Origin of the sequence: Pseudomonas rhizosphaerae (assembly GCF_000761155.1) — a bacterium.
Lineage (GTDB): Bacteria > Pseudomonadota > Gammaproteobacteria > Pseudomonadales > Pseudomonadaceae > Aquipseudomonas > Aquipseudomonas rhizosphaerae.
Map to the genome: position 1 here is coordinate 3214754 of NZ_CP009533.1, position 113398 is coordinate 3328151.

At 63.4% G+C, this 113398-nt stretch carries 108 protein-coding genes and 2 pseudogenes (2 of these 110 cut by a window edge); 58 read left to right on the forward strand and 52 right to left on the reverse strand.

Annotated features, from left to right (window positions below; genetic code table 11):
• The 4 genes in view from LT40_RS14220 to LT40_RS14235 are tightly spaced (each overlapping or abutting the next) and all read right to left on the reverse strand, a layout consistent with a single transcriptional unit that may run on beyond the window.
• A protein-coding gene (locus tag LT40_RS14220) for a pilus assembly protein PilP (RefSeq protein WP_043191346.1) crosses the window boundary here: on the reverse strand, positions 1–78 show its 5' end (the start). It extends 450 nt beyond the left edge of the window; the window shows 78 of its 528 coding nt (coding positions 1–78); it begins with the start codon at positions 76–78; the stop codon falls past the left edge of the window.
• Positions 75–734, reverse strand: a complete 660-nt coding sequence (gene pilO, locus LT40_RS14225; RefSeq protein WP_043191349.1) for a type 4a pilus biogenesis protein PilO — start codon at positions 732–734, stop codon at positions 75–77. The genes LT40_RS14220 and pilO overlap by 4 nt, the downstream gene beginning before the upstream one ends.
• Entirely contained in the window at positions 731–1300 is a 570-nt protein-coding gene (locus LT40_RS14230; RefSeq protein ID WP_043191352.1) for a PilN domain-containing protein, read from the reverse strand. The genes pilO and LT40_RS14230 overlap by 4 nt, the downstream gene beginning before the upstream one ends.
• Positions 1301–2365, reverse strand: coding sequence for a pilus assembly protein PilM (locus LT40_RS14235; protein WP_043191355.1), 1065 nt, complete (start codon positions 2363–2365; stop codon positions 1301–1303).
• Between the two features lie 180 nt (positions 2366–2545).
• Between LT40_RS14235 and LT40_RS14240 the strand changes: the two genes are divergently transcribed.
• Together LT40_RS14240 and LT40_RS14245 are read left to right on the forward strand one after the other, a co-directional pair.
• Positions 2546–4993 carry a penicillin-binding protein 1A gene (locus LT40_RS14240; RefSeq protein WP_043191357.1) on the forward strand — a complete coding sequence of 816 codons (2448 nt, stop codon included), beginning with the start codon at positions 2546–2548 and terminating at the stop codon, positions 4991–4993.
• A gap of 259 nt (positions 4994–5252) precedes the next feature.
• Positions 5253–6167, forward strand: coding sequence for an Abi family protein (locus tag LT40_RS14245; RefSeq protein ID WP_043191366.1), 915 nt, complete (start codon positions 5253–5255; stop codon positions 6165–6167).
• A gap of 98 nt (positions 6168–6265) precedes the next feature.
• Here the strand turns inward: LT40_RS14245 and LT40_RS14250 are convergent, their stop codons facing one another.
• From LT40_RS14250 to rpmE, 3 genes are all read right to left on the reverse strand, one after another.
• Positions 6266–7534: a malic enzyme-like NAD(P)-binding protein gene (locus tag LT40_RS14250; protein ID WP_043191370.1), complete on the reverse strand. Its 1269-nt coding sequence runs from the start codon at positions 7532–7534 to the stop codon at positions 6266–6268.
• A gap of 179 nt (positions 7535–7713) precedes the next feature.
• Complete coding sequence (locus LT40_RS14255) at positions 7714–8520, reverse strand: thermonuclease family protein (RefSeq protein ID WP_043193696.1); 807 nt, start codon at positions 8518–8520, stop codon at positions 7714–7716.
• Positions 8520–8738, reverse strand: a complete 219-nt coding sequence (rpmE, locus tag LT40_RS14260) for a 50S ribosomal protein L31 (RefSeq protein WP_043193699.1) — start codon at positions 8736–8738, stop codon at positions 8520–8522. Before rpmE ends, LT40_RS14255 begins: the two co-directional genes overlap by 1 nt.
• Positions 8739–9069: 331 nt before the next feature.
• On the opposite strand from rpmE, the gene LT40_RS14265 reads away from it, so the two are divergent.
• From LT40_RS14265 to LT40_RS14290, 6 genes are all read left to right on the forward strand, one after another.
• Positions 9070–11289 (forward strand): primosomal protein N', encoded by a 2220-nt coding sequence (locus tag LT40_RS14265; RefSeq protein WP_043191373.1) that lies wholly within the window; start codon positions 9070–9072, stop codon positions 11287–11289.
• Positions 11290–11471: 182 nt separating this feature from the next.
• On the forward strand, positions 11472–13208 hold the full coding sequence (argS, locus tag LT40_RS14270; RefSeq protein ID WP_043191377.1) for an arginine--tRNA ligase: 1737 nt from the start codon (positions 11472–11474) through the stop codon (positions 13206–13208).
• Between the two features lies 1 nt (position 13209).
• Positions 13210–13899 carry an SPOR domain-containing protein gene (locus tag LT40_RS14275; protein ID WP_043191379.1) on the forward strand — a complete coding sequence of 230 codons (690 nt, stop codon included), beginning with the start codon at positions 13210–13212 and terminating at the stop codon, positions 13897–13899.
• 233 nt (positions 13900–14132) lie between these two features.
• Positions 14133–14663: an ATP-dependent protease subunit HslV gene (gene hslV, locus LT40_RS14280; protein ID WP_043191380.1), complete on the forward strand. Its 531-nt coding sequence runs from the start codon at positions 14133–14135 to the stop codon at positions 14661–14663.
• Between the two features lie 74 nt (positions 14664–14737).
• Positions 14738–16075, forward strand: coding sequence for an ATP-dependent protease ATPase subunit HslU (gene hslU / locus LT40_RS14285; protein WP_043191381.1), 1338 nt, complete (start codon positions 14738–14740; stop codon positions 16073–16075).
• Between the two features lie 161 nt (positions 16076–16236).
• A complete protein-coding gene (locus LT40_RS14290) occupies positions 16237–16614 on the forward strand; it encodes a gamma-butyrobetaine hydroxylase family protein (protein WP_043191382.1) in 378 nt (125 codons plus the stop codon).
• Here LT40_RS14290 and LT40_RS14295 read toward each other — a convergent pair.
• Positions 16611–16889: a polyhydroxyalkanoic acid system family protein gene (locus tag LT40_RS14295; protein ID WP_043191383.1), complete on the reverse strand. Its 279-nt coding sequence runs from the start codon at positions 16887–16889 to the stop codon at positions 16611–16613. The two genes, LT40_RS14290 and LT40_RS14295, sit on opposite strands and share 4 nt — an antisense overlap.
• Before the next feature lie 127 nt (positions 16890–17016).
• Here LT40_RS14295 and ubiE point away from each other — a divergent pair, with 127 nt between their 5' ends.
• The 11 genes and pseudogenes from ubiE to LT40_RS22070 all read left to right on the forward strand — a co-directional run bounded on the left by ubiE (position 17017) and on the right by LT40_RS22070 (position 25097).
• Positions 17017–17787 carry a bifunctional demethylmenaquinone methyltransferase/2-methoxy-6-polyprenyl-1,4-benzoquinol methylase UbiE gene (ubiE, locus tag LT40_RS14300; protein ID WP_043191385.1) on the forward strand — a complete coding sequence of 257 codons (771 nt, stop codon included), beginning with the start codon at positions 17017–17019 and terminating at the stop codon, positions 17785–17787.
• The gene (locus tag LT40_RS14305) at positions 17787–18410 is read left to right on the forward strand and encodes a ubiquinone biosynthesis accessory factor UbiJ (RefSeq protein ID WP_043191387.1); all 624 of its coding nucleotides are present in this window, start codon (positions 17787–17789) and stop codon (positions 18408–18410) included. Before ubiE ends, LT40_RS14305 begins: the two co-directional genes overlap by 1 nt.
• Complete coding sequence (gene ubiB, locus LT40_RS14310) at positions 18407–20014, forward strand: ubiquinone biosynthesis regulatory protein kinase UbiB (protein WP_043191391.1); 1608 nt, start codon at positions 18407–18409, stop codon at positions 20012–20014. Before LT40_RS14305 ends, ubiB begins: the two co-directional genes overlap by 4 nt.
• A 52-nt stretch (positions 20015–20066) precedes the next feature.
• Positions 20067–20468 carry a phosphoribosyl-AMP cyclohydrolase gene (gene hisI / locus LT40_RS14315; protein ID WP_043191394.1) on the forward strand — a complete coding sequence of 134 codons (402 nt, stop codon included), beginning with the start codon at positions 20067–20069 and terminating at the stop codon, positions 20466–20468.
• The gene (locus LT40_RS14320; RefSeq protein WP_043193703.1) at positions 20461–20796 is read left to right on the forward strand and encodes a phosphoribosyl-ATP diphosphatase; all 336 of its coding nucleotides are present in this window, start codon (positions 20461–20463) and stop codon (positions 20794–20796) included. The genes hisI and LT40_RS14320 overlap by 8 nt, the downstream gene beginning before the upstream one ends.
• A 25-nt stretch (positions 20797–20821) precedes the next feature.
• Positions 20822–21082 (forward strand): twin-arginine translocase TatA/TatE family subunit, encoded by a 261-nt coding sequence (locus LT40_RS14325; RefSeq protein ID WP_043191397.1) that lies wholly within the window; start codon positions 20822–20824, stop codon positions 21080–21082.
• Between the two features lie 3 nt (positions 21083–21085).
• Complete coding sequence (gene tatB / locus LT40_RS14330; RefSeq protein ID WP_043191400.1) at positions 21086–21562, forward strand: Sec-independent protein translocase protein TatB; 477 nt, start codon at positions 21086–21088, stop codon at positions 21560–21562.
• Positions 21559–22347 carry a twin-arginine translocase subunit TatC gene (gene tatC / locus LT40_RS14335; protein ID WP_043191402.1) on the forward strand — a complete coding sequence of 263 codons (789 nt, stop codon included), beginning with the start codon at positions 21559–21561 and terminating at the stop codon, positions 22345–22347. The genes tatB and tatC overlap by 4 nt, the downstream gene beginning before the upstream one ends.
• A complete protein-coding gene (locus tag LT40_RS14340; protein WP_043191405.1) occupies positions 22344–23051 on the forward strand; it encodes a 16S rRNA (uracil(1498)-N(3))-methyltransferase in 708 nt (235 codons plus the stop codon). Before tatC ends, LT40_RS14340 begins: the two co-directional genes overlap by 4 nt.
• Positions 23052–23180: 129 nt before the next feature.
• A pseudogene (locus LT40_RS22065) lies at positions 23181–24242 on the forward strand (methyl-accepting chemotaxis protein); the annotation flags it as partial.
• Between the two features lie 141 nt (positions 24243–24383).
• Positions 24384–25097 carry a methyl-accepting chemotaxis protein gene (locus tag LT40_RS22070; RefSeq protein WP_410904602.1) on the forward strand — a complete coding sequence of 238 codons (714 nt, stop codon included), beginning with the start codon at positions 24384–24386 and terminating at the stop codon, positions 25095–25097.
• A gap of 134 nt (positions 25098–25231) precedes the next feature.
• Here the strand turns inward: LT40_RS22070 and LT40_RS14350 are convergent, their stop codons facing one another.
• The 15 genes from LT40_RS14350 to LT40_RS14420 all read right to left on the reverse strand — a co-directional run bounded on the left by LT40_RS14350 (position 25232) and on the right by LT40_RS14420 (position 43759).
• Positions 25232–25966, reverse strand: coding sequence for an amino acid ABC transporter ATP-binding protein (locus LT40_RS14350; RefSeq protein WP_043193705.1), 735 nt, complete (start codon positions 25964–25966; stop codon positions 25232–25234).
• Positions 25959–26921 (reverse strand): amino acid ABC transporter permease, encoded by a 963-nt coding sequence (locus LT40_RS14355; RefSeq protein ID WP_043191411.1) that lies wholly within the window; start codon positions 26919–26921, stop codon positions 25959–25961. Before LT40_RS14355 ends, LT40_RS14350 begins: the two co-directional genes overlap by 8 nt.
• Before the next feature lie 75 nt (positions 26922–26996).
• Positions 26997–27794 (reverse strand): transporter substrate-binding domain-containing protein, encoded by a 798-nt coding sequence (locus tag LT40_RS14360; protein ID WP_043191414.1) that lies wholly within the window; start codon positions 27792–27794, stop codon positions 26997–26999.
• A gap of 235 nt (positions 27795–28029) precedes the next feature.
• A complete protein-coding gene (gene mdoH / locus LT40_RS14365) occupies positions 28030–30606 on the reverse strand; it encodes a glucans biosynthesis glucosyltransferase MdoH (RefSeq protein WP_043191417.1) in 2577 nt (858 codons plus the stop codon).
• Positions 30599–32287 (reverse strand): glucan biosynthesis protein G, encoded by a 1689-nt coding sequence (locus tag LT40_RS14370; protein WP_162473360.1) that lies wholly within the window; start codon positions 32285–32287, stop codon positions 30599–30601. The genes mdoH and LT40_RS14370 overlap by 8 nt, the downstream gene beginning before the upstream one ends.
• 320 nt (positions 32288–32607) lie before the next feature.
• Positions 32608–33045 (reverse strand): D-aminoacyl-tRNA deacylase, encoded by a 438-nt coding sequence (dtd, locus tag LT40_RS14375; RefSeq protein ID WP_043191419.1) that lies wholly within the window; start codon positions 33043–33045, stop codon positions 32608–32610.
• Positions 33042–34013 carry a prolyl aminopeptidase gene (gene pip, locus LT40_RS14380; protein WP_043191421.1) on the reverse strand — a complete coding sequence of 324 codons (972 nt, stop codon included), beginning with the start codon at positions 34011–34013 and terminating at the stop codon, positions 33042–33044. Before pip ends, dtd begins: the two co-directional genes overlap by 4 nt.
• 90 nt (positions 34014–34103) lie before the next feature.
• On the reverse strand, positions 34104–35249 hold the full coding sequence (srmL, locus tag LT40_RS14385; protein ID WP_043191423.1) for a PheS-related mystery ligase SrmL: 1146 nt from the start codon (positions 35247–35249) through the stop codon (positions 34104–34106).
• Positions 35250–35396: 147 nt separating this feature from the next.
• On the reverse strand, positions 35397–36218 hold the full coding sequence (locus LT40_RS14390) for a quaternary amine ABC transporter ATP-binding protein (protein WP_043193709.1): 822 nt from the start codon (positions 36216–36218) through the stop codon (positions 35397–35399).
• The gene (locus tag LT40_RS14395) at positions 36215–37066 is read right to left on the reverse strand and encodes an ABC transporter permease (RefSeq protein ID WP_043191425.1); all 852 of its coding nucleotides are present in this window, start codon (positions 37064–37066) and stop codon (positions 36215–36217) included. The genes LT40_RS14390 and LT40_RS14395 overlap by 4 nt, the downstream gene beginning before the upstream one ends.
• A 45-nt stretch (positions 37067–37111) precedes the next feature.
• Positions 37112–38080 (reverse strand): ABC transporter substrate-binding protein, encoded by a 969-nt coding sequence (locus tag LT40_RS14400; protein ID WP_043193711.1) that lies wholly within the window; start codon positions 38078–38080, stop codon positions 37112–37114.
• A gap of 113 nt (positions 38081–38193) precedes the next feature.
• Entirely contained in the window at positions 38194–38904 is a 711-nt protein-coding gene (gene hutC, locus LT40_RS14405) for a histidine utilization repressor (protein WP_052393436.1), read from the reverse strand.
• Between the two features lie 168 nt (positions 38905–39072).
• The gene (locus LT40_RS14410; protein WP_420329692.1) at positions 39073–39597 is read right to left on the reverse strand and encodes a lipocalin family protein; all 525 of its coding nucleotides are present in this window, start codon (positions 39595–39597) and stop codon (positions 39073–39075) included.
• 286 nt (positions 39598–39883) lie between these two features.
• Positions 39884–40894, reverse strand: coding sequence for a class 1 fructose-bisphosphatase (locus tag LT40_RS14415; RefSeq protein WP_043191430.1), 1011 nt, complete (start codon positions 40892–40894; stop codon positions 39884–39886).
• Positions 40895–41308: 414 nt separating this feature from the next.
• Complete coding sequence (locus LT40_RS14420; protein ID WP_043191432.1) at positions 41309–43759, reverse strand: glycogen/starch/alpha-glucan phosphorylase; 2451 nt, start codon at positions 43757–43759, stop codon at positions 41309–41311.
• A 187-nt stretch (positions 43760–43946) separates the two neighbouring features.
• Here LT40_RS14420 and LT40_RS14425 point away from each other — a divergent pair, with 187 nt between their 5' ends.
• A complete protein-coding gene (locus LT40_RS14425) occupies positions 43947–44357 on the forward strand; it encodes a YkgJ family cysteine cluster protein (RefSeq protein WP_043191436.1) in 411 nt (136 codons plus the stop codon).
• 108 nt (positions 44358–44465) lie between these two features.
• Here LT40_RS14425 and LT40_RS22160 read toward each other — a convergent pair whose 3' ends face one another.
• From LT40_RS22160 to thiI, 3 genes are all read right to left on the reverse strand, one after another.
• Positions 44466–46463 (reverse strand): methyl-accepting chemotaxis protein, encoded by a 1998-nt coding sequence (locus LT40_RS22160; RefSeq protein WP_052393437.1) that lies wholly within the window; start codon positions 46461–46463, stop codon positions 44466–44468.
• A gap of 311 nt (positions 46464–46774) precedes the next feature.
• Positions 46775–48595 (reverse strand): translational GTPase TypA, encoded by a 1821-nt coding sequence (typA, locus tag LT40_RS14435; protein ID WP_043191439.1) that lies wholly within the window; start codon positions 48593–48595, stop codon positions 46775–46777.
• 128 nt (positions 48596–48723) lie between these two features.
• A complete protein-coding gene (gene thiI, locus LT40_RS14440; protein WP_043191442.1) occupies positions 48724–50178 on the reverse strand; it encodes a tRNA uracil 4-sulfurtransferase ThiI in 1455 nt (484 codons plus the stop codon).
• 421 nt (positions 50179–50599) lie between these two features.
• On the opposite strand from thiI, the gene glnA reads away from it, so the two are divergent.
• The 5 genes from glnA (at position 50600) to ntrC (ending at position 56052) form a co-directional block, all read left to right on the forward strand.
• Complete coding sequence (gene glnA / locus LT40_RS14445) at positions 50600–52006, forward strand: glutamate--ammonia ligase (RefSeq protein ID WP_043191445.1); 1407 nt, start codon at positions 50600–50602, stop codon at positions 52004–52006.
• A gap of 132 nt (positions 52007–52138) precedes the next feature.
• Positions 52139–52657: a DUF4124 domain-containing protein gene (locus LT40_RS14450; protein WP_043191448.1), complete on the forward strand. Its 519-nt coding sequence runs from the start codon at positions 52139–52141 to the stop codon at positions 52655–52657.
• On the forward strand, positions 52654–53253 hold the full coding sequence (locus LT40_RS14455; RefSeq protein WP_043191451.1) for a DUF4124 domain-containing protein: 600 nt from the start codon (positions 52654–52656) through the stop codon (positions 53251–53253). Before LT40_RS14450 ends, LT40_RS14455 begins: the two co-directional genes overlap by 4 nt.
• 280 nt (positions 53254–53533) lie before the next feature.
• The gene (gene glnL, locus LT40_RS14460) at positions 53534–54619 is read left to right on the forward strand and encodes a nitrogen regulation protein NR(II) (protein ID WP_043191452.1); all 1086 of its coding nucleotides are present in this window, start codon (positions 53534–53536) and stop codon (positions 54617–54619) included.
• Complete coding sequence (ntrC, locus tag LT40_RS14465; protein WP_043191454.1) at positions 54616–56052, forward strand: nitrogen regulation protein NR(I); 1437 nt, start codon at positions 54616–54618, stop codon at positions 56050–56052. The genes glnL and ntrC overlap by 4 nt, the downstream gene beginning before the upstream one ends.
• Before the next feature lie 718 nt (positions 56053–56770).
• On the opposite strand, the gene LT40_RS14470 is transcribed toward ntrC, so the two are convergent.
• Entirely contained in the window at positions 56771–57211 is a 441-nt protein-coding gene (locus LT40_RS14470) for a hypothetical protein (protein WP_043191456.1), read from the reverse strand.
• On the opposite strand from LT40_RS14470, the gene trmL reads away from it, so the two are divergent.
• Complete coding sequence (gene trmL / locus LT40_RS14475; RefSeq protein ID WP_043191458.1) at positions 57210–57665, forward strand: tRNA (uridine(34)/cytosine(34)/5-carboxymethylaminomethyluridine(34)-2'-O)-methyltransferase TrmL; 456 nt, start codon at positions 57210–57212, stop codon at positions 57663–57665. The two genes, LT40_RS14470 and trmL, sit on opposite strands and share 2 nt — an antisense overlap.
• Before the next feature lie 179 nt (positions 57666–57844).
• Here the strand turns inward: trmL and secB are convergent, their stop codons facing one another.
• From secB to LT40_RS14490, 3 genes are read right to left on the reverse strand one after another with little or no spacing between them, the layout of a single operon-like run.
• The gene (gene secB / locus LT40_RS14480) at positions 57845–58327 is read right to left on the reverse strand and encodes a protein-export chaperone SecB (protein ID WP_043191461.1); all 483 of its coding nucleotides are present in this window, start codon (positions 58325–58327) and stop codon (positions 57845–57847) included.
• A 45-nt stretch (positions 58328–58372) separates the two neighbouring features.
• Complete coding sequence (gene grxC, locus LT40_RS14485; protein ID WP_043191464.1) at positions 58373–58627, reverse strand: glutaredoxin 3; 255 nt, start codon at positions 58625–58627, stop codon at positions 58373–58375.
• 1 nt (position 58628) lies between these two features.
• On the reverse strand, positions 58629–59042 hold the full coding sequence (locus LT40_RS14490) for a rhodanese-like domain-containing protein (protein ID WP_043191466.1): 414 nt from the start codon (positions 59040–59042) through the stop codon (positions 58629–58631).
• Positions 59043–59259: 217 nt separating this feature from the next.
• Here LT40_RS14490 and gpmI point away from each other — a divergent pair, with 217 nt between their 5' ends.
• The 4 genes from gpmI to LT40_RS14510 all read left to right on the forward strand — a co-directional run bounded on the left by gpmI (position 59260) and on the right by LT40_RS14510 (position 64239).
• A complete protein-coding gene (gpmI, locus tag LT40_RS14495; protein WP_043191469.1) occupies positions 59260–60795 on the forward strand; it encodes a 2,3-bisphosphoglycerate-independent phosphoglycerate mutase in 1536 nt (511 codons plus the stop codon).
• Between the two features lie 3 nt (positions 60796–60798).
• On the forward strand, positions 60799–62094 hold the full coding sequence (locus tag LT40_RS14500; protein WP_043191470.1) for a murein hydrolase activator EnvC family protein: 1296 nt from the start codon (positions 60799–60801) through the stop codon (positions 62092–62094).
• A gap of 62 nt (positions 62095–62156) precedes the next feature.
• Positions 62157–63482: a S41 family peptidase gene (locus tag LT40_RS14505; protein ID WP_043191471.1), complete on the forward strand. Its 1326-nt coding sequence runs from the start codon at positions 62157–62159 to the stop codon at positions 63480–63482.
• 25 nt (positions 63483–63507) lie between these two features.
• Positions 63508–64239, forward strand: a complete 732-nt coding sequence (locus tag LT40_RS14510) for a divergent polysaccharide deacetylase family protein (protein WP_052393533.1) — start codon at positions 63508–63510, stop codon at positions 64237–64239.
• A gap of 17 nt (positions 64240–64256) precedes the next feature.
• Here LT40_RS14510 and LT40_RS14515 read toward each other — a convergent pair whose 3' ends face one another.
• The 7 genes and pseudogenes from LT40_RS14515 to LT40_RS14545 form a co-directional block, all read right to left on the reverse strand.
• Complete coding sequence (locus LT40_RS14515) at positions 64257–65015, reverse strand: substrate-binding periplasmic protein (protein WP_043191475.1); 759 nt, start codon at positions 65013–65015, stop codon at positions 64257–64259.
• 87 nt (positions 65016–65102) lie between these two features.
• The gene (locus LT40_RS14520; RefSeq protein WP_043191478.1) at positions 65103–65558 is read right to left on the reverse strand and encodes a chemotaxis protein CheW; all 456 of its coding nucleotides are present in this window, start codon (positions 65556–65558) and stop codon (positions 65103–65105) included.
• Positions 65551–69564, reverse strand: a pseudogene (locus LT40_RS14525) (response regulator); the annotation flags it as partial. The pseudogene LT40_RS14525 and the gene LT40_RS14520, both read right to left, overlap by 8 nt.
• A gap of 23 nt (positions 69565–69587) precedes the next feature.
• A complete protein-coding gene (locus tag LT40_RS14530) occupies positions 69588–71645 on the reverse strand; it encodes a methyl-accepting chemotaxis protein (RefSeq protein ID WP_043191481.1) in 2058 nt (685 codons plus the stop codon).
• A gap of 58 nt (positions 71646–71703) precedes the next feature.
• Positions 71704–72243: a chemotaxis protein CheW gene (locus LT40_RS14535; protein WP_043191483.1), complete on the reverse strand. Its 540-nt coding sequence runs from the start codon at positions 72241–72243 to the stop codon at positions 71704–71706.
• Between the two features lie 9 nt (positions 72244–72252).
• On the reverse strand, positions 72253–72618 hold the full coding sequence (pilH, locus tag LT40_RS14540; RefSeq protein WP_043191486.1) for a twitching motility response regulator PilH: 366 nt from the start codon (positions 72616–72618) through the stop codon (positions 72253–72255).
• A gap of 54 nt (positions 72619–72672) precedes the next feature.
• Complete coding sequence (locus LT40_RS14545) at positions 72673–73062, reverse strand: response regulator (protein ID WP_043191489.1); 390 nt, start codon at positions 73060–73062, stop codon at positions 72673–72675.
• A 172-nt stretch (positions 73063–73234) separates the two neighbouring features.
• Between LT40_RS14545 and gshB the strand changes: the two genes are divergently transcribed.
• The 7 genes from gshB (at position 73235) to LT40_RS14580 (ending at position 79322) form a co-directional block, all read left to right on the forward strand.
• Complete coding sequence (gene gshB, locus LT40_RS14550) at positions 73235–74188, forward strand: glutathione synthase (protein WP_043191492.1); 954 nt, start codon at positions 73235–73237, stop codon at positions 74186–74188.
• 89 nt (positions 74189–74277) lie between these two features.
• Positions 74278–75183, forward strand: coding sequence for an energy transducer TonB (locus LT40_RS14555; protein WP_043191495.1), 906 nt, complete (start codon positions 74278–74280; stop codon positions 75181–75183).
• 61 nt (positions 75184–75244) lie between these two features.
• Entirely contained in the window at positions 75245–75814 is a 570-nt protein-coding gene (locus tag LT40_RS14560; RefSeq protein ID WP_043191498.1) for a YqgE/AlgH family protein, read from the forward strand.
• A complete protein-coding gene (gene ruvX, locus LT40_RS14565; protein ID WP_043191500.1) occupies positions 75814–76254 on the forward strand; it encodes a Holliday junction resolvase RuvX in 441 nt (146 codons plus the stop codon). Before LT40_RS14560 ends, ruvX begins: the two co-directional genes overlap by 1 nt.
• A 265-nt stretch (positions 76255–76519) precedes the next feature.
• Complete coding sequence (pyrR, locus tag LT40_RS14570; protein ID WP_043191503.1) at positions 76520–77038, forward strand: bifunctional pyr operon transcriptional regulator/uracil phosphoribosyltransferase PyrR; 519 nt, start codon at positions 76520–76522, stop codon at positions 77036–77038.
• Positions 77039–77049: 11 nt separating this feature from the next.
• Positions 77050–78054: an aspartate carbamoyltransferase catalytic subunit gene (locus LT40_RS14575; protein WP_043191505.1), complete on the forward strand. Its 1005-nt coding sequence runs from the start codon at positions 77050–77052 to the stop codon at positions 78052–78054.
• Positions 78051–79322, forward strand: a complete 1272-nt coding sequence (locus LT40_RS14580) for a dihydroorotase (RefSeq protein ID WP_043191507.1) — start codon at positions 78051–78053, stop codon at positions 79320–79322. Before LT40_RS14575 ends, LT40_RS14580 begins: the two co-directional genes overlap by 4 nt.
• 126 nt (positions 79323–79448) lie before the next feature.
• On the opposite strand, the gene LT40_RS14585 is transcribed toward LT40_RS14580, so the two are convergent.
• Positions 79449–79856, reverse strand: coding sequence for an NINE protein (locus LT40_RS14585; protein WP_043191509.1), 408 nt, complete (start codon positions 79854–79856; stop codon positions 79449–79451).
• A gap of 249 nt (positions 79857–80105) precedes the next feature.
• Here LT40_RS14585 and LT40_RS14590 point away from each other — a divergent pair, with 249 nt between their 5' ends.
• Positions 80106–80741 carry a C40 family peptidase gene (locus LT40_RS14590; RefSeq protein WP_043191512.1) on the forward strand — a complete coding sequence of 212 codons (636 nt, stop codon included), beginning with the start codon at positions 80106–80108 and terminating at the stop codon, positions 80739–80741.
• A gap of 122 nt (positions 80742–80863) precedes the next feature.
• Here the strand turns inward: LT40_RS14590 and LT40_RS14595 are convergent, their stop codons facing one another.
• The gene (locus tag LT40_RS14595; RefSeq protein WP_043191513.1) at positions 80864–81898 is read right to left on the reverse strand and encodes a type IV pilus twitching motility protein PilT; all 1035 of its coding nucleotides are present in this window, start codon (positions 81896–81898) and stop codon (positions 80864–80866) included.
• Between the two features lie 66 nt (positions 81899–81964).
• On the opposite strand from LT40_RS14595, the gene LT40_RS14600 reads away from it, so the two are divergent.
• The 8 genes from LT40_RS14600 to LT40_RS14635 all read left to right on the forward strand — a co-directional run bounded on the left by LT40_RS14600 (position 81965) and on the right by LT40_RS14635 (position 88310).
• Positions 81965–82705 (forward strand): YggS family pyridoxal phosphate-dependent enzyme, encoded by a 741-nt coding sequence (locus tag LT40_RS14600; RefSeq protein ID WP_052393439.1) that lies wholly within the window; start codon positions 81965–81967, stop codon positions 82703–82705.
• Positions 82702–83523: a pyrroline-5-carboxylate reductase gene (gene proC / locus LT40_RS14605; protein WP_043191514.1), complete on the forward strand. Its 822-nt coding sequence runs from the start codon at positions 82702–82704 to the stop codon at positions 83521–83523. The genes LT40_RS14600 and proC overlap by 4 nt, the downstream gene beginning before the upstream one ends.
• Positions 83524–83548: 25 nt before the next feature.
• A complete protein-coding gene (locus LT40_RS14610; RefSeq protein ID WP_043191517.1) occupies positions 83549–84139 on the forward strand; it encodes a YggT family protein in 591 nt (196 codons plus the stop codon).
• A 151-nt stretch (positions 84140–84290) separates the two neighbouring features.
• The gene (gene metX / locus LT40_RS14615) at positions 84291–85430 is read left to right on the forward strand and encodes a homoserine O-succinyltransferase MetX (RefSeq protein WP_043191518.1); all 1140 of its coding nucleotides are present in this window, start codon (positions 84291–84293) and stop codon (positions 85428–85430) included.
• A gap of 7 nt (positions 85431–85437) precedes the next feature.
• Complete coding sequence (gene metW, locus LT40_RS14620) at positions 85438–86058, forward strand: methionine biosynthesis protein MetW (protein WP_043191520.1); 621 nt, start codon at positions 85438–85440, stop codon at positions 86056–86058.
• Between the two features lie 136 nt (positions 86059–86194).
• Complete coding sequence (rdgB, locus tag LT40_RS14625) at positions 86195–86791, forward strand: RdgB/HAM1 family non-canonical purine NTP pyrophosphatase (protein ID WP_043191521.1); 597 nt, start codon at positions 86195–86197, stop codon at positions 86789–86791.
• Positions 86788–87975 carry a radical SAM family heme chaperone HemW gene (gene hemW, locus LT40_RS14630; protein ID WP_043191524.1) on the forward strand — a complete coding sequence of 396 codons (1188 nt, stop codon included), beginning with the start codon at positions 86788–86790 and terminating at the stop codon, positions 87973–87975. The genes rdgB and hemW overlap by 4 nt, the downstream gene beginning before the upstream one ends.
• Before the next feature lie 11 nt (positions 87976–87986).
• Positions 87987–88310, forward strand: a complete 324-nt coding sequence (locus LT40_RS14635; protein ID WP_043191527.1) for a DUF3392 domain-containing protein — start codon at positions 87987–87989, stop codon at positions 88308–88310.
• 103 nt (positions 88311–88413) lie between these two features.
• Here LT40_RS14635 and trmB read toward each other — a convergent pair whose 3' ends face one another.
• The 4 genes from trmB to LT40_RS14655 form a co-directional block, all read right to left on the reverse strand.
• Complete coding sequence (trmB, locus tag LT40_RS14640; RefSeq protein ID WP_043191529.1) at positions 88414–89136, reverse strand: tRNA (guanosine(46)-N7)-methyltransferase TrmB; 723 nt, start codon at positions 89134–89136, stop codon at positions 88414–88416.
• Positions 89137–89145: 9 nt separating this feature from the next.
• Positions 89146–89940: a thiazole synthase gene (locus LT40_RS14645; protein ID WP_043191531.1), complete on the reverse strand. Its 795-nt coding sequence runs from the start codon at positions 89938–89940 to the stop codon at positions 89146–89148.
• Between the two features lie 54 nt (positions 89941–89994).
• On the reverse strand, positions 89995–90210 hold the full coding sequence (thiS, locus tag LT40_RS14650) for a sulfur carrier protein ThiS (protein WP_324184387.1): 216 nt from the start codon (positions 90208–90210) through the stop codon (positions 89995–89997).
• A 70-nt stretch (positions 90211–90280) separates the two neighbouring features.
• Positions 90281–90652, reverse strand: coding sequence for a DUF423 domain-containing protein (locus LT40_RS14655; RefSeq protein WP_043191532.1), 372 nt, complete (start codon positions 90650–90652; stop codon positions 90281–90283).
• Positions 90653–90698: 46 nt separating this feature from the next.
• On the opposite strand from LT40_RS14655, the gene mtgA reads away from it, so the two are divergent.
• Positions 90699–91454: a monofunctional biosynthetic peptidoglycan transglycosylase gene (gene mtgA / locus LT40_RS14660; RefSeq protein ID WP_043191533.1), complete on the forward strand. Its 756-nt coding sequence runs from the start codon at positions 90699–90701 to the stop codon at positions 91452–91454.
• 79 nt (positions 91455–91533) lie between these two features.
• On the opposite strand, the gene rpoH is transcribed toward mtgA, so the two are convergent.
• The 4 genes from rpoH to ftsY form a co-directional block, all read right to left on the reverse strand.
• Positions 91534–92388 (reverse strand): RNA polymerase sigma factor RpoH, encoded by an 855-nt coding sequence (rpoH, locus tag LT40_RS14665; RefSeq protein WP_043191535.1) that lies wholly within the window; start codon positions 92386–92388, stop codon positions 91534–91536.
• 154 nt (positions 92389–92542) lie between these two features.
• Complete coding sequence (gene ftsX, locus LT40_RS14670; RefSeq protein WP_043191539.1) at positions 92543–93574, reverse strand: permease-like cell division protein FtsX; 1032 nt, start codon at positions 93572–93574, stop codon at positions 92543–92545.
• Positions 93571–94242: a cell division ATP-binding protein FtsE gene (gene ftsE / locus LT40_RS14675; protein WP_043191541.1), complete on the reverse strand. Its 672-nt coding sequence runs from the start codon at positions 94240–94242 to the stop codon at positions 93571–93573. The genes ftsX and ftsE overlap by 4 nt, the downstream gene beginning before the upstream one ends.
• On the reverse strand, positions 94239–95702 hold the full coding sequence (gene ftsY / locus LT40_RS14680) for a signal recognition particle-docking protein FtsY (RefSeq protein WP_043191544.1): 1464 nt from the start codon (positions 95700–95702) through the stop codon (positions 94239–94241). Before ftsY ends, ftsE begins: the two co-directional genes overlap by 4 nt.
• 232 nt (positions 95703–95934) lie before the next feature.
• Here ftsY and LT40_RS14685 point away from each other — a divergent pair, with 232 nt between their 5' ends.
• The 4 genes from LT40_RS14685 to LT40_RS14700 are packed head-to-tail and all read left to right on the forward strand — an operon-like array spanning position 95935 to position 100401.
• On the forward strand, positions 95935–97290 hold the full coding sequence (locus tag LT40_RS14685; RefSeq protein WP_043191547.1) for a M16 family metallopeptidase: 1356 nt from the start codon (positions 95935–95937) through the stop codon (positions 97288–97290).
• Positions 97283–98758: a M16 family metallopeptidase gene (locus tag LT40_RS14690; protein WP_043191549.1), complete on the forward strand. Its 1476-nt coding sequence runs from the start codon at positions 97283–97285 to the stop codon at positions 98756–98758. The genes LT40_RS14685 and LT40_RS14690 overlap by 8 nt, the downstream gene beginning before the upstream one ends.
• The gene (rsmD, locus tag LT40_RS14695) at positions 98758–99345 is read left to right on the forward strand and encodes a 16S rRNA (guanine(966)-N(2))-methyltransferase RsmD (protein ID WP_043191552.1); all 588 of its coding nucleotides are present in this window, start codon (positions 98758–98760) and stop codon (positions 99343–99345) included. The genes LT40_RS14690 and rsmD overlap by 1 nt, the downstream gene beginning before the upstream one ends.
• A gap of 24 nt (positions 99346–99369) precedes the next feature.
• Positions 99370–100401 carry a hydrolase gene (locus tag LT40_RS14700; protein WP_052393440.1) on the forward strand — a complete coding sequence of 344 codons (1032 nt, stop codon included), beginning with the start codon at positions 99370–99372 and terminating at the stop codon, positions 100399–100401.
• Here the strand turns inward: LT40_RS14700 and LT40_RS14705 are convergent.
• On the reverse strand, positions 100364–101218 hold the full coding sequence (locus tag LT40_RS14705; RefSeq protein ID WP_043191555.1) for a sulfurtransferase: 855 nt from the start codon (positions 101216–101218) through the stop codon (positions 100364–100366). The genes LT40_RS14700 and LT40_RS14705 overlap by 38 nt on opposite strands.
• A gap of 282 nt (positions 101219–101500) precedes the next feature.
• Between LT40_RS14705 and coaD the strand changes: the two genes are divergently transcribed.
• Together coaD and LT40_RS14715 are read left to right on the forward strand one after the other, a co-directional pair.
• Entirely contained in the window at positions 101501–101983 is a 483-nt protein-coding gene (gene coaD, locus LT40_RS14710) for a pantetheine-phosphate adenylyltransferase (RefSeq protein ID WP_043191558.1), read from the forward strand.
• A 101-nt stretch (positions 101984–102084) separates the two neighbouring features.
• Complete coding sequence (locus LT40_RS14715; RefSeq protein ID WP_043191560.1) at positions 102085–102336, forward strand: YfhL family 4Fe-4S dicluster ferredoxin; 252 nt, start codon at positions 102085–102087, stop codon at positions 102334–102336.
• A gap of 25 nt (positions 102337–102361) precedes the next feature.
• Here LT40_RS14715 and LT40_RS14720 read toward each other — a convergent pair whose 3' ends face one another.
• The gene (locus LT40_RS14720) at positions 102362–102706 is read right to left on the reverse strand and encodes a hypothetical protein (protein WP_043191562.1); all 345 of its coding nucleotides are present in this window, start codon (positions 102704–102706) and stop codon (positions 102362–102364) included.
• A gap of 137 nt (positions 102707–102843) precedes the next feature.
• Positions 102844–103656, reverse strand: a complete 813-nt coding sequence (mutM, locus tag LT40_RS14725) for a bifunctional DNA-formamidopyrimidine glycosylase/DNA-(apurinic or apyrimidinic site) lyase (RefSeq protein ID WP_043191564.1) — start codon at positions 103654–103656, stop codon at positions 102844–102846.
• 187 nt (positions 103657–103843) lie between these two features.
• Between mutM and LT40_RS14730 the strand changes: the two genes are divergently transcribed.
• The 3 genes from LT40_RS14730 (at position 103844) to LT40_RS14740 (ending at position 108887) form a co-directional block, all read left to right on the forward strand.
• Positions 103844–105040 (forward strand): class I SAM-dependent rRNA methyltransferase, encoded by a 1197-nt coding sequence (locus LT40_RS14730; protein ID WP_043191566.1) that lies wholly within the window; start codon positions 103844–103846, stop codon positions 105038–105040.
• Positions 105041–105449: 409 nt separating this feature from the next.
• A complete protein-coding gene (ilvD, locus tag LT40_RS14735) occupies positions 105450–107291 on the forward strand; it encodes a dihydroxy-acid dehydratase (RefSeq protein WP_043191569.1) in 1842 nt (613 codons plus the stop codon).
• A 204-nt stretch (positions 107292–107495) separates the two neighbouring features.
• A complete protein-coding gene (locus LT40_RS14740; RefSeq protein ID WP_043191571.1) occupies positions 107496–108887 on the forward strand; it encodes an L-cystine transporter in 1392 nt (463 codons plus the stop codon).
• Positions 108888–108945: 58 nt separating this feature from the next.
• On the opposite strand, the gene LT40_RS14745 is transcribed toward LT40_RS14740, so the two are convergent.
• Complete coding sequence (locus LT40_RS14745) at positions 108946–109458, reverse strand: dihydrofolate reductase (RefSeq protein ID WP_043191574.1); 513 nt, start codon at positions 109456–109458, stop codon at positions 108946–108948.
• A gap of 65 nt (positions 109459–109523) precedes the next feature.
• Here LT40_RS14745 and LT40_RS14750 point away from each other — a divergent pair, with 65 nt between their 5' ends.
• On the forward strand, positions 109524–110903 hold the full coding sequence (locus tag LT40_RS14750) for a DUF2868 domain-containing protein (protein WP_043191577.1): 1380 nt from the start codon (positions 109524–109526) through the stop codon (positions 110901–110903).
• Positions 110896–112254: a DUF3482 domain-containing protein gene (locus LT40_RS14755; RefSeq protein WP_043191579.1), complete on the forward strand. Its 1359-nt coding sequence runs from the start codon at positions 110896–110898 to the stop codon at positions 112252–112254. Before LT40_RS14750 ends, LT40_RS14755 begins: the two co-directional genes overlap by 8 nt.
• An 8-nt stretch (positions 112255–112262) precedes the next feature.
• On the opposite strand, the gene LT40_RS14760 is transcribed toward LT40_RS14755, so the two are convergent.
• A protein-coding gene (locus tag LT40_RS14760) for a heavy metal translocating P-type ATPase (protein WP_052393441.1) crosses the window boundary here: on the reverse strand, positions 112263–113398 show its end. 1159 nt of this gene lie beyond the right edge of the window; only the last 1136 of its 2295 coding nucleotides appear in the window; the start codon falls outside the window, past its right edge — the gene reads right to left on this strand; it ends in the stop codon at positions 112263–112265.

Genomic DNA, 113398 nt, shown 5'->3' on the forward strand with positions numbered 1-113398 from the left:
GGCGAAATCGCCGCTGCCACCGCAACCGGCCAGTACCAGCGTGCACATCACCAGCCCCGCCACGAAAACTGCCCTCATTTCGCCTGCCCCTGTGCCGGTACCGCATTCGTCCCAGGCAAGCCTTGATCATTGTAGCGGTAGGTCTTGGCCAGGATGCTCATGCGCAACTGGCTGTTGCTGGCTTTCGGATCCACGGGCTTCACTTCGAAGTCGTGCAAGGTAACGATCCGCGGCAGGCTGGCCACGCCGCTGACGAAGGTGGCCAGGTCATGGTAGGTGCCGGTCACGCTGATCTGTATCGGCAGCTCGATATAAAACTGCTGGGTCACTTCAGGCAACAGTTTTATTTCCTCGAACTCAAGCCCCGAGCCCAGGCCGGTGCGGGTGATGTCTTCGAGCAGCCCCGGGACCTCGGTGTCACTGGGCAACTGGCGCAACATGGCCCCGAAGGAGGTTTCCATCTCCTGCATCTGCTCGGTGTAGGTCTCCAGGTTCGCGGCCTGGAAGGCCTTGGTGGAGAACTGCTCCTTGAGCGTGGCTTCCTGATCGGCCTGTTGCTGCAACTGCGCTTCGAGGTCGGAAATGTGGAAGTTGTAGCCCAGGCCCAGAATCAGTGCCATCAGCAGCACGCCGGCAATCACCTTGACCGCAGTGGGCCAGGAGCCGATGTTGTTGAGGTCCAGTTCGCTTAGCTCGACCTTGCGCAGGCTGTCCATCCAGCTTGAAGGGTTCATTTGTCATCCCCTTCGGCCTGTACCGGCGCCGTCTGGCGCACGGTCAGCTGGAAACTGTTGACGCCATTGATGTCGGCGCTGGTGTTGGCCTTGACCTCGTTGAGGGTCGGCGCTTCGAGCCAGGGCGACGCGTCGAGGTTGCGCAGCAGGTCGGAGACACGGTTGTTGGTTTCCGCAGCGCCGGCAATGGCAATGCTCTTGTCGGCCATTTTCACGTCGGTGAAGTACACGCCGTCAGGCAACGTACGCGCCATTTGGTCGAAGATGCGCCCGATGATCGGCCGATTGCCCTGCAGGTCCTGGATGGTCTTCATGCGCTCGAGCAGCTGCTTGCGCCGCGCCTTGAGCTCGCTGATCGACTTGATGCGCTGATCGAGCAGCACGATCTCGGACTGCAGGTGGGCATTGCGCGCCGTCTGGGTGTCGATGGCATTGCCGATGAATCGGTCCGCCAGAAAAATGACTGCGATGGCGCCTACCAATACGCCGGCCATGGCAATCAGAAAGTGACGCTTGCGCTCTTCACGCAGCTGCTCGCGCCACGGCAGCAGGTTGATCCTTGCCATCTAGTCGAAGCTCCTCAGCGCCAGGCCACAGGCGATCATCAGGGCCGGTGCGTCACTGGCCAGGGCGCCGGCATTGACCCGGCTGCTCAGGGCCATGTCGGCGAACGGATTGGCCACCAGGGTCGGAGTGCCCAGGCGTTGCTGGATCAGCCGATCCAGGCCGGAAATGGAAGCGGTGCCACCGGCGAGCATGATGTAGTCGACATCGTTGAACTGGCCGGCAGCGAAGAAGAACTGCAGCGAGCGCGACACCTGCTGCACCACGGCATCCTTGAACGGCTGCAGCACTTCGGCCACATAGTCGTCGGGCAACCCGCCCTGCTTCTTGGCCAGGCCCGCTTCTTCGTTGGACAGGCCGTAGCGGCGCTGGATTTCCTCGGTCAGCTGACGCCCGCCGAACAACTGCTCGCGGGTATAGATGATGCGGCCGTTGTGCAGCACGCTGAGGGTGGTCATGGTCGCACCGATGTCCACCACGGCCACGGTCAGTGCCTGGTTGCCGCCGGCAAGCTGCGCGGTGAGCAGGCCGAAGGCACGCTCCAGCGCATAGGCCTCGACGTCGACCACCTTGGCGCTCAACCCGGCGAGAGCCAACGCAGCCTCGCGGACCTCGACGTTTTCCTTGCGACAGGCGGCCAGCAGCACCTCGACCCGCTCCGGGTTGCGCGCCGAATAGCCCTGCACCTCGAAGTCGATGGCGACTTCTTCCAGCGGATAGGGAATGTACTGGTCGGCTTCGACCTTGAGCTGGGTTTCGAGCTCGTCGTCGGACAGCCCGGCGTCCATCTCGATGGTCTTGGTGATGACCGCCGAACCGGCCACCGCCACCGCCACGACGCGGGTGCCGGTTTTTGCCTTGGCCAGCACGCGCGTCAGGGCATGGCCTACGCCCTCGAGCTCGGCGATGTTCTTCTCGACCACGGCATTGGCCGGCAGCGGCTCCACGGCATACGACTCGACCCGAAAACGGTTGCCCGTGCGGCTCAGCTCGAGCAGTTTGACCGACGTGGAGCTGATATCGATGCCCAATAGCGAATGTGCTTTCTTGCTGAAGAGTCCACGCACAACCGATTCCCTATTACTATCCGCGACTTACGGACCCTTTGTCGTACGAGGCATTTAATAGCAGTCTTGACAGAAGCGCAAATGACGCCCCGGGTCGAAAAATGCTTATAATGCCCAGCGTTTTTTCCACGTACTGCGTGCTGCGCTTAACCCATTCTTTTATCTGGAAATCCAAAAGCCTTGATACGCCTGCTGAAGTTTTTCTGGTGGTCTTTCCTCGCCGTGGTCTGCGGGCTGTTGCTCGTGCTCAGCGGGGCATTTCTGTATCTTAGCCCCAGCCTGCCGTCTGTCGACGCCCTGCGCAGCGTAGAGCTGCAGATTCCCCTGCGGGTCTTCAGCAGCGACGGAAAACTGATTGCCGAGTTCGGCGAGATGCGCCGCTCGCCGATCAAATTCGCCGAGATTCCGCCACATTTCATCCAAGCCCTGTTGTCCGCCGAGGACGACAATTTCGAGAACCATTACGGCGTCGACCCCAGTAGCCTCATGCGCGCCGCCTCGCAGCTGGTGCGCAGCGGTCATATCCAGACCGGCGGCAGTACCATCACCATGCAGGTCGCCAAGAACTATTTCTTGACGTCCGAACGCAGTTTTTCCCGCAAAATCACTGAAATCCTTCTTGCCTTGCAAATCGAGCGCCAACTTACCAAGGACGAGATTCTCGAGCTGTATGTGAACAAGATCTACCTGGGCAACCGGGCCTACGGCATCGAGGCCGCAGCACAGGTGTACTACGGCAAGTCGATCCGTGACGTGAGCCTGGCGCAGATGGCGATGATCGCCGGCCTGCCCAAGGCGCCGTCGCGCTTCAACCCATTGGCCAATCCGGTACGTAGTAAAGAGCGTCGCGACTGGATCCTGGGGCGCATGTTCCGCCTGGGCAAAATCGACGAAGCCAGCTACAACGCTGCCATCGGCGAGCCGCTCAACGCCAGCTATCACGTGCCCACGCCGGAAGTCAGCGCGCCGTGGATCGCCGAAATGGCCCGCGCCGAAATGGTCGGCCGCTACGGCAGCGAGGCCTATACCCAGGGCTTCAACGTCACCACCACGGTGCCCAGCAACCTGCAGGAAGACGCCAACCACGCCATCAGTGCCGGTCTGATCGCCTACGATCAGCGCCACGGTTATCGTGGACCCGAAGCACGCCTGCCTGGCAAGACGCCACGCGAGTGGGCGCAGGAGCTGACCCGCCAGCGTCCGCTCAATGGCCTGGAGCCTGCCATCGTGACCAAGGTCGACAAGACCGGCATCACCGTGCTGACCCGTGACGACAAGCAGGCATCGATTGCCTGGGACAGCATGAAATGGGCTCGCCCGTTCATGAACACCAACAGTGTCGGGCGAATGCCCGCGCAGCCGTCAGACGTCGCGCAGGTGGGTGATCTGATCCGTGTGCAGCGTCAAGCCGATGACACCTTGAAGTTCAGCCAGGTGCCGACCGTGCAGAGCGCTCTGGTGTCGCTGGACCCGCGCACCGGCGCCATTCGCGCCTTGGTCGGTGGCTTCTCGTTCGAGCAGAGCAACTACAACCGCGCCATGCAGGCCAAGCGTCAGCCAGGTTCGAGCTTCAAGCCGTTCATCTACAGCGCTGCACTGGACAAGGGCTATACGCCTGCCACGCTGGTCAACGATGCGCCGATCGTGTTCGTCGACGAGTCGGTGGACAAGGTCTGGCGACCAAAAAACGACACCAACACCTTCCTGGGCCCCATTCGCCTGCGCGAAGCGTTGTACAAGTCGCGCAACCTGGTATCGATCCGGGTCCTGCAGAGCCTGGGCGTGGACAGCACCATCGATTACATCAGCAAGTTCGGCTTCAACAAGCAGGACCTGCCGCGCAACCTGTCGCTGGCGCTGGGCACCGCAACGCTGACGCCGATGGAAATCGCCACTGGCTGGAGTGTGTTCGCCAACGGCGGCTACAAGGTCTCGCCGTACCTGATCGAGCGGATCGACAGCCGCAATGGTGAAACCCTGTTCCGCGCCAATCCGCCGACCGTACCGGCCGACGAAGTCGCTGCCGCGTCGCCGCAGACCGCGCCGGGCACGCCTGCGCCGGAAGCGGCACCGATCGGCGTCGACGCCACCCTGACGCCAGGCGCGCCACCGGCGCCGGCGATTGCCGAGCGAGTCATCGACGGGCGCACCGCGTTCATCCTTACCAGCATGCTCGAGGATGTGATCAAGAAAGGCACCGGGCGCCGCGCGATGGCCCTGGGCCGAACCGATCTGGCCGGCAAGACAGGGACCACCAACGACTCCAAGGATGCCTGGTTCTCGGGCTACAACGCCGACTACATCACCACCGTGTGGTCCGGCTTCGACCAGCCTGAAACCCTGGGCCGGCACGAGTTCGGCGGTACCGTTTCGCTGCCGATCTGGATGACCTACATGGCCGCCGCGCTAAAGGACAAGCCCGCTCACGTACAGCCCGAGCCAGAAGGCATCCTCAGCCTGCGCGTAGACCCGCTCAGCGGCCGCGCGGCTGCCCCGGGCACGCCGGGCGCCTACTTCGAACTGTTCAAGAGCGAAGACACACCGCCCTCCAACAGCGAATTCGGCGGCGGCAGCGCACCGGGCAGCCCGCTCCCAGCCGACGAATCGGCGCCGATCGATCTGTTCTGATCAAACCGGCCCTATGGTCGCAACGGCCAATCCCTAATCTGGTTTACACCGGCTTCAGGGTTGGCCTGCCTGGTCCAGGCGTTGTCGACATAGCCTGATGCAAATGCATCCACGTTACTGGCTGCATCGGATTGACGCATACCAGCCGCATGAGTAGCATCGAAGCCAACCACAACCTCCACGCCTCGGGCGGGCCTTGGCCTGAACTGCGCACCAGGGGGTTTCTTTTTGTCTGCAAGAAAGTGAGCAGGATGCTCCGATGGCCCCACAGATAGCCTATACCAAGCACGCTAAAGCGCCCCTCGATCTACTCGCACATCTTGAGGCCAAAGGCTTGGCCGTCCCTCAACCAGAAAGGGCTCTGCACGCCCTAAAACTGATTGGCTACTATCGATTACTCATCTATATGCGGCCACTTCAGAGCAACCGAGACAGGTTGTTTTTCTCAGGCGTCGAGTTCGATGACATTCTGGCGCTTTATGATTTTGACAGACAGCTCAGGCTTATCTGTCTGGACGCGGTTGAGCGCATAGAAGTGGCAATGAGAGCTGCAATCATCAATACGCTAGCGCTTGATCCGGTGGCGGGCCCTCATTTCTACCTGGATTCGGCACACTTCATCAACACGCAGGCGCATGCGTCGTTCATGCGTGCGGCGACCGGCCCCACCACGTGCAAACATCAAGCTGTCGAGCACTACCTCGATACCTATGACTCGCGTCCCTACCCACCCATTTGGGTCGTCCTGGAAGCAACGACATTCGGGCCATTGTCTTATCTGTACGCAAGCCTGCTTCTACCCTACCGAAAAGCCATCGCCAAAGCCTTCGGCTTCGACGAGAAGATATTGGTCACCTGGTTCAGAAGTATCAACTTGCTACGAAATGTCTGCGCTCATCACTCCCGCCTCTGGAACAAGAACAATTTGGTCAACGCACCAGGCGTCGCGAAATCGCTAAGGGCGGAGTTTCCAGACCATACCGATCGAGGCCGGGTCGCAGCGCGGGCCGTGCCCTTGGTAGCACTTCTGGCAGTGATCGATCCAGAGTCGGACTGGAAGCAACGATTCAAGAGTGTCCTGCTCAGCGCTCCCGCCGCCATGGCAAAAGCCGGATTGGACATGTCGGTGATGGGGTTCCGACCTGGCTGGGATACAGGAAGATTTTGGAACTGACGTAAAGCGTGGACCTCCTGTCGCCATGTGCCGATAGACGATCGAAAAAAAACCCGACTCTCACGAGTCGGGGCTTTTTTCATGCGGCGCTCAAGGGATCAACCGTTGAAAACGTCATCCACGCTCTGGAGCGGGTAGTGCTTGGGGTACGGCAGGGTAGCGACGCCGGTCTCGATCGCGGCCTTGGCCACGGCGTCGGAGATCAGGGTGATCAGGCGTGGGTCCATTGGCTTGGGAATGATGTACTCGCGGCCGAATTCCAGGGAGATGCCGCCGTAGGCATCGCAGACTTCCTGAGGGACCGGCAGCTTGGCCAGCTCGCGCAGGGCGTTGGCAGCGGCGATCTTCATCTCTTCGTTGATGCGCTTGGCGCGAACGTCCAGGGCACCACGGAAGATGAATGGGAAGCCCAGGACGTTGTTGACCTGGTTCGGGTAGTCGGAACGGCCGGTGGCCATGATCACGTCGTCACGGGTGGCGTGCGCCAGTTCCGGGGAGATTTCCGGATCGGGGTTGGAGCAGGCGAACACGATCGGATTGGCCGCCATCGACTTCAGGCCTTCGGCGCTCAGCAGGTTCGGACCCGACAGACCGACGAACACGTCGGCGCCCTGCAAGGCATCGGCCAGGGTGCGCTTGTCGGTGGTGTGGGCGAAGACCGCCTTGTACTGGTTCAGGTCGTCACGGCCGGCGTGGATCACGCCGGTGCGGTCGATCATGAAGATGTTTTCGATGCGCGCGCCCATGCTCACCAGCAACTTCATGCAGGAGATGGCCGCAGCGCCAGCGCCGAGGCAGACGATCTTGGCGTCTTCCAAGGTCTTGCCAGCGATTTCCAGGGCGTTGATCATGCCGGCCGCGGTGACGATGGCGGTACCGTGCTGGTCATCGTGGAACACGGGAATGTCGCACTGCTCGATCAGGGCGCGTTCGATCTCGAAGCACTCGGGCGCCTTGATGTCTTCCAGGTTGATGCCACCGAAGGTGATCGAGATGCGCTTGACGGTGTCGATGAAGGCCTGCGGGCTTTCAGAGTCCACTTCGATGTCGAAGACGTCGATGCCGGCGAAACGCTTGAACAGAACGCCCTTGCCTTCCATGACCGGCTTGGAAGCCAGTGGGCCGAGGTTGCCCAGGCCCAGGATGGCGGTGCCGTCGGAGATGACCGCTACCAGGTTGCCCTTGCCGGTGTACTTGTAGGCCAGCTCGGGATCGCGACCGATTTCGCGAACGGGCTCGGCCACGCCAGGGCTGTAGGCCAGCGACAGATCACGAGCGGTGGCAGTGGGCTTGGTGAGTTCGACGCTCAGTTTGCCTGGGCGTGGATGGGCATGGTACTCGAGAGCGGCAGTTTTCAAATCTGACATGGGGGCGTTCCGCTTTTACTGTTGGTCTGACGAGACCCGCGAGGATACGCAAGATGCCTACACCCGACAAGACTACCCAGTCACATGCGTCAAGGCCCCTGGCATACGACTTTCGGCGGGTATGCACAGGCCCGTGAAAGGCCTGCGGGCCGGCATGTGTACAGAGATCGCCAACAGGCTCAGGGCCGCATCTGCACCATGGCCGGGTCGCTGACCGGCAGCATCCAGCGCAACTGCCCTGCGCTTTGCTTGCCGCGACGGCTGCGGTCCAGCACCCAGCCGCGCGCTTCGACTTGCCGACCTTCGAGGCTATCGAGCCAGCCTTCCGGGAACTGCTCGAATACCTTGGGCGCTACGTGCAGGACCACCGAGTCGTCCAGCTCGATCCAAGCCCCGGCGCGATTGCGCTCGACCTTGCTGACGCGACCACCCAGCAGGGCAAAGCCGGCCCGTTCCACCTGCGCGGCAGCGATGGCCGGCGACTGGCGCCACAGCCCCAGGCCAGCCTTTCGAGCGGCGCGTTCAGCCAGTTGCTGGCAGGCGACCTGCTCGACGTTGGGCGCCACCGCGACCTGCAAGGCCAAGCCGTCGGTCAGCAACTGCGCTTCGAAGTTCACCCCGCCGCGGCCATAGACATGGGCCAGGGTGCGCTGGTAGCGATCCTTGCTCTCGCGGCCCAGTTGCAGGCCAACCAGGCCATCACTGTCGTCGACCAGCGCCTGCAAGCGGCGGCGTGCAGCCACCGCGTAGGGCTCGTCGTCCCGCCCCTGACGACCGATCTCCGGCGCGTTGATGCCGATCATTCGAACACTGCGACCATCCTGCAGGCGCAGGGTATCGCCATCGATGACCTGCCGCACCTGGGCGGTGTCCAGCCCGCCGGGCGCCGGACAGTAGACCTGGGCCTGTGCAATCCCTAGCCAAAAGACACCCACAAAAAAGGCGCCCACACGGGGCGCCTTCTTCAACAGCGAGAGCAAACCAATCAAGCTTTCTTGGCGCCGAAGCCGCCGAAACGCTGCTTGAAACGGTCAACACGACCGCCAACGTCCAGGGTCTTCTGCTTGCCAGTGTAGAACGGGTGGCATTCGGAGCAGACGTCGAGGCTCAGTGGCTTGGCCAGAGTCGAACGGGTCTTGATGACGTTACCGCAGCTGCAGGTAGCGTCGATGGCTTCGTATACTGGATGGATATCGGCTTTCATGATGACTTCCTCAGGCTGCGTGCCGCCACCCGACACCATTGTCGAGTACCGCACGTAATTAGGCCGCGTATATTAACAGAATCGGCCGAACACGCAAGTTGTCGCTTGCACCGACCGTCGTCTGCTAGTCTGCGCACCTCGAATGCCGTGCGAGCGACCATCGAGCCTTGTGGGAGCGGTCATCGGCCGCGAAGGCCTGGCTCGGCACCATCGAAACTGCGGGGTGCGTCTTTCGCGGCCGATGACCGCTCCCACGGCAATACGGTAGGAGGCAGTGTAGCCGGTGGCCGCCTCCACGATTGCAGTCGCTTCAACTCAAGAGAACTCCCGCGTGCCCGACGTCATCCTGCGCCTCGCCCTGCCCTCGCCGCTGCGACGCCTGTTCGACTACAAGGCGCCGGCCCACACGGCACAGACCGTGTTCACCCCAGGCATGCGCCTGCGGGTGCCGTTCGGGCGGCGGGAGATGATCGGTATACTGGTCGAGGTGGTCAGCCACAGCGAGGTGCCGGCCGACAAGCTCAAGCCGGCCATTGCCCTGCTCGATCCGGTCAGCCCGCTGCCGCCTGCGCTGTTCAAGCTGTGCCTGTGGACCTCGCAGTACTATCAGCACGGCCTGGGCGACACCCTGAGCTGGGCACTGCCGGTGCTGCTGCGCCAGGGGGAGCCGGCCGAGGCCCGCCAGGAACGCTTCTGGCACGCCGCTGCCGATGCGCGCCTGGACGACCCGCGCATCGCCCGCGCACCCAAGCAGCGCGACGCCCTCAAGACCCTGGCCCAGCATCCCCATGGCGTGGCGCATCAGCTGTTGAGCAAGCTGCAGTTGAACAAGGACAGCCTCGACCTGCTGCTGGCCAAGCAACTGGTCAGCGTCGAAGTGCGCCGCCACGGCCCCGGCCCACGCGCGGAACACTGGCTGGCGCAACCGGAACTACCACTCAACGAAGAGCAACGCGCCGCCTTCGAGGCGATCCGCGCCAGCCTGGGTGGCTTCCAGCCGTTTCTCCTTGCGGGGGTGACCGGCAGCGGCAAGACCGAGGTGTACCTGCAACTGATTCACGAATGCCTGGAGGCCGGCAAGCAGGCCCTGGTATTGATCCCGGAAATCAACCTGGGGCCGCAGACCCTGGCGCGCTTCGAGCAGCGCTTCAATGCGCGTATTGCGCTGGTGCACTCGGCGGTCAACGATCGTGATCGCCTGGACGCCTGGCTGGCCGCCCGCGATGGCGAGGCCGACATTATCATCGGTACCCGCTCGGCGCTGTTCACGCCCATGAAGAACCCCGGGCTGATCATCATCGACGAAGAACACGACGGCTCCTATAAACAGCAGGAAGGCCTGCGCTACCACGCACGCGACCTGGCCCTGGTGCGCGCCAGCCAGGAAGACATTCCCATCGTCCTGGGCTCGGCCACGCCGTCCCTGGAAAGCCTGCACAACGCCCACACCGGGCGCTACGGCCTGTTGCGCATCGATCACCGCGCCGGTGGCGCCCAGCAACCCAAGTTCCTGCGCCTGGACGTGAAGAGCCGCCCCCTGGACAGCGGCATCAGCGGCCCGATGCAGCAGGCCATAGGCCAGACCCTGGCCAACGGCCAACAGGTGCTGGTGTTTCTCAACCGCCGCGGCTTCGCACCCACACTGCTGTGCCACGACTGCGGCTGGTTGTCCGAATGCCCGCGCTGCGATGCGCGCACGACCGTTCACCAGCGCTCGGGCGAATTGCGCTGCCATCACTGCGGGCATGTCGAGCGCGTGCCGCGCCAGTGCCCCAAGTGCGGCACGGTGGACCTGCGGCCGGTGGGCGCGGGCACCGAGCGCGCCGAGGAACGCCTGGCGATTCTGTTTCCCGACTACCCGGTACTGCGCGTCGACCGCGACAGCACCTCGCGCAAGGACGCCATGACCCAGCTGTTCGCGACCATCCAGAAGGGCCATCCGTGCATCCTGATCGGCACCCAGATGCTGGCCAAGGGGCACCACTTTCCACGAGTCACCCTGGTGTCGATCCTCGATGCCGACGGTGGGCTGTTCTCCGGCGACTTCCGTGCCAGCGAGCGCATGGCGCAATTGATCGTTCAGGTGGCCGGCCGCGCCGGGCGCGCGGAAGAACCGGGCAAGGTGATCATCCAGACGCACCTGGCCGACCATCCGCTGCTGGTGCAACTGACCGAGCAGGGATATTTCGCCTTCGCCGAGCAGGCCCTGGCCGAACGTCGCGCCGCCGGCCTGCCGCCGTTCGCGCACCTGGCGCTGTTGCGCGCCGAGGCCCACAAGCCGGGCCAGGCCGAAGCCTTTCTGGATGAAGCCTGCGCCGCCGCCGAAGCCTTGGTGGCGCAGCTTGCACTGGGCGGCCTCGAACTGCTGGGGCCGGTGCCTGCGCCCATGGAGCGCCGCGCCGGACGCTACCGGGCGCAACTGCTGGTGCAGGCGACGTTGCGCGCACCGCTGCACCGCCTGCTCAATGCCTGGATGCTGCAACTGGAACAACTGCCCAGCGGGCGACAGGTACGCTGGTCGCTGGATGTGGACCCAGTGGATTTGTATTGAGATGGGCGCACCTGGGGCGCCAATCGGCGGCGTTTGCTGACGCGGCTTGCGCCGCCGCTACAGGGGTGGTGGCTTGCAGGGGGGGATTTGCGGGTTGGCAACCCCTGCCAACAACCGGATAATGCCCAGTTTTTCCACCCGCGCATCCAGCACCGCCGTATCCGCGGTCGACCGAGAACCCCATGAAAGACACCATTCGCCAGCTGATTCAACAAGCCCTGACCCACCTCGTCGCCGAAGGTGTGCTGCCAGAAGGTCTGACGCCGGCAATTCAGGTGGAAAACTCGCGCGACAAGAAGAACGGCGATTTTGCCAGCAACATCGCCATGATGCTGGCCAAGCCTGCCGGCATGAAGCCACGCGACCTGGCGGAAAAGCTGATTGCCGCGCTACCGGCCGATGAGGGCGTGAGCAAGGTGGAGATCGCCGGTCCCGGCTTCCTCAACTTCTTCCAGAACAGTGCCGCCCTGGCCGCGCGCCTGGATGCTGCCCTGGCCGACGCCCACATCGGCGTGCGCAAGGCCGGCCCTGCACAGCGTGTGGTGGTCGATCTGTCGGCACCCAACCTGGCCAAGGAAATGCACGTGGGCCACCTGCGCTCGACGATCATCGGCGATGGCGTCGCCAATGTGCTGGAGTTCCTCGGCGACACGGTGATCCGCCAGAACCATGTCGGTGACTGGGGTACGCAGTTCGGCATGCTGCTGGCCTACCTGCAGGAAAAGCCTGCTACCAGCGACGAACTCTCCGACCTGGAAAATTTCTATCGCGCAGCCAAGCAGCGCTTCGATGAATCCGAGGAGTTCGCCGAGCGCGCACGCGCCCTGGTGGTCAAGCTACAGGCGGGCGACGCCGAATGCCTGGCGCTGTGGAAGCGTTTCAACGAAATCTCTCTGTCGCACTGCCAGAGCACCTACGAGCGCTTGAACGTCAAGCTGACACCGGCCGACGTCATGGGCGAAAGCGCCTACAACGACGACCTGGCCAACGTGGTCGCCGACCTGCGCGCCAAGGGCCTGCTGGTGGAAAGCAACGGCGCGCAGTGCGTGTTCCTCGAAGAATTCAAGACTGCCGAAGGCACGCCGCTGCCGGTGATCGTACAGAAGGCCGGTGGCGGTTACCTGTATGCCACCACCGACCTGGCCGCCCTGCGCTATCGCAGCAATGTGCTCAAGGCCGACCGCGCGCTGTACTTCGTCGACCAGCGCCAGGCCCTGCACTTCCAGCAGGTGTTCGAGGTGGCGCGCCGCGCCGGTTTCATCAGCAACGGCATGCAGCCCGAGCACATGGGTTTCGGCACCATGAACGGCGCCGATGGCCGCCCGTTCAAGACCCGTGACGGTGGCACCGTGAAGCTGGTCGACCTGCTCGACGAAGCCGAGCAGCGCGCCTACACCCTGGTCAAGGAAAAGAATCCCGAGACCGCCGAGGCCGACCTGCGGGTGATCGCCAAGGCCGTGGGGATCGGTGCGGTGAAATATGCCGACCTGTCCAAGCATCGCACCAGCGACTACAGCTTCAACTTCGACCTGATGCTCAACTTCGAAGGCAATACCGCGCCGTACCTGCTCTACGCCTACACCCGCGTGGCCGGGGTGTTCCGCAAGCTGGGCAAGGACTTTGCAGACGTCGAAGGGCAGATCGTGCTGGAAGCCGAGCACGAGAAGGAGCTGGCCGCCAAACTGGCGCAGTTCGCCGAAGTGCTGAACACCGTGAGCGAGAAAGGCACGCCCCATGTGCTGTGCACTTACCTGTACGATGTGGCCGGGCTGTTTTCCAGCTTCTACGAGAACTGCCCGATTCTGGCGGCCGAAACCCCCGCTCAGCAACAAAGCCGCCTGCGCCTGGCGGCGCTGACCGGCCGCACCCTCAAGCAAGGATTGGCTCTGTTGGGCCTGGAAACACTGGAGCGTATGTAAGTTGGCTGCCAAGAAAAAACCCGCACCCAAACGCGGCGCCAGCCGCAATTCCGCGCCTGCGAAGAAGCCCATACCGGGCTGGCTGTGGCTGGCGATCGGCCTCAGCGTCGGTGCCTTCGTGGTGTTCCTGATGAAGCTTGAGCCGGGCAACGGCGACGTCAAGCGCGTCAGGGCCGAGCAATTGAAGGCAGAGAAGATCGCCGAGGCGAACAAGACGCCGCCCAGCCCCCAGGCACCGGTCAAGCCCAAGTACGATTTCTATACCCTGTTGCCGGAATCCGAGGTCATCGTTCCGCCTGAAGCGGTGCCCGAGAAGACCCCGCCAATTCCGGCCCAGGCTCCCGTGACCCCGGCCGAAGCGGCCAAGATCGATACCGCACGCGCCCAGGCGGCGCTCAGTGGCGCGACTCCGCCGCCGGCACCGCCGGTGATCAAGCCAGCGGCGACCACCCAGTTCTACCTGCAAGCCGGTTCGTTCCGCAAGCAGGCGGACGCCGACCGTGTGCGGGCGCAGATCATCCTGCTAGGGCAGTCGGTGAACGTCGAGTCCGGGACGGTCAAGGAAGACACCTGGTACCGGGTGCTGGTGGGTCCGTTCAGCAACCGCGAGCAATTGACCGTGGCGCAGAAGCAGTTGGCGGGCAGTGGATTTAGTAACCTGCTGTTGCAGCAGAGGCAGATTCGGCAGTAAGCCGCAGGGCGGCTTTCGCGGCCGATGACCGCTCCCACAGAGACTGCGCGCACCTGTGAGAGCGGACCCTGTGGGAGCGGTCATCGGCCGCGAAGGGCCTCAAGCAAATTTCCTGACAGCCCACACCCTGTCCCTGCTTCGCCCCACAACCCGCAAAGGTTGAAATCTCCTCACCCACCCCCATATTCGTTTCCATCAGGGCATTTTCGCCCCGCTGCGTGGAGACTCTCCCCTTGACCACCATCGTTTCAGTCCGCCGTCATGGCAAAGTCGTCATGGGCGGCGACGGCCAGGTTTCCCTCGGCAATACCGTGATGAAAGGCAATGCCAAGAAAGTCCGGCGCCTGTACCACGGCCAGGTGATCGCCGGTTTCGCCGGTGCCACTGCCGACGCCTTCACCCTCTTCGAACGCTTCGAAGGCCAACTCGAGAAACACCAGGGCCATCTGGTCCGTGCCGCCGTGGAGCTGGCCAAGGAGTGGCGTACCGACCGCTCGCTCAGCCGCCTGGAGGCGATGCTGGCGGTGGCCAACAAGGATGCGTCCTTGATCATCACCGGCAACGGTGACGTGGTCGAACCCGAAGATGGGCTGATCGCCATGGGCTCCGGCGGCGCCTTCGCGCAAGCCGCTGCCAGCGCACTGCTGAAGAAGACCGAGCTGGGCGCCCGTGAAATCGTCGAGACCGCCCTGGGCATCGCTGGCGACATCTGCGTGTTCACCAACCACAACATGACCATCGAGGAGCAGGATCTCGCCGAGTGATCAGTCGCCGCGCCCACCAGGGATGATCTTCACAGAAGACAACGCGCACTGAACCTTCGAGTCCGGAACACACCATGTCCATGACCCCCCGCGAAATCGTCCACGAACTCAATCGCCATATCATCGGCCAGGACGATGCCAAGCGCGCCGTTGCCATTGCCCTGCGCAACCGCTGGCGGCGCATGCAGCTGCCTGAAGAGCTGCGCGTCGAAGTGACGCCCAAGAACATCCTGATGATCGGCCCGACCGGCGTCGGCAAGACCGAAATCGCCCGCCGCCTGGCCAAGCTCGCCAATGCGCCGTTCATCAAGGTCGAAGCGACCAAGTTCACCGAAGTCGGTTACGTGGGCCGCGATGTCGAATCGATCATCCGCGACCTGGCCGATGCCGCCATCAAGCTGCTGCGCGAGCAGGAAATGGTCAAGGTCCGCCATCGTGCCGAAGACGCAGCCGAAGAGCGTATTCTCGACGCGCTGCTGCCTGCCGCCCGTGCAGGTTTCAACGAAGAGCCGGTGAGCAACGATTCGAACACCCGCCAGCTGTTCCGCAAGCGCCTGCGCGAAGGTCAGCTGGACGACAAGGAAATCGAGATCGAAGTGGCCGAGCAGATGGGCGGTGTGGACATCTCCGCGCCTCCCGGCATGGAAGAAATGACCAACCAGCTGCAGAGCCTGTTCGCCAACATGGGCAAGGGCAAGAAGAAAAGCCGCAAGCTCAAGGTCAAGGACGCGCTGAAAATGGTCCGCGACGAAGAGGCCGGTCGCCTGGTCAACGAAGAAGAGCTCAAGGCCAAGGCGCTGGAAGCGGTCGAGCAGCACGGTATCGTCTTCATCGACGAAATCGACAAGGTGGCCAAGCGCGGCAACGTGGGCGGCGCCGACGTGTCCCGTGAAGGCGTGCAGCGCGACCTGCTGCCGTTGATCGAAGGCTGCACGGTCAACACCAAGCTGGGCATGGTCAAGACCGACCACATCCTGTTCATCGCTTCGGGCGCCTTCCACCTGAGCAAGCCGAGCGACCTGGTGCCCGAGTTGCAGGGTCGCCTGCCGATTCGCGTCGAACTCAAGGCATTGAGCCCGCAGGATTTCGAGCGCATCCTGAGCGAGCCTCATGCGTCGCTGACCGAACAGTATCGCGAGCTGCTGAAGACCGAAGGCTTGAACATCGAGTTCGTGCCCGAAGGCATCAAGCGCTTGGCCGAGATCGCCTGGCAGGTCAACGAAAAGACCGAGAACATCGGTGCCCGTCGCCTGCACACGCTGCTGGAGCGGTTGCTGGAGGAAGTCTCGTTCAGCGCCGGTGACATGGCTGCCGCGCACAGCGAAGCGCCTATCCAGATCGATGCCGAGTATGTGAACAGCCATCTGGGCGAGTTGGCGCAGAACGAAGACCTGTCGCGCTACATTCTGTAATACGGCCTGTCTTGCGCGGTGCGGCCTTCGCGGCCGCTGATCGCTCCCAGCTATTGATTGCTGCCACAGTTGGGTGCGGTCAACTGTGGGAGCGGCCAGTGGCCGCGAAACCGTCACCGCGGTCTGCCTGACACTCTGCAAACGCGCCTGCGAGAACGACCATGACCAGAATCCCAAGCGCCATCAACCTGCACAAGGCCTCCAAGACCTTGAGCCTGACGTATGGCCCCGGCGAGGTCTTCCATCTTCCCGCCGAATTCCTGCGCGTGCACTCGCCGTCCGCCGAGGTCCAGGGCCACGGCAAGCCAATCCTGCAAGTGGGCAAGCTAAGTGTCGGCCTGACCAAAGTGGAGCCGGTTGGCCAGTACGCCCTGAAGCTGACTTTCGACGACGGCCATGACAGTGGCCTGTTCACCTGGGACTACCTGTACCAGTTGGCGTTGCGCCAGGAGCAGCTCTGGGCCGACTACCTGGAACAGTTGCGCGCCGCTGGAAAATCCCGCGACCCTGCCGAATCCGTGGTGAGGTTGATGCTCTAGGCCGCCAGCGCCTTGTCCAACGCCTTTTCGATCTCGCTCTGGATCGTACCGCTCATCATCGCCAGCATCATGCCCAGCTTCAGGTCGATTCGAATCGCTTCGTCGTCGATCTGCACGGTTCCCTGCGCGCCGCTGCGCTTGACCGCCACCGTATCGCCCTGCCAGGTGGCCTGCACGTCATAGCGGTCGATCAGCTTCTGCACCACCACTTCAGCCTTCTGCCGAGCCGCATCGCGGCCCAGATTGTGTTTGCGTTCGACGTTGATCTGGGTCATCGGGGACTCCGGGTAATGGGTTCAATGGTGCACAGTTTAACGCGGATGCCCTGGCAATCCATCGCGCCAAGACAAAGCGCCCTTGTGCGGCTTAGAATGGTGCGTAATTTTTCCTGGTGACAGCGATATGAATGATCAGCGCAAAGGCGGCGATGCCGAACCCACCACTCACTTCGGCTACAAGCACGTACCGGAAAGCCAGAAGGCCGAAAAGGTCGCCGAGGTGTTCCACTCGGTAGCGGCCAAGTACGACTTGATGAACGACGTACTGTCCGGCGGCATGCACCGGTTGTGGAAGCGCTTCACCATCGAGCTGTCCGGCGTGCGCGTGGGTAACCGGGTGTTGGACATCGCTGGCGGCACGGGCGATCTGGCACGCAAGTTCTCCGATCTGGTCGGGCCGACTGGTCAGGTCGTACTGGCCGACATCAATGCCTCCATGCTCAAGGTCGGTCGCGACCGCCTGCTCGACCGTGGCGTTGCGGGTAATATCGAGTTCGTCCAGGCCGACGCCGAAAAGCTGCCGTTCCCCGACAATCACTTCGATTGCGTGACCATCGCCTTCGGCCTGCGCAACGTCACGCACAAGGAAGCGGCCATCGCTTCCATGCTGCGGGTGCTCAAGCCGGGCGGTCGCCTGCTGGTGCTGGAGTTCTCCAAGCCCACCAACAAGCTGATGTCCAAGGTCTACGACGCCTATTCGTTCGCGTTCATGCCGCTGGCTGGCAAGCTGATCACCAACGATTCGGAAAGTTACCGTTACCTCGCCGAGTCGATCCGCATGCACCCCGATCAGGAAACCCTCAAGGCCATGATGGTGCAGGCCGGTTTCGACCGCGTCACCTACCACAACATGACCAGCGGCATCGTCGCGCTGCACCGCGGGATCAAGCCCTGATGTTGCTCGGTGGCCTGATCGCCAGTGTCGAACACGGCCTTAACCGTGTGCTGCGCCTGGACGCCACGGCGCTGCCGCGTCTGGCACACTTGCATGGCAAGGTGATCGCCATCCAGAGCCGCCAGCCCTCCTTTACCCTGTACGTTCTGCCCAGTGCCAATGGCCTGATGCTGGCCCAGCAATGGGCCACCCCGCCCGACTGCACGTTGCGCGCACCGGCTACAAGCCTGGTGCAGCTGGCGCTGAGCAGGAACAAGACCGCCGTGCTGCACAGCCCGCAGGTCGACCTGGACGGCGACAGCGGTGCCTTGCTGGAGCTGGTCAAGGTGCTGCAGGACCTTGAACTGGACTGGGAATACGAAGTCTCACGCTGGCTTGGCCCGGTGCCGACCTCGTTGCTGGCCGGACACCTGCGCAGCCGCACCGGCTGGACCCGCGAAGGCCTGGCCACGGCGACCCAGAATCTAGGCGAGTACCTGGCAGAGGAAGCGCGTACCCTGGTGGGCGAGCAGGAAGCCCAGGCCCGTTTCAATGAGCTGGATGCTTTGAAAGTCGATGTCGAACGCCTCGAGGCGCGTATTGAGCGCCTTGCCCGATCCCACAACTCCAGCGATAACGCATGAAGCTGCTTGCCGTCCGCCGTTTGTTGCGCATCCAGCGCGTCGTGATTCGCTACCGCCTCGATGACCTGATGTTCGCCCTGCCACTGCCCTGGTGGCTGAAGATCACCCGTTTCGCCATGCCGTGGCGCTGGCTGCCGCGCAGCCGTCAGGAACTCAATCGCGGTGCGCGCCTGCGCCTGGCGCTGCAGGACCTGGGGCCGATCTTCATCAAGTTCGGGCAGATTCTTTCGACCCGTCGCGACCTGCTGCCCGAAGACATCGCCGATGAGCTGATGCTGCTGCAGGACCGGGTGCCGCCGTTCGATCCCAAGCAGGCCATGGCGCTCATCGAACAGCAACTGGGCGCGAAGATCAGCGACGTCTTCAGCCGCTTCGACGTCGAACCGCTGGCTTCGGCTTCGGTGGCCCAGGTCCACGCGGCACGGCTCAAGACCGGCGAAGAGGTGGTGGTCAAGGTCATCCGGCCCGGGCTGAAGTCAGTCATTGGCCAGGATCTGGCCTGGCTCTTTCTGCTGGCCCGCCAGGCAGAGCGGCTATCGGCCGACGCCCGCCTGCTGCACCCGGTGGACGTGGTCGCCGACTACGAGCGGACCATCTACGACGAACTCGACCTGCTACGCGAGGCGGCCAACTCCAGCCAACTGCGGCGCAACTTCGAAGACTCGGATCTGCTCTACGTGCCGCAGGTGTACTGGGACTGGTGCCGACCCAAAGTGCTGGTCATGGAGCGCATCTACGGCGTGCAGGTCACCGACATGGCCGCCCTGGCCGACCAGCGCACCGACATGAAGCTGCTGGCCGAGCGCGGTGTCGAGATTTTCTTCACCCAGGTGTTTCGCGACAGCTTCTTCCACGCCGACATGCACCCGGGCAACATCTTCGTCAGCACCGTGGCGCCTTGGAGCCCGCGCTACATCGCCATCGACTGCGGCATCGTCGGCAGCCTGACTCCCGAAGACCAGGATTACCTGGCGCGCAACCTGTTCGCCTTTTTCAAGCGCGACTACCGCCGCGTGGCGCAGTTGCACATCGATTCGGGCTGGGTGCCGGCGGAAACCAAGCTCAACGAATTCGAAGCGGCGATCCGTACCGTGTGCGAGCCGATCTTCGAGAAGCCGCTCAAGGACATTTCCTTCGGCCAGGTGCTGATGCGCCTGTTCCAGACTGCGCGGCGCTTCAACATGGAAGTGCAGCCGCAACTGGTGCTGCTGCAAAAGACCTTGCTCAATATCGAAGGCCTGGGCCGCCAGCTGTATCCGGACCTGGACCTGTGGAGCACCGCCCAGCCGTTCCTCGAACGCTGGATGCGCGAGCGGGTCAGCCCGAAATCTTTGTTTCAGAATGTTCAATCGCAGGTCGAGCAGTTGCCTCATCTGGCCAATATGACCCGTGATCTACTCGAACGGATGTCTCAGCCCCATCGCAAGGATCCACCACCGCCTTGGGAGCAACGCCGTGATCGCTGGGGCCTGCGGCTGGTCGGCGGTGTCTTGCTGGTGGGCGGAACGGTCACGGCCGTCTCCGGCATTGCCCTGGACAGCGTCCAGGCATGGCCGGCCTGGTTGATGCTGGGATCGGGCTTCTACCTGGTCGTGCGCCGATAGCCAGTCGCGCCATCGGCTGGCACACTAGCCCTCTCTGTTGTCGGAGTCGCACATGAAAGACTGGCTGGACGAGATCAAATGGGACCGCGACGGCCTGGTGCCGGCGATTGCCCAGGATCACAAGACCGGGCGCATCCTCATGATGGCCTGGATGAATCGCGAAGCGCTGGCGCTGACTGCGGCCGAAAACCGCGCCATCTACTGGTCACGCTCCCGTGGCAAGCTGTGGCGCAAGGGCGAAGAATCGGGCCACGTGCAGAAGCTGCACGAACTGCGCCTGGACTGCGACGCCGACGTGGTCGTGCTTAGCGTCGAACAGATCGGTGACATCGCCTGCCATACCGGTCGCCAAAGCTGCTTCTATCGGGTCTTCGAGAACGGTCGATGGACTGTCGTCGACCCGGTATTGAAGGACCCCGACGCCATCTATCACACAGGCCATGGCCATGAATGACACCCTGGACCGCGTCGCCGCGGTACTCGAAGAACGCAAGGGCGCCAGCGCCGACAGCTCCTATGTCGCCAGCCTGTACGCCAAGGGCCTGAACAAGATTCTGGAAAAGCTCGGCGAGGAATCGATCGAGACCATCATTGCCGCCAAGGACGCCGTACACACCGGCGACTGCAGCGATGTCATCTACGAAACCGCCGATCTGTGGTTCCATAGCCTGGTCATGCTTGCACAACTCGGCCAACACCCACAGGCTGTACTCGATGAACTGGACCGCCGCTTCGGCCTGTCCGGTCATGATGAGAAAGCCGCTCGCCTGCCGTCAGCCTGAAATGTCTTTTTGGAGGAGTTGAATCATGGGTCTGTTTGATTGGAAACACTGGGTCGTCATCCTGATCGTCGTGGTATTGGTCTTCGGCACCAAGAAACTCAAGAACCTGGGCACTGACGTCGGCGAGTCGATCAAGGGCTTTCGCAAGGCCATGAACGACGATGACAAACCGGCGGCCGAACAGCCCACCCAACCGGTGCACCCGCAGGCCAGCTCGCCGCTGACACCGCCGCACACCCTCGACGGCCAGCATCAGAAAGTCGAAGAACCCATCAGGAAAGACTGATCAATGTTCGGTATCAGCTTCAGCGAACTCATGCTCGTGGGCCTCATCGCCCTGTTGGTGCTGGGCCCTGAACGGCTGCCCGGTGCCGCGCGAACCGCAGGGCTGTGGATTGGCCGCCTGAAACGCAGCTTCAATGCGATCAAGACCGAAGTCGAACGCGAGATAGGCGCCGACGAGATTCGGCGCCAATTGCACAACGAGCACGTGCTGTCGCTGGAGGAACAGGCGCGCAAGATACTCGACCCGCAGCGGGCTGCGCGTCCCAGCGAGCCGCCTGCGCCGCTGGCCGACCCGATCCCGCCCGGCGCTCAGGCGCAGCCCGTGCTCGATCGCGATGCCGTCAGCGCCGCCGTCACGCCGACCAGCGTGGCCACCGCCACACAACCGGCCGGCACGGTCGAGCGTGATACCAACAGCGCCGAGGCTGTCGCCGTACCCCTTTCTTCCACCGAACCTACACAGCCACCGCGGGCCCCATGAGCGAAATTCCGGATAACGACCAGCCCATGCCGCTGGTCTCGCACCTGACCGAACTGCGTACGCGTCTGCTGCGCTGCGTTGCCGTGATCTTTCTGGTCTTCGCCGGGCTGTTTTCCTTTGCCCAACAGATCTACACCCTGGTGTCGGCGCCGCTGCGCGAGTACCTTCCCGAAGGCGCGACGATGATCGCCACCGACGTGGCCTCGCCTTTCCTGACGCCGTTCAAGCTGACCATGATGGTCTCGCTGTTCCTGGCCGTGCCGATCATCCTGCACCAGGTCTGGGGGTTCATCGCGCCGGGCCTGTACAAGCATGAGAAGCGCATCGCCATACCGCTGCTGGTGTCGAGCATCTTCCTGTTCTATGCCGGGATGGCGTTCGCCTATTTCCTGGTCTTTCCGCTGGTCTTCAAGTTCTTCGCCAGTGCCACGCCCGTGGGCGTGACCATGGCCACCGACATCGCCAGCTACCTGGATTTCGTCATGACGCTGTTCTTCGCCTTCGGCGTGGCGTTCGAGATTCCCGTGGCAGTGGTGCTGCTGGTATGGATCGGCGTCGTCGACGTCAAGTACCTGCGCAAGATTCGCCCCTACGTGATCATCGGCTGCTTCGTGGTCGGCATGATTCTGACCCCACCGGATATCTTCTCGCAGACGCTGCTGGCCGTGCCGATGTGGTTGCTGTTCGAAATCGGCATTCTGTTCGGGGCACTGATCCGCAAGCGCAGTGACGAGCCGGCCGAGGACGACGATCGCAACGACCAGCCGCCCGCGACCCAGGCATGAACCTGCTGCTGCTCGAAACGGCCGATTTCATCGCGCCGGACAAGGTGGTGCTACGTGATCGGCGCTTCACCCACATGCAGGCCGTGCACCGCGTCGAACTGGGCGACAGCCTGCGGGTGGGCAAGCTCGATGGCCTGATGGGCCGTGCCGAGGTGGTGCGTCTGGAAGGCCATGAGGCCGAGCTGGACGTAGTGCTCGACCAGGCACCGCCGGCCAAGCTGCCGCTGACTCTGATCCTGGCGCTGCCAAGGCCGAAGATGCTGCGTCGGGTGTTCCAGACCATTGCCACCATGGGTGTGGCCAAGGTGGTGCTGGTGAACAGCTACCGGGTCGAGAAGAGTTTCTGGCAGACCCCGTTCCTGGAGCCTGCGGCCATTCGCGAGCAGCTCGTGTTGGGTCTGGAACAGGCCCGCGACACGCAGCTTCCCGAGGTGGTGATCGAAAAGCGCTTCAAGCCTTTCGTCGAGGATCGGCTACCGGCGCTGTGTGCCGACACCCTGGGCCTGGTCGGGCATCCGGGCGACTACCCGCCCTGCCCGCGCCAACTCGACGAGCCGGTCACGCTGGCCATCGGACCGGAAGGTGGCTGGATTCCCTACGAGATCGACCTGCTTAAACAGGCTGGCTTGCAGCCCGTCCAGTTGGGCGAGCGGATCCTGCGGGTGGAGACCGCTGTCGCTGTGCTGCTGGCGCGATTGTTCTGACGCCTCCGTGGCTCGAGGTGACACCGAGAGCCCTATTTCATTGAGTTGCCACTATCGAGTTTCGCTTCTGCGCGCCGATAGCCCTGAATTGCCGACAATCACGCTGTCGGTCTGAAAGGGAGTTTCACCATGTCCAATACCTTTGCCCGTCACTTGGGCAATCTGAGCGTCAATCTGAAACTGGGGATCGGTTTCGGTGTGGTGCTACTGCTTACGCTCTTGATCGCCGCCACCGGCTGGTTCGGCTTGTCCAGCCTGATCGAGCGCGCCGACAAGATCACCAGCATTTCCATCCTCGATGACCGCATGCGTGATCTGCGCATCGCCGCCCAATCTTTCGAACTACAGAAAGGCGCTTCCGGCGCTGAAAACGTCACGCGCTTGCTCGACCAACTCGACACCGAGCTGGTGGCTGCCAAGCACGCCTTGGTGCAGCCCGAAGACATTGCCCTCGTCGAGCAGGAAATAGCCGCTACGCAAGCCTATCGCCGGGAATTCGCAGCGTCGCTGGTCGCGATCCAGGGTCGCGAGGCGGCGCGCAGCCAACTGGGCAGCACCGCCGACCGGGCCGTGGCCGAGGTCAACCAGGTGCAAGCCGCGTTGCTCAATCAGGGCGAGCTTTCGGCCTACAGCATGCTGGTGGAAACTAGCCGGCTGATCCAGCAGGCACGCTTCCAGGTGCGCGGCTACACCTACAGCGCCAAGGACGAAGCGCGCCAGCCGGCCCTGGCGGCCATCGATCAGGCGATCGCTTCGGTCGCCGCTTCAGGTACCAGCGTATCCAGCGAATTCACCGCACGGCTGCAGCAGGCGGGTGATGCCTTGCGTGCCTACCGCGCTGCGGTCGCACAGTTCAGCGAAAACCAGCAGGCCACGCTTCAGGGCATCGACAAGATGACAGCGCTGGGGACCACGCTGCTTGAGCTCAGCGACCGACTGGGCGATTCGCAAACCGCCAGGCGCGATGCCGACACGGCCCAGGCTAAAGCCTGGCTGGCCATTGCAGCAGCATTGGCGCTCTTGCTCGGCATTGCCGCTGCATGGGCCATTACCACGCAGATCGTCGGCCCCCTGCGCCAGACCCTGGCCAGCGTCGAACGCGTGGCGTCCGGTGACCTGAGGCAGTCGCCCGCCATCACCCGGGGTGACGAACTGGGTCAGGTTCAGCTGGCATTGCAGCGCATGACCCTGAACCTGCGTGAACTGGTGGGCGGCATCAGTGAAGGCGTGACGCAATTGGCCAGCGCAGCCGAAGAACTGTCTGCGGTCACCGAGCAGACCAGTGCCGGGGTCAATGCGCAGAAGGTCGAAACCGATCAAGTGGCCACCGCCATGAATGAAATGGCCGCCACCGTGCAGGAAGTGGCGCGCAATGCCGAAGAGGCGTCGGAGGCCGCTGTGGCCGCGGACCAGCAGGCGCGCGAAGGCGATCGCGTGGTCAGCCAGGCTGTGGGCCAGATCGAACGCCTGGCGGCCGAAGTGCTGCACTCCAGCGAAGCCATGAATCAGCTGAAGCAGGAAAGCAGCAAGATCGGCGGGGTGCTCGATGTGATCACCTCCGTCGCCCAGCAAACCAACCTGCTGGCCCTCAACGCGGCAATCGAGGCGGCGCGTGCCGGCGAGGCAGGTCGCGGGTTCGCCGTGGTGGCCGACGAAGTGCGCAGCCTGGCCCAGCGTACCCAGCAGTCGACCGAAGAGATCCAGTCGCTGATCGCCTCACTGCAAACCGGCACTCACCAAGTGTCCAGCGCGCTGGACAGCAGCCGCGAGATGACCGACAGCAGTGTGCAACTGGCTCGACGCGCCGGTGAGTCGTTGAGCAATATCACCCGCACGGTGTCGGCGATCCAGGCGATGAATCAGCAGATCGCGGCAGCGGCGGAGCAGCAGAGCGTGGTGGCCGAGGAGATCAACCGCAGCGTGCTGAATGTGCGCGACGTTTCCGAGCAGACGTCGGCGGCGAGCGAGGAGACGGCCGCCTCGAGCATCGAGCTGGCGCGGCTGGGGACACACCTGCAGGGTTTGGTGGGACAGTTCAAGGTTTGAGGTTGGGTGGTGGGCTGCGGGCCTCTTCGCGGGCAGAGGGCTCGCCGCCCGCCCCGCTCCCACAGTTCCAAGACTCCTGTGGGAGCGGGTCTCTGCCCGCGAAAGCGGTCTGCGGATCGGCGCAGGAACCTGGGCTACAACACCTGCCGCAAGAACGCCTGTGCCCGGGGGTCCTTGGGTGCGTCGAAGAACTCGGCCGGGGGTGCGTCTTCCAGCAACCGACCGTGGTCGAAGAACAGCACCCGGTCCGCCACTTCACGGGCGAAACCCATTTCATGGGTGACGCACACCATGGTCATGCCCTCCTCGGCCAAGGTCTTCATCACTTCCAGCACCTCACCGACCATCTCCGGGTCGAGTGCCGAAGTCGGCTCGTCGAACAGCATCACCTTGGGGTCCATGCACAACGCCCGGGCAATGGCCACGCGCTGCTGCTGGCCGCCGGACAGCCGTGACGGAAACGCGTCGGCTTTCTCGCCGATGCCGACCTTGGCCAACAGCGCACGGGCCTTGGCCTCGCGCTCGGCCTTGCCGCGCTTGCGTACCACCTTCTGCGCCAGGCAGAGGTTTTCCAGCACGGTCATGTGCGGAAACAGGTTGAAGTGCTGGAACACCATCCCGACTTCGCGCCGATAGGCATTGATGTTGGTCTTGGGGTCGTCGAGGCGCAGGCCGTCGATGCTCACCGAGCCCTGATCGAATGCCTCCAGGCCATTGAGGCAGCGCAGAAACGTCGACTTGCCCGAGCCCGAAGGGCCCAGGACCACCAGCACCTCGCCCTTGGCCACTTGGGTGCTGACCTGATCCACCGCGCGCACTACCTGACCGCGGGTATTGAACACCTTCAACAGGTCGCGTACTTCAATCACTTTGCGCAAGCCTCCGCTCGAGCCGGCTGGCGAAATACGACAGCGGCAGGTTGATGACCAGGTACAGGGCAGCCACGCAGAACCAGATCTCGAACGTCGAGAACGACGTAGTGATAGCCTCGCGGCCACTCTTGGTCAGCTCGGTGATGGCAATCACCGAGACCAGCGACGTGTCCTTGACCAGGCTGATGAACTGCCCCGCCAGCGGTGGCAATACCCGCTTGAACGCTTGCGGCAGGATCACGTGGCGCATCGACTGGCCGGCATCCAGGCCCAGCGAACGGGCCGCCTCGCCCTGGCCCTTGGCGATGGACTGCACGCCCGAGCGCACGATCTCGGCGACGTAGGCACCGGTGAACAGCGCCAGCGCCGCCACCCCGGCGAATTCGCGCGAGAGATTGAGTACGGTACCGATGAAGAAATAGAAGATGAAGATCTGCACCAGCAGTGGCGTGCCGCGTACCAGTTCCACATACACCGTCGACAGATGGCGCAAGGTGGGGTTGCTCGACAGCCGGCACAGCCCGGTGACTAGGCCCAGCAGCAGCCCGAATACGCCAGACACCAGTGACAGCCACAGGGTCGTCCACAGGCCCCAGGCGATCGGTCCGGCCGTCCAGTGCCGGGTCACGCCGATCTGGTCGCCTTCGGAGACGTCATCGCCCTCCTGAAGCACGACACTGCCGGCGTCCACCCGTAACACCTGCTCGCCGCCGTCTTCGTCGCGCAGGGTGACTCGCGTCTGCCCGCCCTGCCCAGTGATCTGCTCGACGCTGCCGTAACCCTCGGCGCGCTGCGGTTGTTCGGCCTGATAGACGAAGTATTGCGGCACCCGATTCCAGTGCCACTCGTAAGAGATACGCGAGGTCGCGGCGTACAAGCTGAAAGCCAGGCCGATGAGGACCAGCGCGGTCAGCCCGTGCCAGGGCCATTGGGCTTTGTGGTGTTTGATCACAGGGGGTTCAATCCGCTAGAAAACCGCCGCGCGAGGCAAGCCCGCGCGTCAGGGAGCGTCTGGCCAGAGGCGCAGTCACTGCATTTCGTCGAGCCAGTTCTTGTTCACGAACCACTTCTTGTGGATGCGATCGTAGCTGCCGTCTTCACGGGCCTGGCGCAGGAAGTTGTTGATGAAATTGAGGCTGTCGTAGTCGCCCTTCTTCAAGCCGAACGCCAGCGGTTCGTAGGTGAAGGGCTGGTCGAGGTAGACCAGCTTGCCGTTGCCGACCTTGTCCACGGCGACCACGTTGTAGGGCGAATCGTAGATGAACGCATCGGCCTTGCCGTTGACCACGTCGAGGACCGCTTCGGGCTCGTTGTCGTAGCCGTGGTATTGCGCCTTGGCGATCAGCTTGCGCGCCACGAACTCACCGGTGGTGCCGACTTTGGAGGTGATGCGGTAGTCTTCCGAGTTCAGGTCCTTGTAGGTCTTGACCTTGTCGGCCAGTTCCTTGCGAATCAGCAGGGTCTGGCCGACGACGATGAACGGATCGCTGAAGTTGATGCGCAGGTTGCGTTCCTGGGTCAGGGTCAGGCCGCTGCCGATCATGTCGAACTTGTCGGTCATCAGCGCCGGGATGATGCCATCCAGGCTGGTCGATACCAGTTCCAGCTTGACGCCCATGGACTTGGCCATGGCCTTGAGCAGGTCGACCTCGAAACCGATGATTTCGCCGCGCTTGTTGGTCATCTCGAACGGCATGTAGGTCGGGTCCATGCCCACGCGCAACGTGCCGCGCTTGACCGCTTCATCGATAGCGCCCGCTTGCGCCGAACCCACGGCCGCCATGGCCATGACGCCGAGCAGCAGCATCGACAGATACTTGTTCATCACCAATTCCCCTAGCCAACTTCGGGCACGACCCGGCCTGGGCGCACCATTTCGGGGTGCGATCCTAACTCAAACGGGGGTTCGGACAAAGTTTGGTACTGAAATTAGTGCCGGATGGCACTGTTGCGGGGCATCGCGGGGATATTGGGTGCGACCTTCGCGGCCACTGACCGCTCCTACAGGTGTTTGGAGATTCCTGTGGAAGCGGTCATTGGCCGCGAATGGGCCAACGCGGTCAGGCGTTCTGCAAGCCTGCCGCCGGTACCACGCCGAGCGGTTGCACGGGCTGCGCCGGGCGTTCCGCTTGCTTGGACTGACGCCACGCATCCAGCCAGGCCGTGTTCTGATCGGCCCAGACGTGCTCGTGCAGACGCGAAATCGCCACCGGATCGCTGAGCAGCGACATGCGCGTGTTGTTGTCGAGCTTCAGCGGACCACCTTCCAAAGCCTGATGGACCCACTGTGCACGCATGCTCTCGATCGGTGCGGCCTTGCCGTGACGCGCCGTACCCAGGCCATAGGCCAAGGCGTTCTGACGCGGATCGACGACCGCACGAACGAAACCGTCCTTGAGCGCATTGTCGCGGTTTTCCTGGGTATAGCGATCGGTGGACAGCAGTTCCTGCGGCGTGTCGTACTCCTCGGGAATCAGGAACAACTTGTCTTCCCGTGCCTGCACACCCAGGTTGGTCCGGCTGGAAATCACCGAGACCGGGATCGACAGCATCAGCGAGCCCACGATCGGCGTCAGCCACCAGAGGAAGCTGGGGTTCAACCAGATCACCAGCGCAGCCCAGGCCGCGCCCAGCAAGGTTTGCGAACCATGACGCTTGATCGCTTCGCTCCACGGCGTGGAGTCGTCGTCACGTTGCGGCGAATTCCAGGTGGCGGCCCAGCCCAGGAACGCAGCGAGCACGAAACGGGTGTGGAACAGCATGCGCACCGGCGCCAGCAGCATCGAGAACAACATTTCCAGCAGCATCGACAAGGTGACCTTGAAACGGCCGCCGTATTCCTTCGCGCCCTTGGCCCAGATCAGGATGATGCTCAACAGCTTGGGCAGGAACAGCAACACGATGGTGGTGGAGAACAGCGCCACCGCCTTGTCCGGATGCCATTGCGGCCACAATGGGTACAGCTGTCGCGGCGCCAGGAAGTAGGTCGGCTCCATCAGCGTGTTCACCGCCAGCAAGGCCGTGGACAGCACCAGGAAGAAGAACCACAACGGTGCCGACAGGTACGACATCACGCCGGTCAGGAACACTGCCCGGTGAACCGGGTGCATGCCCTTGACCAGGAACAGGCGGAAGTTCATCAGGTTGCCGTGGCACCAGCGTCGATCGCGCTTGAGCTCGTCGAGCAGGTTGGGCGGCAACTCTTCGTAGCTGCCCGGCAGGTCGTAGGCAATCCACACGCCCCAGCCGGCACGGCGCATCAGGGCCGCCTCGACGAAGTCGTGGGAGAGGATCGCACCGGCGAAGGCACCTTTGCCCGGCAGCGGCGCCAGGGCGCAGTGCTCGATGAAGGGCTTCATGCGGATAATCGCGTTATGCCCCCAGTAGTGCGATTCGCCCAACTGCCAGAAGTGCAGACCGGCCGTGAACAGCGGACCGTATACGCGGGTGGCGAACTGCTGCATGCGTGCATACAGGGTGTCCATGCCCGACGCCTTCGGCGCGGTCTGGATGATGCCCGCGTCCGGCGTCGCTTCCATCAAGCGCACCAGGCTGGTCAGGCATTCGCCGCTCATCACGCTGTCCGCATCGAGTACGACCATGTAGCGGTACTCGCTGCCCCAGCGACGGCAGAAGTCGTCGAGGTTGCCGCTCTTGCGCTTGACCCGACGACGACGACGGCGATAGAAGATGTGCCCGAAGCCACCGGCTTCGCGGCACACTTGCAGCCAGGCCTGTTGCTCGGCAACGGCGATGTCGGGGTCGTTGGTGTCGCTGAGCACGAAGAAATCGAAGCGATCCAGGTCGCCGGTCGCCTTGACTGATTCGAACGTGGCCCGTAGACCCGCGAAAACGCGGGTCACGTCTTCGTTGCAGATTGGCATGACCAACGCGGTACGCGCGCCTGCCTCGATCGGCTCATTGCCGGCGCTGGCACCGGAAATGCGGTACTTGTCGCGACCGGTGAGCAATTCGAGGAAGCCCATCAGCGCCGTCCAGAACCCCGCCGATACCCAGCAGAACAGGATACCGAAGAGGATCAGGATGCTGGTCTGCAGGAAATACGGCAGCACTTGGGTGGCGGTCTGCATGATCGGCTGACGAACCACTTCGTCGAGGTTGACCATGCCCCAGCCCTGGTACGGCATGATGCCTTTCATGTACCAGCCGGCGACGATGGTCTGGCCGAGCATCAGCACCAGCAGGATGTAGCGACGCATCGAACCGACCCAGCGCCAGCGCGCCTTCGGCAGCTCACGCTTGTCACTGGTCGGCTCGGGCTTGCTGGCCTTGCCGGTCAGCTTGCGCCAAACCCGGACCAGCACGTTGGTGCGCCACGGCTCGGGAATCACCAGGGTGCGGTTGATCGGTGGCGTGGCCTTGAGCTGCAGGCGGCCGCTGGCGTCGACGCCGAGCATCTCGGCCTCTTCCAGTTCGGCAGCCGAATCGAGCAGCAAGCGCTGCTCGACCGAGTTCTGTGCGCCAAGCACGGCATCGTGCGCCGGGCGCCCGGACAGGCGCTCGTGCAGTTCGGTGAAGGACGTGCAGCTGGCAAGTTCTGCGCGCTGTGCGTCCCCCAGGGGCAATTGAGCCAGGTATTCGCCAAGCGATTCTGGCCGAGCTGGAGAATTAGTCATCGGCGGGCAACTGGTAGCTCCAGGTTTCAGTCAGAACCTGTTCGGTCTTGACCGGTTCGGTAGGTGCAGCAGGTGCAGCTTCAGGCGCAGCGGGTGCCGGAGCCTGCGCCACTTCGGCAGTCTTTTCGGCCTTGGCGTGTGCCTTGTCGTGCTTGGGCACAGCCTTTTCCTCGACCGGCTCGGCGGCCTTGACCGGCTCCACCGGCAGATCCTTGACCAACGCCGCACGCATTTCCACGGCCTTGTTGGGATCCTTGACCTTGACCCGCAGGGTCAGGCGCCAGCCCTTGGTGACCGGGTTGTAACGAACGTTGTTCTCGACCAGCTCGCCGTTATCGTCGACGCTGACCTGGCTGCGAACGCTGGTGTCTTCGGCCAAGGCGGCCAGTACCGGACCTTCGTAGTCGATCAGGAAGGCGATGCTGCCATCGGCCTGACGGATCAGGTTGGATTGCTTCACGTCACCCGTCGAGCGCAGGGTCTGGTTGACCCAGGCAACGTCGGGCGAGTGGAACTCGTCTTCGTCCATCGTCCAGTGCAGGCGGTAGTTATGCTCCAGCGCCTGGCCGGGTTCCGGGATCTTTTCCGGATTCCAGAACGCCACGATGTTGTCGTTGGTTTCGTCCGCAGTCGGGATTTCCACCAGGTCGACGGTGCCCTTGCCCCAATCACCCTTGGGCTCGATCCACGCGCTTGGACGCTTGTCGTAGCGGTCGTCGAGGTCTTCGTAACGGGAGAACTCGCGGCCACGCTGCAGCAGACCGAAGCCACGCGGGTTCTCGACGGTGAAGCTGCTGACGGCCAGATGCTTGGGATTGTTCAGCGGACGCCACAGCCACTCGCCATTGCCGGCGTGGATGGACAGGCCGGTGGAGTCATGCAGCTCGTCACGGTAGTTCTGCACGCGGGACGGCTGGTTGGAGCCGAACAGGAACATGCTGGTCAGCGGCGCGATACCCAGGCGGCTGACGCGATCACGCAGGAACACCCGCGACTCGACGTCGACGGTGGTGTCCTTGCCCGGACGCAGGGTCAACTTGTAGGCACCGGTGGAGCGCGGCGAATCAAGCAGGGCGAAAATCACCAGCTGCTTGTCGCCTTCGTTGGGGCGTTCTACCCAGAATTCGCGAAACCGCGGGAACTCTTCGCCCGACGGCAGTGCCGTATCCAGGGCCAGGCCACGGGCCGACAGGCCATACACCTGACCTTTGCCGATGACGCGGAAGTAGCTCGCGCCCAGCATGGTCATGATTTCGTCCTGTTTGTCCGCCTTGTTGATCGGGAACAGTACGCGGAAACCGGCGTAGCCCAATTGCTCGGTGGACTTGGGATCGAACTGCAGGTCGCCGAAATCGAAACGGCTAGCGTCGTACTTGATTTCGTTGACGGTAGTGGCGGTGACTTCGTTGATCTTCACCGGTGTGTCGAAGTGCATGCCCTGATGATAGAAGGACAGCTTGAATGGGGTCTTGGCGTCAGCCCATTCGGCGTTTTCATTGCGGAAGCGGATCTTCTGATAATCCGCGAATTTCATGTCGCGAAATTCTTTGGGCAGATTGCTGCGCGGCGCTTCGAACTTCTGACCGGCAAGCTCCTTGGCGCGTCCGGCAACATCATCCAGGCTGAAAGCCCAGAGCTGGCTGGCGCTGAACAGGCAGAACAACGCAGACCCGGCCAGCATCGCATTGCGCAACCGGGTACGGGGTGTTCTTGAAGCATTTAAAGGACTAACAATCACGAGCAACCCTCGCCGAAAACATATCGAAAAACCAACGGCCAGCAGTCTTGCGCCGGGTTGGCGAGCACTGTTCCGACTCCAAAAGGGCTTAATGATTCCCCAAGCGGAGCCGGACACGCTTCAAACTGGAAATACCGGGTAGCAAAATGTGGCCCCCCTGGCGCGCGATTATCTAGTACGTCGCGTCACAACGCATCAGGGTAGCCCAAGTATTTATGCTACGAAGAGCGGTCAAGGTCCGCAAAGTCGCCAGCAATAAGCCACTAAATTTGTAACAGGAAGGTTACAGGCCCGTCGTTGGTCAAGCTTACCTGCATATCGGCACCGAATTGCCCGACCTGAACCTGTGGATGGGCTTTTTTTGCAGCCTCGACAAGGTGGTCGAACAGCGCCTGTGCCGGGGCCGGGGCGGCTGCGGTGGAGAAGCCGGCGCGCAGGCCGCTGCGGGTGTCCGCCGCCAGGGTGAACTGCGACACCAACAGCAGGCCGCCGCCGATGTCCTTGAGCGACAGGTTCATCTTGCCCTGCTCGTCGCCGAACACCCGGTAGTTGAGCAGCTTGTGCAGCAGCTTGTCGGCACTGGCAACGGTGTCGTCGGGCTCGACGGCCACCAGCACCAGCAGGCCCTGGTCGATGGCGCCGATGGTTTCACCGGCCACCTCGACACGCGCCTGGCTGACCCGCTGCAGCAGTCCCTTCATGCTTCTTCCAGGGGCAGGTCCAGCAAACGCCGGGCCATCTGTTCGGCGGCGCGTACCAGGGCATCGGTGATACCCGGCTCGGAGGCGGCGTGGCCCGCGTCGCGAATGACCTGCAGTTCGCTGTTGGGCCAGGCCTGGTGCAGCGCCCAGGCGTTGTCCAGCGGGCAGATCACGTCGTAGCGGCCGTGCACGATGACCGCCGGCAGATGGGCGATGCGCGGCATGTCGCGGATCAGCTGGTCCGGTTCCAGGAAGGCGTTGTTGACGAAGTAGTGGGTCTCGATGCGCGAGATCGACAAGGCCCGGTGCGGCTCGGAGAAGCGATCGACCACCAATGGGTTGGGTCGCAGGGTGGCGGTACGGCCTTCCCACATGGACCATGCCTTGGCGGCATGCATCTGCGCGATCTGGTCGTTGCCCGTCAGGCGCTTGTGAAAAGCCTGCAGCAGGTTGCCGCGCTCTTCGGGCGGGATCGGCGCGATGTAGTCCTGCCAATAGTCGGGGAACAGGCGGCTGGCGCCAGCCTGGTAGAACCATTCGATCTCCTGCGGACGGCAGAGGAAGATTCCGCGCAGGATCAAGCCATGCACGCGTTCCGGGTGAGTCTGTGCATAGGCCAGGGCCAGCGTGGAACCCCAGGAACCGCCGAACAGGACCCACTTGTCGATGCCCAGGTGTTCGCGAATGCGCTCCATGTCCGCCACCAGCCGCCAGGTGGTGTTGTTCTCGATGCTGGCATGGGGCGTGGAGCGGCCACAGCCGCGCTGATCGAAAGTCACGATGCGATAGACGTTGGGATCGAAATAGCAACGGCTCTGCGCGTCGCACCCCGAGCCCGGGCCGCCGTGGATGAACAGCACCGGCAAGCCCTCCGGCGAACCGCTTTCGTCGACATACAGCACGTGCGGCTCTTCCACGGCCAGATCATGCCTGGCGTAGGGTTTGATCTGCGGGTACAAGGTTTGCATCGTGCGCTCCGTTGGAAGTTGGGTCTCTGCCGTGGGCCATCATAAACCCGAATGACCGCTTGGCGCATTCTCCCTATCCATTGCAGGGTTTCACAAGCGCTCTCCCACCAGGTAGGCACCACCTGGCACGCCTTGGTGAAGGGCCACACGGATGTCGCGGTACAGGTCATCGGCCTGCTGCGCGCTCAGGGACTGGGCGTGATCGCGCAGCACCACCTGCAACACCAGGTTGTGTTGGCCACGCACGATGCCCAGGCGCTTGATGGTCAGCGAGGGCAACTCTTCGAACGGCCAGCGGCCCCGGATGTGCAGCTCCTCGATCCAGCCAGCGCGGTAGCCGGCCACCTGCAGGACCTGCTCGGTGATGTCCTCGATGCCGAGCCCCGGCGCCACCGCCAGCGACAGGTCACGACTGATCGCCGGCTGGCGATACAGCGGTTGCCAGGCCTTGAGGTCGGTCATCTGCGCCTGGACCTGGGGATGGCCATCGCGCAGCAGGCGGATGTCCGGAACGCCCTTGCGCAGCATGGCCAGGCGATCCAGCCCCAGACGCAGGACCAGCCCGCCATGGGCCTGGGGATCGACGTCCAGGCGTTGCAGGAACGCCGGGCAGATGCAGCCACAGGCGAGGATGTCCACCGGTGCCTGGCGCGTGACCAGGCTGATATTGAGGCCATCGCGGGTGAAGCCGCAGGCTCCGGCGCTGTGCCCCCACATCCGTCCCGGCACGGCGATGTCCAGCACGTCGCCCACCAGCCGCAGCAACTCCTGGTGGTTGCCCAGCGCGGCATCGCCCAGGACCCAGATGTCCATCTGGTGCGGCTCGGCGCAATGCCAACGGTCGCGGATGTCGCGACGAAAAGTAATGCCCGGGGCGGCGAGCATGATGGTTTCGCCCGGTGTTCGCCGCCCCGCCGCCGCTTGCAGGCCAGTGATGACTGCACTGCTGGTCTGGGTGCGCAACAGCAGCTCGTCATCGACCCAACAGCTGTGAGTGCCGATGTCATCCATCACCTGTGGATCGTCGCCGCTGAGCTGGAAGTTTTCCACGGCCGAGATGATCCGCGGCCCCTTGTGCACTTCGGCCAATGGCCAGCCCTGGCGCACCAGGCCGGCAAGCAGATCCCTGACCAGCAGGCGCACGGCATGGGGCGGCTCGCAGGCATCGGTCAGGTCGGCAATGCGCAGCGCTTTGTGTATGGCTTCATGGCTGAGATAGTGCTTGGTGACGGACATGCAGGCATTCCTTGTTCCTGGGCGAATGCCTGCACGCTAGGCAGGGTATTGCGGGACAACAATCAGAAAAGTCTGAAAAACCGCTTTTTCAGAAACATCCGACAGAAACGTCTGACAAGGACCTGAGAATTCGTACCGGTGACCGCCTCAAACCGCGACGCTGCGCCGCTGGACGAACCGGTCGACGTAATCGTCGGCCGGGTTGTGCAGGATTTCCTTCGCGGTACCCGCCTGGATCAGGCGCCCGTCCTTGAGGATGGCGATGCGGTTACCCAGGCGAATCGCTTCGTCCAGGTCGTGAGTAATGAACACGATGGTCTTGTGCAGGCGGGTTTGCAGTTCCAGCAACTGGTCCTGCATTTCCGCGCGAATCAATGGATCCAGGGCGCTGAACGCTTCGTCCATGAGGATGATGTCGGTGTCCGCCGCCAATGCCCGCGCCAGGCCTACGCGTTGGCGCATGCCGCCGGACAGCTGCTGCGGATAGGCACGTTCGTAGCCGTTGAGGCCGACTGCCTCGACCCAGTGCTGGGCGCGCTCCTGGCACAGCGCCTTGCTCTCGCCGCGCACCTTGAGGCCGTAGGCAACGTTGTCCAGCACGCTCTTGTGCGGCAACAGGCCAAAACTCTGGAACACCATGCTGATCTTGCGCCGGCGAAATTCACGCAGGGCCTGCATGTCGTAGCGCAGGATGTTTTCGCCATCCACCAGAATCTGGCCGCTGGAGGGGTCCACCAGTCGGTTGAAATGCCGCACCAGGGTCGACTTGCCCGAACCGGACAAGCCCATGATGACGAACACCTCGCCGGCAGCGATCGACAAAGACAGGTCGTCGACCCCTACCACGCAGCCGGTGGCGGCCAACACCTGCTCCTTGCTCTGGCCTTGCTGGCTCAGCGCCAAGGCCTCTTTCTCGCGCTTGCCGAACACCTTGTAAACGTTGCGCACTTCGATCTTGGGCGGGTTCATCGGCCTACCTCGTGACGGGGACGACCATAGGCCTGGGTGATGCGGTCGATCACGACCGCCAGAATAACGATGGCCAGCCCCGCCTCGAGGCCCTTGCCCACGTTCAGGGTCTGGATGCCCACCAGCACGTCCTCGCCCAGGCCGCGGGCGCCGATCATCGAGGCAATCACCACCATGGACAGTGCCATCATGGTGGTCTGGTTGATGCCCGCCATGATGCTGGGCAGCGCCAGTGGCAGTTGCACGCCGAACAGTTGCTGCCAACGGTTGGCGCCGAAGGCATTGATGGCTTCCATGACCTCGCGATCGACCTGACGAATGCCTAGATCGGTCAGGCGAATCAGCGGCGGCGCTGCATAGATGACGGTGGCGAAGATGGCAGGCACCTTGCCCAGCCCGAACAGCATCAGCACCGGAATCAGGTACACGAAGCTGGGCATGGTCTGCATAATGTCGAGCAGCGGCATCAATACCGCGCGCAGTCGGTCGCTGCGTGCGGCAAGAATACCCAGGGGAATGGCGATCACCACGGAAATCAGCGTGGCCACGAGCATCAGGGCCAGGGTCTGCATGAGCTTGTCCCACAGGCCCACCGCCCCCACCAGAAACAACAGGCCGACGATGACTACAGTGGTCAACCATTTGCGTGAGGCATGCCAGGCAATGCCGCCGACGATGGCCAGCATCAGCCACCAGGGCGTCATGCGCAGCAGGCTTTCCAGGTTGACGATGGCCCACAACAAGGTGTCGGAAATCTGCCGGAAGACATCGCCGTAGCGGGTAACCAGCGCATCGACGCCGTCGTTGACCCAGTTGGCGATGGAAAAGGTGAAGCTTTCAGGAAACATGGGGCGCTCTCGATGCAGGGGGCTTTCTCGATACAAGCGAAAGAATCAGAGCGCAGCCTGAATCTTCACGGCAGCCGCTTCGCTGACCCACGGCTTCCAGACCTCGGGGTGTTCCTTGAGGAACAGACGGGCCAGCTTCGGCGATTCGATACGCTCGCGGCTCATGCGCGCCAGGTTCTGGTTGAGCAGGTCGATGGGCAGGTTGACCTTTTCGAACACGGGAAGCAATTCCGGCGCCCCCTCGTGGAAAGCCTTGGACAGCCCGACCTTGATGCTGATGGTCTTGTCCACGCCCGGTTTTTCCGCCAGCTTGACCACATCGACCTGGCCCAGCAGCGGGGTCGGTGACCAGTAGTAGAACAGGATCGGCTCACCACGCTTGTAGCTCGACAGCACGGCAGCATCCAGGGCCGGCCCGGTGCCCGGGCGGAAATTGGTGTAGCTGTCCTGCAAGCCATAGCTCTTGAGCATCTCGCTGTTTTCCAGCTCGCAGGTCCAGCCGGCCGGGCAGTTGTAGAAGCGGCCTTTGTTCGGTTCTTCCTGGTCCTTGAACACCTTGGCGTATTTGCCCAGGTCGGAGATGGCGGCAAGGTCGGGGGCCTTGGCGTCGAGGCCGCGCTTGGCGTCGCCTTCGATTACATAGCGCGGCACGTACCAGCCTTCCACGGCGCCGGTGATCGGTGCGCCGATGCCGACCACCTTGCCAGCCTGCTCGGCCTTGTTCCAGACCTCGCTGCGACCGACCCATTCCTCGGCGAACACCTGGATATCGTTACTGCCCAGGGCACTTTCCATGGTGATGGAGTTGCCGGGCAGGCTGTCGGTCTTGCAGTCGTAGCCATGCTCCAGCACGAACTGCAGCAGGTCGGTGAGCAGCATGCCGCTTTCCCAGTTCAGGCCGGCGAATTTCACCGGCTTGCCCGATTCGCACCACCCAGCGGCTTGGCTGCTGCTGGCAGCGGCCAGCAAGCCCAGGGACAGGGTCATTGCCAGGAGGGTCTTGTTCAGTTTCATCGGGTCCTGCTCCACATAGGCCATGGTCACGGCGATCTATGGGTGTGACCGCACGATGAGCCATTGTTCTGCGCGACGAACGGCAGATTGGCATATTTGTGCCGAGAGCAGGCCTATTTGGTGAAGCGGCCTTCCAGCCGATGGCGCGAGCCAGGGTGGATCAGGCGCGCGGCGGTGACCGGCGTCTTGCCCGACCAGGTACGTCGCAAGATCAGCAGGCACGGTTCGCCGCGTTCGATCTGCAGCAACTCGCACTCCCTTGGGTTGGCCAGCATGGCCTCGACCACGTGCTCGCCGGCGGTCAGGGGTGCCACGCGGGTCAGGTAGGCGTACGGGGTCTCTTCGACGAAATCCTGTTGCAGGTATTGCGGCGCGATCTGGGCGTTGACGTAGCGATCCTCGACCTGAACCGGGATGTCGTTCTCGTAATGCACGATGATCGAATGAAACACTCGCTGGCCTTCGCGCATGTTCAGGGTCAGGGCACGCTCGGCACCGGCGGCCTCTTCTTCCAGCAGTACCAGGCGGCTGCTGTGGCGATGGCCGCGGGCGGCGATCTCGTCGGCAACGTTGTGCACTTCGAACATCGCCGACTGGCTTTTCGGTTCGGCCACGAACGTGCCCACACCCTGCATGCGCACCAGCAGGCCTTCAGCCGTCAGCTCGCGCAGGGCGCGGTTGATGGTCATGCGGCTGAAACCCAGTTGATTGACCAGTTCGCTTTCCGACGGCACCCGGTAGTGCGGCGGCCAGGTACCGTTGAGGATCTGCACCGCGATCATCTGTTTGACGCGGGCATACAAGGGCGCCGGACTTTCGCCCATCTGGGCAGCCAGCGCAGGGACAACAGGCGGAGTCGGCACGGGAATTCCTTGATTGATTCGTTGAGGCACAGCGAGCGACATTGTACCGCGACTAGCGCCTGGGCAGTAACGCGACTAGCGCTTGGGCGGGACAACTCTATACGGCACCGGCGCTAGTCGGGTACGTCGTCACTTGCCGATGTCGGCATCCGCCGCGCGCCAGATCAGGCGACTGGTGTCATAACCCTGCTGACGCGCCTTGGCCAGCATCCGCTCGCGCACCGCCGTGGAGATCTGCGGCGTGCGCGACAGCAGCCACAGGTACTTGCGGCTCGGGCTGCCGACCAGCGCATGCTCGTATCTGTCGTCCACGTCCAGGACCCAGTAATCGCCCTTGGCCAGGCCGGGGACCATCCTGGAGAACCAGTTGTCGAACACTACCCACAGCTTGTCGGTCTTGCCCGGAACCTGAGGCGAGGCGGTGCCATTGGCCTCCTGCCATTCACCATTTTCGGTGCGGCAACGGTTGAGCACGCCAATGTTGCCATCGGTTTTCAGGGTGTAATGGGCTTCGGATTGGGCGCAGTTGCGCTGGAAGAACATGGGCAGCCTGGCCACTTCGTACCAGGTGCCCTGGTAGCGCTGCAGGTCCACGCTGTCGACGGTGCGAGGCGCCATGCTGGCGTCGGGGGCGTTGCTGCAGCCGGCGATCATCAGCGACAGACACAGAAGCAGCAAGGCGAACTTGCGCAACGACATGGGGGGCTCTCCTTGAACGGCAGACACGTAGGGTGTGCAGCTTAGAAGAGCGCAAACCGCGCGGGTTCCAATTGCGACCCTCACGGCTTGTGGCTTGGGGCTTGTGGCCTGTGGGAGCGGGCTCTGCCCGCGAAGGCTTCACCGCGATCTGCCTGACACACCGCGTAGACCTTTTCGCGGGCAAAGCCCGCTCCCACAAGGAGGGGCGGGCATCTGCCGGAGCTTGTCAGCCGTGCAACGTTTACTCGGTGTGGTAACCGGTGACGCGCTCGACTTCCTGCTTGGAACCCAGGAACACCGCCACACGCTGGTGCAGGCCTTCTGGCTTGATGTCCATGATGCGCTGGCGGCCGTCGGTCGAAGCGCCACCGGCCTGCTCCACCAGGAACGACATCGGGTTGGCTTCGTACATCAAACGCAGCTTGCCTGGCTTCTCCGGCTCGCGGCTGTCACGCGGGTACATGAACAAGCCACCGCGGGTCAGGATGCGGTGCACGTCGGCCACCATCGAGGCGATCCAGCGCATGTTGTAGTTCTTTTTCAGCGGGCCTTCTTCACCGGCCAGCAGCTCGTCCACGTACTTGGTCACCGGGGCTTCCCAGTGGCGCTTGTTGGACATGTTGATAGCGAATTCGGCGGTGGTTTCCGGAATCTGGATGTTTTCGTGGGTCAGCACGAAGCTGCCCATCTCGCGGTCCAGGGTGAACCCTTTCACGCCATTGCCCAGGGTCAGGATCAGCATGGTCTGCGGGCCGTAGATGGCATAGCCGGCAGCGACCTGCTCGGTGCCCGGCTGCAGGAAGGCATGTTCCTTCAGGCTGTCATTCTGGCTCAGGTGCTCGGTAGGGCAGCGCAGCACCGAGAAGATGGTGCCGACCGAGACGTTGACGTCGATGTTGGAGGAGCCGTCGAGGGGGTCGAACACCAGCAGGTAGGCACCCTTGGGGTACTGGCCGGGAATCTGGTAGGCGTTGTCCATTTCTTCGGACGCCATGCCCGCCAGGTGGCCGCCCCATTCGTTGGCTTCGAGCAGGATGTCGTTGGACAGCACGTCCAGCTTCTTCTGCACTTCGCCTTGGACGTTTTCGGTGCCCATGCTGCCAAGCACGCCACCCAGGGCGCCCTTGGACACCGCATGGCTGATCTCTTTGCACGCGCGCGCCACCACTTCGATCAGGAAGCGCAGATCGGCCGGCGTGTTGTTGCTGCGGGTCTGCTCGATCAAGTAGCGACTCAGGGTAACGCGGGACATGGACGACTCCGGAGTAGAAAAGGGGGTGGGGGTAAAGCCCGCACAGTTTACACGGGTGCGGCCAAACCTAGCGAGCGCTAGCCACGCCGCGGTAGCTATCAGATCGCTATCAATGAGGATAGTTCGATGGAGAGGGCCCTTCGCGGCCGATGACCGCTCCCACACTTACCCACTGTAGGAGCGGTCTGTGGCCGCGAAAAGGCAACGCGGTGTATCAGGGGTACCTCCGCATGCCCTTCGCGGCCGATGACCGCTCCTACACCTACCCACTGTGGGAGCGGTCTGTGGCCGCGAAAAGGCAACGCGGTGTATCAGGGGTACCGCCGCATGCCCTTCGCGGCCGATGACCGCTCCTACACCTGCCAACTGTGGGAGCGGTCTGTGGCCGCGAAGGGCGCGCTGCGGTCTAGAGCCTCACTCCAGCGCCTGCCAGATATCCTGCGCATACTCGCGGATGGTTCGGTCGGAGGAGAACCAGCCCATGCGGGCCGTGTTGAGCACCGCCATGCGCCACCACTTGTCGGCGTCATGCCAAGTGTCTTCGACCTTGCGCTGCGCATCCCAGTACGCGTCGAAATCGGCGCACAGCAGGAAGCGGTCGTAGCTGGTCAGCGAATCGATCAACCCCGCGTAGCGCGACGGATCGTCGGGCGAGAACACCCCACCGCGAATGGCCTGCAGCACATCGTTCAAACGATGGGAGGCCGCTACATCACCATAGGCACTGAAACCGCCGGCATGCTTGCGTTCCTCGACCTGGGCCGCGGTCATGCCAAAGATGAACATGTTCTCCTTGCCCAGGAAATCGCACATTTCCACGTTGGCGCCGTCCAGCGTACCAATGGTCAACGCGCCATTGAGGCCGAACTTCATGTTGCTGGTGCCCGACGCTTCGTAGCCAGCGGTGGAAATCTGCTCGGACAGGTCGGCAGCCGGGATGATGCTTTCGGCCAGACTGACGTTGTAGTTGGGCAGGAACACCACCTTGAGCAAACCGCGCACGGTCGGATCGTTGTTGACCACCCGCGCGATGTCGTTGGCCAGCTTGATGATCAGCTTGGCCTGGTGATAGCTGGCCGCCGCCTTGCCGGCGAAAATCTTAACCCGCGGCACCCAGTCCGTCTCAGGCTCGGCGCGGATCGCCTGGTACAGCGCCACGGTGTGCATCAGGTTGAGCAGTTGCCGCTTGTACTCATGGATACGCTTGACCTGGACGTCGAACATCGCCTCGGGATTGACCGTGACGCCGACGCGCTCGTGAATGATGCGCGCCAGCGCCTTCTTGCTGTTCAGACGCTGTGCAGCGAAAGCCCTGCGGAACTCGGGCTGCTCGGCGAACGGCTCGAGGTTCTTGAGCAGCCCTTCCGGGTTGTCGAGCAATTCCGGGCCGAGCTTGTCGACCAGCATCGCGGTCAGCTCGCTGTTGGATTGATACAGCCAGCGACGGAACGTGATGCCGTTGGTCTTGTTGTTGATCCGGTCGGGATAGAGCTTGTGCAGCTCGGAGAACACCGTGCTGCGCATCAACTGGGTGTGCAGGCCGGACACCCCGTTGACGCTGTGCGAACCCAGGAACGCCAGGTTGCCCATGCGCACGCGGCGACCGTTGTCTTCTTCGATCAGCGACACGGCGCGCAGTACATCGACATCGTGCTGGCCTTTGGCGCGCAGCGAATCGATGTGATAGGCGTTGATCAGGTAGATGATCTGCATGTGCCGCGGCAGCATGCGCTCCATCAGGCCCACCGGCCAGGTTTCCAGGGCCTCGGGCAACAACGTGTGGTTGGTGTAGGCCAGGGTGTTGACGGTGATTTCCCATGCCGTGTCCCACGCCAGACCATATTCGTCCACCAACTGGCGCATCAGCTCTGCCACGGCGATGGAAGGGTGCGTGTCGTTGAGCTGGATCGCCGCCTTGTCGGCCAGGTTGAGCAGGCTGTCGTTACCGTTCAGGTGACGACGCAACAAATCGTGCAGGGAGGCCGAAACGAAGAAGTACTCCTGGCGCAGGCGCAACTCCTGGCCGGCCTCGGTGCTGTCGGCCGGGTACAGAACCCGGGAGATGCTCTCGGCACGGGCGACTTCGGCGACGGCGCCGAGGTGGTCGCCGGCATTGAAGCGCTCCAGGTGCAGGTCTTCTATCGCGCGCGCGCGCCACAGGCGCAGGGTGTTGACGCTGGAGCCGCGCCAGCCGACCACCGGCGTGTCGTAGGCGATGGCGCGCACGGTTTCGCTGGGCCACCAGACCTGCTTCTGCTGGCCTTCGCTGTCGGTGACGGTTTCCACATGGCCGCCGAAGCTGATCGGGTAGATCACTTCCGGACGCTCGAACTCCCAGGGGTTGCCGAAATTCAGCCAGTTTTCCGTCTGCTCCTGCTGCCAGCCATCGACGATGGCCTGGCGGAACAGCCCGTGTTCGTAGCGGATGCCATAACCATGAGCCGCAACGCCCAGGGTCGACATGCTTTCCATGAAGCAGGCCGCCAGGCGCCCGAGGCCACCGTTGCCCAGCGCCGCATCGGGCTCGAGCAGGCGGATGCGCTCCAGATCCACGCCCAGATCGGTCAGGGCCTCGCGGGCGATGTCCAGCAGGCCAAGGTTGCTCAGGCTGTCGTAGAGCAGCCGGCCAATGAGAAATTCCAGGGAGAGGTAATAGACCCGTTTCTGGCCTTTGCGGTAGATCTGCCGGGTGTGATCCATCCAGTGCTCGACCATGTGGTCGCGCGCGGCCAAAGCAATGGCCTCGAACCAGTCGTGGTCGAATGCGTGATCGGGGTCCTTGCCCACCGCATAGGTGAGTTTGGCGAGTACAGCAGCGCGGAAATCGGCCACCTCGGCGTCACGGACAAGCGGTTCCTGAGACATGCAATGCGTCCTCGGGGAAATTGACGATACTGGATGGAATACCTGAGCCTAGACGCTTCGACACACGCCGAAAGCTCAGGTTCGTAACTTTGCACCATACGCGCAGTTTCGGGCAGAAGGTTGTTCACTTTTTCACCAATGCCGGTATGATCGCGCGCCCTGTTCCATCTTGCCTGATGACCTGACGATGAAAAGCTCTTTGATTGCCGCCGCCGAAGTGGACCGCCTAGACACCTGGCAGAAATATTCCGCACCGATGTGCGGTGCCTGTATCTCGACCTGCTGCACGCTGCCGGTGGAAGTGAAGATCAAGGACCTTATCCGTATCGGTGTGGTGGATGAGTTCGAGATAGGCGATCCGCCCAAGAACGTCGCCAAGCGCTTGCAGAAGGACGGCATCGTCGAACGCTTCAACCAGAAGTCAGGCATTTTCACCCTGACGCGCATGAGCAACAACGATTGTCTGTACCTGGACAAGAAAAGCCGCCTGTGCACGATCTATGAAAAGCGTCCGGACACCTGCCGCAACCATCCCAGAATCGGGCCCCGCCCCGGCTACTGCGCCTATCAGCCCAAGCCGGTATCGCGCCAGGGCTGAGTGCCTGTGGGAGCGGTCTGTGGCCGCGAAGAGACCTGCGAGGTGTGTCAGCCGGACCGCGGTGCTGCCTTCGCGGCCGGTGACCGCTCCCACAACTACCCGCCTGCCCTACCCCTGCCGACTCAACCCCGCCAGGCGCGTCGACAGTGCCTGCATGCCCTGGCTCAGTTCGCTGAGACTGGACGCGTCGCGGGCGCCGTCTTCGCTGGCCGCGTGAATGCGTACCGCCAGCTCGGTGATCTCCTGGGTGACATGGCTCTGTTCCTGGGCCGCCACGGCGATCTGCTGGGTGCGCTGGACGATGTCGTCGAAGCCCACCACCGTACTGCCCAGCGAGACGCTCAACACATCGGCCTGCTGCGCCACGGTGCGCGTGCGGTCCTCGCCCGCGACCATGGTATCGACCGCCTTGACCGAGGCCTGGCGCAGCTCGCCGATCATCTGTTGAATCTCGTCGGCCGAAGCCTGGGTACGCCCCGCCAGGGTGCGCACTTCGTCGGCCACCACCGCAAAACCTCTGCCCTGCTCGCCCGCACGCGCCGCTTCGATCGCGGCATTGAGCGCCAGCAGGTTGGTCTGCGCGGAAATCGACTTGATCACGTCGAGCACGCCACTGACGCTCTCGATGTCCTGGCCCAGGCTGGTGATGGCTTGCGCCACGCTGGCGATGTCACCGGTCAGGGAATTGATCGTCTGACTGTTCTGCTCCACATGCCCCTGGCTCTGCCGCGCCGTGGACAGCGACAGCTGCGCGGTGTCGGAACATTCCGTGGTGTTGGAGGCGACCTCTTGAGCACTGGACGACATCTCGGTGATCGCAGTGGCCAGCAAGGTGTTGTCCTGACGCTGGGTTTCGGCGCGCTCGGCCATGATCACCGATAGCCGCGCCACGTCATCGGACTGTTTCTGCAAACGCAGCGCCTCGTCGCCGATCGCCTTGAGCATGTTGCGCAGGTTGCCGGCGTAGCGGTTGACCGCGCCACGCAGCAGGCCGATCTCGTCGGCCCGGACCACGTCCAGTTCGGCGCTGGCGCCACCGCCCTGCTCGCCCAGCGTGTCGATCTGTGCCGTGGTTTCGTTGATCTGGCTGAACACCGCGCGCCCGGCCAGCCAGGCCAGGCCGAACACCAGCGCCAGGATCGGCAGCAAGGTGGTGAGGATATCGACGGTCAACTTGCTGGCGATGCCGGTCATGTGCGCCTGCGGCGTGGCCAGGCCCACTACCCAGCCACTGGCAGGCACCCGCGTGAGGCTGATGTAGCCTGCACCATCCAGCTGCGCGTCATGTTCCACATGAAAGGTCTGCGCCTCGCGCTGACCGCTGGTGCGCCAATCGGCGACGGCCTTGAACCAGGGATAGGCAGCGAGCAGTGCCGCTTCGTCGGCAGGCGCCGGCTGCTCGCCGATGGCCGGAAAGTACAGGACCTTGCCCGACGGATCGATGGCGAAGGCATAGCCGCCGGTAACCTGGCCGTTGGACTTGAGGAAGTTGGCCAGACCTGTGAGGGTCAGGTCGATGGTTGCCACGCCAGCGAAACGGCCATCACGGCTGTAGGGCACTGTGCAGGTGGTCATCAGAATCTTGCTGACCGGATCCTCGTAGGCATCCGACCAGGCGCAGCGACCCGGCGTGGAGGCCTTGCCCTGCACATACCAGTCGGCGGCGTGATAGTCATCCACGGCGCTGGCGTTGTATTCCTCGGAATAGCCCAGGCTCTGGCCGCTGCGCGCCCAGTAGAAGCTGCGCCGCGCCACGCCTGCGCTGAAGGCATCCGGCTCGGGCCACAGGCCACCGCCGGCAATCGCGGTATCGCCCTGGGAATCGATGATCGGCGCCAAGGTGCCTTTTACCAGCTCGACATCCGTCGGCAGCGTGCTACCCAGGCTCGCCAGCGCTGCGACACGACCTTCGATCTCGGCCAGCTCGACCGACAGTTGCCGCGCGATGGCCGTGGCCGACTGCTCGGCGCTCTTGGTGTTGGACTGGATCAGCTTGGGCTCGCCACTGAGCACCATGACCGCATAGATGGCCGCTGCCGTCACCAGCAGGATGAACACGATGCCCAGGCTGAAGCGGGACATGATCTTGGTAGGTAACAGGCTCACAGGGCCCCCTTCTGAGGGAATCGATATTGCCTGCACTATCGGCCTGGGGGTGGAAAACTGGAGGGCGAACGATAGAGGGCTTTACGGTGCCAAAGCCGGCCTCTTCGCGGGCAGAGACCCGCTCCCACAATGGCGGCGATCATCCGTGGGCGGCGAGCCCTCTGCCCGCGAAGGCCTCCCTGACACACCCAAGCCCCCTGTGGGAGCGGGTCTCTGCCCGCGAAGAGGCCAGACCTGCTAGCACCCACAGCCATAAAAAAACCCCCGAACGCTTTCGCGCCGGGGGCTTTTCGATCAACCGGAACTACGTATCAGTTCTTGGCTTTCTTGGCAGCGCGGGTACGCTCGCCTTCGTCCAGGATCTTCTTGCGCAGACGGATCGACTTCGGCGTGACTTCGCACAGCTCGTCGTCCTGGATGAATTCCAGGGCCTGTTCCAGGGTGAAGCGAACAGGCGGAACCAGAGCGATGGTCTCGTCTTTACCCGAGGCACGCATGTTGTCCAGCTTCTTGCCTTTGGTTGGGTTGACGCCCATGTCGGTGTCGCGGCTGTTGAGGCCGACGATCTGACCGTTGTAGATCTCCTGACCGTGCTCGACGAACAGCTTGCCGCGCGCCTGCAGGGTTTCCAGGGAGTAGGTCAGCGCCTTGCCGGTTTCGACCGAAACCAGTACGCCGTTCTGACGACCTGACATGTGGCCCGACTTCATCGGAGCGTAGCGATCGAAGATCGAGGTCAGGATGCCAGCACCGTTGGTCAGGGTCAGGAACTGGTTACGGAAACCGATCAGACCGCGAGCAGGGATGTTGTATTCCAGACGAACACGGCCCTTGCCATCCGGCACCATGTTGGTCAGGTCGCCTTTACGCAGACCCATTTCTTCCATGACCTTGCCCTGGGATTCTTCAGGGGTGTCGATGGTGACGTTCTCGAACGGTTCCTGCTTCTCGCCATCAACCTGGCGGATGATCACTTCCGGACGACCGACACCCATTTCGAAGCCTTCGCGACGCATGGTTTCGATCAGTACCGAGAGGTGCAGTTCACCACGGCCGGAGACCTTGAACTTGTCGGCCGAGTCGCCTTCTTCAACGCGCAGGGCCACATTGTAGAGCAGTTCCTTGTCCAGACGGTCCTTGATGTTACGGCTGGTGACGAACTTGCCTTCTTTACCGCAGAAAGGCGAGTCGTTGACCTGGAAGGTCATGGAAACGGTCGGCTCGTCGACTGTCAGCGGCTTCATCGCCTCGACGGTGTCCGGGTGGCACAGGGTGTCGGAGATGAACAGCGAGTCCATACCGCTGATGCAGACGATGTCGCCAGCAGCGGCTTCTTCGACGTCTACACGGTGCAGACCGTGGTGACCCATCAGCTTGAGGATACGGCCGTTGCGCTTCTTGCCATCGGCGCCGATGGCCACAACCGGGGTGTTCGGCTTGACCGAACCACGCGCGATACGGCCAACGCCGATGACGCCCAGGAAGCTGTTGTAGTCCAGAGCGGAGATCTGCATCTGGAATGGACCTTCACGGTCCACGGCTGGCGCTGGAACGTTGTCGACGATCGACTGGTACAGCGGGGTCATGTCTTCGGCCATGTCGGCGTGGTCCAGACCGGCGATGCCGTTCAGGGCCGAGGCGTAGACGACTTTGAAGTCCAGCTGTTCTTCGGTGGCACCCAGGTTGTCGAACAGATCGAAGATCTGGTCCAGAACCCAATCAGGACGCGCGCCAGGACGGTCGACCTTGTTGATGCAGACGATCGGACGCAGGCCGGCTTCGAACGCCTTCTTGGTCACGAAACGGGTTTGCGGCATAGGGCCGTCTTGAGCGTCGACCAGCAGCAGCACGGAGTCGACCATCGACATCACGCGCTCTACTTCACCACCGAAGTCGGCGTGGCCCGGGGTGTCCACGATGTTGATGTGGTAGCCGTTCCAGTTGATGGCGGTGTTCTTGGCCAGAATGGTAATGCCGCGCTCTTTTTCCTGGTCGTTGGAGTCCATCACGCGCTCGTCGTTGAGCTCGTTGCGCTCCAGAGTGCCGGACTGACGCAGGAGTTTGTCTACCAGGGTGGTCTTACCATGGTCAACGTGAGCAATGATGGCGATGTTGCGTAGATTTTCGATCACTTGTGTATCTCGATCAGAGGATTCGGTTGCCGCGCATTCTACGTGGCGAATATTAATCAACGATGTTGCAACCGACCCTGTGGTCGGGGGGGCGATGGCGGATGGATCCACCATTCAACCCCGGAACTCTATGTCGGACGATAAACGCGCACATTGGCATGTCCCTCACTCAACAGATGGTGAGCATGCAGTCGGCTCATGACGCCCCGGTCGCAATACAGCAAGTACTGACGGGTGAAGTCCAGTTCCTTGAAGCGGCTGTTCAGGGCATAAAAAGGCATTGCCTGGACCTCGATGCCGGCCAGTGACAACGGCTGGTCTTCCTGGGCATCGGGGTGGCGGATATCGATGACGACCTGTCCGGGCAGCACTTGGCCGACCTCTTCGACTTCGATATCCCGGCCCAGCTGGTCGATGACTTCATCGATGGACACCAGCTTGGCACGTTCCAGCGCTCGCTCAAGCACAGCCATGTCGAAGGACTTCTCTTCATGCACGACACGTGGCAGTTTTGCGCTGGTGGTCGGGTTGACCGAAATCACGCCGCAATATTCTGGCATGTGTTTGGCAAAATCGGCAGTCCCAATTTCAACGGCTTGATCGATGATGTCCTGTTTATGGCTGGCCAGCAGTGGCCGCAGCACCAATTTGTCGGTGGCGCTGTCGATCGCCGACAGGTTGGGCAGGGTCTGGCTGGACACCTGGGAGATGGCTTCGCCGGTGACCAGCGCAGGAATCTTCAACTGGTCGGCGAAATGCGTGGCCCCACGCAGCATCATGCGCTTGAGGATCACGCCCATGTGGCTGTTGTCGACCTTGCCGAGAATCTCGCCCAGCACTTCTTCGAACGGTACGCTGATGAACAGCACGCGCTGGGAGCTGCCGTACTTCTTCCACAGGAAGTGGGCGACTTCCATCACGCCCAGTTCGTGGGCGCGACCGCCCAGGTTGAAGAAGCAGAAATGCGTCATCAGGCCACGGCGCATGATCTGGTAGGCCGCAACGGTGGAGTCGAACCCGCCGGACATCAACACCAGGGTCTGTTCCAGGGCGCCCAACGGATAGCCGCCCATGCCATCGTGCTGGCCATGGATGACGAACAGGCGCTGGTCACGGATTTCCAGGCGCACCACGACGTCGGGCTTCTTCAGGTCGATGCCGGCGGCGCCACACTCGCGGCGCAACTGGCTGCCGACGGTGCGCTCCACGTCCATCGAGCTGAACGCGTGTTTGCCGGCACGCTTGGCACGCACCGAAAAGATCTTTCCAGGCAGCAGCGGGCCGAAGTGCGCCTTGCACTTGGCCACGATGTCATCCATGTCGCCCAGCGGGTATTCGTCCACTTGCAGGAAATGCGCGATACCTGGCGTGCAGCTCAGGCGCTCGTTCATCTCGCGCAACACCTTGGCGTCCGTCAGCTTGGTCTGGACTTCAAGGTTGTCCCACACGCCAGTGACCATCAGCTGCGGGTCCAGGTCACGGAGCACCATGCGAATGTTCTTGGCGAGCTGGCGGATGAAGCGCTTGCGCACCGGCGGGCTCTTGATGGTGATCTCTGGGAAGACTTTTACGATAAGTTTCATGAAAACAGCGCGCGAAATGCCAGCCTGAAAAGAGGGGCGCGGATTATAGCGGAAATTGCTCAAGGTTTGACCAGTTATCGTACGAACGGCCAAACGCACCATTCTGGACCACCCACAAACACCCCGCACCAAACCAGCGCACCCACATTCACCACAGCCCCCTGTTGCAGTGGTGCATGCAGCGTCCAGCCTTTATACGCACCGATGCCTGAAACAGAGCATGACGCGGCTTGCGCCGCTGCTACAGGGGAATGTGCTCGAACATAGGGATCGTGCACAGCGGCGTTGCGCCCATCACGGGGCACTGGCATGCAAATTGCTCCCTTGTGAGGCAGGTTGCCTTGGCCGACTATCGGGCCCGGCATCACTCATATTTGGGGGCCCCTTTCATAATTGGCCCTATTCCACCCCGGAGGACAACATGTCGAAGTCGGTTCAACTCATCAAAGATCATGACGTCAAGTGGATTGATCTGCGCTTTACTGATACCAAAGGCAAGCAGCAGCACGTGACCATGCCAGCGCGCGATGCTCTGGATGACGACTTCTTCGAAGTCGGCAAGATGTTCGACGGCTCCTCCATCGAAGGCTGGAAAGGCATCGAAGCCTCCGACATGATCCTGCTGCCCGACGACAGCACTGCCGTGCTCGACCCGTTCACCGAAGAGCCGACCCTGATCCTGGTCTGCGACATCATCGAACCGTCGACCATGCAAGGCTACGATCGCGACCCACGCGCCATCGCCCACCGTGCCGAGGAATACCTGAAGTCGACCGGTATCGGCGACACCGTGTTCGTCGGTCCGGAACCTGAATTCTTCATCTTCGACGAAGTGAAGTTCAAGTCGGACATCTCCGGCTCCATGTTCAAGATCTTCTCGGAACAGGCTTCCTGGATGACCGACCAGGATGTGGAAGGCGGCAACAAGGGCCACCGTCCGGGCGTCAAGGGCGGCTACTTCCCAGTGCCTCCGGTCGACCACGACCACGAAATCCGTACCGCCATGTGCAACGCACTGGAAGAGATGGGTCAGGTCGTCGAAGTTCACCACCACGAAGTGGCGACTGCCGGCCAGAACGAAATCGGCGTCAAGTTCAACACCCTGGTCGCCAAGGCCGACGAAGTGCAAACCCTGAAGTACGTCGTGCACAACGTTGCCGACGCCTACGGCCGCACCGCTACCTTCATGCCCAAGCCACTGTACGGTGACAACGGTTCGGGTATGCACGTGCACATGTCGATCTCCAAGGACGGCAAGAACACCTTCGCCGGCGAAGGCTATGCCGGCCTGTCCGACACCGCCCTGTACTTCATCGGCGGCATCATCAAGCACGGCAAGGCACTGAACGGCTTCACCAACCCGTCGACCAACTCCTACAAGCGTCTGGTCCCAGGTTTCGAAGCTCCAGTGATGCTGGCCTACTCGGCTCGCAACCGTTCCGCCTCGATCCGCATTCCTTACGTCAACAGCCCTAAAGGCCGTCGTATCGAAGCCCGTTTCCCGGATCCGGCAGCCAACCCGTACCTGGCTTTCGCAGCCCTGCTGATGGCTGGCCTGGACGGCATCCAGAACAAGATCCACCCTGGCGACGCTGCCGACAAGAACCTGTACGACCTGCCGCCTGAAGAGGCCAAGGAAATCCCACAGGTGTGCGGCAGCTTGAAGGAAGCCCTGGAAGAGCTGGACAAGGGCCGTGCGTTCCTGACAAAGGGCGGCGTGTTCAGCGACGACTTCATCGATGCCTTCATTCACCTGAAGAGCGAAGAAGAAATCAAGGTTCGTACCTTCGTACACCCACTGGAATACGACCTGTACTACAGCGTCTGATCCCTGTGATGTGACAGAAAGGCCACCCTCGGGTGGCCTTTTTTCGTTGGGCGGCTGCCGTGGCAACGATGCACCCGCGCCGCCATTTGCTCTATGCTGGCCCCCATGCAAGCGCCACTCAGAGAAGTCTCCATGCGCTCACCCCTAGCCTGCCTGTTGCTACTGCTGTGTTCGCTGCCTGCCGCGGCGCAGATCTACAAGTACACCGACGCCCAGGGCAACACCGCCTACAGCAATCAACCACCCGAGGGGCGTGCGAGCCAGACGGTCGAGCTACCGCCGCTCAACAGCGTCGAATCGCTGCGCAAGCCGGCGCCGGTGACCCTGCCGAGCACCGCCGTCCAGGTGCCGCAGACTCAGTACAGCCAGCTGGAACTGACCGGGCTGCCTAGCGATGAAGCGCTTCGCGCCAACAACGGTACCTTCGATGTCGGCGTAGCGATCGTGCCCCGCCTGCGCTCCGGAGACCGGCTGCGCCTGGTCCTCGACGGCCAGCCTTATGGCCAGCCGACCAACGTACCGCGCCTGCAACTGGTGAATGTCGATCGCGGCGAACATAGCCTGGCAGTGCAGGTCGTCGACAGCCAGGACGCGGTCGTCCAGGAAAGCGCCACCGTCACCTTCACGGTGCAGCGGGTTCATCTTCCATGAGGTATTGGGCGCTGCTCTGGCTGGCCTTGAGCACCGCGTCGGCCCAGGCTGCGGTGTACACCTACGTCGACGCCAACGGCAACCGGGTGTTCACCGACCAGCCCGGCCAGGGCGCCAAGCGCGTGCCGATGCCGGAGCGCTCCAGCTCCGCCGCACCGGCCACGGTTGCGCCGCCACGCACCAGCAAGGTGCCTGTGCCGAACAAGGCGCCTGCGATGCGCTATCAGATGCTGCGTATTCTGGGGCCACTGCCGGACACCGCCGTGCGCGAAGAAGACGGCTCACTGATCGTGACCCTCACCAGCGAACCGGCGTTGCAGCCCAATCATCGCTACCGCCTGTTGCTGGACGGCGAAGTTGCCCAGGCACCCGGGCGCAGTCCGGTGTTCGCGTTGAGCAATGTCGACCGGGGCACCCATAGCCTGGCCGCCGAGATCATCGATCAGGACGACCATGTGATCGAGCGTACGCCCGCACAGCCCGTGCATCTGCAGCGTATATCGCTGATCCAGAAACGGCGCGTTCACCCTTGTCGTAATGCCGACTACGGTGTGCGCCCCGAATGTCCGCTCAAGGACAAGCCGGAAGACGACTGAGCAGCTCTCGGTCGCTAAATATCCGGTAACACATGCGCACCCATATGGTGCGCTATCATGCTCATCGTGAGGCGTGCGGTTCCATTTTGGTTCGAAATGGCTGCGCGCGGTGCTTCGCGGCATACCGGTCGAGCACCTGTGGCACGCATTTGTACGATCGGCGCTTCTTTTCGGAGCCTTGGTTTGGTTCTTGCATTTTCCTTGCACCAGCGAGTTTGTTTCGCGCGCGAACCCGGGCATTGCCACGGGCGCCCTGTGCCAAAAGAGGTCACCCGTCCCCATGACCATCAGCGATGCCCTGCACCGACTGTTACTCGACAACCTCACCACTGCCACCATTCTGCTCAACGCCGACCTGCGCCTTGAGTACATGAACCCCGCAGCCGAGATGTTGCTGGCGATCAGTGGCCAACGCAGCCATGGTCAGTTCATCAGCGAATTGTTCACCGAATCCACCGAAGCGCTGAATTCCCTGCGCCAGGCCGTCGAACAGGCTCACCCCTTCACCAAGCGCGAAGCGATGCTGACCGCACTGGCCGGCCAGACGCTGACGGTCGACTATGCCGTGACGCCGATCCTCAGCAACGGCGCGACCTGGCTGCTGCTGGAGGTGCATCCACGCGATCGCCTGCTACGCATCACCAAGGAAGAGGCGCAGTTGTCCAAGCAGGAAACCACCAAAATGCTGGTGCGCGGCCTGGCACACGAAATCAAGAATCCCCTGGGTGGCATCCGCGGCGCGGCCCAGCTGCTGGCTCGCGAGCTGCCCGAAGAAAGCCTCAAGGACTACACCAACGTCATCATCGAGGAAGCCGACCGCCTGCGTAACCTGGTCGACCGCATGCTCGGCTCGAACAAGCTGCCCTCGCTGGCGATGACCAACATCCATGAGGTGCTGGAGCGTGTGGCCAACCTGGTCGAGGCCGAAAGCCAGGGCTGCATCACCCTGGTGCGCGACTACGATCCGAGCATTCCCGATGTCTTGATCGACCGCGAACAGATGATCCAGGCCGTGCTCAACATCGTACGCAACGCCATGCAGGCCATCAGCGGCCAGAACGAGCTGCGCCTGGGCCGCATCAGCCTGCGCACCCGCGCCATGCGCCAGTTCACCATCGGCCACGTGCGCCACCGCCTGGTCAGCAAGATCGAGATCACCGACAACGGGCCGGGCATTCCTGCCCAATTGCAGGAAACCATCTTCTACCCCATGGTCAGTGGCCGTCCCGACGGCACCGGCCTGGGGCTGGCCATTACCCAGAACATCATCAGTCAGCACCAAGGCTTGATCGAATGTGAAAGCCACCCCGGCCACACCACGTTTTCGATCTTCCTGCCGCTGGAACAAGGAGCCGCTTCGTCATGAGCCGTAGTGAAACTGTCTGGATCGTCGATGACGACCGTTCCATCCGCTGGGTCCTGGAAAAGGCCCTGCAGCAAGAAGGCATGACCACCCAGAGCTTCGACAGCGCCGATGGCGTCATGAGCCGGCTGGCACGCCAGCAGCCCGACGTGATCATCTCCGACATCCGCATGCCCGGCGCCAGTGGCCTGGACCTGCTGGCGCGCATTCGCGAGCAGCATCCGCGCCTGCCGGTGATCATCATGACCGCCCATTCGGACCTGGACAGCGCGGTGGCCAGCTACCAGGGCGGCGCCTTTGAGTACCTGCCCAAGCCGTTCGACGTCGACGAGGCGGTGTCGCTGGTCAAGCGCGCCAACCAGCATGCCCAGGAACAGCAGGGCCTGACCGAAGTCCCGGCGCTGACCCGCACGCCCGAGATCATCGGCGAAGCGCCGGCCATGCAGGAAGTCTTCCGCGCCATCGGCCGACTCAGCCACTCCAACATCACCGTGCTGATCAACGGCGAGTCGGGCACCGGCAAGGAACTGGTCGCCCACGCCCTGCACCGGCACAGCCCAAGGGCCGCATCGCCGTTCATTGCGTTGAACATGGCGGCGATCCCCAAGGACCTGATGGAATCGGAGCTGTTCGGCCATGAAAAGGGCGCCTTCACCGGCGCGGCCAACCTGCGCCGTGGCCGCTTCGAACAGGCCGACGGCGGTACGCTGTTTCTCGACGAGATCGGCGACATGCCGGCCGATACCCAGACGCGTCTGCTGCGCGTGCTGGCCGATGGCGAGTTCTATCGCGTTGGTGGGCACATTCCGGTCAAGGTCGACGTGCGTATCATCGCCGCCACCCACCAGAACCTGGAAACCCTGGTGCACGCCGGCAAGTTTCGCGAAGACTTGTTCCATCGCCTCAACGTGATCCGCATCCACATCCCGCGCCTGTCGGACCGTCGCGAAGACATCCCGACCCTGGCCCGCCATTTCCTCAGCCGCGCTGCCCAGGAACTGGCAGTCGAGCCCAAGCTGCTCAAGAGCGAGACCGAGGAATACCTGAAGAACTTGCCGTGGCCCGGCAACGTGCGCCAGCTGGAGAATACCTGCCGCTGGATTACGGTAATGGCGTCCGGGCGCGAAGTGCACACTGGCGACCTGCCGCCCGAGCTGCTCAGCCTGCCGCAGGACGCGGCGCCGGTGACCAACTGGGAGCAGGCGTTGCGCCAGTGGGCCGATCAGGCCCTGGCACGCGGCCAGTCGAGCCTGCTCGACAGCGCCGTGCCCAGCTTCGAGCGGATCATGATCGAGACAGCCCTGAAGCACACCGCCGGACGCCGTCGCGACGCCGCCGTGCTGCTGGGTTGGGGTCGCAACACCCTGACCCGCAAGATCAAGGAACTGGGCATGAAGGTCGATGGCGCCGACGAGGACGAAGTCGAAGAAGCCTGACGCCCCGCACATACCCCCCAGGGTACGCGATCCCTGTAGCAGCGGCGCAAGCCGCGTCCGGCCTCACTGTGGTGGGTCTGGTGCACCGCACGTACCGCCGACGCGGCTCGCGCCGCTGCTACAGGGGTACGTCAGATGCCCCGCACACACCCCCACAGGCGTACGTGATCTCTGTAGCAGCGGCGCAAGCCGCGTCCGGCCTCACCGCGGGGGGTCTGGTACACCGCACATACCGCCGACGCGGCTCGCGCCGCTGCTACAGGGGGCTTGAAGAAACTCTCTGCTTTTGTGCATTCGCCTTGTGCAGTGCACCCACAGGATGCGCTGTTAAACATCGCTTATCGCCTGGATAAAACCTCGTTCGCTTCATCAGGCCAAGAAACTGTGATCCGATCTAAATAATTTTTCCTTACAGTTCAGTTAGATAGATAGGACTGCCGAACGTTTTGGGCTTTCAGAAAGCTTCTGCAACAAAACTGGCACGCCACCTGCAATGTACTAACCATTACCCAGTTTCGGGAACCTTGGTACAGGCAGGCCGGGGATTCCCTCTTTACACCGCGACTCCAGCCAAGGCTGGAACACCGCACAACTGTTTTGGGGACCTTGGTACAGGCAGGCCGGGACTCCCCTTCTTTACACCGAAACACCTGGCCGCAAGCCAAGTGTTCCACCCCGCTTGGGGGGCTCCGGTACAGGCAGGCCGGGGTCCCCTCTTTTATTGCTCGCGCAGCTCGATGGTGGTTTGCCAGCGCCCTTCGAGCTGTACCCCGCGCCATTGCATCTGCAAAGGGCGCGCCGCCACCGCCGTCAGCAACAACCCCTCATCACTGCGCTGAATGCGCCAGCTCACCGGCTTGCCGCCCACCAGCAAACGCCCGCTGGCCGGCGCGCCGGTCGCATCGAACAGCATTGCCACCGTGCCCTCTACTACTTCGCTGTGCACTCGGGGCTCGTCGTTAAACCACAACACCAACCCGTCGCGGTGTACTTCGATGTTGTCCAGCCGTGCAGGATCGGGATTGGCCAGGCGGCCGATCATCAATCCAATCAGCAGGCCCACGATCGCCAGCGAGCCCAAAACCCGTGGCCACAGTTGCGAACGCTCGCCCGGATCAGGAGTAGAATGCTGCCCGTCCTTCAGTTCGGTGCCGCGCATGTTTCACGTGATCCTTTTTCAACCAGAGATTCCGCCCAATACGGGCAACATTATCAGGCTGTGTGCCAACAGCGGTTGTGCCTTGCACCTGATAGAGCCGATCGGCTTCGAGCTGGACGACAAGCGCTTGCGTCGGGCAGGTCTCGATTACCACGAATACGCCACCTTGCAGCGCCATGTCGACCTGGCTAGCTGCCTGGAAAGCCTGGGGCAGCCACGGGTGTTCGCGTTCACCACCAAGGGTTCGCGACCCTTCCATGATGCCAGCTTCGCGAAGGGCGATGCGTTCCTGTTCGGCCCGGAAAGCCGTGGGCTGCCGGCCGAGGTGCTGGATGCGCTGGACAGCCAGCACAAGCTGCGCCTGCCGATGCGCGAAGGGTGCCGCAGTTTGAATCTGTCCAATACCGTGGCGGTCGCGGTTTATGAAGCCTGGCGACAGCTGGGGTTTGAGTAGGGCTTGAGGGCCTCTTCGCGGGCAGAGCCCGCTCCCACAGGGTAATGCTGCAACCTTTAGAGGTGGGCTTGACCTGTGGGAGCGGGGCGGGCGGCGAGCTCTATGCCCGCTAAAGGGCCTGCCCGCTCCCACAAAAAAAGCGCCCCGAAGGGCGCTTTTTGCTCACGGCACGGCAATGCTTACTGCGGCGTAGGCGCTTCGCCCGATTCCTGCATGCGTTGCAGTTCCTGCGCGTAAAGCATGTCGAAGTTCACCGGGGCGAGCATCAGCGCCGGGAACGAACCGCGGGTCACCAGGCTGTCCAGGGTCTCGCGGGCGTAAGGGAACAGGATGTTGGGGCAGAATGCGCCGAGCGTGTGGCTCATCGAGCCTTCGTCCAGGCCCTTGATCAGAAAGATACCGGCCTGTTGCACTTCAGCGATGAACGCGACTTCTTCACCATTCTTGACCGTAACCGACAGGGTCAGCACGACTTCGTGGAAGTCACCTTCCAGGCCTTTCTGGCGGGTATTCAGGTCCAGGGAAACGCTGGGTTCCCACTGCTGACGGAAGATCGCCGGGCTTTTCGGGGCCTCGAACGACAGGTCACGCACGTAGATGCGCTGCAGCGAGAACTGCGGTTCGTTTTCGGCGGCAGCGCCATTGTTCGCTTGGTCGGTCATCGCAGATCCTTGTGATCTTCAGAGGTGTGGGGGTAAGGAGGCCGGTCAGGCCTTCAGCAACGCGTCCAGCTTGCCGGCGCGCTCGAGGGCGAACAGATCGTCGCAGCCGCCGACGTGCAGGTCGCCGATCCAGATCTGGGGCACCGATGTACGGCCGGCCTTGGCGGCCATCTCGCGACGCAGCTCGGACTTGCCGTCGACCTTGATCTCGGTGAACTGCACCTTCTTGCTTTCCAGCAGGTACTTGGCCCGCGAGCAATACGGGCAGTAGTCACTGGAGTACACGACGATCGATTTCATGTCACTTCACCACGGGCAGGTTGTCGGCACGCCAGCTCGATACGCCGCCGGCCAGCTTGGCGGCGGTGTGGCCGGCCTTGACCAGTTCGGCACAGGCAGTACCGGCGTGCTGGCCGATGGCGTCGACCACGATCAGGGTCTTGCCCTTGTATTTTTCCAGCTCGCCGATACGGGTCGCCAGCTTGTCCTGGGGAATGCTCAATGCGCCCACGATGTGGCCGGCGGCATAGTCCTTCTTGTTGCGGATATCCACGACGACGCCCTGCTCGCTGTTGACCAGAGCGGTCAGCTCACGGGGGCTGAGGCTTTTGGCACCCTTGCTCATTTCCAGCATGATCAACATGACCAGCAGGACCACGAACGCGGTCACGAGCAGATAGTGATTTGTGGCGAATTCAATCAGGTGAGCAACCATCAGCGGGTTCCAGGGCGTTAAAATGTCGGCCAGTATACACAGCCGCCAAGTCCGGCCAAAGCCCGCCGGACGGAACCGCTCGGCATCATTGCGGGTCTGTGATGGTTGTTCTTGCGCTTGTGGTGAAATAAACCGCCATGATTCGTCACGCAGGCCCGCAATGCCCTAAAATGCCGGGCTTCTCCTGAATGCTCTTCTGACATAGCGAGTGGGATCCATGACAGCCACGCCCAAACCCTTGGTCCTGATCATCCTCGATGGTTTCGGTCACAGTGAAAACCACGAGTACAACGCGGTCTATTCGGCTCGCAAGCCGGTGCTCGATGCACTCATGGCACGCCAGCCCAACGGCTTGATCTCGGGGTCGGGCATGGATGTCGGCCTGCCCGACGGGCAGATGGGCAACTCGGAAGTCGGCCACATGAACCTGGGCGCCGGGCGTGTGGTTTACCAGGATTTCACCCGCGTGACCAAGGCCATCCGCGATGGCGAGTTCTTCACCAACCCGACCATTTGCGCGGCGGTCGACAAGGCCGTGGCGGCGGGCAAGGCGGTGCACTTCATGGGCCTGCTGTCCGACGGTGGCGTGCATAGCCACCAGGACCACCTGGTGGCCATGGCCGAACTGGCCGCCGGTCGCGGCGCGCAGAAGCTCTACCTGCACGCCTTCCTCGATGGCCGCGACACACCGCCCAAGAGCGCGCAGGCGTCGCTTGAGCTGATGGACGCGACCTTCGCCCGCCTCGGCCACGGCCGCACTGCCAGCCTGATCGGGCGTTACTTCGCCATGGATCGCGACAACCGCTGGGATCGCGTCAGCGCGGCGTACAACCTGATCGTCGATGGCGCATCGGAATTTCATGCCGCCACTGCCGTGCAGGGTCTGCAGGCCGCCTACGAGCGCGGCGAGAGCGACGAATTCGTCAAGGCCACTACGGTAGGCGAGCCTGTTCGCGTGGAAGACGGCGACGCCGTGATCTTCATGAATTTCCGCGCCGACCGCGCGCGCGAACTCAGCCGCGTGTTCGTCGAAGACGACTTCAGCGATTTCCCACGCAACCGCCAGCCCAAGCTGGCCGGCTACGTGGGCCTGACCCAATACTCGGCGAAAATCCCGGCACCGGCGGCATTCGCCGCTACCGGCCTGAACAACGTGCTGGGCGAGTACCTGGCGAAGAACGGCAAGACCCAACTGCGCATCGCCGAAACCGAAAAGTACGCCCACGTGACGTTCTTCTTCTCTGGCGGACGTGAAGAAGAATTCCCCGGTGAAGAACGCATCCTGGTGCCGTCGCCCAAAGTCGCGACCTACGACCTGCAACCGGAAATGAGCGCCCCGGAAGTGACCGACCGCATCGTCGAAGCCATCGAGCAGCAGCGCTACGACGTCATCGTGGTCAACTACGCCAACGGCGACATGGTCGGCCACAGCGGCATCATGGCTGCGGCGATCCAGGCGGTGGAATGCTTGGACACCTGTGTGGGCCGTATCACCGCCGCACTCGACAAAGTCGGTGGCGAAGCGTTGATCACCGCCGACCACGGCAACTGCGAGCAGATGGAAGATGTCTGCACCGGCCAGGCGCACACCGCGCACACCACCGAACCGGTGCCGTTCATCTACGTCGGTCAGCGTGACGTCAAGGTACGCCCAGGCGGGGTGTTGGCCGACGTGGCGCCGACCATGCTCTGGCTGATGGGCCTGCCCAAGCCCGAAGAAATGACCGGCACTTCGATCCTGGTACAAGGCTGACCCATGCTCCGCACCCTGATGTTCCTGACCCTGACCTGCCTGCTCGGCCCGGCCTTCGCCGACGAGCGCGCGCAAACCCAGCAGCAGATCGACGCCACCCGCAAAGACATCGCCGAGCTGCAGAAAACCCTTGGCAAGGTGCAGGCAGAAAGATCCGGGGTGCAGAAAGAGCTGCGCACGACCGAAACCGAGATGGGCAAGCTGGAAAAGCAGGTGGAGGCCCTGCAAAAAGAACTAAAAAAGACTGAGGGCGAACTGGAGCGTCTGCATGGCGAAAAAGCCAAGCTCCAGGCCGCCCGGGTCGAACAGCAACGCCTCATTGCCATCCAGGCCCGTGCGGCCTATCAGAGCGGGCGCCAGGAATACCTGAAACTGCTGCTCAACCAGCAGAATCCGGAGAAGTTCGCCCGCACCCTGACCTATTACGACTACCTGAGCCAAGCCCGTCTGGAACAGTTGAAGAATTTCAACCAGACCCTGCAGAAACTGGCCGGCGTGGAAAAGGACATCAACCTGCAGCAGGCTCAACTGCTGGTGCAGCAAGGCAATCTGGACAGCCAGCGCGAAGACCTCGACAAGGTGCGCAAGGAGCGTCAGGTCGCACTGGCCAAGCTCAACGACCAGTACAAGCAGGGCGACCAGAAGCTCCAGGCTCGCCAGCAGGACCAGGAAGACCTGGCCAAGGTGCTCAAGACCATCGAGGAAACCCTGGCGCGTCAGGCGCGTGAAGCCGAGGAAGCCCGGCAGAAGGCCCTGTTGGCGGCCCAAGAGGCTGAACAACGGCGCCAGCGTGAAGCGGCCGCCGCGGCCGCGACGCGAGAAGCGCCGGCACCGGCGCCTCAGACCCCTCGCGCACCGACCGGCCCATTGGTGTCCAGCAGTGGCGAGAGCTTCGGCGGCGCATTTGCCTCGGCGCGGGGAAAACTTCCATGGCCTGTCGATGGTCGACTGTTGGCACGCTTCGGGGAAACCCGCGGCGACGATGTGCGCACCAAATGGGACGGTGTCATGATCAGCGCCCCGGCCGGCAGCCAGGTGCATGCGGTGCATGGGGGCCGCGTGGTGTTCGCCGACTGGTTGCGCGGCGCCGGGCTTCTGGTCATTCTCGACCATGGCAATGGCTACCTCACCCTGTACGGTCACAACCAGACCCTGCTCAAATCGGCCGGCGACGTGGTCAAGGCCGGTGATGCCATCGCCACCGTAGGTACCAGCGGCGGGCAGAGCACGCCAGCGCTGTATTTTGCAATACGCCAGCAAGGCAAACCCACCGACCCCTCACAGTGGTGTCGGGGGTGATTGGCGCAGTCGTTCAAAAGCAGCCCTTCAAGGCGCGAACCCGTATCAGGAGTCTGTTAGACATGCCGCATCTGTCCCGCCTTACCTCGCTGGCCCTGACGATCGCCATGGCCGCCGCCGCGCCTGCAGTGGTCGCCGCCGATCTGGCCCCCCAGCCTGTCCGGGCAGGCGGTGCGGCGCCGGCCGCCGCGCCGTTGCCACTCGACGAGCTGCGTACCTTCGCCGAGGTGATGGACCGCATCAAGGCGGCCTATGTCGAGCCTGTGGATGACAAGACCCTGCTGGAGAACGCCATCAAGGGCATGCTCAGCAACCTCGACCCGCACTCGGCCTACCTGGGCCCTGAAGACTTCCAGGAGTTGCAGGAAAGCACCAGCGGCGAGTTCGGCGGCCTGGGCATTGAGGTGGGCAGCGACAATGGCATGATCAAGGTGGTCTCGCCCATCGACGACACGCCCGCCTCCAAGGCCGGCATCGAAGCGGGCGACCTGATCGTCAAGATCAACAACCAGCCCACCCAGGGCCTGAGCATGACTGAAGCCGTCGACCTGATGCGCGGCAAGCTCGGCGAGAAGATCACCCTGACCCTGGTGCGCGACGGCGGCACGCCCTTCGACGTGACCCTGGCCCGCGCCACCATCCAGGTCAAGAGCGTCAAGGCCCAGTTGCTGGAAAACGGCTATGGCTACCTGCGCATCACCCAGTTCCAGGTCAAGACTGGCGAAGAAGTCGGCAAGGCCCTGGCGAAACTGCGCAAAGACAACAACGGCAAGCTCAAGGGGCTGATCCTCGACCTGCGCAACAACCCCGGCGGTGTGCTGCAAAGCGCCGTGGAAGTGGCCGACCACTTCCTGACCAAGGGCCTGATCGTCTACACCAAGGGCCGCATCGCCAACTCGGAACTGCGCTTCTCCGCCGACCCGGCCGATGCCAGCGAGCGCGTGCCTCTGGTCGTTTTGATCAACGGCGGCAGCGCCTCGGCTGCAGAAATCGTCGCCGGTGCGCTGCAGGACCAGAAGCGCGGCATCCTCATGGGTACCGACAGCTTCGGCAAGGGCTCGGTACAGACCGTGCTGCCGCTCAACAACGATCGTGCCCTGAAGATCACCACGGCGCTGTATTACACGCCCAACGGCCGTTCGATCCAGGCCCAGGGCATCATTCCAGATGTCGAGGTGCGTCAGGGCAAGTTGACCCGCGATGCCGATACCGAAAGCTTCAAGGAAGCCGACCTGCAGGGCCATCTGGGCAACGGCAACGGCGGCGCCGACCGACCTTCGGGCAAGGCCGTGATCGGCGCCCGCAAGGCCCGGCCACAGGACGACGACTTCCAGATCAGCCAGGCACTCAGCCTGCTCAAGGGCCTGAGCGTGACGCGCGGCAACTGACATGGGCCGCGTCCTGTTGCTCGCCATGCTGCTGTTGACTGCCGGACCCGTCCTCGCCGGGCCGGCATACCTGACCCTGATCATCGACGACCTGGGCCAGTCGCCCGCGCGAGACAGCCGCACCCTCGCCCTGCCCGGCCCTGTCACCCTGGCGATCATGCCCGACACCCCGCATGCCGCGGATTTTGCCCGTCAGGCGCACAAGGCCGGCAAGACCGTGATGGTGCACATGCCGATGGACCCAGCGACTGGCCCGTTCGCCTGGCGTCCCGATATGCCCGCCAGTGGATTGCTCGGCCGCCTGCAGGCCGCTTTGCGGGCCGTGCCGTATGCCGCCGGCCTGAACAATCACGAGGGCAGCCGCATGACCTCGCAGCCTGAAGCCATGGCCCTGTTGATGAACGAGCTGCAGCAGCACGGCATGTTCTTCGTCGACAGCCGCACCAGCGCCGCCACCGTGGCCGCCGCCAAGGCTCAGAGCATTGGCCTGGCCAGCTTGTCGCGAGATGTTTTCCTGGATGACACGCGCACCGTCGAGGCCATCGCCGGCCAGCTTGAAAAGGCCATTGCCCTGGCGCACAAGCAGGGCACCGTGGTGATCATCGGCCACCCCTATCCACAGACCCTGGAAGTGCTGGAGCGCGAGCTACCGCGCTTGAAGGCCAGGGGAGTCGAATGGATACCGGTCCGGCAGATGATCGGCGAGCGCGGCAACCGCGCCACCGCCGCCCACGGCAAGGGTGGCATCTACCACTGACTGGTATCTGCCGGGTGTCATAGATAATCGGCGAACACCCGATCGACCACGCCTTCGCGGCGCATGTCGTCGAGCGCCCGTTGCAGGCGGTCCACTACCTCCTGCGGCGTCTCCTTGTTCAGCGCCAGGTACAATTCGGCACTGTTGAAGCGCAGCACCGTCTTGAGCCCGGTAACCCCTTCCAGGCGTGCCAGGTAGCGACCGGCCGGGTCGCCCGTGGCCCACAGGTCGATCTGCCCGCCCAGCAATTTGCCCGCGTTGTCCTGGTCGCGCAGGGCGACGATCGGGCGCATGTCGCGCTCGGCCAGGCTCTGCGCAATGGCGTCGCCTTTATAGGCGCCGATCCGGTAGGGCCGAGCCTGATCGAGGGTTTCCAGCGTGATCGGGCTGTCTGCGCGGGCCAGCATGATCCAGTCGTCCGGACCCAGCGGGCCGACCCATTTGAAGGCCTTCTCGCGTTCGGGCAGGCGTGCAGTGACGAATACGCCATAGCCCGGATTGCTCAGGGCCAGCTTGTAGATGCGGTCCCAGGGAAAGCGCAGGGTCATGCTGTAGGGAATGCCGGCACGTCGGTACATTTCCCGCACCAGCTCGGTAGCGATGCCGCGAATATTGTCTTCCTGGGCGAAGTTCTTGTCGTTGCTGGCCATGTTGTAGGGCGGAAAGTTCTCGGTCAGCAACACCATCGAGTATCCCGCCGGGATCTCGGCGCGCACGGCACTGCCGCCGAACAGAGCAGCACAGAAGACGAAGGCGAGAAAAGCGCGGTCGAGCATTACGAGGTCCCAGCAGCAATGACAATGGCCAGAGTGCCGGGCGCACCGAGCGCTGTAAAGCTCTGCAACGATTACGCGACAACCTGTCTACGACGCGTTGTGTAGCAGGTTTTGCAGGGCGGTCAGGTCAGGCACTCGGGCCACGGTTTCGCCGACCTGCACCGCTGCCAGCTCCAGCGGCTTGAGCGGTACGTCGACGTAGCTCAATTGACTGTCGACTCGGCACGAGCGCGGCACGTGCTGGATCAATACGGCCATGAAGCGCGTCGAGGTTTCGCCCAAGGCGTTGAGCACGACGATGCGGGCCCGCTCGCCGATCACGGCCTCGCCACCGCTGGCGGCTTCGAAGCTGACCAGCGGCAGGCGCAGGTTGCGCCACTCGATCATGCCCAGGTGCCAGCGCGCGGCCCCCAGCACCGGCTCGCCGGGCACATAGTCGATCAGCTCGGCGACCGCCACGTTGGGCAGCAACAGGCTGCGGTCGGCAAGGGGCAGCAGCAGTGCGGTGAGGCTGTCGCGGCGGCCGATCGCGCGGTCAAGCATGGGTTGCTCCCCAGCGTTCGATGCATTCCAGCAAATGGCTCTCCTGATAGGGCTTGCCCAGGTATTCGTTGACGCCGATGGCCATCGCTCGCTCGCGATGCTTCTGCCCGGTGCGCGAGGTGATCATGATGATGGGCAGAGCCTTGAGCGTGGGGTGCTGGCGGATACGCCGGGCCACCTCGAAACCGTCCATGCGCGGCATCTCGATGTCCAGCAACAGAATGTCGGGGCTGTACTCCTGCAACAGCGCCATGGCATCGACCCCGTCCTTAGCGGTCAGGACCTGCATGCCGTGGCGCTCCAGCAAGCGACTGGTGACCTTGCGCACCGTCACCGAGTCGTCGACCACCAGTACCTGCAAGCGTCGTACCTGCGCACCGTGCTGGTAACCGGTGCGCGCCACCGCCACGCCTTGCCGCGCACGCAACTGGGCCAGCAGATCAAGAATCAGCACCACACTGCCATCGCCAAGGATGGTCGCACCGCCCAGCCCCGGCACGGCCGCGAACTGGGCGCCCAGGCTCTTCACCACGATTTCGCGGGAGCCGGCCAGGGCATCCACCTGCACCGCCACCTGCTGATCGAACGCACGCACCAACAGCACCGGCAAAGGTTGGCTTTGCGCCGTCAACGAGGGTACGGCGCGGCCATGCAGCAAGGTACCCAGGTAGCGCAGGTCGTAGACCCGTCCGGCATAGCCATAGCGCGGCGGTGCCGATTGGTAGGCGTCGTGCAACTCGCCGGGCATGACCCGCACGATCCCCTCGATGCTGTTCAGGGGTATCGCATACTGTTCTTCGCCACACTGCACCATCAGAGCACGGTTGACCGACACGGTGAACGGCAGGCGAATCTGGAAGCGCGCGCCCTGCCCCGGCCGCGAGTCGATACTCATGGCACCACCCAGCTGCTTGACCTCTTCGTGAACCACGTCCATGCCCAGGCCACGGCCGGAAATCTGCGTGACCTTGGTGGCCGTGGAAAAGCCGGGCTGGAGGATGAACTGCATCACGTCGTGATCGCTGAGTTCACTGTGCGGATCCAGCAAGCCGCGCTTGATGGCCTTGGCGCGCACGGCAGCCAGGGGCACGCCGGCGCCGTCGTCACTCATCTCGATGACGATGTCGCCGCCCTGATGCAGCAAGGCCAGGCGAATGTGCCCCACGGCGGGTTTGCCGGCAGCCAGGCGCATCTCCACCGGTTCCAGACCATGGTCGACGGCGTTACGCAGCATGTGTTCGAGCGGGGCGATCATGCGCTCGAGCACACTGCGGTCCATCTCGCCCTGAGCCTCGCTGACTTCGAACTCGACCTCCTTGCCCAGCTCCTCGGCCACCTGCCGCACCACCCGCTGCAAACGCGGCAGCAGTCGCTCGAACGGCACCATGCGAGTGCGCATCAAGCCTTCCTGGAGCTGACTGTCGACCCGTGCCTGCTGCTGCAGCAAGGTTTGCGCCTCCAGGTTGCGCCCAGCCAGGGTTTCCTTGAGGTCGAGCAGGTCCGAAGCCGATTCGAACAAGGCCCGCGAGAGCTGCTGCAGTTGCGAATGGCGGTCCATTTCCAGCGGATCGAAGTCTTCGTAACCCTGGCCATCCACATGCTGACGGCTGAGGATACGGCTTTGGGTTTCGGTATCGAGGCGGCGCAACTGGTCGCGCATGCGTTCGATGGTGGTTTCCATTTCCTGCAACGCCGCCTGGGCATCGTTGACCTGCTGTTCGATGCGCCCGCGAAAGATGGAGGTCTCGCCAGCCAGGTTGCCCAGTTCGTCGAGCAGCTCGGCCCCGACCTTGATCACGTCGACCGGGCCACGCTCCGTGGCCACCGGCTCGGCGGCCACGGGCTTGGGCAGGGTGGCAGGCACGCCAGGCTCGCTGCCAGCGGCAAACTCGGCGATTGCGGCAATCAGCTTCCCGGCCGCCGGCAAGGGTTGCCGGGCGCGTACGGCGTCGAGCATCTGGGCCAGGCGGTCGTGCCCCTTGTGCAACAAGCCGAACAGTTGCGGCGAGGCCTGCAACTGGCCTTGGGAGACACGTTCGTAGACCGCTTCCAGCTCATGGGCCAGATCGCCCAGCGGACCGATCTCCACCATGCGTGCACCGCCCTTGAGCGTATGCAGGTCGCGCAGCAGGTTTTCCGCTTCGAGATGGTTAGCGGGCTCGGTCTGCCAGCGCAACAAGGCCGCACCGGCGCTCTCGACGATGTCCACGCCTTCCTCGACGAAAATGTTCAGCAGCTCACCGTCGGCGTCGTCCGCGTGCGCGCTTTCCGAACGCGGCTCGCTCAGCCAGCGTCGCTGGGTCTGCTCGATGGACTCTTCAAGCCGCGACGCCTCGTCGTCCCCGGTCGCGACAGCGTCGCCGAACCGGGCGAGATCGACCATCGCGCCGCCGTCGCGCTGCACGACACCCATGGCCTGCGGGTCCAGAGACCCCTGCAGCAACGTCCGCAGGGCGCGCACGTGAGTGGGCTGCGGCTTGACCTCCTGGCCTGCGGCCAACTGGTCGAGCATGCCGATCATGGCTTCCTGAGCCTGCTCGGCTTGCTGGAAAAAGCCAGGACTGACGCTCAGGCTGCTTTCTTCGACCGCGCCGTAAAGATCGAGTAGCGCCTCGCACAACTCGTCGAGCGCTTGCACGTCGGTCAATTGCGCCTGTTCGCCCAACAGCGTCAACTGGTCGAGCAACCTCGGCAACGCCTGGCGGCTGGCCGGCTGTTGCTGCCAGCGCTGCAGCAGCCGCTCGGCATCGAGAAGGATGTCCATGCCCTCGTCCAGCAACCGCTCGATCAGTTGCGGCGCCTGGACCCGCCGGGTATCGCCTTGCGCCTGGACACCCTGCAAGCGCTCGGCGGCGCAGTCCTGCACGCGCTGGATCAACGCTGCGGCACCTGGAATGGGCGCCAGCGGCTGTGCCGGCAACTGCAGCAGCTTCTGCCGCATCAGGTAGTGGGCATCGCCCAGCAGGCCCAATTCCCGAGCCTGGAACGGCAGCCGGTGAGCGCGCAGTTCGCGGGCCATGACGTCGAATGCAGTGGCCAGCTCGGCCAACGGCGTCACCCCGGCCACCAGCGCACTGCCCTTGAGGGTATGCAAGGCGCGCTGCAACTCGTCGCTGACGGCCACGTCGTTGCCCTGTTCGTCCAGCGCCAGAAAGCGCTCGACCGCACTCAGATGGCTCAGCGCCTCGCTGTGGAAAATCTCCAGCAGCTGGGTATCCAGGGGTTCGGGCTCCGGGCTGCTTGCAGCAGGTGACTGGTCAGCAACCAGCGGCACAGGTAAGTCGAGTTGCGGCGCAGTCAGCGCCAGGGCCGCCTCGGCCACTTCCAGCAACGCTTCATGGGCAAGCTGCGGTGCCTCGCTGGTGCGCTGCAGGTAGTGCTCGACCGCCGTCAGAGCGGCCGTTATTCGTTCCAGGGGGGCTCGCGTCGAGGGCGTCGAGCCGGTCGGCAAGCTGGCCTCGACGACGTGGTTGCAGGCTTGCAGCACGGCAGCAGCACGAGGCAAGGTCAGCATGACCAGGGCGCCGCGCAACTGCGTGAGCAATGGGGCAAGCGTTTGCAGGCGTTGCGGATCCCACTGTGCGTCACTGGAATCGGCCAGCACGTCCTTGGCCTCTTGCAGGCCGAAACGGATTTCACGCATCACCACCTGGCGAATCTGCGTCAGGTCGGTACTGGAGGCCTGCGGCTCGTCGCGGCCGGACGCATCGCTGGGCCCGGCCATGCCGGCCAGGGTGGCTTCGACATAGAGCAGCGCTCCGGCGACGTCCAGCAGCACGGCGTCGTTGGGCTCGCGCGTGCCCTGCACCAGGCCCTGGATCACCGCCAATTGGTCGATGATGACCTTGCGTGGCTGGCCAAAGCCCAGCACCGCCAGGGCGTCGGCAATCTGCCGCAACGGCGCCATCAGCGCGTTCAATTCCTGGGTGTACTCGCGCCCACCGCGCACGAACAGGTCCAACTGCTCCTTGACCTTGAGCAACTCCTCGCACAAGGCCGGGAGTACGTATTCGTGCCGTTCAGCCATGATCACTCCGCTTTCGCTTCGACGCTGGGCGCCGGCAAGGTGAAGCCGGACACCGAACGGCGCATCTCGCTGGCCATCTGCGCCAGGTTGCCGATGCTTTCGGCCGTGGCGCTGGAGCCCGAAGACGTCTGCTCGGTGATCTGCTGGATCACCGACATGGTGTGGGAGATCTGCCCGGCCGAGCTGGTCTGCTGCTGGGCCGCACTGGAAATGATCTGGATCAGCTCGGCCAGATCCTGGGAAACGCCTTCGATCTCTTCCAGGGCGATGCCAGCGTCGTGTGCCAGGCGCGCACCGAGCACCACTTCGAAGGTGGTCTGCTCCATGGAAATGACCGCCTCGTTGGTGTCGGCCTGGATCGCCCGCACCAGCGTCTCGATCTGGCGGGTGGCCGACGATGACCGTTCGGCCAGGCGCTGCACTTCGTCCGCGACCACGGCAAAGCCACGCCCGGCCTCGCCCGCCATGGAAGCCTGGATCGCCGCGTTCAGCGCAAGAATGCTGGTCTGGTCGGCAATGTCGTCGATCAGGCTGACGATGTGGCCGATTTCCTGGGACGATTCGCCCAGCCGCTTGATGCGCTTGGCCGTGTCCTGGATCTGCTCGCGGATGTTGTCCATGCCTTGGATGGTGTTGTTCACCACCTCGCTGCCCTTGTTGGCGATGGTCACCGAGCGATCGGCAACCTTGGCCGACTCCCAGGCATTGGTCGACACCCGGTCGATCGACTGGGCCATGTCGCTGATCGCCACCGACGCATCGCTGATCTGCTGCGCCTGGTGCCCCGAGGCCCGTGCCAACTGGTGCGCCGTGGCCTGGGTGTCCTGGACGGCGGTGGCCACTTCTTCGGCGGTGAGGTTGATGGTGGCGACCAAGTCGCGCAGCTGGTCGATGGAATGATTGATCGAATCGGCGATGGCCCCGGTGAATTCCTCGGTCACCGAGGCGGTCACGGTCAGGTCGCCGTCGGCCAGGCCCCCGATCTCGTCGAGCAGGCGCATAATCGCGGCCTGGTTGCGTTCGCTTTTCTCGGCGGTCTGGCGCAGTTGCCGCTTGGTTTCGCGGACCATCACCAAGGCGATCAGAATGATCGAAGCCAGCGCCAACAGGCCGAGGATATAGCCCCCGACCGTGCCGGCGGAACGGCCGCTGGCCAGGTTCTCGAAGCCGCTGGCCAGGCGCGAGGCTTCCTCCAGCAGGGTTTGCGACTGGTTGAAGATGTTGCTCGCCGATGCGCGCACCTGGAACAGTTCGGGCGAGGTTTCCAGGATCTCGTCGACACTGCCCGAAACGAACTGGAACAGTTCGGCGATCTCGCGCAAGCGGGCGCGCGCCTCCGGGTCCTGCACCTGGGTCACCCGGATCAGCGCATTGCCGTCGAGCATGCCGCCCAGCACCTGGCCGAAGCGGTTGGCGTCGCGACCGAAGCTCTCCGCCGCCTGGGCCGCGCTTTCATCGCCCGACAGCACCGTGTTGACGGCCCCCAGAATGCGCTCGGCGAGCAGCGACTGACGTTGCGCCACGGCCACCTGGCTGGCGGGTGCTGCACCGCGCAGCAAGGTGTCGACGACCTTGTCGTATTCGACCTGCAATTGCGGCACCGTTTCGGCCAGGGTCGCGGCCACCTGATGCAGCGACAGCACGGTCTGCTCGCTGGCCAGGATGGCATCGGCATTCTGCCGCAGTTCATCCCAGTCACGCTGCACCAGGCGCATCTGTTCGCGCATCGCCGCCGGGGCCGCTGGCAGCCCGGTGGCGCTGTCGCCCTCCTTGAGAAAGCCCCAGCGGCGCTCGAAATCGTTGCGCGCATCGGCCAGCAACTTGAACGCGGCAGTCTTGCCGGCGGCAGCCTCGGTGGCGTTCTTGGCAATGCGCTGGGACAGTACGCGCAATTCGCCGGCATGGCCGATGTACTGCTTGTCGTAGGTGGACTGGGTATTAAGGTAGGTGAAATTGGCGAACAGCAGGACGATGAAAATCACCAGGGCCACGAACAGCCCGATGATCTGCGCACCCGCCCTGGAGCCCAGCAGGGAATTGCCCGGCCAGCCCTTGATCATCGCGCAGGCCTGCGCGTGGCGAGTCGATGGCGGAAAATACGGTTACGCATAGGCATGCTCAGAGTGCTACATCCAGAAAAGGGGGAGCCTGTACCAGGCGGGCCGGGCTGAACACGCACCAGCGGTGTTCACGCACGAAGTGGCCTTGCAGGAACGGCACGGCCGCAGCCAGCGCCGTATCAGGCAATGAAGGTTCGTGGCTGGCCGAGCCGAAATGCTGCAGGCCGACCACCTCGTCCACCAGCAGGCCGACGAAGATGTCCGCGCGATCCACCACCAATACCCGGTGCTGTTTGCGCTGGGGCGACAGGGCATGGCCGAAGAAGCCACCCAGGTCGACCACCGGCAGCAGGCGGCCGCGCAGGTTCGACACGCCCACCACCCACGGCCTTACGCCCGGCAACCGCGTACTGCGCGGCTCGGGCAGCACTTCGGCGACCTCGCCCATCGGCGCGACGTACCAGTGCCCGGCCAGGCGAAAGCCAATGCCGCTCCACGTCTGCAGACGCAATTCCTGGGAAGGCAGTTCGGCCGCCAGCAGGCGACAACGCTGGTCGATATCCAGCAGCAGGTCGAAGGCGGTACGGGACTCCAGCATCGGCGCGGGTCAACCGGCCAGTACGGTGTTCAACGTCTGGATCAAGGTGTCCTCGTCCACCGGCTTGGTCAGGTAGCCCTTGGCCCCCTGGCGCGTGCCCCAGACCTTGTCGGTTTCCTGGTCCTTGGTGGTGATCATGATCACTGGAATGTGCGTGGTGTCTTCGTCCTTGTGCAACTGACGGGTCGCCTGGAAACCGTTCAGGCCGGGCATGACGATGTCCATCAGCACCGCGTCGGGCTTCTCCTGTCGGGCCAGGGCCACGCCATCGGCACCGTTCTGGGCCTTGAGCACTTCATGACCGTGCTTTTCCAGCATGCCGGTGAGTTTGTAGGTTTCCGTCTGCGAATCATCGACGATCAGGATTCGGGCCATGCTGTTCCCCATGCGGTGAAGACCCTGGCACGCGCCAGGGCCGGACAACGGTTGCTACGCAGCGAAACCCGGCACATGGGCACCGATCGCAGCGAGCAGTTCTTGCTTGCTGAAAGGCTTGGTCAAAAATTGATCCGAGCCGACGCTACGCCCGCGCGCCTTGTCGAACAGGCCATCGCGCGACGACAACATCACCACCGCAATGGCACTGAAAGCGCTGTTGCTCTTGAGCAGCGCGCAGGTCTGGTAGCCATCCAGGCGCGGCATCATGACATCGATGAAGATGATATCGGGACGCTCGTCGACGATCTTGGCCAGGGCATCGAACCCATCGATGGCCGTGATCACCCGGCAGCCCGCGTGTTCGAGCAACAGCTCGGCGGTGCGGCGAATCGTTTTGGAGTCGTCGATCACCATGACCTTGAGGGCAAGAGGCTTTTCCATGTCGGCTCTGTGAATGTGGCGTGCGTTGGCCCTGCCCGAGCCTTTTTAGCACACTCTCCCACAGCGTTCCATCGGCCGCTGCCCCTTGACCTGCGGGCCATGCGGCGCCACCCTGACGCCACTTTCCAAGACCCATTCGCAAGCGGCACGTCCCGCGCACAGGAGCTACCCCATGAGCGTTCGCCTCGGCATTGTCATGGACCCGATCGCCAACATCTCCTACAAGAAGGACAGCTCGCTGGCCATGCTGCTGGCTGCTCAGGCACATGGCTGGTCGCTGTTCCACATGGAAATCCAGGACCTGTATCAAGGCCAGGGCCAGGCCCGCGCCCGGATGCGTCCGCTCAAGGTCTTCGCCGATCCGCAGCACTGGTTCGAGTTCGAGTCGGAATTCGACGCACCGCTGGCCGATCTCGACGTCATTCTGATGCGCAAGGACCCGCCCTTCGATCTCGAATTCGTCTACAGCACCTACCTGCTCGAACAGGCCGAAGCCGCTGGCGTACTGGTGGTGAACAAGCCCCAGAGCCTGCGCGACTGCAACGAGAAGATGTTCGCCACGCTGTTCCCGCAACTGACCCCACCGACGCTGGTCAGCCGCCGTGCCGACATCCTGCGCGAGTTCGCGGCCGAGCATGGCGACGTCATTCTCAAGCCGCTGGACGGCATGGGCGGTACCTCGATCTTCCGTCACCGGGTGGGCGATCCGAACCTGTCAGTCATCCTCGAGACGCTGACGGCCATGGGTACTCAACAGATCATGGCGCAGCGCTACCTGCCGGCGATCAAGGACGGCGACAAGCGCATCCTGATGATCGACGGCGAGCCGGTGCCCTACTGCCTGGCGCGCATTCCCGCCAGCGGCGAGACCCGCGGCAACCTGGCGGCCGGCGGCCGCGGCGAAGCACGCCCGCTGAGCGACAAGGACCGCTGGATCGCCGAGCAGGTCGGCCCGTCGCTGCGCGCCAGGGGCCTGCTGTTCGTCGGCCTCGACGTGATCGGCGAGCACTTGACCGAAATCAACGTCACAAGCCCCACCTGCATCCGTGAAATCGATGCGGCGTTCGGCACCGACATCGGTGGCCAGTTGATGGACGCCATCGATCGCAAGCTCAAGGCACGCTGACCCTACCCCGCTGCTACGGGTTATGATGCACGCCCTTTCAGTTACCGGGCGCGCATCGCCGCCCGGGTTGCACGCCTGCCGGATTCTTCATGACGCTGCCCGCCGACCTCCCCGCTGAACTGACCCGCATCGGCCCTCGCCCTGCGGATCGGCTGGGCTTTACCTTGTTCCTCGCGGCATTGCTGCACGTTGCCCTGATCGTCGGGGTGGGCTTCGGCACCCAGCCGCCTGCCGAAATCAGCAAGACTCTGGAAGTGACCCTGGCCCCGCTCAAGAGCCAGACCGCACCCAAGGATGCGGATTTTCTGGCTCAGGACAACCAGCAAGGCAGTGGGACGCTGGACAAGAAGGCTGTGCCCAAGACCACCGAAGTGGCGCCCTTCCAAGATGACAAGATCAACAAGGTGACGCCACCTCCCGCGCCCAAGCCGGTCACCCAGCCCGAGCCTGCGCCAGCCAAGAAGGCCGTGGCCACCACCGCACCCCGGCCGGTGAAGACCGAGGCGCGCCCACCGCCGGTCAAACCCGACCCCAAGCCCAAGGCCGTCACCCCGGAATTCGACAGCTCGCAGCTGTCCAGCGAGATCGCCAGCCTGGAAGCCGAGCTGTCCCATGAGCAGCAGGCTTACGCCAAGCGTCCGCGCATCCATCGCCTGAGCGCGGCTTCGACCATGCGCGACAAGGGCGCCTGGTACAAGGACGACTGGCGCAAGAAGGTCGAACGCATCGGCAACCTCAATTACCCCGACGAAGCGCGGCGCCAGCAGATCTACGGCAGCCTGCGCCTGATGGTCTCGATCAACAGCGACGGGTCGCTTTACGAAGTGCTGGTGCTGGAGTCCTCCGGGCAGCCGTTGCTCGACCAGGCCGCCCAGCGCATCGTGCGCCTGGCCGCACCGTTCGCGCCGTTCACGGGCGACCTGGCCGACGTCGACCGTCTGGAAATCATCCGTACCTGGCGCTTCGCCAAGGGTGACCGCCTGCAAAGCAACTGAGGCAGATGAAACTGCGCCTGCCAGCTTGTCAGGCAGACCAGGCGAAGCCACACTACAAATTATGAAAAACGTCGAAACGAGCTACCTCAGGAACCAGTTCCTGATCGCCATGCCGCACATGGCGGACCCCAACTTTGCCCACACCTTGACCTACATCGTCGAGCACACGCCCAATGGCGCGATGGGCCTGGTGGTCAACCGTCTTCAGGACCTCAACCTGGCGGACATTCTTGAGCAACTGCGGCCGGAAACCGGCCCCACGGCGTCTAGCCAGCAGGTTCCGATCTACAACGGCGGGCCGGTGCAGACCGACCGCGGTTTCGTCCTGCACCCCAGCGGCCCGGTGTTCCAGGCCACGGTGGATCTGGGCGAAGTGTCGCTGTCCACCTCCCAGGACATCCTGTTCGCCATCGCCGACGGCGCAGGCCCTGCGCAGAGCCTGATCACCCTGGGATACGCCGGCTGGGAAGCCGGCCAACTGGAAGCCGAACTGGCCGACAACGCCTGGCTGACCTGCCCTTTCGATGCCGACATTCTGTTCAACACCGACAGCGAGGGGCGCCTTGGCGCCGCGGCGGCACGCCTGGGCGTCAACCTCAGCCTGCTCACCAGCCAGGCGGGCCACGCCTGATGGCCGCACCCAGACTGCTGCTCGGCGTGGATTACGGCACCAAGCAGATCGGCTTCGCGGTCGGCCAGATGATCACCGGCCAGGCACGCGAGCTGTGTACCCTGAAGGCGCAGAACGGCGTGCCTGACTGGACCCGGGTCGAAGCGTTGATCAAGGAATGGCAGCCGGATGCCATCGTGGTTGGCCTGCCGCTGAACATGGACGGCACGCCGAGTGAAATGAGCGAACGTGCGGAAAAGTTCGCCCGCCGCCTGAACGGCCGCTTCAACATCCCGGTGCACACCCACGATGAACGCCTGACCACTTTCGAGGCCAAGGGCGAACGCATGGCCCGCGGCGGTCAGCGTGGCAGCTACCGTGACAACCCGGTCGACGCCATCGCCGCCAAGCTGCTGTTGCAGGGCTGGCTGGAGGCCAATGCGCTGGGTGACAACGCCTGAAGATGACAGCCGCCGCACCCCACCCCCCTGTAGCAGCGGTGCAAGCCGCGTCCGGCTCCGACGCATTTTTCCAGATACACCGCACGACCACCGACGCGGCTTGCGCCGCTGCTACAGATACGGTGCAAGCTGCGTCCGGCCCTGACGCATTTCTTCAGGTACACCGCACGAACACCGACGCGGCTTGCGCCGCTGCTACAGGTGCGGTGCAAGCCGCGCCACGTTGCACCACTCTCTTTGGACGCTATCAATCACAGGAGCACACATGAGCCTTCCCAACCCGGCCGAGCTGATCGGCGCGATGGCTGTCGACCTCAAGGCCCATCTGGCCAGGCGCTCCATTGCCGAGCCGCGCTACATCGGCATTCACAGCGGCGGTGTCTGGGTCGCGCAGGCGTTGCTGCAGGCGATGGACAGCGAGGCTGCGCTGGGCACCCTGGACGTGTCCTTCTACCGCGATGATTTCAGCCAAAACGGTCTGCATCCGCAAGTGCGCCCCTCGGCCCTGCCCTTCGAGATCGAAGGCCAGCACCTGGTGCTGATCGATGACGTACTGATGAGCGGCCGCACCGTCCGTGCGGCCCTCAATGAGCTGTTCGATTACGGTCGCCCAGCCAGCGTGACCCTGGTCTGCCTGCTCGACCTGGATGCTGGCGAGCTGCCGATTCGCCCCGACATCGTCGGTGCCACCCTGTCGCTGGCCGCCCACGAACGGGTAAAATTGCTCGGCCCGTCCCCGCTCGCCCTCGAGCGCCAGGACCTCGCTTCCGCCTCCAGCCTTTAAGAGCCCCCGCCATGACGCCTATCGACGCCAAGCGCCCGCTGCAGCTCAATGACCAGGGCCAGCTACGCCACTTTCTTTCCCTCGACGGCTTGTCCCGCGAACTGCTGACCGAAGTGCTCGACACCGCCGACTCGTTTCTGGAAGTCGGCGCGCGCGCGGTCAAGAAAGTCCCGCTGCTGCGCGGCAAGACCGTGTGCAACGTGTTCTTCGAGAACTCCACGCGCACGCGCACCACCTTCGAACTGGCGGCCCAACGCCTGTCGGCCGACGTAATCACCCTGAACGTGTCGACTTCCTCGACCAGCAAGGGCGAAACCCTGTTCGACACTCTGCGCAACCTCGAAGCCATGGCCGCGGACATGTTTGTCGTGCGCCACGCCGACTCCGGAGCCGCCCATTTCATCGCCGAGCACGTCAGCCCGGAAGTGGCCATCATCAACGGTGGCGACGGCCGCCACGCCCACCCGACCCAAGGCATGCTCGACATGCTGACGATCCGCCGGCACAAGGGCGGCTTCGAGAACCTGTCGGTGGCGATCGTTGGCGACATTCTGCATTCGCGCGTGGCCCGCTCGAACATGATCGCGCTCAAGACCCTGGGCTGCCCGGACATCCGCGTGATCGGCCCGAAAACGCTGTTGCCCATTGGCGTCGAGCAGTATGGCGTCAAGGTCTTCACCGATCTGGAACAGGGCCTCAAGGACGTCGACGTGGTGATCATGCTGCGCCTGCAGCGTGAACGCATGACCGGCGGCCTGTTGCCCAGCGAAGGCGAGTTCTATCGCCTCTACGGCTTGACCACCGCGCGCCTGGCTGGCGCCAAGCCCGATGCCATCGTCATGCACCCCGGGCCGATCAATCGCGGCGTCGAAATCGAGTCGGCCGTCGCCGACGGTCCCCATTCGGTGATTCTCAACCAGGTCACCTACGGCATCGCGGTCCGCATGGCGGTGCTGTCGATGGCCATGAGCGGGCAAACAGCCCAGCGTCAATTCGAGCAGGAGAACGCCCAGTGAGCCTCAGTATTCTTGGCGCCCGGGTGATCGACCCGGCCAGCGGCCTGGACCAGATCACCGACCTGCACATCAGCCAAGGCCGGATCGTAGCGATCGGCGACGCACCCGCCGATTTCACCGCCAGCCAGCGCGTGGACGCCAGCGGCCTGGTGGCCGCGCCCGGCCTGGTCGACCTCAGCGTGTCGCTGCGCGAGCCCGGCTACAGCCGCAAGGGCACTATCGCCAGCGAAACCCGTGCCGCCGCGGCCGGTGGCGTCACCAGCCTGTGCTGCCCACCGCTGACCAAGCCGATCCTGGACACCTCGGCGGTAGCCGAGTTGATTCTGGATCGCGCCCGCGAGGCCGGCCATGCCAAGGTGTTTCCGATCGGTGCCTTGAGCAAGGGCCTGGAAGGCGAGCAACTGGCCGAACTGATCGCCCTGCGCGATGCCGGCTGCATTGCCTTCGGCAATGGCCTGAACAGCTTCGGTAACAATCGCACGCTGTGCCGCGCGCTGGAATATGCCGCCACGTTCGACCTGACCGTGATCTTCCACTCCCAGGACCGTGACCTGTCTGCGGGCGGGCTCGCCCACGACGGGCCGACCGCCGCCTTCCTGGGCCTGGCGGGCATTCCCGCCACTGCGGAAACCGTCGCCTTGGCGCGCGACCTGCTGCTGGTCGAGCAGAGCGGCGTGCGGGCGCACTTCAGCCAGTTGACCACCGCCCGCGGCGTGGAGTTGATCGAGCAGGCGCAGGCGCGAGGGCTGCCGGTCACGGCGGACGTGGCGCTGTACCAGTTGATTCTGACCGACGAAGCACTAACTGGGTTTTCCAGCCTGTACCATGTTCAGCCGCCACTGCGTTCTGCAGAGGACCGGGAAGGCCTGCGCGCAGCCGTGAAGAAGGGCGTGGTGCAGGCGATTGCCAGCCATCACCAGCCGCATGATCGCGACGCCAAGTTGGCACCGTTCGGAGCGACCGAGCCGGGCATCAGCAGTGTGGAGTTGTTACTGCCCTTGGCATTGACCTTGGTACAGGATGGCCTGCTCGACCTGCCGACCCTGCTGGCCCGCCTGGGCCAAGGCCCGGCCGACGCCATGCGGCTGCCGGCTGGACGCCTGCAGGTAGGCGCGGCAGCGGATCTGGTGCTGTTCGATGAAAACGTCTCGACTGTGGCCGGCGAACGCTGGCTGTCCAAGGGTGCCAACTGCCCGTTCCTTGGTCACACCTTGCCGGGAGCGGTGCGTTACACCCTGGTGGACGGGCATATCAGCTTCAGTCACTGATACCGTAGCGAACCCTTCGCGGGCAGAGCCCGCTCCCACAAGGTACGCCGCCCGGCCCGCCTGTGGGAGCGGGGCGGGCGGCTGAGCCCTCTGCCCGCGAAGAGGCCGCAAGCCTCAACCCATTCCCTACCGACGCTGCGCGTTCTTCATCGACACCTGATCATTCAGTGTCCAGAAGTCGTACAGCACACCCACCAGAAACAACCCCCCGGTCAGCAGGTAGATCACCCCGGTGATCCACTTGCCCTGGTACATGCGGTGTACACCGAACAAACCCAGGAACGTCAGCAACACCCACGCCACGTTGTAGTTGGTCTCACCGCTGTGAAAGCGCATGTCGGCCTGGCGATCCATGGCAGGAATAAGGAACAGGTCGATGATCCAGCCGATGCCGAACAGGCCCAGGGTGAAAAACCAGATCGTCCCGGTAACCGGCTTGCCGTAATAGAAGCGATGAGCGCCAGTGAAGCCCAAAATCCACAACAGGTAGCCCATGACTTTGCTGTGGGTATCGTGGAGTCGATAGGTGTTCATTCTCGATGCAGGTCCTCTGATATAAAAATTTTCTAAACAAATTTGTGACTTTTTTGTCCTGTCCCGACGTATGGCATTTCTGTGACCGACATCGGCTGAACCCTTGCAGCACCTGCTCCGCGTGCCGCACAAGAGACAATTCTGCGCCGATTTGGTGCCATTTACGACCTGCCCCCCTCGACCAGCGGATTAAAAACCCTACAAAAAGCTGTTATAAATCTGCGCGCCTATCCATATGAGCCCTGCCGAATGCGTCCATTTTTCAAGACATGGCTGACCATCTGCCTATTATTGCCCCTGGCCGCCCACGCCACCAATCGTGAGCAACGACTTCCCGCTGGCTTCAACGGCTACACCGCCCAGTCGGCTTCCGAACAATCGCAACGTGCACCGCGCATCGTCGTGACCCGCCCCGCTGGCAATAGCCAGGCGCTGGCCAAAGTCACCACCGTCAAGGCCAGTACTGCCGCCTCTAAGCAGAGCAGCGATGTACTCAGCCGCGCGGTCAATGTGCTCGGCACGCCCTATCGCTGGGGCGGCAGCAGCCCAAGCAAGGGTTTCGACTGCAGTGGCTTGGTCAAGTACGCCTTCAACGATGTGAAGGCCGTCGACCTGCCGCGCACGTCCAACGCCATGGCTGCTGGCCACGGCATCAAGGTCGAACGCAAGGACCTCAAGCCGGGTGACCTGGTGTTCTTCAACATCAAGAGCCGCAAGGTCAACCACGTTGCCATCTACCTGGGCAACGACCGCTTCATCCACGCCCCGCGCCGCGGCAAGGCCGTGACCATCGACACCTTGAAGAAGCCGTACTGGAACACCCACTACGCCGTCGCCAAGCGCGTCCTGCCCAAGGAACCGGCGTTGCGTATCGTGCAGCGCTGATCCCCATCGACTGCGGCGTGCCCTTCGCGGCCGCTGACCGCTCCCACCGACAACCGCGGTGTTCTGTGGGAGCGGTCTGTGGCCGCAAAAGGTACGCCACGGTGCAGCTGGATATGCACCGATCAGAAATTGTCCGGCGACTTGGCCTTTTCGCGGGCCGAGTCACGGCTGATCACACCTTGCGCGAGCAGGTTCTTCAGGCACATGTCCAACGTCTGCATGCCCAGCGACCCGCCGGTCTGAATCGATGAGTACATCTGCGCAACCTTGTCTTCGCGGATAAGGTTACGAATCGCCGGCGTGCCGATCATGATCTCGTGGGCCGCCACTCGCCCGCCGCCGATCTTCTTCAGCAGGGTCTGGGAAATCACCGCCTGCAGCGATTCGGACAGCATCGAACGCACCATCGACTTCTCTTCCGCCGGGAACACGTCGACCACCCGGTCGATGGTCTTCGCCGCCGACGTGGTGTGCAGCGTGCCGAACACCAGGTGACCCGTCTCGGCTGCGGTCAATGCCAGCCGAATGGTTTCCAGGTCACGCATCTCGCCCACCAGAATCACGTCCGGGTCTTCGCGCAGCGCCGAGCGCAAGGCGTGAGAGAAGCCCAGCGTATCGCGATGCACCTCACGCTGGTTGACCAGGCACTTCTTGGATTCGTGGACGAATTCGATCGGATCTTCCACGGTCAGAATGTGATGGTGCTTGTTGCTGTTGAGGTAGTCGATCATGGCCGCCAGGGTGGTCGACTTGCCCGACCCGGTCGGCCCGGTGACCAGCACCAGCCCGCGCGGCACTTCGGTAATCTTGCGAAACACATCTCCCATGCCCAGGTCGTCCATGCTCAGCACCTTGGACGGGATGGTCCGGAACACCGCACCGGCGCCGCGGTTCTGGTTGAACGCGTTGACCCGAAAGCGCGCCACACCCGGCACCTCGAAGGAGAAGTCGGTCTCCAGGAACTCCTCGAAGTCCTTGCGCTGCTTGTCGTTCATGATGTCGTAGATCAGCGCCTGGACCTGTTTGTCGTCCAGCGCCGGCAAGTTGATGCGGCGCACGTCGCCATCCACCCGAATCATCGGCGGCAGGCCTGCGGACAGGTGCAGATCGGATGCGCCTTGTTTCGCACTGAAGGCCAACAGCTCGGTAATGTCCATGAGACTCCCCAAATACAGACAAGCAGGTAGAATGCCGCAGACCTGAAACCCGCCGGCACGAATTCAATGTCCACGATAGCAGACAACATTTCGCAAGTGAGTGCCCGAATCACAGCCGCTGCCCGGCACGTGCAGCGGGAGCCGGACCAGGTCGGCCTGCTTGCGGTCAGCAAGACCAAGCCAGCCACGGCGATCCGCGAGGCCTTCGCCGCCGGTGTCCACGATTTCGGCGAAAACTATTTGCAGGAAGCCCTGGCCAAACAGGAAGAACTTGCCGACCTGCCCTTGATCTGGCATTTCATCGGCCCCATTCAGTCGAACAAGACGCGTGCAATCGCCGAACATTTCGCCTGGGTACATTCCGTGGACCGCCTCAAGATCGCCCAACGGCTCAGCGAGCAACGCCCGAGCACGCTGGCGCCGCTCAACGTCTGCATTCAGGTCAACGTCAGCGGCGAGGCCAGCAAGTCCGGCTGTGCGCCCGACGATGTGCAGGCCCTGGCCACTGCCATCCAGGCGCTTCCGAACCTGCACCTGCGCGGTCTGATGGCGATTCCGGAACCCACCGATGACCCTGCTGCGCAGGACGCCGCCTTCGCCCGCGTTCGCGCTCTGCAGCAAGACCTGCAACTGCCGCTGGATACCTTGTCCATGGGCATGAGCCACGACCTGGAGGCTGCCATTGCCCAGGGCGCGACCTGGGTGCGCATCGGCACGGCGCTGTTCGGCGCCCGCGATTATGGCCAGAACACCACCCCGGAAGACACCGGCGCGGCCCCCTCACCTTTCAGCAAGGATCCTTCATGAGCAAGACTCGTATTGCCTTCATCGGCGCCGGCAACATGGCCGCCAGCCTGATCGGCGGCCTGCGCGCGCAGGGTGTCGAAGCCAGCCACATCCGCGCCAGCGACCGCGGCGCCGAACAGCGTGACAAGGTGGCAGCCGACCACGGCATCGAAGTGTTCGCCGATAACGCCCAAGCGATCGAAGGGGTCGATGTGGTGGTGCTGGCGGTCAAGCCGCAGGGCATGAAGGATGTGTGCCAGGCACTGGCGCCCAGCCTCGCACCCGGTCAACTGGTGGTCTCGATTGCCGCTGGCATCAACTGCGCCAGCCTGCAACGCTGGCTCGGCGCGCAACAGCCGATCGTGCGCTGCATGCCCAACACCCCGGCACTGCTGCGCCAGGGCACCAGTGGCCTGTACGCCACCGCCGACGTCGACGCCGAACAACGCCAACAGGCCGAAGACCTGCTGGGCGCGGTCGGCCTGGCCGTATGGCTGGACGAAGAACAGCAGCTGGATGCCGTGACAGCTGTGTCCGGCAGTGGCCCGGCGTACTTCTTCCTGCTGATCGAGGCCATGACCGCCGCCGGGGAAAAACTCGGCCTGCCGCATGAGACGGCAGCCCGGCTGACCTTGCAGACCGCCCTGGGCGCGGCCCACATGGCGGTGGCCAGCGACGTCGACGCCGCTGAGCTGCGCCGTCGAGTCACTTCCCCCGCCGGCACCACCGAGGCGGCCATCAAGTCATTTCAATCCGAAGGGTTCGAAACCCTGGTGCAGAACGCCCTGAACGCCGCAGCGCGGCGCTCGGCCGAACTGGCCGAGCAGCTAGGCCAATGAACAACTGGGTCAACAAGGAGCTTTCATGTACGGTCTAAATACCGCGGCGATCTACGTCGTGCAAACCCTGGGCAGTCTGTACCTGCTGATCATGCTGCTGCGCTTCGTGCTGCAACTGGTACGTGCCGACTTCTACAACCCGCTCTGCCAGTTCATCGTGCGCGCCACGCAACCGCTGCTCAAACCCGTGCGGCGCATCATTCCCAGCCTGTTCGGGCTGGACATGTCCTCGCTGCTGCTGGCCATCGTCATCCAGATGATCATCATGGCGCTGACCTTGCTGCTGGCCTACGGCACCACCGGCAACCCACTGCAATTGCTGGTGTGGTCGATCATCGGGGTGACGGCGCTGTTCCTGAAGATCTTCTTCTTCGCCATGATCATCAGCGTGATCCTCTCCTGGGTCGCGCCGCAGAGCCATAACCCCGGCGCCGAGCTGGTCAACCAGATCTGCGAACCGGCCCTGGCGCCGTTCCGGCGCATCGTGCCCAATCTGGGCGGCCTCGACATCTCGCCGATCCTGGCTTTCATGGTGCTCAAACTGCTGGACATGCTGGTCATCAACAACCTGGCCATGACCACCGGCATGCCGCAGATTCTGCGCCTGCTGATCTGACCGCTGCACACCGCGTGTGCGAGCACTCCAACGAGCGCTCGTACACGCCGCGAGCCCGCCTGCACACTCGCCTGCACCCCCGCCAAGCGCTGCTTGCCCCTGTGCCCCGCGCTCTTTAGACTTACGCCTCATTCAAGCGTGAGCAGGGTCGATGTCCACTGTCTTTCCCGATGATTGCGTCGGTCTGGTCGTTCCACAAGTTGCCCACTTCAGCGAACCCCTGGCCCTGGCCTGCGGCCGCTCGCTGCCCGCCTACGACCTGATCTACGAGACCTACGGCCAGCTCAATGCCAGCGCCAGCAACGCGGTGCTGATCTGCCACGCGCTGTCGGGCCATCACCATGCCGCCGGTTACCATTCCACCGAAGACCGCAAGCCCGGTTGGTGGGACAGCTGCATCGGCCCCGGCAAGCCCATCGACACCAACCGTTTCTTCGTGGTCAGCCTGAACAACCTGGGCGGCTGCAACGGCTCCACCGGCCCCAGCAGCATCGATCCCGACACCGGCAAGCCGTTTGGCGCCGATTTTCCGGTCTTGACCGTCGAAGACTGGGTGCACAGCCAGGCCTGTCTCGCGGACGCTCTGGGCATCGCCCAGTGGGCGGCGGTGGTCGGTGGCAGCCTGGGCGGCATGCAGGCGCTGCAATGGACCATCACCTACCCCGACCGCGTCCGCCACTGCCTGGCGATCGCTTCGGCGCCCAAGCTCAGCGCACAGAACATCGCCTTCAACGAGGTGGCCCGCCAGGCCATTCTGTCCGACCCCGAGTTCCATGGCGGCGATTTCCAGGCCCGTGGCGTGATACCCAAACGCGGTCTGATGCTCGCGCGCATGGTCGGGCACATCACCTACCTGTCGGACGATTCGATGGGCGAGAAATTCGGCCGCGGCCTGAAGAGCGAAAAGCTCAACTATGACTTCCACAGCGTCGAATTCCAGGTGGAAAGCTACCTACGCTATCAGGGCGAGGAATTTTCCGGTCGGTTCGACGCCAACACCTACCTGCTGATGACCAAGGCCCTGGACTACTTCGACCCGGCCGCCGCCCATGGCGATGACCTGGCCGCGACCTTTGCCAACGTCAAAGCCAAGTTCTGCGTGATGTCGTTCACCACCGACTGGCGCTTCTCGCCGGCCCGCTCGCGTGAACTGGTGGATGCGCTGATGGCCGCCAAGAAAGACGTCTGCTACCTGGAAATCGATGCACCGCAGGGTCACGACGCTTTCCTGATCCCCATTCCACGGTATCTGCAGGCGTTCAGCAGCTACATGAACCGCATTGCACTGTGAGGCATCCATGAGAGCTGACCTAGAAATCATCCAGGACTGGATCCCCGCCGGCAGCCGCGTGCTCGACCTGGGCTGCGGCAATGGCGAACTGCTCGCCTGGCTGCGCGACCACAAGCAGGTCACCGGCTACGGCCTGGAAATCGATGCCGACAACATCACCGAGTGCGTGCGCAAGGGCATCAATGTCATCGAGCAGGACCTGGACAAGGGCCTGGGCAACTTCGCCAGCAACAGCTTCGACATCGTGGTCATGACCCAGGCGCTGCAAGCCGTGGAATACCCGGACCGTATTCTCGACGAGATGCTGCGGGTCGGTCGGCAATGCATCATCACCTTCCCCAACTTCGGTCACTGGCGTTGCCGTTGGTACCTGGCCAGCAAGGGCCACATGCCGGTGTCCGAGTTTCTGCCGTACACCTGGTACAACACGCCGAACATCCACTTCTGCACCTTCGCCGACTTCGAAGCCCTGTGCAGCGAGCGCCGGGCGCAAGTGCTCAATCGCCTCGCGGTGGATCAACAGCACCGGCACGGCTGGGCGAGCAAGATCTGGCCCAACCTTCTGGGCGAGATCGGCATCTACCGGGTCAGCAGCCCCGGGCTGCAGGAGCATCGGGTGGCGGTGTAGACGGCTCTGCGCGGCCACAGGGTGCATGCCATACAAAACTCGTAGGAGCGGTCAGTGGCCGCGAAGCAGACGACTCGATACCTCAGGCCGCCCGCATGAACTGGCTCTTTGAACCCTTCGGAACCCATTCACAACCATGATCAATTTCACTCAACTCGTCCTCGCCAGCCACAACGCCGGCAAGCTCAAGGAACTGCAGGCCATGCTCGGCGGCGCAGTACAGCTGCGTTCGGTCGGCGAATTCAGCCAGGTCGAGCCTGAGGAAACCGGGCTGTCGTTCGTCGAAAACGCCATCCTCAAGGCCCGCAACGCTGCGCGCCTCTCCGGGCTGCCCGCGCTGGCCGACGATTCCGGCCTGGCCGTGGACTTTCTCGGCGGCGCCCCCGGTATTTATTCGGCGCGCTACGCCGATGGCCAGGGCGATGCCGCCAATAATGCCAAGCTGCTCGATGCCTTGCAGGGCGTACCGGACGAGCAGCGCGGCGCGCAGTTCGTCTGCGTGCTGGCGCTGGTCCGGCATGCCGACGACCCTTTGCCGATCCTCTGCGAAGGGCTCTGGCACGGTCGCATCCTGCACGCTGCCAGCGGCGCCCATGGTTTTGGTTACGACCCACTGTTCTGGGTGCCTGAACGCAACTGCTCCAGCGCCGAGCTCGACCCCACGCAAAAGAACCAACTGAGCCATCGCGCCCGCGCCATGGCCTTGCTGCGTCAACGCCTGAGCCTGGCATGAACGATTCACTGATCTACCCAGCGGCGCCATCACCCAGCCAGGTGCGGGCGCAACTGCCGCCGCTGGCGCTGTACATCCATATCCCGTGGTGCGTACGCAAATGCCCGTATTGCGACTTCAACTCCCACGCCGCCAGCCCCGTACTGCCGGAAGAAGAATACGTCGATGCCCTGTTGGCCGATCTGGACCAAGACCTGCCCACGGTCTACAGTCGCCCGCTGAGCTCGATTTTCTTTGGCGGCGGCACACCTAGTCTCTTCAGCGCGGCTGCGTTGGGCCGACTGCTGGCCGGCGTCGAGCAGCGCATTGCCTTCGCGCCCGACATCGAGATCACTCTGGAAGCCAACCCCGGCACCTTCGAACAGGACAAGTTCGTCGCCTATCGCAAGCTGGGGATCAACCGCCTGTCCATCGGCATCCAGAGTTTCCAGCCGCAAAAGCTCGAAGCCCTCGGGCGTATCCATACTGGGGACGAAGCGCTGCGCGCCGCTGAAATGGCGCGCCGCGCCGGTTTCGACAACTTCAACCTGGACCTGATGCACGGTCTGCCCGACCAGTCCCTGGAAGAAGCGCTGGACGACCTGCGCCAGGCCATCGCCCTGGCGCCCACGCACCTGTCCTGGTACCAGCTGACCCTGGAGCCCAACACGGTGTTCTGGAACCAGCCGCCCGTGCTTCCCGAGGACGATATCCTCTGGGACATCCAGGAGGCCGGCCAGGCCTTGCTGGCCGAGCATGGCTTCAGCCAATACGAAGTGTCGGCCTACGCCCGGCCGGGCAAGGCGGCACGTCACAACCTCAATTACTGGAGCTTCGGTGACTTCATCGGCATTGGCGCCGGCGCCCACGGCAAGCTGAGCCACCCCGACGGCCGCATAGTACGCACCTGGAAAACCCGTCTGCCCAAGGATTACCTCAACCCGGCCAAGCAGTTCAAGGCGGGCGAAAAGAGCCTGGCCGCAGACGAGTTACCCTTCGAGTTCCTGATGAACGCGCTGCGCCTCACCCAGGGCGTCGACGCCGAGCTGTTCGCAAAGCGTACCGGGCTGCCCTTGCAGTCCCTGGCAGCGGCGCGTGCCGAGGCCGAACAAAAAGGCCTTCTACAGGTCGAACCGACGCGCCTGGTCGCCACTGCCCGCGGGCAGTTGTTCCTCAACGACCTGCTGCAATACTTCCTGGTATAAGGATTTTCCTGATGGATTTCGTGCTCGATCTGCTCGCCACCGTTTCACGCTGGGGCCGAGGTAACCTGTCGGAGATTTCCCTGGCCTTGGTAGGCTGCGTGCTGGTGTTGTTTGGCGCCGATGTGAAGGCGTGGGCCGAAGGCCGCCTGGGCTCGCTCTCGGGCGCGCTGCGAGTACCGCTGATTGCCCTGATGTGCGTGATCGGCAGTGGCGCGGCATTGATCTATGCCACGCCCTGGGTATTGAAGGGGTTGAGCCAGTTCAACAACTACAGCCTGGCGCCGGTGTTGTTGGTGGTTCTGGTATTACTGGGGATTGTTGCTGATCGCAAATGATGCGTGAGCAATGACGGACTCTTCGCGGGCAGAGCCCGCTCCTACGGGGCTACGCGTAGACCTGTAGGAGCGGTCAGTGGCCGCGAAGGCTTCTACACCCTCTTCAATCAACCTTCTCGAACTTCAGATCCCACACCCCATGCCCCAGCCGCTCGCCGCGGCGTTCGAACTTGGTCACCGGCCGCTCGGCCGGACGCGGTACGCAGCCGCCATCGGCCGCCTGGTTGCGATAACCGGGCGCCACGCTCATGACTTCCAGCATGTACTCGGCATAGGGTTCCCAATCGGTCGCCATGTGCAACACACCGCCCACCTTGAGCTTGCTGCGGACCAGTTCGGCGAACGCCGGCTGGACGATGCGACGCTTGTGGTGGCGGGCCTTGTGCCAAGGATCCGGGAAGAACAGCAACAGGCGATCCAGGCTGTTGTCGGCAACACACTGTTTTAGCACTTCGATGGCATCGCAGTCGTAGACCCGCAGGTTTTTCAGACCCTGAGTTAATACGCCGTTGAGCAGCGCGCCAACGCCGGGACGGTGCACCTCAACGCCGATGAAATCCAGTTCCGGCGAGGCCGCTGCCATTTCAAGCAGCGAATGGCCCATGCCGAAGCCGATTTCCAGAGTGCGCGGGGCACTGCGACCGAACACCTGGTCGAAGTCCGCCGGTGCATCGGTCAATGGCAGCACGAACAACGGCTTGCCTTGGTCCAGGCCGCGTTGCTGGCCTTCGGTCATGCGCCCGGCGCGCATCACGAAGCTCTTGATAGCGCGGTGCTGGCGCGGTTCGCCTTCGTCGGCCGTTGGCGTTTCTTGCGAGTCAGTCATCGGGGGCTCTTACTTGATCAGACCATCCAGCGGCGAAGAGGCGCTGGCATAGAGTTTTTTCGGCATGCGACCGGCCAGATAGGCCATGCGCCCGGCAATGATGGCGTGCTTCATGGCCGCGCCCATCATGATCGGGTCCTGCGCGTGGGCGATGGCCGAGTTCATCAGCACGGCTTCACAGCCCAGTTCCATGGCGATGGTGGCGTCGGACGCGGTACCCACGCCGGCATCGACCAGCACGGGCACCTTGGCTTCTTCCAGGATGATTTGCAGGTTATAGGGGTTGCAGATGCCCAGGCCGGTGCCGATCAGGCCAGCCAACGGCATGACCGCGATGCAGCCGATCTCGGCCAGCTGGCGGGCGATGATTGGATCGTCGCTGGTGTAGACCATCACATCGAAACCGTCCTTGACCAGCACTTCGGCGGCCTTGAGGGTTTCGATCACGTTGGGGAACAACGTCTTCTGATCGGCCAGCACTTCCAGCTTGACCAGGTTGTGACCGTCGAGCAGCTCGCGGGCCAGGCGGCAGGTGCGCACCGCTTCCACGGCGTCGTAGCAGCCAGCGGTGTTGGGCAGAATGGTGTAGCGATCCGGCGGCAGCACGTCGAGCAGGTTCGGCTCGCCGGGGTTCTGGCCGATATTGGTGCGACGCACGGCGACCGTGACGATCTCGGCACCCGAAGCCTCGATGGCCAGACGGGTCTGCTCCAGGTCGCGGTATTTGCCGGTGCCGACCAGTAGACGCGACTCGAAGGTGCGACCGGCCAGGGTGAACGGCTTGTCAATGCGAGCATTGCTCATCGGAATTCCTCTGCTGAGGTGAAGATACGAACGTGGAAGGTGTCGGCGGCTCGATCAGCCGCCGCCGATGGCGTGAACCACCTCGATCTGATCACCTTCGCCCAGTACGGTGTCGACGTGCTGGCTGCGCGGGACGATGTCCTGGTTCAGCTCGACGGCAACGCGGCGCCCGACCAGCTCGAGGCGCACAAGCAGCCCGGCAACGGTCTCGCCGTCGGGAAGTTCGAAAGGATCGCCGTTCAGTTGAATGCGCATGCGGTCGGCAGCCATCATTTTTTGGGGGTCGTTATTCTAGCCCGATCGCCGAGGATTCCCAAGGCCAAGCCGACCACGCGCGCGATCAGCCCAGGCGCCAGGCCATAAGGCCCAGGCACAGCCACCCGGCTAGCAACGCCAGACCACCGAACGGGGTGACGATACCCAGCTTGCTGACACCGGTCAGGGTCAACAGGTACAGGCTGCCCGAGAACAGGACGATGCCCAGGCAGAACAGCGCGCCCGCCCACCCCACCAGACGCCCCGGCACGTGGACGCTGAGCAACGCCACCCCGAACAACGCAAGGGTGTGGATAAGTTGGTAGCTGACGCCGGTCTGGAAAATGGCCAGGTAATCGGCGCTCAGTCGGTTCTTCAAGCCGTGGGCGGCGAAGGCGCCAAGCGCCACACCGGTGAAGCCGAAGAAAGCAGCCAGCATCAGGAACGTACGCAGCATCCAGGTTTGTCCTCATAAAGCCGTGTTGCACCGCAGGGTCTGTATAATGGCCCGCTCACCCGGCCAGGCCAAGCCCTTCATGCTGCAATCCTTCTTCCGCCGTCTGTGCAAGACACTGCTCTGGTTCGTCGCTGCCAGCGTGGCGCTGGTGGTGATCTTTCGCTTCATTCCGCCGCCGGGCACCATGCTCATGGCCGAGCGCAAAATCGAATCCTGGGTCGATGGCCAGCCCATCGATCTGCAACGGGACTGGCAATCCTGGGCGAACATTTCCGACGATCTGAAGGTGGCGGTCATCGCCGGTGAAGATCAACGCTTTGCCGAGCACTGGGGCTTCGACATCGCCGCCATCCGCGCAGCGTTCGCGCACAACGAGGAAGGCGGTTCGTTGCGCGGCGCCAGCACCCTGAGCCAGCAAGTGGCGAAGAACGTTTTCCTCTGGTCCGGCCGCAGCTGGTTGCGCAAGGGCCTGGAAGCCTGGTTCACCGGGTTGATCGAGATATTCTGGTCCAAGCAGCGCATTCTCGAGGTCTACCTCAACAGCGCGGAATGGGACGACGGCGTGTTCGGCGCCGAAGCGGCGGCGCGGCATCATTTCGGCATCGGTTCAGCCCAGCTGTCTCGGCAACAGGCAAGCCTGCTGGCCGCCGTGCTGCCCAACCCGCGCAACTGGAGCGCCAGTCGGCCCAGCGCCTACGTAGCCCGCCGCGCTGGCTGGATCCGCCAACAGATGGGCCAGCTGGGCGGCCACGACTACCTCCTGCGCCTAGACCTGCCACGCCCCGCGCCCTGGGCCGATTAGGCCGCGAACACGCCCTACCAGACAACAAAAAGCCCCGAACCAGTCGGGGCTTTTCCATTTCACGCATCGACGCCTCACATCAAGCCGCGATGGAAACCTTCAGCTTGTTCATCGCGCTCTTTTCCAACTGACGAATACGCTCGGCCGACACGTTGTACTTCTCGGCCAACTCGTGCAGCGTCGCTTTTTCCTCGGCCAGCCAGCGCTGATAAAGGATGTCGCGGCTGCGATCGTCCAGCACCTGCAAGGCTTCGTGCAGGTTGGTGTTGGAATTGTCGCTCCAGTCGGCGTCTTCGAGCTGACGTGCCGGATCGTAGCGATGGTCTTCCAGGTAGTTGGCCGGCGACTGGAACGCGCTGTCATCGTCCGCTTCGGCAGCCGGATCGAACGCCATGTCGTGGCCGGTCAATCGGCTCTCCATTTCGCGTACTTCACGTGGCTCCACGCCCAAGCTTTCGGCTACGCGGTGGACTTCTTCGTTGTTCAGCCAGGCCAGACGCTTCTTCTGGCTGCGCAGGTTGAAGAACAGCTTGCGCTGCGCCTTGGTGGTCGCCACTTTGACGATACGCCAGTTGCGCAGGATGAACTCATGGATCTCAGCCTTGATCCAGTGCACGGCGAACGACACCAGGCGTACACCCATTTCCGGGTTGAAACGCTTCACGGCCTTCATCAGGCCGACGTTGCCTTCCTGGATAAGGTCGGCTTGAGCCAGGCCGTAGCCCGAATAGCTGCGTGCGATGTGCACGACAAAACGCAGGTGAGCGAGCACCATCTGCCGAGCCGCTCCAAGATCCTGCTCATAGTAGAGACTCTCGGCCAGTTCACGCTCCTGCTCGGGCGTCAGCAACGGAATGCTGTTCACCGTATGCACGTAGGCTTCCAGGTTTGCACCCGGGACCAGCGCATAAGCAGGTTGCAAAGAAGTGGTCATACGAAAAAACCTCCGACTCACATGACTCGTGCCCGCAGGCACTGCGAAAAATAGACCGGGAACCAGTTGACAAGTTCCTTGTGACGCTTTAGCGGTCGATGATAATAAAGTTAACTTAACAGCACGATTGAACAGTGCATCTATGTACCACAGCTTAACGCGGCGCCAGTTCGCGCAGGTGCCGCCAGACTGCAATCCACGCACCGATATACCCTAACAATACCGCGCCTAGCAAGAGCGACAATCCGTCGGCCGCAGGCACCCCGCCCAAGGCGAAGTCACTGCCGTACAGACCGGACAACCCGGTCACCGCATCGTTGAGCCAATCCAGGCCGAAAGCCAGGATGCCCCAGGCGAAGAGCCCTGCGCCGAAACCGTACAATGCGCCCATGTACAAGAACGGCCGACGCACGTAACTGTCCGTGCCCCCGACCAATTTGATGACCTCGATTTCGATGCGTCGGTTCTCGATGTGCAGACGAATGGTGTTGCCAATCACCAGCAACAACGCCGAAACCAGCAGCAGGGTCAGGCCGAACACGAACCGGTCACCCAGCTTGAGAATCGCCGCGAGCCGCTCCACCCACACCAGGTCCAGTTGCGCCTGCTGCACCTTCGGCAGCTCGGCCAATTGCTGGCGCAGGGTTTCCAGCGCGGCCTTGTCGACTTCCAGCGGCGTGACCACTACCACGCCAGGCAGCGGGTTCTCGGGCAGCTCCTTGAGCGCCTCGCCCAGCCCCGACTGCTGCTGGAACTCGCCCAGCGCCTGCTCGCGGCTTACGAACTCGGCTTGGGCCACGCCCGACAGCCCCTTGATCTGCGTGACCAGGGCCTGGCCCTCGCGCTCACCGGCGTCGAGTTCCAAGTACAGCGAAATCTGCGCCGCGCGCTGCCAGGAACCGCCCAGGCGCTCGACGTTCTTGAGCAGCAGGGACAGGCCCATGGGCAGACTCAAGGCTACGGCCATGACCAGGCAGGTGAAGAAACTGCCGATCGGTTGCTTGCCCAGGCGGCGCAGGCTGTCGACCCAGCTGGCCCGATGGCTTTCGATCCAGGCGCGCAGCAGGCTGCTGAAGTCTGGCCCGTCATCGTCATCATTCCGACGTTTCTTGGGCTTCTGCGGTTGGGGCTCGCTACCCCTGGGGGCTACCCGGTCCGCGACCTTGGGACTGCGTGTCGCACTCATTGTCCTGCCTCTCCGTCACCGATCAGGCGCCCGCGCTGCAGCGTCAGCATGCGATGGCGCATGCGCGCGATCAGCGCCAGATCGTGGCTGGCAATCAGCACACTGGTGCCTAGCCGGTTGATGTCTTCGAAGACCCCCATGATCTCGGCTGCCAGGCGCGGGTCGAGGTTGCCGGTGGGTTCATCGGCGAGCAGCAAGGCTGGCTGATGGACGATGGCCCGCGCAATGCCCACACGCTGTTGCTGGCCTGTGGACAGGTCGCCGGGGTACAGCTCGGCCTTGTCCGCCAGCGCCACTCGCTCGAGCGCCGAATCGACCTTCTTGGCGATTTCCGGCTTGCTCAAACCAAGAATCTGCAGCGGCAGAGCGATGTTGTTGAACACCGTGCGGTCGAACAGCAACTGGTGATTCTGGAACACCACGCCGATCTGTCGACGCAGGAACGGGATCTGGGCGTTGGTGATCTGCCCCAGGTCCTGGCCGGCCAGCAGCAGCTTGCCACTGGTGGGTCGTTCCATCGCCAGCAACAGGCGCAGCAGGGTACTTTTGCCCGCGCCGGAATGACCGGTAACGAACAGGAATTCGCCGCGCCGGACCCGAAAGCTCAGTTCATGCAGACCGACATGGCCGTTGGGGTAGCGCTTGGCGACCTGTTCGAATCGAATCATGAAGGCTCCCGCTCGGCGAACAATGCCTGGACGAAGGGTTCTGCTTCGAAGGTGCGCAGGTCGTCGATGCCTTCGCCCACGCCGATGTAGCGGATGGGCAGGCCGAACTGCTTGGCCAGGGCGAAGATCACCCCGCCCTTGGCGGTGCCGTCGAGCTTGGTCAGGGCCAGGCCGGTCAGGGCAACCGTCTGGTTGAACTGCTTGGCCTGGTTGATCGCGTTCTGCCCGGTACCGGCATCGAGCACCAGCAGCACTTCGTGCGGCGCCTGTTCGTCGAGCTTGCCCATCACGCGGCGGACTTTCTTCAGCTCTTCCATCAGGTTGTCTTTGGTGTGCAGACGGCCAGCAGTGTCGGCGATCAACACGTCGATGCCGCGCGACTTGGCGGCCTGCACGGCGTCGAAGATCACCGATGCGGAATCGGCACCGGTGTGCTGGGCGATCACCGGAATCTTGTTGCGCTCACCCCACACCTGCAATTGCTCGACCGCCGCGGCACGAAACGTGTCGCCCGCGGCCAGCATGACTTTCTTGCCTTCGAGCTGCAGTTTCTTGGCCAGCTTGCCGATGGTGGTGGTCTTGCCGGCGCCATTGACGCCTACCACCAGGATGACGAACGGCTGGTGCTCGGCCTTGATCACCAATGGCTGCTCGACCGGCCGCAACAGTGCCGTCAGCTCGCCCTGCAACGCCTTGTACAAGGCTGCGGCATCGGTGAGTTCCTTGCGCGCGACCTTGCGGGTCAGGCTCTGGATGATCACCGAAGTGGCCTCCACGCCAACGTCGGCGGTCAGCAGGCGGGTTTCCAACTCTTCGAGCAGGTCGTCATCGATGAGCTTGCTGCCCAGAAACAGGCTGGCCATGCCTTCGCCAAGGCTGGCGCTGGTCTTGGACAAGCCCTGCTTGAGCCGGGCGAAGAAACCGGCCTTGGCCGGTGCGGCCGCTTGCGGGGCAACGACGGCAGGTGGCATGGCTTGGGCAACAGGCGCTGGGACCGGAGCCGGTGTTACTGGCGTGGGCCGCGCGGCTGGCGCAATGGCAGCAGCAGGCGGCGGAACCGGCGCTGGAGCTGGAGCTGGAGCTGCAACAGGCTCGGCAACAGGCACGACCGCTGCTTCCGGCCGGGGAGCGATGGCCGGCGGTGCCTGCGGAGCATCGTCCTCGACCAGCGCCACGGGTTCCTCGGGTACTGGGAGTACCAAACCCTGCGCGGCAGGCGGCTCGGCAGGTGCGCGATCCACTTCGGCCTGCGGTGCCAGAACCGGCTCCGGCGCGAGCGCAACGGCGGTTTCCACCGAAGTCTGAACGGTCGCCTCGGCGTCGGTGACAGGATCCTGGGCGGCAGGGGTTGGTGGCTGTTCGGCGACAGGGGTCTGCGGCTTCTTGCGCAGCCATCCGAACAGGCCTTTCTTTTCACCGGCCGGGGCCGGGGTCTTTTTGTCGTCGTTGGAACCAAACATGGAAGACGGCTATCTCAAGGTAGCGACGCGCCAGGCGGCGAGTCGGAAAAAATTCGAAGACGCAACACAGACTGCTTTTACGCCGGCTCGTTCACGCGCAACATTTTGTCGAGTTGCCCCGGCAGGTTCATGCCAACCAGGCATGGCCCCCAGCGGACCGGATCAGTATCCTAGCACCTCCTCGCCCGTAGACGCTAAGGCCAAGCGGGTAGCTCTCAAGGTTCTAAATCCCATGAATGTCCTCGCCCGCCGCGCCGCAGGCCTGCTGCTCTGCACGCTCAGCCTGCCTCTGGCGGCTTTTGCCGCCGATACACAGCCCACGCACGAATTCACCCTGGACAACGGCCTCAAGGTCATCGTGCGCGAGGACCACCGCGCTCCGGTGGTGGTGTCCCAGATCTGGTACAAGGTCGGTTCCAGCTACGAAACACCCGGCCAGACCGGCCTGTCCCACGCGCTCGAACACATGATGTTCAAGGGCACCGACAAACTGGGCCCCGGTGAAGGCTCGCGCATCCTGCGCGACCTCGGCGCCGAGGAAAACGCCTTCACCAGCGACGACTACACCGCTTATTACGAAGTGCTGGCCAAGGATCGCCTGGCCGTGGCGTTCGATCTCGAAGCCGACCGCATGGCCAGCCTGAGCCTGCCCGCCGAAGAGTTCGCGCGTGAAATCGAAGTCATCAAGGAAGAGCGTCGCCTGCGCACCGACGACAAGCCCAGCGCCAAGGCCTACGAGATCTTCAAGGCCATGGCCTTCCCAGCCAGCGGCTACCACACGCCCACCATCGGCTGGATGGCCGACCTGAATCGCATGAAGGTCGAAGAGCTGCGCCATTGGTACCAGGCCTGGTACGTGCCCAACAACGCCACCCTGGTGGTGGTGGGCGACGTCAAGCCAGACGAGGTCAAGGCCCTGGCCCAACGTTTCTTCGGCCCCATTGCCCAGCGCCCCACGCCACCGGTGAAGATCCCGCTGGAACTGGCCAACCCCGGCCAGCGCCTGGCTACATTGCATGTACGCACCCAACTGCCGAGCCTGCTGTACGGCTTCAACGTCCCGGCTTTGGCCACGGCCGACAAGCCGCGTGATGTCCAGGCTTTGCGGTTGATCTCGGCACTGCTCGATGGTGGCTACAGCGCACGCATGGCTACCCGCCTGGAACGCGGCCAGGAGCTGATCTCCAGCGGCGGCGCCCAGTACGACGCCTTCACCCGCGGCGACAGCCTGTTCTTCATTTCCGCAACGCCAAACGCGCAGAAGAAAAAGACCCTGGCCGATGTCGAGAAAGGCATCTGGAAGCTGCTCGACGAACTCAAGACCACACCGCCCTCCGCCGAGGAGCTGGAGCGTGTGCGCGCCCAGGTGATCGCCGATCTGGTGTACAGCCGCGACTCCATCAGCAGCCAGGCCACCACCATCGGCATGCTGGAAACCGTGGGCCTGTCGTGGAAGCTCATGGACAGCGAACTCGAAGACCTCAAGAGCGTAACGCCACAGGACATCCAGAGCGCTGCACGCACCTATTTCACCCGCGATCGCTTGAGCATCGCCCACGTTCTGCCCGAGGAAGCCGCTCATGAGTGAGCCCATCACCCCCCGTCGCCTCCTGGCTGGCTCGACCCTTCTGGTGCTCGCCGGCTGGCTGGCTACCTTCAGCGCCCAGGCCGCAGACGCCGCCAGTGCCGGCCAACCCACTCGCGGCCTGCAATCGGTGAGCGAGCTGGGCAGCACTGCACCCAGCCATCGCCGCCTGAACATCCAGAACTGGACAACCGCCGAAGGCGCCAAGGTGTTGTTCGTCGAAGCTCACGAATTGCCGATGTTCGATCTGCGCCTGACTTTCGCCGCTGGCAGCAGCCAGGATCAGAACCACCCTGGCATCGCCCTGCTGACCAACGCCATGCTCAACGAAGGCGTGGCCGGCAAGGACGTCAGCGCCATCGCCCAAGGCTTCGAGGGCCTGGGCGCGGACTTCTCCAACGGTGCCTATCGCGACATGGCCGTGGCCTCGCTGCGCAGCCTCAGTGATACCGACAAGCGCACGCCGGCCCTGAAACTGTTTGCCGATGTCGTCGGCAAGCCGACGTTCCCGGCCGATGCCCTGGTACGTATCAAGAACCAACTGCTTGCCAGCTTCGAATTCCAGAAGCAGAACCCCGCCAAGCTGGCCAGCAACGAGCTGTTCACACGGCTGTATGGCAGCCATCCGTACGCGCATCCCAGCGAAGGCGACGCCAAGAGCCTGCCGGGCCTGAGCATCGAGCAACTGCGCGCTTTCCATAAACGTGCCTATGCCGCTGGCAACGCAGTTATCGCCATCGTCGGCGACCTGTCGCGAAGCGAGGCCGAACAGATCGCCGCCCAGGTCTCCGGCGCCCTGCCCAAGGGTCCTGCCCTGGCCAAGCCAGCGCAGCCCGCGGCGCCCGAGGCCGGTGTGACTCACATCGACTTCCCGTCCAAGCAGACGCAGATGTTCATCGCGCAACTGGGTATCGACCGCAAGGATCCGGATTTCGCCGCGCTGTCCATGGGCAACCAGATCCTTGGAGGTGGCGCATTCGGTACGCGGCTGATGAGCGAAGTCCGCGAAAAACGCGGCCTGACCTACGGCGTCTACTCGGCGTTCACCCCGATGCAGGTCCGCGGACCGTTCATGATCAACCTGCAGACCCGCGCCGAGCTCGGCGACGGTACCTTGAAGCTGGTGCAGGACATCCTGCGCGACTACCTCAAGACCGGCCCTACTCAGGAAGAACTGGACAACGCCAAGCGTGAGCAGGCCGGCAGCTTCCCGCTGTCCAATGCCAGCAACGCGAGCATCGTTGCGCAATTGGGTGCCACCGGTTTCTACGACATGCCGCTGACCTGGATGGAAGACTTCCTGCAGCAGTCACAGGCCCTGACCGTGGAACAGGTGAAAACCGCGATGAACAAACACCTGGATGCCGATAAACTGGTGATCGTCACGGCTGGCCCCAAGGTTGCGCAGCAACCCTTGCCGGCCCCAACGGACAAACCCTCCGAGCAACCGCTCGGCGTACCGGAGCACTGATGGCCAGCGTCAAACCCAAGCAACCCCACGGTGGCCAAGGCCACCTGCGCATCATCGGTGGCCAATGGCGCAGCCGCAAACTGAGCTTCCCGGAAGCACCAGGCCTGCGCCCTACCCCTGATCGGGTACGCGAAACGCTGTTCAACTGGCTGGCCGCGCATATCGAGGGTGCCAAGGTGCTGGATGCCTTCAGCGGCAGCGGTGCCCTGTACCTCGAAGCGCTGTCGCGTGGCGCCAGCATGGCACTGGCACTGGATGCCAATGCCGCCGCCATTTCCAGCCTTCGGCACAATCTGGATCTGCTCAACTGCGCGACGGGCCAACTGCTGCAAAGCGATGCGCTGAAGTACCTGGACACCCAGACACCCAGCCCATTCGACCTGGTGTTCCTTGATCCACCCTTCCATCAGAACCTGCTGCCTGCAACCTGCACGCTGCTGGAAGATAAAGGCTGGCTGGCCGAGCGTGCCTGGATCTACACCGAGAGCGAGACACCGCCTTCGGCGTTGCAGATGCCGGCCGCGTGGCGCCTGCACCGCGAGAAGAAAGCCGGGCAGGTCTACTACTCCCTGTGGCAGCGCGGCTGACACGGGCTTGCCAGGGTATTCACGTTGAACGCTGTGCATCCTTCCTTCCGCCCGGCTCTGGGGCTGGGCAATCCCCACCTGCAAACGCTGTGGGGGCCGTTGTGGCGCAAGCAGCCAGCGCTACCGCGCGAGCGTGAACGCCTATGGCTTGCGGACGGTGATTTCGTCGACCTCGACTGGCACGGCCCCCACACACCCCACGCCCCGTTGGTGGTGGTATTGCACGGGCTGACCGGATCATCCAACTCGCCCTACGTCGCCGGCCTGCAAAGGCAATTGGGCGAGTACGGGTGTGCAAGCGTGGCGGTCAACTGGCGCGGCTGTTCCGGCGAGCCCAACCTGCTCGCGCAAAGCTACCATTCGGGCGCCAGCGAAGACCTCCAGCACGTACTCGACCACCTGGGCGCACAGAGGCCCCAGGCGCCGCTGTTCGCCGTAGGCTACTCACTGGGCGGCAACATTCTGCTCAAGCATCTGGGTGAAAGCGGCGCGAGCAGCCCTTTGCAGGCAGCCGTGGCGGTATCGGTGCCGTTTCGCCTGGACCAGTGCGCCGACCGCATGACCCAAGGTTTTTCCAAGGTGTACCAAGCCCATTTCATGCGCGCCATGCTCGGTTATTTGACCGACAAGCGCAGTCGCTTCCAGCATGAAGGGCAGCACGAAGGGCTGGCGGCGCTGGAAGCACTGGGCTCGCTGCAGGGCATCAAGACCTTTTGGGACTTCGACGGCCAGGTCACCGCGCCACTGCACGGCTTCAAGGATGCCCAGGACTACTACCGCCGTTCTTCGAGTCGGTACTACCTGGGTGGCGTTGCCAAACCCACGCTGATCATCCAGGCGCAGGATGATCCGTTCGTGTTTCCCCACAGCCTGCCGACTGCCGACGAGATGTCGCCTTGCATCGAATTCGAGCTGCATGCCCGGGGCGGCCATGTCGGCTTCGTCGATGGCAACCTGCGCCAGCCGAGCTACTACCTCGAACGGCGCATACCGCAGTGGCTGAACCAGTGGATCGACTTCACGCCCCCTTCTGCACAGGTCGCTGCGGATCGGTGATCCAGTCGCTCCAGGAGCCTGGGTACAGCGTTGCCAGCGGGTAGCCAGCCAAGGCCATGGCGAACAGGTTATGGCACGCAGTGACACCCGAGCCGCAGTAAGCGACCGCCTGCTCCACAGGCCGGCCGTGGAACTGAGCGTCAAAGCGTGCGCGCAATTGTTCCGCCGGCAGGAAGCGCCCATCGGGCCCAAGATTCTCGGTGAAGGCCGCGCACTGCGCCCCTGGAATATGCCCGGCGACAGGGTCGATGGGTTCGACTTCGCCAAGAAACCTCGGCAGCGCGCGTGCATCCAGCAGGGTCAACTGCGGATCGTGCAGGCGAGCCTGCAAATGAGCCGCATCGACCACACGCGTGTCATCGGGTGTGCCGACGAAATCGCCAGGTTCGGCAGACGCCGCATCCAGGCTCAAGGGCAGCCCGGCGGCGTGCCAGGCTGCCAGGCCGCCGTCGAGCAGAAACACGCCATCGCGCTTACCCAGCCAGGCCAGCAGCCACCACGCACGTGCCGCATAAGCACCTGGCCCGTCGTCATAGAGAACGATCTGGCTGTCCGCAGCGATGCCCCAACGCTGTAGCCTCTCCTGCAACTGTGCAGGCTCGGGCAGCGGATGGCGGCCGGTCACGCCCTTGATCACAGGGGCACTGAGGTCGCGGCCCAGGTCGGCAAAATGGGCGCCGGCGATATGGCCTTCGGCATAGCTGCGCTGACCATAGTCGGCGTCTTCAAGGCTGTAGCGGCAGTCCAGCAGGACCCATCCGGGGGCATCGATGTGTTCGGCGAGCGCTTGCGGGCTGATCAGTTGCGCGAGGGGCATGAAGGACTCCAGCGGTGGATGAATGATGGACCTGCCTGCCACTGGAACAGCGCGGGCAGAATCCATCGCGGCATGAATCACTGTAATGGATCACTGTAGCAGTCGGCACGCCAGGTCACGCAGCGCACCGGGTCTGTCCGCCATCCTACAGCGGGCGCTCGCGCACCGCGACAGCGTGCCACAGGCGATCCTGCTTGCATTGCGCCCGCGATGCAGACTTGGCCGACTTCTCTGGCTGCGATACCATCGCACTCCCCAACCGATTCCCGCCAGGACGCCGTGATGAACCGAGTGTTGTACCCAGGTACCTTCGACCCTATCACCAAGGGTCATGGTGATCTGGTCGAACGCGCCTCGCGCCTGTTCGATCACGTGATCATCGCGGTCGCCGCGAGTCCCAAGAAGAATCCCCTGTTCGCGCTCGAGCAACGTGTGGAGTTGGCCCGCGAAGTGACGCGGCACCTGCCCAATGTCGAAGTCGTCGGGTTCTCGACGCTGCTCGCGCATTTCGCCAAGGAGCAGAACGCCAACGTGCTGCTGCGTGGCCTGCGGGCAGTGTCCGATTTCGAATACGAGTTCCAGCTGGCCAACATGAACCGGCAACTGGCGCCGGATGTGGAAAGCCTGTTTCTCACGCCTTCGGAGCGCTATTCCTTCATCTCGTCGACCCTGGTACGAGAAATCGCGGCCCTGGGCGGAGACATCACCAAATTCGTCCACCCCGCCGTGGCCGAAGCCCTGACCCTGCGCTTCAGCAAGAAGTAGGCAACCAGCACTGCGCCCGCGTGCACTGCGGGCGCTAATGCGGCACAATTGCGGCCATTGCTTTTCACATGCCTGGGCCGCAGTCTCGGGCCGGAGTTTTCATGTCCCTGATCATCACCGACGATTGCATCAATTGCGACGTCTGCGAACCCGAGTGCCCGAACGCTGCCATTTCCCAGGGGGAAGAGATCTATGTGATCGATCCCAACCTGTGTACCCAGTGCGTAGGCCATTACGACGAGCCACAGTGTCAGCAGGTCTGCCCGGTGGATTGCATACCCCTGGACGAAGCGCATCCTGAATCCCAGGAACAGCTGATGGCCAAGTACAAGCAGATCACCGGCAAGCACTGATTCCAGTGCTTGCCTGCCACCTGGCTCAGTCGCGGTTGTTGTAGCCGCTCTGGGTACAGCCCAGGCACCGTACGAACGCCGCCTTGCCCGGATCGACCACCAAGGCCTTGCCACTGGCGCCGACGTTCCCGCCAGCCGCGGTGAACGGCAGCGCGATCACGAACAGACCTGCGCCCACGATGGTGGCGGCGACCAGCAATGGCCGTGCAATCAGCAAGTCGCCGATCATGGCGTAGGCCGGCGGGTTCTGGATCTGGTAGGTCGGGTCACCGCTGTTTGCGCTCATGCTCGAGTCGGCAGCGGTGGCCGGCACGGCGTGCAGGCCGAAACTGACGACCAGCGCCAGCGACAGGGTTCGAAACGGGTTCATGGCACAATCCTTCTGCTCACGTGGGCGACTGCGATTTGCGATGCGGTAATTACGGCTGGATTAACTATATCAGCTGCTCGGGGTTGTGCAGGGCAGGCACAGGCAGCTTGTTCCGACCTGCCGAGTCGGCAATACCCTCATTTTTGGCAGCGTGGGCAATACACGCTCGCACGCTGACCCAGCTTGACCTCGCGCAGGGTGGTGCCGCACACCTTGCACAACTGTCCGCCGCGACCATAGGCGAACAACTCCTGCTGGAAGTAGCCGGGCTGGCCATCGCCACCGATGAAGTCACGCAATGTGGTGCCCCCGCGCTCGATCGCATAGGTCAGGATGCGCTTGATCTCGACCGCCAGACGCAGGTAGCGAGCACGGGATATGCCCCCCGCCGCGCGGCGCGGATCGATGCCGGCCGCGAACAGCGCTTCGGTCGCGTAGATATTGCCAACACCCACCACCACGGCGTTGTCCATGATGAACGGCTTGACCGCCATGCTGCGCCCACGCGACAGCTGGAACAGCCTTTCGCCATCGAACAGTTCGGTCAACGGCTCGGGGCCCAGGCGCAGGAGCAGTTCGTGGTTCAGCGGATCCTGGCTCCAGAGCATGGCGCCGAAACGCCGGGGATCGGTATAGCGCAAGGCCATACCCGATTCCAGTTCGATATCGACGTGTTCGTGCTTGAGCGCCGGCAAACCGGCTTCGACCAGGCGCAGGTTGCCCGACATACCGAGATGGCTGATCAAGGTGCCCACTTCGGCGTTGATCAGCAGGTACTTGGCCCGTCGCTCGACCGCCACGATCCGCTGCCCGGACAGGCGCGCATCCAGGTCTTCGGGAATCGGCCAGCGCAGGCGGCGGTCGCGCACGATGACGCGGCTCACACGCTGCCCTTCCAGGTGCGGGGCGATGCCCCGACGGGTGGTTTCTACTTCGGGTAATTCAGGCATGGGGCTCCTGATGGGAAACGCGGATCGATAGGCAAGCGTGCCTCAGGCTCGACGCCTCGGACAGCGCGGATTCTAACCGCTGGGGCCCTGTAGCGCCCACCGTGCCTGCGGGTCATTTGTCGATTGGTCCATTCGGTGCCGGGGGCAAAGGGGTATACTCCCGCTCTTTTTTCCCCGGAGCGACTTCATGTCCCTGCCCAGCCTTCGCCTCAAAGCCAACGCCGACCGCCGCCTGCGCGCCGGCCACCTGTGGGTCTACAGCAACGAGATCGACGTGGCCGCGACCCCACTGACCGGTTTCCAGGCGGGCGACCAGGCCATTCTCGAAGCGGCGGGCGGCAAGCCTCTGGGCATCGTCGCACTGAGCCCGAACAACCTGATCTGCGCCCGCCTGCTGTCGCGCGACGTCAAACTGAGCCTGGACAAGTCGTTGCTGGTGCATCGCCTCAACGTCTGCCTGTCGTTGCGCGAGCGGCTGTTCGACAAGCCGTTCTATCGCCTGGTGTACGGTGATTCCGACCTGCTGCCGGGCCTGGTCGTGGATCGCTTCGGCGACATTCTGGTGGTGCAGCTCGCTTCGGCCACCATGGAACGCTACAAGGCCGATGTCATGGCCGCGCTGATCCAGGTGATCAAACCCAGCGGTATCCTGTTCAAGAACGACTCCGCCGCCCGCGATGCCGAAGGCCTGGAGCGCTACGTGGAAAGCGCGTTCGGCGTGGTCCCGGAGTGGGTCGCTTTGGAAGAGAACGGCGTGAAGTTCGAAGCCCCCGTGATGGAAGGCCAGAAGACCGGCTGGTTCTACGACCACCGCATGAACCGCGCGCGCCTGGCGCCGTACGTCAAGGGCAAGCGTGTGCTCGACCTGTTCAGCTACATCGGCGGCTGGGGCGTGCAGGCCGGCGCATTCGGCGCCAGCGAAGTGTTCTGCGTCGACGCTTCGGGCTTCGCCCTCGATGGCGTTGAGCGCAATGCCGCGCTCAATGGCTTCGCCGAGAAAGTCACCTGTGTGGAAGGCGATGTGTTCGAAGCCTTGAAAGAGCTGAAGGCCGCCGAAGAACGCTTCGACGTGATCGTCGCCGACCCACCCGCGTTCATCAAGCGCAAGAAGGACCTGAAGAACGGCGAAGGCGCCTACCGCCGCCTCAACGAGCAAGCCATGCGCCTGCTCAGCAAGGACGGCATCCTGGTCAGCGCCTCGTGCTCCATGCACCTGCCCGAGGACGACCTGCAGAACATCCTGCTGACCAGCGCCCGCCACCTGGACCGTAACATCCAACTGCTGGAACGCGGCGGCCAAGGTCCGGACCATCCGGTGCATCCAGCGATTCCGGAAACGCGGTACATCAAAAGCATCACGTGCCGGTTGTTGCCCAACAGCTGATGCAGCGGGGCGTTTGACGCGGCTCGCGCCGCTGCTACAGGGAATTGTGTCGCCCGTGGGAGCGGTCATCGGCCGCGAAAAGGACGACGCGCACTGGCTGATGCACCGCGGCGCCTGGTTCGCGGCCACGAATCGCTCCTACGGAGAATCAAGAGGGCCTGGCCGCATCAGGCCCTACTGCCGATTACTTGCCCTGCCCCACGTTCCATCCTTCCCCCATGGGTGTAGAATCGCCCTACTCTTCGCCAATCATCCCCCGGCGGGTTTATGAGCTCTGGCCGAACGCGTGGCGATCCCGCAGCGTTACCGGCCTCATCCGCAAGCACGGCAACACACCGACCGAGCGTGCCGCGGACCAGGAAAAGCTCACTCCCTCACTGAAACCCGATTAGCCGCCCGGAGTCGTTCCATGCCTGACTATCGCTCGAAAACATCCACCCACGGCCGCAACATGGCCGGTGCCCGCGCGCTGTGGCGTGCCACTGGCATGAAGGATGACGATTTCAAGAAGCCGATCATCGCCATTGCCAACTCGTTCACCCAGTTCGTGCCGGGGCATGTGCACCTCAAGGACCTGGGTCAGCTGGTTGCACGCGAGATCGAGCGCGCTGGCGGCGTGGCCAAGGAATTCAACACGATTGCGGTGGACGACGGCATCGCCATGGGCCATGACGGGATGCTGTATTCCCTGCCCAGCCGCGAGATCATCGCCGACTCGGTCGAGTACATGGTCAACGCCCACTGCGCCGACGCCATCGTGTGCATCTCCAACTGCGACAAGATCACCCCGGGCATGCTGATGGCCGCCTTGCGCCTGAACGTGCCGGTGATCTTCGTTTCCGGCGGGCCGATGGAAGCGGGCAAGACCAAGCTGGCCAGCCACGGCCTGGACCTGGTCGACGCCATGGTCATCGCTGCCGACCCCACCGCCTCGGATGAAAAAGTCGCCGAATACGAGCGCAGCGCCTGCCCGACCTGTGGTTCGTGCTCCGGCATGTTCACCGCCAACTCGATGAACTGCCTGGTGGAAGCGCTGGGCCTGGCCTTGCCAGGCAATGGCTCGACTCTGGCAACCCACAGCGACCGCGAGCAGCTGTTCCTGCAGGCGGGCCGCACCATCGTCGAGCTGTGCAAGCGCTACTACGGCGAGAACGACGAGTCGGTCCTGCCGCGCAGCATCGCCAACTTCAAGGCGTTCGAAAACGCCATGATGCTGGACATCGCCATGGGCGGGTCGACCAACACCATCCTGCACCTGTTGGCTGCGGCCCAGGAAGCCGAGATCGAGTTCGACCTGCGCGACATCGATCGCCTGTCGCGCACGGTGCCGCAGCTGTGCAAGGTGGCGCCGAACATCCAGAAGTACCACATGGAAGACGTGCACCGCGCTGGTGGCATCTTCAGCATCCTCGGCTCGCTGGCCCGTGGCGGCCTGCTGCACACCGACCTGCCGACCGTGCACAGCCGCAGCATGGCCGAAGCCATCGCCAAGTGGGACATCACCCAGACCACCGACGAAGCGGTGCATCACTTCTTCAAGGCGGGCCCAGCGGGCATCCCGACGCAAACTGCGTTCAGCCAGTCGACGCGCTGGGACACCCTGGACGACGACCGCGAGAACGGCTGCATTCGCAGCTTCGAGCACGCCTACTCCCAAGAAGGCGGCCTGGCTGTGCTCTACGGCAACATCGCGATGGATGGCTGCGTGGTGAAAACCGCCGGCGTGGATGAGTCGATCCATGTGTTCGAAGGCAATGCCAAGATCTTCGAAAGCCAGGACAGCGCAGTGCGGGGCATCCTTGCCGACGAAGTGCAGGCCGGTGACATCGTGATCATCCGCTACGAAGGCCCAAAAGGCGGTCCGGGGATGCAGGAAATGCTGTACCCGACGTCCTATCTGAAGTCCAAGGGCCTGGGCAAAGCCTGCGCATTGCTGACAGACGGTCGTTTCTCGGGCGGTACGTCGGGCCTGTCCATTGGCCACGCTTCACCTGAGGCGGCAGCCGGTGGCGCGATTGGCCTGGTGCAGGATGGCGACAAGGTATTGATCGACATCCCCAATCGCTCGATCAACCTGCTGGTGGACGATGCCGAACTGGCAGCCCGTCGCGCCGAGCAGGACAAGAAGGGCTGGAAGCCGGTCGAGGTGCGTCCACGCAAGGTGACCACCGCGCTCAAGGCCTATGCACTGTTGGCCACCAGCGCCGACAAAGGTGCCGTACGTAACAAGGCGATGCTCGACGGGCTGTAAGCACACTGTCGTTTCTGGGTTCTGAGTGGGTCTTCACAGCGTCAGCGTAAAAAACCACTCAGGGCCTTGGACACACGCCAAGGGTTTATTCCACAAACGCCTAAGCATCTTCCATTCCGGTATTAATAGCCTTTCGATTCAAGGTGTTAGCATCCGCGATTGACCAGCGCCCGGAGAGGCGCAGTCGTTCATTCTGGAGCTGACATGAATCTGCCTCTGCTGTTGAACCTGCTGATCTTCGCAGCGCTGCTGCTGGGTCTGGCACAAACCCGTCGTACCGATTGGAGCCTGGCGAAGAAGGTCCTGCTGGGCTTGGGCCTGGGCGTGCTGTTCGGTATTGGCCTGCACACCGTCTACGGCGCCGGGCACCCTGTGCTCAAGAGCACCATCGGCTGGCTGGAGCTGGTCGGCAACGGCTATGTGCAATTGCTGCAGATGATCGTCATGCCGTTGATCTTCGCGTCGATCCTCAGCGCCGTGGCCCGTCTGCACAACGCCTCCTCGCTGGGCAAGATCAGCTTCCTGACCATCGGCACGCTGCTGTTCACCACCGCCATCGCGGCGCTGATCGGTATCGGCCTGACCAACTTGTTTGGCCTGACCGCCGAGGGCTTGGTGGCCGGCACTCAAGAGGCCGCGCGTCTGGCGACGATCCAGAGTGACTACGCCGGCAAGGTCGCCGACCTCAACGTGCCGCAACTGCTGCTGTCGTTCATTCCGCAGAATCCCTTCGCCGACCTGGCGCGAGCCAAGCCTACCTCGATCATCAGCGTGGTGATCTTCGCTGCGTTTCTGGGGATGGCGGCGTTGCAACTGCTCAAGGACGATACGGACAAGGGCACAAAAGTGCTCGCCGCGATCGACGTGCTGCAAGCTTGGGTGATGCGCCTGGTACGTCTGGTGATGAAGCTGACGCCTTACGGCGTGTTGGCGCTGATGGCCAAGGTGGTCGCCAGTTCCAACGTGCAGGACATCGTCAAGCTGGGCAGCTTCGTGGTGGTGTCGTACATCGGCCTGGCGCTGATGTTCGCGGTGCACGGGCTGCTGCTGAGCATGGCTGGGGTCAACCCGCTGCGCTTCTTCCGCAAGGTCTGGCCGGTGCTGACTTTCGCCTTCACCAGCCGCTCCAGCGCGGCGACCATTCCACTGAGCATCGAAGCGCAAACCCGCCGCCTGGGCGTGCCGCAGGCAATCGCCAGCTTCGCGGCATCCTTCGGCGCGACGATCGGCCAGAACGGCTGCGCCGGTCTCTATCCAGCCATGCTGGCGGTGATGGTCGCGCCCACGGTAGGCATCAATCCACTGGATCCGCTGTGGATCGCCACGTTGGTGGGCATCGTCACCCTGAGTTCGGCCGGTGTGGCCGGGGTCGGCGGCGGCGCGACGTTCGCTGCGTTGATCGTGCTGCCGGCCATGGGCTTGCCGGTCACGCTGGTGGCGCTGTTGATTTCCGTCGAACCGTTGATCGACATGGGCCGCACGGCTCTGAACGTCAGCGGTTCGATGGCGGCGGGCACTATCACCAGCCAGGTGATGGGTCAGACCGACAAGGCGCTGCTGGCGGCCGATGAGCACAAGGAACTGGCCTCGGCCTAACCGCTGTTGCCTGTTCGCGGGTGTCTTCTCGTAAAGGCAGCGCGAACAGGCAAGCCGATTACCTGCGCTCCCACACTTCGAACGCGTAGGCTGGTTTGTCGTCGACCGCTTCGTTCGCCACGCTCGACACTTGCTGCCACTGGTTCTCGTCGAACTCGGGAAACCAGGCGTCCCCGTCCGGTTGCAAGGCGACTCGTGTCAGGTACAGGCGGTCCGCCTGAGCGAGGCCCAGCTCGTACAGCTGAGCACCACCGATGAGCATTACCTCGTCCGCGCCCTGCTCGTGAGCCCAGGCTTCGGCCCGCTCGATGGCTGCGTCCAGCGAAGCGAACACTTCTGCACCCGGCAAGTCGAGATCCGGCTGGCGGCTGACCACCAGGTTGAGGCGGCCGGGAAGTGGTCGGCCCAGCGAATCCCAGGTCTTGCGACCCATGATGATCGGCTTGCCCAGGGTGGTCGCCTTGAAATACTTGAAATCACCCGGCAGGTGCCAGGGCATGCTGTTGTCGATGCCGATCACGCGGTTCTCGGCGAGCGCCGCGATCAGGCTTAAAGGGAGAGATGTCTTCATGGCCGGCAGAATAGCAGAGCCTCCTTGGGTTATGCTCATGGCGAATCCGCCGCCTGGAAAAACGCGTGAGCGCACCCACACCCCTGCACACACTCTGGCTCAGTGAAGCCATCCGCCTGCGCGAAGAACAGGCAGGCCCCCTGGAAGATCTGGAAGCCAACCGTCGAGCGCGGCAACACGGTGGCGACCTGGCCGCACGCATCGAACATCGCGCCTTGATACTGGCCGACCGCGATGGCCAGCGCGAGGCCCTGCGCCACTGGTTGCAGGGCGCACGGCTGGCGATACTGCTGCTGGCTGTGCTAGCCGTGTTCAGCGGCGCAGGTTTGGCTTTTGCGGCGCTGGGCGATGGCCAGCAGCCGGTCAACGTGTTCTGGGCGCTGGGCAGCCTGCTGGGACTCAATATCATTCTGCTGCTGAGCTGGTTACTGGGGCTGGTCGCCGCCGGTGGCCACGGCGCGGTGTTGGGGCGTCTGTGGTTGTGGCTCAGCGAGAAACTGGCGCGTGATGCGCAAGCCGTTCATCTCGCACCGGCGCTGGTGCTATTGCTGCAACGTCGGCGCCTCAACCGCTGGGCCCTGGGCACGCTGGTGCATGGCTTGTGGCTGCTGGCCCTGCTCAGTGCGCTGGCCGTGCTGCTGTTGCTGCTAGCCACCCGTCGCTACGGCTTCGTCTGGGAGACCACCATTCTTGGCGCGGACACCTTCATCAGCCTGACCCAGACCCTGGGTGCCCTGCCTGCGCTGCTGGGTTTCAGCGTGCCGGACATCGACATGATCCGCGCCAGTGGCGATCAGGCGACCAACGTCGAAGGGGCACGCCAGGCCTGGGCCGGTTGGCTGGTGGGCGTGCTGCTGGTCTACGGGATCGGCCCGCGCCTGCTGCTCGCCGCGTTCTGCCAGTGGCGCTGGCGCCTGGGCCGAGCGCGCCTGACATTGGACACCACCCTGCCCGGCTACAGCCAACTGCGCGAACGGCTGATGCCCAGCAGTGAGCGCTTGGGCGTGCGCGACGAGGCGCCCGACGCCCTGCCGCAGGTGACGACGGCGCCAGCCAGCGAGCCGAGCGATGGCGCGGTGCTGGTAGGTCTGGAGCTGGACGGCCAACACCCGTGGCCGCCCACCCTGGCCAGCGGCATTCAGGACGCTGGCGTGCTCGACAGCCGCGAGTCGCGTCAGCGGCTGCTGGAACAGATGACCCGCTTCCCTCCTGCACGGCTGGTGATTGCCTGCGACCCGCGGCGCTCGCCCGATCGTGGCAGCCTCGGCCTGATCGCCGAGCTGGCCCGTTGCGCCACGGTCACCCGCGTGTGGCTGTTGCCCGCACCGCCCGGCCAGGTGCTCGACCCACAACGACTCGGCGATTGGCGAACCAGCTTGGCTGCACTGGGCCTGGCCATTGATGAATCGACACCGCTGTACTGGCTGGAGACCGGCGATGAGTAAGCCCCTGACGCTGGCCGTGGTCGGTCACACCAATGTCGGCAAGACCTCCCTGCTGCGCACGCTGACCCGCGACGTAGGCTTCGGCGAAGTGTCGCACCGGCCCAGCACCACGCGTCATGTGGAAGGCGCACGCCTTTCGGTCGATGGCGACGCCCTGCTGGAGCTCTACGACACCCCCGGCCTGGAAGATGCCATCGCCTTGCTGGATTTCCTCGAACGCCTGGACCGCCCCGGCGAGCGGCTCGACGGTCCGGCGCGGGTCGAGCGGTTTCTGCAGGGCAGCGAGGCACGCCAACGTTTCGAGCAGGAGGCCAAGGTGCTGCGCCAGTTGTTGGCCAGCGATGCCGGCCTGTATGTGATCGACGCGCGCGAGCCGGTGCTGGCCAAGTACCGAGATGAACTGGAAGTGCTGGCCAGCTGCGGGAAACCATTGCTGCCGGTGCTCAACTTCGTCAGCAGCAGCCAGCAACGCGAGGGGGATTGGCGTGAGGCGCTGGCCCGCCTCGGTCTGCACGCCTTGGTTCGCTTCGACAGTGTGGCGCCGCCCGAGGATGGCGAGCGACGGCTGTATGAAAGCCTGGCGTTGCTGCTTGAACATTCACGCCCAGCATTGCAACGACTGATCGAGGATCAACAAGCGCAACGGCTGGCGCGCCAGGGCAGCGCGCGGCGGTTGATCGCCGAACTGTTGATCGACTGCGCGGCCTGTCGCCGCAGTGTAACCAGCGAAGCGGCCGCAGGCGCCATCGAAGAGCTTCGTCAGGCGGTACGCAAACGTGAGCAGCGCTGCGTGGAAGCCTTGCTCAAGCTGTATGCCTTCCGCAGCCAGGATGCGTCGGCCGGTGACTTGCCACTGTCGGATGGGCGCTGGGGCGACGACCTGTTCAATCCCGATACCCTCAAGCAATTGGGCGTGAAGGTCGGCGGCGGCATTGCGGCCGGCGCTGCGGCGGGCGCTGGAGTCGATCTGCTGGTGGGCGGCTTGACCCTGGGCATGGCGGCCATCGCCGGCGCCATTGCCGGCGGCGCCCTGCAGACCGCCCGTGGCTATGGCGCGCGCCTGTTGGGCAAGTTCAAGGGCGAGCGCGAGTTGACCGTGGACGACAACGTGCTGCGACTGCTGGCCTTGCGTCAGCAGCAACTGGTAAAAGCGCTCGATGCCCGTGGCCATGCCGCCATGGGCACCATCGAAGTGGCGGCGCCACAGGAACAGGCCTGGCGCGAAGGCAAGCTGCCCGAAGCCCTGAACAAGGCCCGAGCCTACCCGCAATGGTCCTCGCTCAACGGCCATAAACACCTGGCCCAGCGCGAGCGCGAAGAACAGATCGAGGCCTTGGCCCAGCAGCTCTGACGCCACAGTTACTTGCGCAGCAACCGCAGCCCGTTGAACACCACCAGCAGGCTCACACCCATGTCGGCAAACACCGCCATCCACAGCGTCGCCATACCGGCCACGGTCATCAGGAGGAACACTGCCTTGATCGCCAGGGCCAGCACGATGTTCTGCAACAGCACCGAGCGAGTCTGCCTCGACAGGCGAATGAATGCGGGAATCTTGCGTAGATCATCGTCCATCAAAGCAACATCGGCGGTTTCGATAGCGGTGTCGGTCCCCGCCGCCGCCATGGCGAAGCCAATTTCCGCCCGTGCCAGTGCTGGCGCGTCATTGATCCCGTCGCCCACCATGCCGACCCGGTGACCTTGAGCATACAGCTGCTCTACAGCCTTGAGCTTATCGGCAGGCAACAGATCGCCAATGGCCTGATCGATGCCCACTTGAGCAGCGATTGCCTTGGCGGTATGCGGGTTGTCCCCGGTGAGCATCACCGTCTTGATGCCCAGCGCATGCAACTGGGCAATGGCCTCGCGGCTGGTCTGCTTCACCGTATCGGCTACCGCGAACAACGCTACCGGCCCCTGCGGGCCCAACAACACCACGACCGATTTACCTTCACGCTCCAGCTGATCGAGTTGCGCTTCCAGCGCCGGGGAGCACTGTCCCAGCTCTTCCACCAGCCGATGGTTGCCCAGGTGATAGGTCTGCCCTTCCACCTGGCCCTTGATGCCTCGCCCAAGCAGGGCCTCGAAGTTGTCCAAGGTCAGGGCCGCCCCATTGGCGTCAGCAGCAATGGCTCGCGACACAGGATGGTCCGAACGCGCCGCCAACGCCTGGGCAATCGCCTGCGCCCGGCCTTCGAAAGCAGGATCGAGCAGCGCATAGTCGGTCTGCACCGGCTTGCCATGGGTCAGCGTGCCGGTCTTGTCCAGCGCCAGATAATCCAGCTTGTGGCCACCTTCCAGGTACACGCCGCCCTTGACCAGAATGCCTTTGCGCGCAGCAGCGGCCAGCGCGCTGACGATCGTGACGGGCGTGGAGATCACCAGCGCACACGGACAGGCAACCACCAGCAGCACCAGCGCGCGGTAGATCCAGTCGAACCACGCGCCCAACCCCACCAGCGGCGGCACCACCGCGATCAGTAGGGCCAAGGCAA

What these genes read in the sequence shown, in the direction of transcription:
- mutM (WP_043191564.1), bottom strand. Translation starts at nt 103,656, where the DNA reads ATGCCTGAATTACCCGAAGTAGAAACCACCCGTCGGGGCATCGCCCCG.
- ftsY (WP_043191544.1), bottom strand. Translation starts at nt 95,702, where the DNA reads ATGTTTGGTTCCAACGACGACAAAAAGACCCCGGCCCCGGCCGGTGAA.
- LT40_RS14590 (WP_043191512.1), top strand. Translation starts at nt 80,106, where the DNA reads ATGCGTCCATTTTTCAAGACATGGCTGACCATCTGCCTATTATTGCCC.
- proC (WP_043191514.1), top strand. Translation starts at nt 82,702, where the DNA reads ATGAGCAAGACTCGTATTGCCTTCATCGGCGCCGGCAACATGGCCGCC.
- argS (WP_043191377.1), top strand. Translation starts at nt 11,472, where the DNA reads ATGAAAGACACCATTCGCCAGCTGATTCAACAAGCCCTGACCCACCTC.
- pilH (WP_043191486.1), bottom strand. Translation starts at nt 72,618, where the DNA reads ATGGCCCGAATCCTGATCGTCGATGATTCGCAGACGGAAACCTACAAA.
- LT40_RS14520 (WP_043191478.1), bottom strand. Translation starts at nt 65,558, where the DNA reads ATGCTTGACCGCGCGATCGGCCGCCGCGACAGCCTCACCGCACTGCTG.
- LT40_RS14295 (WP_043191383.1), bottom strand. Translation starts at nt 16,889, where the DNA reads ATGACCCAGATCAACGTCGAACGCAAACACAATCTGGGCCGCGATGCG.
- ilvD (WP_043191569.1), top strand. Translation starts at nt 105,450, where the DNA reads ATGCCTGACTATCGCTCGAAAACATCCACCCACGGCCGCAACATGGCC.
- LT40_RS14685 (WP_043191547.1), top strand. Translation starts at nt 95,935, where the DNA reads ATGAATGTCCTCGCCCGCCGCGCCGCAGGCCTGCTGCTCTGCACGCTC.
- LT40_RS14595 (WP_043191513.1), bottom strand. Translation starts at nt 81,898, where the DNA reads ATGGACATTACCGAGCTGTTGGCCTTCAGTGCGAAACAAGGCGCATCC.
- LT40_RS14340 (WP_043191405.1), top strand. Translation starts at nt 22,344, where the DNA reads ATGAACCTGCTGCTGCTCGAAACGGCCGATTTCATCGCGCCGGACAAG.
- LT40_RS14425 (WP_043191436.1), top strand. Translation starts at nt 43,947, where the DNA reads ATGAAAAGCTCTTTGATTGCCGCCGCCGAAGTGGACCGCCTAGACACC.
- tatC (WP_043191402.1), top strand. Translation starts at nt 21,559, where the DNA reads ATGAGCGAAATTCCGGATAACGACCAGCCCATGCCGCTGGTCTCGCAC.
- LT40_RS14585 (WP_043191509.1), bottom strand. Translation starts at nt 79,856, where the DNA reads ATGAACACCTATCGACTCCACGATACCCACAGCAAAGTCATGGGCTAC.
- coaD (WP_043191558.1), top strand. Translation starts at nt 101,501, where the DNA reads ATGAACCGAGTGTTGTACCCAGGTACCTTCGACCCTATCACCAAGGGT.
- LT40_RS14555 (WP_043191495.1), top strand. Translation starts at nt 74,278, where the DNA reads ATGACGCTGCCCGCCGACCTCCCCGCTGAACTGACCCGCATCGGCCCT.
- LT40_RS14575 (WP_043191505.1), top strand. Translation starts at nt 77,050, where the DNA reads ATGACGCCTATCGACGCCAAGCGCCCGCTGCAGCTCAATGACCAGGGC.
- LT40_RS14740 (WP_043191571.1), top strand. Translation starts at nt 107,496, where the DNA reads ATGAATCTGCCTCTGCTGTTGAACCTGCTGATCTTCGCAGCGCTGCTG.
- LT40_RS14455 (WP_043191451.1), top strand. Translation starts at nt 52,654, where the DNA reads ATGAGGTATTGGGCGCTGCTCTGGCTGGCCTTGAGCACCGCGTCGGCC.
- ruvX (WP_043191500.1), top strand. Translation starts at nt 75,814, where the DNA reads ATGGCCGCACCCAGACTGCTGCTCGGCGTGGATTACGGCACCAAGCAG.
- ftsX (WP_043191539.1), bottom strand. Translation starts at nt 93,574, where the DNA reads ATGAGTGCGACACGCAGTCCCAAGGTCGCGGACCGGGTAGCCCCCAGG.
- hslU (WP_043191381.1), top strand. Translation starts at nt 14,738, where the DNA reads ATGTCCATGACCCCCCGCGAAATCGTCCACGAACTCAATCGCCATATC.
- hutC (WP_052393436.1), bottom strand. Translation starts at nt 38,904, where the DNA reads ATGGGCGAAAGTCCGGCGCCCTTGTATGCCCGCGTCAAACAGATGATC.
- ubiB (WP_043191391.1), top strand. Translation starts at nt 18,407, where the DNA reads ATGAAGCTGCTTGCCGTCCGCCGTTTGTTGCGCATCCAGCGCGTCGTG.
- trmB (WP_043191529.1), bottom strand. Translation starts at nt 89,136, where the DNA reads ATGACTGACTCGCAAGAAACGCCAACGGCCGACGAAGGCGAACCGCGC.
- gpmI (WP_043191469.1), top strand. Translation starts at nt 59,260, where the DNA reads ATGACAGCCACGCCCAAACCCTTGGTCCTGATCATCCTCGATGGTTTC.
- ftsE (WP_043191541.1), bottom strand. Translation starts at nt 94,242, where the DNA reads ATGATTCGATTCGAACAGGTCGCCAAGCGCTACCCCAACGGCCATGTC.
- LT40_RS14420 (WP_043191432.1), bottom strand. Translation starts at nt 43,759, where the DNA reads ATGTCTCAGGAACCGCTTGTCCGTGACGCCGAGGTGGCCGATTTCCGC.
- rpmE (WP_043193699.1), bottom strand. Translation starts at nt 8,738, where the DNA reads ATGAAAGCCGATATCCATCCAGTATACGAAGCCATCGACGCTACCTGC.
- ntrC (WP_043191454.1), top strand. Translation starts at nt 54,616, where the DNA reads ATGAGCCGTAGTGAAACTGTCTGGATCGTCGATGACGACCGTTCCATC.
- LT40_RS14610 (WP_043191517.1), top strand. Translation starts at nt 83,549, where the DNA reads ATGTACGGTCTAAATACCGCGGCGATCTACGTCGTGCAAACCCTGGGC.
- LT40_RS14470 (WP_043191456.1), bottom strand. Translation starts at nt 57,211, where the DNA reads ATGCGCGGCACCGAACTGAAGGACGGGCAGCATTCTACTCCTGATCCG.
- rdgB (WP_043191521.1), top strand. Translation starts at nt 86,195, where the DNA reads ATGATCAATTTCACTCAACTCGTCCTCGCCAGCCACAACGCCGGCAAG.
- LT40_RS14560 (WP_043191498.1), top strand. Translation starts at nt 75,245, where the DNA reads ATGAAAAACGTCGAAACGAGCTACCTCAGGAACCAGTTCCTGATCGCC.
- secB (WP_043191461.1), bottom strand. Translation starts at nt 58,327, where the DNA reads ATGACCGACCAAGCGAACAATGGCGCTGCCGCCGAAAACGAACCGCAG.
- rsmD (WP_043191552.1), top strand. Translation starts at nt 98,758, where the DNA reads ATGGCCAGCGTCAAACCCAAGCAACCCCACGGTGGCCAAGGCCACCTG.
- tatB (WP_043191400.1), top strand. Translation starts at nt 21,086, where the DNA reads ATGTTCGGTATCAGCTTCAGCGAACTCATGCTCGTGGGCCTCATCGCC.
- rpoH (WP_043191535.1), bottom strand. Translation starts at nt 92,388, where the DNA reads ATGACCACTTCTTTGCAACCTGCTTATGCGCTGGTCCCGGGTGCAAAC.
- LT40_RS14720 (WP_043191562.1), bottom strand. Translation starts at nt 102,706, where the DNA reads ATGAACCCGTTTCGAACCCTGTCGCTGGCGCTGGTCGTCAGTTTCGGC.
- LT40_RS14360 (WP_043191414.1), bottom strand. Translation starts at nt 27,794, where the DNA reads ATGAACAAGTATCTGTCGATGCTGCTGCTCGGCGTCATGGCCATGGCG.
- LT40_RS14245 (WP_043191366.1), top strand. Translation starts at nt 5,253, where the DNA reads ATGGCCCCACAGATAGCCTATACCAAGCACGCTAAAGCGCCCCTCGAT.
- LT40_RS14500 (WP_043191470.1), top strand. Translation starts at nt 60,799, where the DNA reads ATGCTCCGCACCCTGATGTTCCTGACCCTGACCTGCCTGCTCGGCCCG.
- metW (WP_043191520.1), top strand. Translation starts at nt 85,438, where the DNA reads ATGAGAGCTGACCTAGAAATCATCCAGGACTGGATCCCCGCCGGCAGC.
- LT40_RS14715 (WP_043191560.1), top strand. Translation starts at nt 102,085, where the DNA reads ATGTCCCTGATCATCACCGACGATTGCATCAATTGCGACGTCTGCGAA.
- grxC (WP_043191464.1), bottom strand. Translation starts at nt 58,627, where the DNA reads ATGAAATCGATCGTCGTGTACTCCAGTGACTACTGCCCGTATTGCTCG.
- LT40_RS14755 (WP_043191579.1), top strand. Translation starts at nt 110,896, where the DNA reads ATGAGTAAGCCCCTGACGCTGGCCGTGGTCGGTCACACCAATGTCGGC.
- thiS (WP_324184387.1), bottom strand. Translation starts at nt 90,210, where the DNA reads ATGGCTGCCGACCGCATGCGCATTCAACTGAACGGCGATCCTTTCGAA.
- metX (WP_043191518.1), top strand. Translation starts at nt 84,291, where the DNA reads ATGTCCACTGTCTTTCCCGATGATTGCGTCGGTCTGGTCGTTCCACAA.
- srmL (WP_043191423.1), bottom strand. Translation starts at nt 35,249, where the DNA reads ATGTCCGTCACCAAGCACTATCTCAGCCATGAAGCCATACACAAAGCG.
- LT40_RS14745 (WP_043191574.1), bottom strand. Translation starts at nt 109,458, where the DNA reads ATGAAGACATCTCTCCCTTTAAGCCTGATCGCGGCGCTCGCCGAGAAC.
- LT40_RS14545 (WP_043191489.1), bottom strand. Translation starts at nt 73,062, where the DNA reads ATGGAAAAGCCTCTTGCCCTCAAGGTCATGGTGATCGACGACTCCAAA.
- LT40_RS14370 (WP_162473360.1), bottom strand. Translation starts at nt 32,287, where the DNA reads ATGCTGGCCGGGTCTGCGTTGTTCTGCCTGTTCAGCGCCAGCCAGCTC.
- LT40_RS22070 (WP_410904602.1), top strand. Translation starts at nt 24,384, where the DNA reads ATGAATGAAATGGCCGCCACCGTGCAGGAAGTGGCGCGCAATGCCGAA.
- LT40_RS14645 (WP_043191531.1), bottom strand. Translation starts at nt 89,940, where the DNA reads ATGAGCAATGCTCGCATTGACAAGCCGTTCACCCTGGCCGGTCGCACC.
- LT40_RS14505 (WP_043191471.1), top strand. Translation starts at nt 62,157, where the DNA reads ATGCCGCATCTGTCCCGCCTTACCTCGCTGGCCCTGACGATCGCCATG.
- LT40_RS14250 (WP_043191370.1), bottom strand. Translation starts at nt 7,534, where the DNA reads ATGTCAGATTTGAAAACTGCCGCTCTCGAGTACCATGCCCATCCACGC.
- dtd (WP_043191419.1), bottom strand. Translation starts at nt 33,045, where the DNA reads ATGAAGGGACTGCTGCAGCGGGTCAGCCAGGCGCGTGTCGAGGTGGCC.
- glnA (WP_043191445.1), top strand. Translation starts at nt 50,600, where the DNA reads ATGTCGAAGTCGGTTCAACTCATCAAAGATCATGACGTCAAGTGGATT.
- hisI (WP_043191394.1), top strand. Translation starts at nt 20,067, where the DNA reads ATGAAAGACTGGCTGGACGAGATCAAATGGGACCGCGACGGCCTGGTG.
- LT40_RS14490 (WP_043191466.1), bottom strand. Translation starts at nt 59,042, where the DNA reads ATGGTTGCTCACCTGATTGAATTCGCCACAAATCACTATCTGCTCGTG.
- glnL (WP_043191452.1), top strand. Translation starts at nt 53,534, where the DNA reads ATGACCATCAGCGATGCCCTGCACCGACTGTTACTCGACAACCTCACC.
- LT40_RS14535 (WP_043191483.1), bottom strand. Translation starts at nt 72,243, where the DNA reads ATGCTGGAGTCCCGTACCGCCTTCGACCTGCTGCTGGATATCGACCAG.
- LT40_RS14410 (WP_420329692.1), bottom strand. Translation starts at nt 39,597, where the DNA reads ATGATCGCCGGCTGCAGCAACGCCCCCGACGCCAGCATGGCGCCTCGC.
- LT40_RS14635 (WP_043191527.1), top strand. Translation starts at nt 87,987, where the DNA reads ATGGATTTCGTGCTCGATCTGCTCGCCACCGTTTCACGCTGGGGCCGA.
- LT40_RS14655 (WP_043191532.1), bottom strand. Translation starts at nt 90,652, where the DNA reads ATGCTGCGTACGTTCCTGATGCTGGCTGCTTTCTTCGGCTTCACCGGT.
- LT40_RS14510 (WP_052393533.1), top strand. Translation starts at nt 63,508, where the DNA reads ATGCTGCTGTTGACTGCCGGACCCGTCCTCGCCGGGCCGGCATACCTG.
- pyrR (WP_043191503.1), top strand. Translation starts at nt 76,520, where the DNA reads ATGAGCCTTCCCAACCCGGCCGAGCTGATCGGCGCGATGGCTGTCGAC.
- LT40_RS14325 (WP_043191397.1), top strand. Translation starts at nt 20,822, where the DNA reads ATGGGTCTGTTTGATTGGAAACACTGGGTCGTCATCCTGATCGTCGTG.
- trmL (WP_043191458.1), top strand. Translation starts at nt 57,210, where the DNA reads ATGTTTCACGTGATCCTTTTTCAACCAGAGATTCCGCCCAATACGGGC.
- LT40_RS14305 (WP_043191387.1), top strand. Translation starts at nt 17,787, where the DNA reads ATGTTGCTCGGTGGCCTGATCGCCAGTGTCGAACACGGCCTTAACCGT.
- LT40_RS14705 (WP_043191555.1), bottom strand. Translation starts at nt 101,218, where the DNA reads ATGCCCCTCGCGCAACTGATCAGCCCGCAAGCGCTCGCCGAACACATC.
- LT40_RS14600 (WP_052393439.1), top strand. Translation starts at nt 81,965, where the DNA reads ATGTCCACGATAGCAGACAACATTTCGCAAGTGAGTGCCCGAATCACA.
- LT40_RS14730 (WP_043191566.1), top strand. Translation starts at nt 103,844, where the DNA reads ATGTCCCTGCCCAGCCTTCGCCTCAAAGCCAACGCCGACCGCCGCCTG.
- LT40_RS14515 (WP_043191475.1), bottom strand. Translation starts at nt 65,015, where the DNA reads ATGCTCGACCGCGCTTTTCTCGCCTTCGTCTTCTGTGCTGCTCTGTTC.
- pip (WP_043191421.1), bottom strand. Translation starts at nt 34,013, where the DNA reads ATGCAAACCTTGTACCCGCAGATCAAACCCTACGCCAGGCATGATCTG.
- LT40_RS14530 (WP_043191481.1), bottom strand. Translation starts at nt 71,645, where the DNA reads ATGATCAAGGGCTGGCCGGGCAATTCCCTGCTGGGCTCCAGGGCGGGT.
- mtgA (WP_043191533.1), top strand. Translation starts at nt 90,699, where the DNA reads ATGGCCCGCTCACCCGGCCAGGCCAAGCCCTTCATGCTGCAATCCTTC.
- ubiE (WP_043191385.1), top strand. Translation starts at nt 17,017, where the DNA reads ATGAATGATCAGCGCAAAGGCGGCGATGCCGAACCCACCACTCACTTC.
- LT40_RS14690 (WP_043191549.1), top strand. Translation starts at nt 97,283, where the DNA reads ATGAGTGAGCCCATCACCCCCCGTCGCCTCCTGGCTGGCTCGACCCTT.
- LT40_RS14230 (WP_043191352.1), bottom strand. Translation starts at nt 1,300, where the DNA reads ATGGCAAGGATCAACCTGCTGCCGTGGCGCGAGCAGCTGCGTGAAGAG.
- LT40_RS14320 (WP_043193703.1), top strand. Translation starts at nt 20,461, where the DNA reads ATGAATGACACCCTGGACCGCGTCGCCGCGGTACTCGAAGAACGCAAG.
- LT40_RS14395 (WP_043191425.1), bottom strand. Translation starts at nt 37,066, where the DNA reads ATGTTTCCTGAAAGCTTCACCTTTTCCATCGCCAACTGGGTCAACGAC.
- gshB (WP_043191492.1), top strand. Translation starts at nt 73,235, where the DNA reads ATGAGCGTTCGCCTCGGCATTGTCATGGACCCGATCGCCAACATCTCC.
- LT40_RS14400 (WP_043193711.1), bottom strand. Translation starts at nt 38,080, where the DNA reads ATGAAACTGAACAAGACCCTCCTGGCAATGACCCTGTCCCTGGGCTTG.
- pilO (WP_043191349.1), bottom strand. Translation starts at nt 734, where the DNA reads ATGAACCCTTCAAGCTGGATGGACAGCCTGCGCAAGGTCGAGCTAAGC.
- LT40_RS14415 (WP_043191430.1), bottom strand. Translation starts at nt 40,894, where the DNA reads ATGTCCCGCGTTACCCTGAGTCGCTACTTGATCGAGCAGACCCGCAGC.
- LT40_RS14450 (WP_043191448.1), top strand. Translation starts at nt 52,139, where the DNA reads ATGCGCTCACCCCTAGCCTGCCTGTTGCTACTGCTGTGTTCGCTGCCT.
- LT40_RS14290 (WP_043191382.1), top strand. Translation starts at nt 16,237, where the DNA reads ATGACCAGAATCCCAAGCGCCATCAACCTGCACAAGGCCTCCAAGACC.
- hemW (WP_043191524.1), top strand. Translation starts at nt 86,788, where the DNA reads ATGAACGATTCACTGATCTACCCAGCGGCGCCATCACCCAGCCAGGTG.
- LT40_RS14390 (WP_043193709.1), bottom strand. Translation starts at nt 36,218, where the DNA reads ATGAACCCGCCCAAGATCGAAGTGCGCAACGTTTACAAGGTGTTCGGC.
- mdoH (WP_043191417.1), bottom strand. Translation starts at nt 30,606, where the DNA reads ATGACTAATTCTCCAGCTCGGCCAGAATCGCTTGGCGAATACCTGGCT.
- thiI (WP_043191442.1), bottom strand. Translation starts at nt 50,178, where the DNA reads ATGAAACTTATCGTAAAAGTCTTCCCAGAGATCACCATCAAGAGCCCG.